Origin of the sequence: Frondihabitans sp. PhB188 (genome assembly GCF_003752365.1) — a bacterium.
Classification (GTDB): Bacteria; Actinomycetota; Actinomycetes; order Actinomycetales; family Microbacteriaceae; genus Frondihabitans.
In genome coordinates this window covers 155,526-268,236 of sequence record NZ_RJUO01000004.1, presented here as the reverse complement: position 1 = coordinate 268,236, position 112,711 = coordinate 155,526, and the positions used below count along the sequence as shown (strand labels likewise).

The 112,711-nt window shown below is 69.2% G+C and carries 112 protein-coding genes and 4 tRNA genes (2 of these 116 only partly in view); 54 read left to right on the top strand and 62 right to left on the bottom strand.

What is annotated here, in order from left to right; translation table 11 throughout:
* Positions 1-845, bottom strand: partial view of a LysR family transcriptional regulator gene (locus EDF46_RS13365; protein ID WP_123506801.1) — the 5' portion only. The gene continues 28 nt to the left of window position 1, outside the view; only the first 845 of its 873 coding nucleotides appear in the window; the start codon lies at positions 843-845; the stop codon falls past the left edge of the window.
* A 93-nt stretch (positions 846-938) separates the two neighbouring features.
* Here EDF46_RS13365 and EDF46_RS13360 point away from each other — a divergent pair, with 93 nt between their 5' ends.
* Positions 939-1,712, top strand: a complete 774-nt coding sequence (locus EDF46_RS13360; RefSeq protein WP_123507107.1) for an SDR family oxidoreductase — start codon at positions 939-941, stop codon at positions 1,710-1,712.
* A 387-nt stretch (positions 1,713-2,099) separates the two neighbouring features.
* A complete protein-coding gene (locus EDF46_RS13355) occupies positions 2,100-3,116 on the top strand; it encodes a YhcG family protein (protein WP_233580036.1) in 1,017 nt (338 codons plus the stop codon).
* Positions 3,117-3,829: 713 nt separating this feature from the next.
* Here EDF46_RS13355 and EDF46_RS18035 read toward each other — a convergent pair.
* Positions 3,830-4,018: a hypothetical protein gene (locus EDF46_RS18035; protein WP_148061217.1), complete on the bottom strand. Its 189-nt coding sequence runs from the start codon at positions 4,016-4,018 to the stop codon at positions 3,830-3,832.
* A 562-nt stretch (positions 4,019-4,580) separates the two neighbouring features.
* On the opposite strand from EDF46_RS18035, the gene EDF46_RS13350 reads away from it, so the two are divergent.
* The 3 genes from EDF46_RS13350 to EDF46_RS13340 all read left to right on the top strand — a co-directional run bounded on the left by EDF46_RS13350 (position 4,581) and on the right by EDF46_RS13340 (position 6,096).
* On the top strand, positions 4,581-5,249 hold the full coding sequence (locus tag EDF46_RS13350; protein WP_233580035.1) for an HAD family hydrolase: 669 nt from the start codon (positions 4,581-4,583) through the stop codon (positions 5,247-5,249).
* Complete coding sequence (locus tag EDF46_RS13345; protein WP_123506798.1) at positions 5,246-5,701, top strand: DUF1810 domain-containing protein; 456 nt, start codon at positions 5,246-5,248, stop codon at positions 5,699-5,701. Before EDF46_RS13350 ends, EDF46_RS13345 begins: the two co-directional genes overlap by 4 nt.
* Positions 5,702-5,889: 188 nt before the next feature.
* Positions 5,890-6,096 carry a hypothetical protein gene (locus tag EDF46_RS13340; RefSeq protein ID WP_123506797.1) on the top strand — a complete coding sequence of 69 codons (207 nt, stop codon included), beginning with the start codon at positions 5,890-5,892 and terminating at the stop codon, positions 6,094-6,096.
* A gap of 13 nt (positions 6,097-6,109) precedes the next feature.
* Here EDF46_RS13340 and EDF46_RS13335 read toward each other — a convergent pair whose 3' ends face one another.
* Entirely contained in the window at positions 6,110-7,099 is a 990-nt protein-coding gene (locus EDF46_RS13335; RefSeq protein WP_123506796.1) for an NAD(P)-dependent oxidoreductase, read from the bottom strand.
* A 135-nt stretch (positions 7,100-7,234) separates the two neighbouring features.
* Here EDF46_RS13335 and EDF46_RS13330 point away from each other — a divergent pair, with 135 nt between their 5' ends.
* On the top strand, positions 7,235-8,116 hold the full coding sequence (locus tag EDF46_RS13330) for a manganese catalase family protein (RefSeq protein WP_123506795.1): 882 nt from the start codon (positions 7,235-7,237) through the stop codon (positions 8,114-8,116).
* Between the two features lie 27 nt (positions 8,117-8,143).
* On the top strand, positions 8,144-8,311 hold the full coding sequence (locus EDF46_RS13325) for a hypothetical protein (RefSeq protein WP_123506794.1): 168 nt from the start codon (positions 8,144-8,146) through the stop codon (positions 8,309-8,311).
* 111 nt (positions 8,312-8,422) lie between these two features.
* On the opposite strand, the gene EDF46_RS13320 is transcribed toward EDF46_RS13325, so the two are convergent.
* Positions 8,423-9,448, bottom strand: a complete 1,026-nt coding sequence (locus EDF46_RS13320; RefSeq protein ID WP_123506793.1) for an NAD-dependent epimerase/dehydratase family protein — start codon at positions 9,446-9,448, stop codon at positions 8,423-8,425.
* A 288-nt stretch (positions 9,449-9,736) separates the two neighbouring features.
* On the opposite strand from EDF46_RS13320, the gene EDF46_RS13315 reads away from it, so the two are divergent.
* Entirely contained in the window at positions 9,737-10,060 is a 324-nt protein-coding gene (locus tag EDF46_RS13315; protein WP_123506792.1) for an ATP-dependent DNA ligase, read from the top strand.
* Positions 10,057-10,269: a hypothetical protein gene (locus EDF46_RS13310; protein ID WP_123506791.1), complete on the top strand. Its 213-nt coding sequence runs from the start codon at positions 10,057-10,059 to the stop codon at positions 10,267-10,269. Before EDF46_RS13315 ends, EDF46_RS13310 begins: the two co-directional genes overlap by 4 nt.
* A gap of 12 nt (positions 10,270-10,281) precedes the next feature.
* Here EDF46_RS13310 and EDF46_RS13305 read toward each other — a convergent pair whose 3' ends face one another.
* Positions 10,282-10,587, bottom strand: coding sequence for a hypothetical protein (locus EDF46_RS13305; protein ID WP_123506790.1), 306 nt, complete (start codon positions 10,585-10,587; stop codon positions 10,282-10,284).
* 432 nt (positions 10,588-11,019) lie between these two features.
* Between EDF46_RS13305 and EDF46_RS13300 the strand changes: the two genes are divergently transcribed.
* A complete protein-coding gene (locus tag EDF46_RS13300) occupies positions 11,020-13,470 on the top strand; it encodes a phosphoketolase (protein WP_255410964.1) in 2,451 nt (816 codons plus the stop codon).
* 55 nt (positions 13,471-13,525) lie between these two features.
* Positions 13,526-14,215 (top strand): DUF1345 domain-containing protein, encoded by a 690-nt coding sequence (locus tag EDF46_RS13295; RefSeq protein WP_123506788.1) that lies wholly within the window; start codon positions 13,526-13,528, stop codon positions 14,213-14,215.
* 769 nt (positions 14,216-14,984) lie between these two features.
* Here EDF46_RS13295 and EDF46_RS13290 read toward each other — a convergent pair.
* Entirely contained in the window at positions 14,985-16,013 is a 1,029-nt protein-coding gene (locus EDF46_RS13290) for an AraC family transcriptional regulator (RefSeq protein WP_123506787.1), read from the bottom strand.
* A gap of 208 nt (positions 16,014-16,221) precedes the next feature.
* Between EDF46_RS13290 and EDF46_RS13285 the strand changes: the two genes are divergently transcribed.
* Positions 16,222-17,466, top strand: a complete 1,245-nt coding sequence (locus tag EDF46_RS13285) for a GAF domain-containing protein (protein WP_158614250.1) — start codon at positions 16,222-16,224, stop codon at positions 17,464-17,466.
* 554 nt (positions 17,467-18,020) lie between these two features.
* On the opposite strand, the gene EDF46_RS13280 is transcribed toward EDF46_RS13285, so the two are convergent.
* From EDF46_RS13280 to EDF46_RS13270, 3 genes are read right to left on the bottom strand one after another with little or no spacing between them, the layout of a single operon-like run.
* Entirely contained in the window at positions 18,021-19,151 is a 1,131-nt protein-coding gene (locus EDF46_RS13280) for a zinc-dependent alcohol dehydrogenase (protein ID WP_233580034.1), read from the bottom strand.
* 35 nt (positions 19,152-19,186) lie between these two features.
* Positions 19,187-19,651: a hypothetical protein gene (locus tag EDF46_RS13275; RefSeq protein WP_123506784.1), complete on the bottom strand. Its 465-nt coding sequence runs from the start codon at positions 19,649-19,651 to the stop codon at positions 19,187-19,189.
* A gap of 2 nt (positions 19,652-19,653) precedes the next feature.
* The gene (locus tag EDF46_RS13270) at positions 19,654-20,805 is read right to left on the bottom strand and encodes a glutathione-independent formaldehyde dehydrogenase (protein WP_123506783.1); all 1,152 of its coding nucleotides are present in this window, start codon (positions 20,803-20,805) and stop codon (positions 19,654-19,656) included.
* A 231-nt stretch (positions 20,806-21,036) separates the two neighbouring features.
* Between EDF46_RS13270 and EDF46_RS18735 the strand changes: the two genes are divergently transcribed.
* The 4 genes from EDF46_RS18735 (at position 21,037) to EDF46_RS13250 (ending at position 23,862) form a co-directional block, all read left to right on the top strand.
* Complete coding sequence (locus tag EDF46_RS18735; protein ID WP_233580033.1) at positions 21,037-22,047, top strand: response regulator transcription factor; 1,011 nt, start codon at positions 21,037-21,039, stop codon at positions 22,045-22,047.
* A gap of 64 nt (positions 22,048-22,111) precedes the next feature.
* Positions 22,112-22,741: a DUF1345 domain-containing protein gene (locus tag EDF46_RS13260; protein ID WP_123506781.1), complete on the top strand. Its 630-nt coding sequence runs from the start codon at positions 22,112-22,114 to the stop codon at positions 22,739-22,741.
* Positions 22,742-22,960: 219 nt separating this feature from the next.
* Positions 22,961-23,563 carry a recombinase family protein gene (locus EDF46_RS13255; protein ID WP_123506780.1) on the top strand — a complete coding sequence of 201 codons (603 nt, stop codon included), beginning with the start codon at positions 22,961-22,963 and terminating at the stop codon, positions 23,561-23,563.
* A 137-nt stretch (positions 23,564-23,700) separates the two neighbouring features.
* Positions 23,701-23,862: a hypothetical protein gene (locus EDF46_RS13250; RefSeq protein WP_233580032.1), complete on the top strand. Its 162-nt coding sequence runs from the start codon at positions 23,701-23,703 to the stop codon at positions 23,860-23,862.
* A 26-nt stretch (positions 23,863-23,888) separates the two neighbouring features.
* Here the strand turns inward: EDF46_RS13250 and EDF46_RS13245 are convergent, their stop codons facing one another.
* The 4 genes from EDF46_RS13245 to EDF46_RS13230 are packed head-to-tail and all read right to left on the bottom strand — an operon-like array spanning position 23,889 to position 28,443.
* On the bottom strand, positions 23,889-25,715 hold the full coding sequence (locus tag EDF46_RS13245; RefSeq protein WP_233580031.1) for a thiamine pyrophosphate-requiring protein: 1,827 nt from the start codon (positions 25,713-25,715) through the stop codon (positions 23,889-23,891).
* Complete coding sequence (locus tag EDF46_RS13240) at positions 25,715-26,935, bottom strand: alcohol dehydrogenase catalytic domain-containing protein (protein ID WP_123506779.1); 1,221 nt, start codon at positions 26,933-26,935, stop codon at positions 25,715-25,717. Before EDF46_RS13240 ends, EDF46_RS13245 begins: the two co-directional genes overlap by 1 nt.
* Positions 26,936-26,968: 33 nt before the next feature.
* Positions 26,969-27,307, bottom strand: a complete 339-nt coding sequence (locus tag EDF46_RS13235; protein ID WP_123506778.1) for a DUF3140 domain-containing protein — start codon at positions 27,305-27,307, stop codon at positions 26,969-26,971.
* The gene (locus EDF46_RS13230) at positions 27,304-28,443 is read right to left on the bottom strand and encodes a glutathione-independent formaldehyde dehydrogenase (RefSeq protein ID WP_123506777.1); all 1,140 of its coding nucleotides are present in this window, start codon (positions 28,441-28,443) and stop codon (positions 27,304-27,306) included. The genes EDF46_RS13235 and EDF46_RS13230 overlap by 4 nt, the downstream gene beginning before the upstream one ends.
* 244 nt (positions 28,444-28,687) lie before the next feature.
* Here EDF46_RS13230 and sigK point away from each other — a divergent pair, with 244 nt between their 5' ends.
* The 3 genes from sigK (at position 28,688) to EDF46_RS13210 (ending at position 31,402) form a co-directional block, all read left to right on the top strand.
* A complete protein-coding gene (sigK, locus tag EDF46_RS13225; RefSeq protein WP_123506776.1) occupies positions 28,688-29,266 on the top strand; it encodes an ECF RNA polymerase sigma factor SigK in 579 nt (192 codons plus the stop codon).
* A gap of 452 nt (positions 29,267-29,718) precedes the next feature.
* On the top strand, positions 29,719-29,958 hold the full coding sequence (locus EDF46_RS13215) for a hypothetical protein (RefSeq protein WP_123506774.1): 240 nt from the start codon (positions 29,719-29,721) through the stop codon (positions 29,956-29,958).
* Between the two features lie 151 nt (positions 29,959-30,109).
* Positions 30,110-31,402: an IS256 family transposase gene (locus tag EDF46_RS13210; protein WP_123506773.1), complete on the top strand. Its 1,293-nt coding sequence runs from the start codon at positions 30,110-30,112 to the stop codon at positions 31,400-31,402.
* A gap of 431 nt (positions 31,403-31,833) precedes the next feature.
* Here EDF46_RS13210 and EDF46_RS13205 read toward each other — a convergent pair.
* Positions 31,834-31,924, bottom strand: a tRNA-Ser gene (locus EDF46_RS13205).
* A gap of 102 nt (positions 31,925-32,026) precedes the next feature.
* On the opposite strand from EDF46_RS13205, the gene EDF46_RS13200 reads away from it, so the two are divergent.
* Both EDF46_RS13200 and radA read left to right on the top strand, forming a co-directional pair.
* Positions 32,027-32,887 carry an SGNH/GDSL hydrolase family protein gene (locus EDF46_RS13200; RefSeq protein ID WP_158614249.1) on the top strand — a complete coding sequence of 287 codons (861 nt, stop codon included), beginning with the start codon at positions 32,027-32,029 and terminating at the stop codon, positions 32,885-32,887.
* A gap of 220 nt (positions 32,888-33,107) precedes the next feature.
* A complete protein-coding gene (radA, locus tag EDF46_RS13195) occupies positions 33,108-34,469 on the top strand; it encodes a DNA repair protein RadA (protein ID WP_123506771.1) in 1,362 nt (453 codons plus the stop codon).
* Between the two features lie 385 nt (positions 34,470-34,854).
* Here the strand turns inward: radA and EDF46_RS13190 are convergent, their stop codons facing one another.
* The 4 genes from EDF46_RS13190 to EDF46_RS13175 form a co-directional block, all read right to left on the bottom strand.
* Positions 34,855-35,235: a dehydrogenase gene (locus EDF46_RS13190; protein WP_123506770.1), complete on the bottom strand. Its 381-nt coding sequence runs from the start codon at positions 35,233-35,235 to the stop codon at positions 34,855-34,857.
* 6 nt (positions 35,236-35,241) lie between these two features.
* Complete coding sequence (locus EDF46_RS13185) at positions 35,242-35,946, bottom strand: hypothetical protein (RefSeq protein ID WP_123506769.1); 705 nt, start codon at positions 35,944-35,946, stop codon at positions 35,242-35,244.
* A gap of 82 nt (positions 35,947-36,028) precedes the next feature.
* Positions 36,029-36,547, bottom strand: coding sequence for an amino-acid N-acetyltransferase (locus EDF46_RS13180; protein WP_123506768.1), 519 nt, complete (start codon positions 36,545-36,547; stop codon positions 36,029-36,031).
* A 62-nt stretch (positions 36,548-36,609) separates the two neighbouring features.
* Positions 36,610-39,093, bottom strand: a complete 2,484-nt coding sequence (locus EDF46_RS13175; protein WP_123506767.1) for an ATP-dependent Clp protease ATP-binding subunit — start codon at positions 39,091-39,093, stop codon at positions 36,610-36,612.
* Between the two features lie 167 nt (positions 39,094-39,260).
* Here EDF46_RS13175 and EDF46_RS13170 point away from each other — a divergent pair, with 167 nt between their 5' ends.
* Positions 39,261-40,187: an NAD(+)/NADH kinase gene (locus EDF46_RS13170; protein WP_123506766.1), complete on the top strand. Its 927-nt coding sequence runs from the start codon at positions 39,261-39,263 to the stop codon at positions 40,185-40,187.
* A gap of 49 nt (positions 40,188-40,236) precedes the next feature.
* Here the strand turns inward: EDF46_RS13170 and EDF46_RS13165 are convergent, their stop codons facing one another.
* From EDF46_RS13165 to tilS, 15 genes are all read right to left on the bottom strand, one after another.
* The gene (locus EDF46_RS13165) at positions 40,237-41,079 is read right to left on the bottom strand and encodes a serine protein kinase RIO (RefSeq protein ID WP_123506765.1); all 843 of its coding nucleotides are present in this window, start codon (positions 41,077-41,079) and stop codon (positions 40,237-40,239) included.
* Between the two features lie 291 nt (positions 41,080-41,370).
* Positions 41,371-42,414 carry a sigma-70 family RNA polymerase sigma factor gene (locus EDF46_RS13160; RefSeq protein WP_123506764.1) on the bottom strand — a complete coding sequence of 348 codons (1,044 nt, stop codon included), beginning with the start codon at positions 42,412-42,414 and terminating at the stop codon, positions 41,371-41,373.
* A gap of 435 nt (positions 42,415-42,849) precedes the next feature.
* A complete protein-coding gene (locus EDF46_RS13155) occupies positions 42,850-43,035 on the bottom strand; it encodes a hypothetical protein (protein ID WP_123506763.1) in 186 nt (61 codons plus the stop codon).
* A gap of 60 nt (positions 43,036-43,095) precedes the next feature.
* Positions 43,096-44,595, bottom strand: a complete 1,500-nt coding sequence (gene lysS / locus EDF46_RS13150) for a lysine--tRNA ligase (RefSeq protein WP_123506762.1) — start codon at positions 44,593-44,595, stop codon at positions 43,096-43,098.
* 15 nt (positions 44,596-44,610) lie between these two features.
* A complete protein-coding gene (locus EDF46_RS13145) occupies positions 44,611-45,363 on the bottom strand; it encodes a Rossmann-like and DUF2520 domain-containing protein (protein ID WP_123506761.1) in 753 nt (250 codons plus the stop codon).
* Positions 45,360-47,138, bottom strand: coding sequence for a PH domain-containing protein (locus EDF46_RS13140; protein ID WP_158614248.1), 1,779 nt, complete (start codon positions 47,136-47,138; stop codon positions 45,360-45,362). The genes EDF46_RS13145 and EDF46_RS13140 overlap by 4 nt, the downstream gene beginning before the upstream one ends.
* Positions 47,135-47,617 carry a PH domain-containing protein gene (locus EDF46_RS13135; protein WP_123506759.1) on the bottom strand — a complete coding sequence of 161 codons (483 nt, stop codon included), beginning with the start codon at positions 47,615-47,617 and terminating at the stop codon, positions 47,135-47,137. The genes EDF46_RS13140 and EDF46_RS13135 overlap by 4 nt, the downstream gene beginning before the upstream one ends.
* 124 nt (positions 47,618-47,741) lie before the next feature.
* Positions 47,742-47,939: a hypothetical protein gene (locus EDF46_RS13130; RefSeq protein ID WP_123506758.1), complete on the bottom strand. Its 198-nt coding sequence runs from the start codon at positions 47,937-47,939 to the stop codon at positions 47,742-47,744.
* 128 nt (positions 47,940-48,067) lie between these two features.
* Complete coding sequence (locus EDF46_RS13125; protein WP_123506757.1) at positions 48,068-48,547, bottom strand: DUF3180 domain-containing protein; 480 nt, start codon at positions 48,545-48,547, stop codon at positions 48,068-48,070.
* Complete coding sequence (gene folK, locus EDF46_RS13120; RefSeq protein WP_123506756.1) at positions 48,544-49,095, bottom strand: 2-amino-4-hydroxy-6-hydroxymethyldihydropteridine diphosphokinase; 552 nt, start codon at positions 49,093-49,095, stop codon at positions 48,544-48,546. The genes EDF46_RS13125 and folK overlap by 4 nt, the downstream gene beginning before the upstream one ends.
* Complete coding sequence (folB, locus tag EDF46_RS13115; RefSeq protein ID WP_123506755.1) at positions 49,092-49,454, bottom strand: dihydroneopterin aldolase; 363 nt, start codon at positions 49,452-49,454, stop codon at positions 49,092-49,094. The genes folK and folB overlap by 4 nt, the downstream gene beginning before the upstream one ends.
* Positions 49,447-51,078 (bottom strand): dihydropteroate synthase, encoded by a 1,632-nt coding sequence (gene folP / locus EDF46_RS18945; protein WP_370454106.1) that lies wholly within the window; start codon positions 51,076-51,078, stop codon positions 49,447-49,449. The genes folB and folP overlap by 8 nt, the downstream gene beginning before the upstream one ends.
* Positions 51,079-51,081: 3 nt before the next feature.
* Entirely contained in the window at positions 51,082-53,088 is a 2,007-nt protein-coding gene (ftsH, locus tag EDF46_RS13105) for an ATP-dependent zinc metalloprotease FtsH (protein WP_123506754.1), read from the bottom strand.
* A gap of 126 nt (positions 53,089-53,214) precedes the next feature.
* Entirely contained in the window at positions 53,215-53,766 is a 552-nt protein-coding gene (gene hpt, locus EDF46_RS13100; protein WP_123506753.1) for a hypoxanthine phosphoribosyltransferase, read from the bottom strand.
* 65 nt (positions 53,767-53,831) lie between these two features.
* On the bottom strand, positions 53,832-54,920 hold the full coding sequence (gene tilS, locus EDF46_RS13095; protein WP_123506752.1) for a tRNA lysidine(34) synthetase TilS: 1,089 nt from the start codon (positions 54,918-54,920) through the stop codon (positions 53,832-53,834).
* Between the two features lie 55 nt (positions 54,921-54,975).
* Here tilS and EDF46_RS13090 point away from each other — a divergent pair, with 55 nt between their 5' ends.
* On the top strand, positions 54,976-55,470 hold the full coding sequence (locus EDF46_RS13090) for an inorganic diphosphatase (RefSeq protein ID WP_123506751.1): 495 nt from the start codon (positions 54,976-54,978) through the stop codon (positions 55,468-55,470).
* A gap of 160 nt (positions 55,471-55,630) precedes the next feature.
* Here EDF46_RS13090 and EDF46_RS18030 read toward each other — a convergent pair whose 3' ends face one another.
* Entirely contained in the window at positions 55,631-56,989 is a 1,359-nt protein-coding gene (locus EDF46_RS18030; protein WP_148061214.1) for an NlpC/P60 family protein, read from the bottom strand.
* 58 nt (positions 56,990-57,047) lie between these two features.
* Complete coding sequence (locus tag EDF46_RS13070; protein WP_123506747.1) at positions 57,048-58,361, bottom strand: M23 family metallopeptidase; 1,314 nt, start codon at positions 58,359-58,361, stop codon at positions 57,048-57,050.
* Positions 58,362-58,712: 351 nt separating this feature from the next.
* Here EDF46_RS13070 and EDF46_RS13065 point away from each other — a divergent pair.
* The 3 genes from EDF46_RS13065 to EDF46_RS13055 all read left to right on the top strand — a co-directional run bounded on the left by EDF46_RS13065 (position 58,713) and on the right by EDF46_RS13055 (position 59,000).
* Positions 58,713-58,785 (top strand) — tRNA-Glu (locus EDF46_RS13065).
* 61 nt (positions 58,786-58,846) lie between these two features.
* Positions 58,847-58,923: transfer RNA gene (locus EDF46_RS13060), tRNA-Asp, on the top strand.
* A 1-nt stretch (position 58,924) separates the two neighbouring features.
* Positions 58,925-59,000: transfer RNA gene (locus tag EDF46_RS13055), tRNA-Phe, on the top strand.
* Positions 59,001-59,436: 436 nt separating this feature from the next.
* Here EDF46_RS13055 and rocD read toward each other — a convergent pair.
* Both rocD and ddaH read right to left on the bottom strand, forming a co-directional pair.
* Positions 59,437-60,651 carry an ornithine--oxo-acid transaminase gene (gene rocD, locus EDF46_RS13050; RefSeq protein ID WP_123506746.1) on the bottom strand — a complete coding sequence of 405 codons (1,215 nt, stop codon included), beginning with the start codon at positions 60,649-60,651 and terminating at the stop codon, positions 59,437-59,439.
* Positions 60,648-61,439, bottom strand: coding sequence for a dimethylargininase (ddaH, locus tag EDF46_RS13045; protein WP_123507104.1), 792 nt, complete (start codon positions 61,437-61,439; stop codon positions 60,648-60,650). Before ddaH ends, rocD begins: the two co-directional genes overlap by 4 nt.
* A 187-nt stretch (positions 61,440-61,626) precedes the next feature.
* Between ddaH and EDF46_RS13040 the strand changes: the two genes are divergently transcribed.
* Positions 61,627-62,064: an Lrp/AsnC family transcriptional regulator gene (locus EDF46_RS13040; protein ID WP_123506745.1), complete on the top strand. Its 438-nt coding sequence runs from the start codon at positions 61,627-61,629 to the stop codon at positions 62,062-62,064.
* A gap of 79 nt (positions 62,065-62,143) precedes the next feature.
* Here EDF46_RS13040 and EDF46_RS13035 read toward each other — a convergent pair whose 3' ends face one another.
* Positions 62,144-65,770, bottom strand: a complete 3,627-nt coding sequence (locus tag EDF46_RS13035; protein WP_123506744.1) for a bifunctional proline dehydrogenase/L-glutamate gamma-semialdehyde dehydrogenase — start codon at positions 65,768-65,770, stop codon at positions 62,144-62,146.
* A 41-nt stretch (positions 65,771-65,811) separates the two neighbouring features.
* Here EDF46_RS13035 and EDF46_RS13030 point away from each other — a divergent pair, with 41 nt between their 5' ends.
* A complete protein-coding gene (locus tag EDF46_RS13030; protein ID WP_158614247.1) occupies positions 65,812-66,270 on the top strand; it encodes a MarR family winged helix-turn-helix transcriptional regulator in 459 nt (152 codons plus the stop codon).
* 6 nt (positions 66,271-66,276) lie between these two features.
* On the opposite strand, the gene EDF46_RS13025 is transcribed toward EDF46_RS13030, so the two are convergent.
* Positions 66,277-67,215 (bottom strand): DNA-3-methyladenine glycosylase, encoded by a 939-nt coding sequence (locus tag EDF46_RS13025; RefSeq protein WP_233580030.1) that lies wholly within the window; start codon positions 67,213-67,215, stop codon positions 66,277-66,279.
* A 123-nt stretch (positions 67,216-67,338) separates the two neighbouring features.
* Between EDF46_RS13025 and EDF46_RS13020 the strand changes: the two genes are divergently transcribed.
* Positions 67,339-68,214, top strand: a complete 876-nt coding sequence (locus EDF46_RS13020) for a rhodanese-related sulfurtransferase (protein ID WP_123506741.1) — start codon at positions 67,339-67,341, stop codon at positions 68,212-68,214.
* Positions 68,215-68,224: 10 nt separating this feature from the next.
* The gene (locus EDF46_RS13015) at positions 68,225-68,713 is read left to right on the top strand and encodes a pyridoxamine 5'-phosphate oxidase family protein (RefSeq protein ID WP_123506740.1); all 489 of its coding nucleotides are present in this window, start codon (positions 68,225-68,227) and stop codon (positions 68,711-68,713) included.
* Here the strand turns inward: EDF46_RS13015 and EDF46_RS13010 are convergent.
* Positions 68,710-69,324, bottom strand: a complete 615-nt coding sequence (locus EDF46_RS13010) for a hypothetical protein (RefSeq protein ID WP_123506739.1) — start codon at positions 69,322-69,324, stop codon at positions 68,710-68,712. The two genes, EDF46_RS13015 and EDF46_RS13010, sit on opposite strands and share 4 nt — an antisense overlap.
* A gap of 102 nt (positions 69,325-69,426) precedes the next feature.
* On the opposite strand from EDF46_RS13010, the gene EDF46_RS13005 reads away from it, so the two are divergent.
* The 6 genes from EDF46_RS13005 to EDF46_RS12980 all read left to right on the top strand — a co-directional run bounded on the left by EDF46_RS13005 (position 69,427) and on the right by EDF46_RS12980 (position 74,651).
* Entirely contained in the window at positions 69,427-70,452 is a 1,026-nt protein-coding gene (locus EDF46_RS13005; RefSeq protein WP_123507103.1) for a 6-phosphofructokinase, read from the top strand.
* A 51-nt stretch (positions 70,453-70,503) separates the two neighbouring features.
* Positions 70,504-71,493, top strand: coding sequence for an MDR family oxidoreductase (locus EDF46_RS13000; RefSeq protein WP_123506738.1), 990 nt, complete (start codon positions 70,504-70,506; stop codon positions 71,491-71,493).
* Positions 71,494-71,601: 108 nt separating this feature from the next.
* Positions 71,602-72,282, top strand: a complete 681-nt coding sequence (locus EDF46_RS12995; RefSeq protein ID WP_123506737.1) for a GntR family transcriptional regulator — start codon at positions 71,602-71,604, stop codon at positions 72,280-72,282.
* A gap of 60 nt (positions 72,283-72,342) precedes the next feature.
* The gene (locus tag EDF46_RS12990) at positions 72,343-73,032 is read left to right on the top strand and encodes a GntR family transcriptional regulator (RefSeq protein ID WP_123506736.1); all 690 of its coding nucleotides are present in this window, start codon (positions 72,343-72,345) and stop codon (positions 73,030-73,032) included.
* 54 nt (positions 73,033-73,086) lie between these two features.
* Positions 73,087-73,788, top strand: coding sequence for a GntR family transcriptional regulator (locus EDF46_RS12985; RefSeq protein WP_123506735.1), 702 nt, complete (start codon positions 73,087-73,089; stop codon positions 73,786-73,788).
* A gap of 8 nt (positions 73,789-73,796) precedes the next feature.
* A complete protein-coding gene (locus tag EDF46_RS12980; RefSeq protein WP_233580029.1) occupies positions 73,797-74,651 on the top strand; it encodes an ABC transporter ATP-binding protein in 855 nt (284 codons plus the stop codon).
* Positions 74,652-74,774: 123 nt separating this feature from the next.
* Here the strand turns inward: EDF46_RS12980 and hemL are convergent, their stop codons facing one another.
* From hemL to EDF46_RS12920, 12 genes are all read right to left on the bottom strand, one after another.
* Positions 74,775-76,112, bottom strand: coding sequence for a glutamate-1-semialdehyde 2,1-aminomutase (hemL, locus tag EDF46_RS12975; protein WP_123506734.1), 1,338 nt, complete (start codon positions 76,110-76,112; stop codon positions 74,775-74,777).
* On the bottom strand, positions 76,109-77,122 hold the full coding sequence (gene hemB / locus EDF46_RS12970; protein ID WP_123506733.1) for a porphobilinogen synthase: 1,014 nt from the start codon (positions 77,120-77,122) through the stop codon (positions 76,109-76,111). The genes hemL and hemB overlap by 4 nt, the downstream gene beginning before the upstream one ends.
* On the bottom strand, positions 77,122-77,928 hold the full coding sequence (locus EDF46_RS12965) for a uroporphyrinogen-III synthase (protein WP_123506732.1): 807 nt from the start codon (positions 77,926-77,928) through the stop codon (positions 77,122-77,124). The genes hemB and EDF46_RS12965 overlap by 1 nt, the downstream gene beginning before the upstream one ends.
* A complete protein-coding gene (gene hemC, locus EDF46_RS12960) occupies positions 77,925-78,872 on the bottom strand; it encodes a hydroxymethylbilane synthase (RefSeq protein ID WP_123506731.1) in 948 nt (315 codons plus the stop codon). The genes EDF46_RS12965 and hemC overlap by 4 nt, the downstream gene beginning before the upstream one ends.
* 7 nt (positions 78,873-78,879) lie before the next feature.
* Positions 78,880-80,082 (bottom strand): ferrochelatase, encoded by a 1,203-nt coding sequence (locus EDF46_RS12955; RefSeq protein ID WP_123506730.1) that lies wholly within the window; start codon positions 80,080-80,082, stop codon positions 78,880-78,882.
* On the bottom strand, positions 80,079-80,837 hold the full coding sequence (hemQ, locus tag EDF46_RS12950) for a hydrogen peroxide-dependent heme synthase (RefSeq protein WP_123506729.1): 759 nt from the start codon (positions 80,835-80,837) through the stop codon (positions 80,079-80,081). Before hemQ ends, EDF46_RS12955 begins: the two co-directional genes overlap by 4 nt.
* A 93-nt stretch (positions 80,838-80,930) precedes the next feature.
* A complete protein-coding gene (locus EDF46_RS12945; RefSeq protein WP_123506728.1) occupies positions 80,931-81,158 on the bottom strand; it encodes a DUF3618 domain-containing protein in 228 nt (75 codons plus the stop codon).
* The gene (locus EDF46_RS12940) at positions 81,158-81,610 is read right to left on the bottom strand and encodes a phage holin family protein (protein WP_123506727.1); all 453 of its coding nucleotides are present in this window, start codon (positions 81,608-81,610) and stop codon (positions 81,158-81,160) included. The genes EDF46_RS12945 and EDF46_RS12940 overlap by 1 nt, the downstream gene beginning before the upstream one ends.
* Before the next feature lie 46 nt (positions 81,611-81,656).
* Positions 81,657-81,917: a hypothetical protein gene (locus tag EDF46_RS12935; RefSeq protein WP_123506726.1), complete on the bottom strand. Its 261-nt coding sequence runs from the start codon at positions 81,915-81,917 to the stop codon at positions 81,657-81,659.
* A gap of 103 nt (positions 81,918-82,020) precedes the next feature.
* On the bottom strand, positions 82,021-83,334 hold the full coding sequence (locus EDF46_RS12930; RefSeq protein WP_233580028.1) for an NAD(P)/FAD-dependent oxidoreductase: 1,314 nt from the start codon (positions 83,332-83,334) through the stop codon (positions 82,021-82,023).
* Positions 83,331-84,395: a uroporphyrinogen decarboxylase gene (gene hemE, locus EDF46_RS12925; RefSeq protein ID WP_233580027.1), complete on the bottom strand. Its 1,065-nt coding sequence runs from the start codon at positions 84,393-84,395 to the stop codon at positions 83,331-83,333. Before hemE ends, EDF46_RS12930 begins: the two co-directional genes overlap by 4 nt.
* 37 nt (positions 84,396-84,432) lie before the next feature.
* Positions 84,433-84,954: a GNAT family N-acetyltransferase gene (locus EDF46_RS12920; RefSeq protein ID WP_123506725.1), complete on the bottom strand. Its 522-nt coding sequence runs from the start codon at positions 84,952-84,954 to the stop codon at positions 84,433-84,435.
* Positions 84,955-85,034: 80 nt separating this feature from the next.
* On the opposite strand from EDF46_RS12920, the gene EDF46_RS12915 reads away from it, so the two are divergent.
* Positions 85,035-86,312 (top strand): glutamyl-tRNA reductase, encoded by a 1,278-nt coding sequence (locus tag EDF46_RS12915; RefSeq protein ID WP_123506724.1) that lies wholly within the window; start codon positions 85,035-85,037, stop codon positions 86,310-86,312.
* Positions 86,313-86,438: 126 nt separating this feature from the next.
* Here EDF46_RS12915 and EDF46_RS12910 read toward each other — a convergent pair whose 3' ends face one another.
* Entirely contained in the window at positions 86,439-87,092 is a 654-nt protein-coding gene (locus EDF46_RS12910; RefSeq protein WP_123506723.1) for a hypothetical protein, read from the bottom strand.
* Positions 87,093-87,200: 108 nt separating this feature from the next.
* Here EDF46_RS12910 and EDF46_RS12905 point away from each other — a divergent pair, with 108 nt between their 5' ends.
* Positions 87,201-87,599 (top strand): NUDIX domain-containing protein, encoded by a 399-nt coding sequence (locus EDF46_RS12905; RefSeq protein WP_123506722.1) that lies wholly within the window; start codon positions 87,201-87,203, stop codon positions 87,597-87,599.
* 26 nt (positions 87,600-87,625) lie between these two features.
* Complete coding sequence (locus EDF46_RS12900) at positions 87,626-88,267, top strand: DUF4232 domain-containing protein (RefSeq protein WP_123506721.1); 642 nt, start codon at positions 87,626-87,628, stop codon at positions 88,265-88,267.
* Between the two features lie 52 nt (positions 88,268-88,319).
* On the opposite strand, the gene EDF46_RS12895 is transcribed toward EDF46_RS12900, so the two are convergent.
* Together EDF46_RS12895 and EDF46_RS12890 are read right to left on the bottom strand one after the other, a co-directional pair.
* Positions 88,320-89,264, bottom strand: coding sequence for a serine hydrolase (locus tag EDF46_RS12895; protein WP_123506720.1), 945 nt, complete (start codon positions 89,262-89,264; stop codon positions 88,320-88,322).
* Between the two features lie 8 nt (positions 89,265-89,272).
* A complete protein-coding gene (locus EDF46_RS12890) occupies positions 89,273-91,237 on the bottom strand; it encodes a M13 family metallopeptidase (protein ID WP_123506719.1) in 1,965 nt (654 codons plus the stop codon).
* Between the two features lie 59 nt (positions 91,238-91,296).
* On the opposite strand from EDF46_RS12890, the gene EDF46_RS12885 reads away from it, so the two are divergent.
* Together EDF46_RS12885 and EDF46_RS12880 are read left to right on the top strand one after the other, a co-directional pair.
* Complete coding sequence (locus EDF46_RS12885; RefSeq protein WP_123506718.1) at positions 91,297-92,562, top strand: uracil-xanthine permease family protein; 1,266 nt, start codon at positions 91,297-91,299, stop codon at positions 92,560-92,562.
* Positions 92,559-93,872, top strand: coding sequence for an MATE family efflux transporter (locus EDF46_RS12880; protein ID WP_233580026.1), 1,314 nt, complete (start codon positions 92,559-92,561; stop codon positions 93,870-93,872). Before EDF46_RS12885 ends, EDF46_RS12880 begins: the two co-directional genes overlap by 4 nt.
* Here EDF46_RS12880 and EDF46_RS12875 read toward each other — a convergent pair.
* Positions 93,869-94,915 (bottom strand): LacI family DNA-binding transcriptional regulator, encoded by a 1,047-nt coding sequence (locus tag EDF46_RS12875; protein WP_123506717.1) that lies wholly within the window; start codon positions 94,913-94,915, stop codon positions 93,869-93,871. The genes EDF46_RS12880 and EDF46_RS12875 overlap by 4 nt on opposite strands.
* A gap of 140 nt (positions 94,916-95,055) precedes the next feature.
* On the opposite strand from EDF46_RS12875, the gene EDF46_RS12870 reads away from it, so the two are divergent.
* From EDF46_RS12870 to EDF46_RS12850, 5 genes are all read left to right on the top strand, one after another.
* Positions 95,056-96,309, top strand: coding sequence for a sugar MFS transporter (locus EDF46_RS12870; protein ID WP_123506716.1), 1,254 nt, complete (start codon positions 95,056-95,058; stop codon positions 96,307-96,309).
* A gap of 30 nt (positions 96,310-96,339) precedes the next feature.
* Positions 96,340-97,035: an endonuclease NucS gene (gene nucS, locus EDF46_RS12865; RefSeq protein WP_123506715.1), complete on the top strand. Its 696-nt coding sequence runs from the start codon at positions 96,340-96,342 to the stop codon at positions 97,033-97,035.
* Between the two features lie 80 nt (positions 97,036-97,115).
* Positions 97,116-97,376, top strand: a complete 261-nt coding sequence (locus EDF46_RS12860) for a hypothetical protein (protein WP_123506714.1) — start codon at positions 97,116-97,118, stop codon at positions 97,374-97,376.
* A gap of 33 nt (positions 97,377-97,409) precedes the next feature.
* Entirely contained in the window at positions 97,410-98,243 is an 834-nt protein-coding gene (locus EDF46_RS12855; protein WP_123506713.1) for an HAD hydrolase-like protein, read from the top strand.
* Positions 98,240-99,526, top strand: coding sequence for a CynX/NimT family MFS transporter (locus EDF46_RS12850; protein ID WP_123506712.1), 1,287 nt, complete (start codon positions 98,240-98,242; stop codon positions 99,524-99,526). Before EDF46_RS12855 ends, EDF46_RS12850 begins: the two co-directional genes overlap by 4 nt.
* A 126-nt stretch (positions 99,527-99,652) precedes the next feature.
* Here the strand turns inward: EDF46_RS12850 and EDF46_RS12845 are convergent, their stop codons facing one another.
* From EDF46_RS12845 to EDF46_RS12830, 4 genes are all read right to left on the bottom strand, one after another.
* On the bottom strand, positions 99,653-100,489 hold the full coding sequence (locus tag EDF46_RS12845; RefSeq protein WP_123506711.1) for an SDR family oxidoreductase: 837 nt from the start codon (positions 100,487-100,489) through the stop codon (positions 99,653-99,655).
* A 44-nt stretch (positions 100,490-100,533) separates the two neighbouring features.
* The gene (locus EDF46_RS12840) at positions 100,534-101,499 is read right to left on the bottom strand and encodes a sugar phosphate isomerase/epimerase (protein ID WP_123506710.1); all 966 of its coding nucleotides are present in this window, start codon (positions 101,497-101,499) and stop codon (positions 100,534-100,536) included.
* A 122-nt stretch (positions 101,500-101,621) separates the two neighbouring features.
* Positions 101,622-102,479 (bottom strand): GMC oxidoreductase, encoded by an 858-nt coding sequence (locus EDF46_RS18560; protein ID WP_255410970.1) that lies wholly within the window; start codon positions 102,477-102,479, stop codon positions 101,622-101,624.
* Positions 102,480-103,052: 573 nt separating this feature from the next.
* Positions 103,053-104,240 (bottom strand): ROK family protein, encoded by a 1,188-nt coding sequence (locus EDF46_RS12830; protein WP_158614246.1) that lies wholly within the window; start codon positions 104,238-104,240, stop codon positions 103,053-103,055.
* Between the two features lie 81 nt (positions 104,241-104,321).
* Here EDF46_RS12830 and EDF46_RS12825 point away from each other — a divergent pair, with 81 nt between their 5' ends.
* Positions 104,322-105,023 carry an SOS response-associated peptidase gene (locus EDF46_RS12825; protein ID WP_123506708.1) on the top strand — a complete coding sequence of 234 codons (702 nt, stop codon included), beginning with the start codon at positions 104,322-104,324 and terminating at the stop codon, positions 105,021-105,023.
* A gap of 9 nt (positions 105,024-105,032) precedes the next feature.
* On the opposite strand, the gene EDF46_RS12820 is transcribed toward EDF46_RS12825, so the two are convergent.
* Positions 105,033-105,782 carry a phosphatase PAP2 family protein gene (locus tag EDF46_RS12820; RefSeq protein ID WP_123506707.1) on the bottom strand — a complete coding sequence of 250 codons (750 nt, stop codon included), beginning with the start codon at positions 105,780-105,782 and terminating at the stop codon, positions 105,033-105,035.
* A 133-nt stretch (positions 105,783-105,915) separates the two neighbouring features.
* On the opposite strand from EDF46_RS12820, the gene EDF46_RS12815 reads away from it, so the two are divergent.
* Positions 105,916-106,392, top strand: coding sequence for a DUF4383 domain-containing protein (locus EDF46_RS12815; protein ID WP_123506706.1), 477 nt, complete (start codon positions 105,916-105,918; stop codon positions 106,390-106,392).
* A 91-nt stretch (positions 106,393-106,483) separates the two neighbouring features.
* Positions 106,484-107,056 (top strand): GIY-YIG nuclease family protein, encoded by a 573-nt coding sequence (locus EDF46_RS12810; RefSeq protein WP_123506705.1) that lies wholly within the window; start codon positions 106,484-106,486, stop codon positions 107,054-107,056.
* Positions 107,057-107,083: 27 nt separating this feature from the next.
* On the opposite strand, the gene EDF46_RS12805 is transcribed toward EDF46_RS12810, so the two are convergent.
* Positions 107,084-107,986 carry a hypothetical protein gene (locus EDF46_RS12805; RefSeq protein WP_123506704.1) on the bottom strand — a complete coding sequence of 301 codons (903 nt, stop codon included), beginning with the start codon at positions 107,984-107,986 and terminating at the stop codon, positions 107,084-107,086.
* Positions 107,987-108,103: 117 nt separating this feature from the next.
* Between EDF46_RS12805 and EDF46_RS12800 the strand changes: the two genes are divergently transcribed.
* The 5 genes from EDF46_RS12800 to EDF46_RS12780 all read left to right on the top strand — a co-directional run.
* Complete coding sequence (locus EDF46_RS12800) at positions 108,104-109,765, top strand: substrate-binding domain-containing protein (RefSeq protein ID WP_123506703.1); 1,662 nt, start codon at positions 108,104-108,106, stop codon at positions 109,763-109,765.
* Between the two features lie 152 nt (positions 109,766-109,917).
* Positions 109,918-111,117, top strand: a complete 1,200-nt coding sequence (locus EDF46_RS12795; RefSeq protein ID WP_148061213.1) for a PKD domain-containing protein — start codon at positions 109,918-109,920, stop codon at positions 111,115-111,117.
* Complete coding sequence (locus EDF46_RS12790) at positions 111,114-111,812, top strand: MotA/TolQ/ExbB proton channel family protein (protein WP_199738278.1); 699 nt, start codon at positions 111,114-111,116, stop codon at positions 111,810-111,812. Before EDF46_RS12795 ends, EDF46_RS12790 begins: the two co-directional genes overlap by 4 nt.
* Positions 111,809-112,147 (top strand): DUF2149 domain-containing protein, encoded by a 339-nt coding sequence (locus EDF46_RS12785; RefSeq protein ID WP_123506701.1) that lies wholly within the window; start codon positions 111,809-111,811, stop codon positions 112,145-112,147. The genes EDF46_RS12790 and EDF46_RS12785 overlap by 4 nt, the downstream gene beginning before the upstream one ends.
* Positions 112,144-112,711, top strand: the 5' portion of a protein-coding gene (locus EDF46_RS12780) for an ABC transporter permease (protein WP_123506700.1). The gene runs 161 nt beyond the window's last position; only the first 568 of its 729 coding nucleotides appear in the window; the start codon lies at positions 112,144-112,146; its stop codon lies off the right edge, out of view. The genes EDF46_RS12785 and EDF46_RS12780 overlap by 4 nt, the downstream gene beginning before the upstream one ends.

The following is a 112,711-nucleotide window of genomic DNA, read 5'->3' as shown; positions in this document are numbered from 1 at the left end:
ACTCGCAGGGCGGTCGCCCGCAGCCGCGCGACGTCCGGTGTCAGACGGCCGGTCGGCCAGCCGAACACCGTCGTGGCGAGCGGCGCGTCGAGCACGGGGACGGCGACGTGCTCAGGCCACTGCCAGGCGCGGCTCGAACGGGGGATCACGAGCAGCGTCTGCCCGAGGGCCACGAGCTGCGCCAGCTGGGACTGCGAGTGCACCTCGGGGCCTGGTCCGTCCGCGTAGCCGCCGCCGACCAGCGGCCACCGCGCCATCGGCAGCCCGGGAACATGCGTCACCTCGACCATGGTCAGCGACAGCCGCGAAGCGAGCGGGTGCGACGCCGGCACGATGGCAACCTGCGCCTCGGTGTCGAGGTCGTCGCCCTCGATCCCGGCGAAGTCGTCGAACGGCCGGTGCAGGATCGCGGCGTCGGCGCTTCCGTCGAGCAGAAGCCCCTGCTGCTCGCCGATCTCGCAGAGCATCACCTCGATCGGCGCGGCGCTCTTGTCGGCCGCGTTCGCATCGAGCAGCGCCTGCAGGAACTCGTGCGACGACCCGGCCTTCGTCGCCAGCACCACCTTTCGGACAGGAGCCCCGGCCCGGCGCGCCCGCCGCACGGCTGCCGACACCCCGTCGAGCGCGGTCCGCGCCTCCCGCAGGAGCACCTCTCCCGCAGCGGTCAGACGGACACCGCGTCGATCGCGATCGAGAAGCGGCACCCCGACCCGCTGCTCGATCTGCTGGATCGCCCGCGACAGGGCCGGTTGCGCGATCCCGAGATCAGAGGCGGCTCGCCCGAAGTGCAGGCGCTCCGCGACCGCCACGAAGTAGCGCAGTTCACGCGTCTCGAGGTCGTCCACGCCGCGAGTCTACGTCTGTGATGCCCGTGCGGCATCACAGGGTGCCGGATCGGCCTTGGACGCCGACAGCCCGGACGACCGACGATGGAGGACATGAACGACACCCACGCACAGACAGCCCCCGACACGACAGCTCACGACTACGCAGCCACGAAGACGACCGCCCTGGTCACCGGGGCGAACAAGGGCATCGGCTATGCCATCGCGAAGGGCCTCGGCGAGAAGGGACTCCGCGTGATCCTGGGCGCCCGGAACGCGCAGTCGCTCGACGAGGCAGTCGCCACCCTGCGAGCGGAGGGCATCGACGCCGAGGGCGTGGAGCTCGATGTGACCAGCGACGAGAGCGTCGCAGCCGCAGCCGCCGACCTCGCGGAGCGCTTCGGCACGCTTGACGTTCTGGTGAACAACGCGGGCGTCTCCGGCCCGTTCGACCCGGTGACCTGGGCGCAGGATCCCACGACCCTCGATCTCGACACGGTCCGCTCCGTCGTCGACGTGAACGTGTACGGGGTCATCCGGGTCACGAACGCGCTGCTGCCGCTGCTCGAGAAGGCGGCATCGCCGCGCATCGTGAACGCCTCGAGCAGCATGGGCTCGCTCGGGCGACAGCCGGGCCCGATCATGGCGGCGTACTCGCCGTCGAAGACGTTCCTCAACGGGATCACCGTGCAGTACGCCCGCGCGTTCGCCGAGACGCCGATCATCATCAACGCCGCGTGCCCGGGCCTCGTCGCCACCGACTTCAACGGCTTCGCCGGCGACCGCACGCCCGAGCAGGGTGCAGCGACAGCGATCCGTCTCGCCACCCTGCCCGACGACGGACCCCGCGGCGGCTTCTTCGACGACGAGGGTGTCGTCCCCTGGTGACGGCGAGCTCGCGGCTGGCGTCCCGTGAAGGACGTTCAAGCGGCTCGATACCGTGAAGCATTTCTTGTCTGGGACCAGATTCTCGCGGCGCTGGTGATGTGCCGGACACCGGCGCAGAACCCTTGTTGCGTCCCGGCCGGAAGATCCCAAGGGGCGTTTCATGGTGTCTAGGAAGCAAGGATGGAAAGACGGCCATATTCGTGTTCTGCCCAAGAGACATCGAGAGGCTCCTGGGACTGGGCCCGTCTTGTCCAGAACTGTCCTCGGTTAGGGTTTCGGCGGCGGGATCGCGGAGCCGTCCCTCTGGCACTGGATTGGTGGTTGCGGCATGGGGCAACAGCTTGTTGCCTAATCCGCTCGTCAGGCCTCGCCGCTAGGGTCGAATCTGTGACCGCTCCCGAGTTGAACCCGTCTGACTACGCGGCGACTCTGGCTGAGTTGAAGTCAGAAGTTCGCGCTGCTCGTTTCACTGCGCAACGGCAGGTGAACCTGGAAGTGATCCGCCTGTACTGGCGCATTGGGCGGAGCTTGTCGGCGCGGGCATCGTCCGCGGCCTGGGGGTCGAAGGTGGTGACCCGTCTTGCGGACGACCTGCGGGCCGAGTTCCCGGATATGCGCGGCTTCTCCGGTCGAAACTTGAGGTACATGCGCGCCTTCGCGGATGCCTGGCCATTTGATTCCGAGTTCGGGCAAGAACCCGTTGCCCAGTTGCCCTGGGGTCACATCACCGTTCTGCTGGACCGCCTCCATGACCAGCCAACGCGGGATTGGTATGCCCGGGAAGCCGCGGCTCACGGCTGGTCCCGGAACGTGCTCGATCACCACATCCGCACTTCTGCGCACGAACGGCTCGCCGCGGCGCCGTCGAACTTTAGGACAACCCTGACGTCGACCGACTCGGACCTGGCGCAGCAGCTGACCAAGGACCCTTACGTTCTCGATTTCCTCGCCCTGGATGGCAGCTCGAAAGAGCGTGACCTTGAGGATGCGATGGTCAACCGGATCATCGCGACGCTGAGGGAACTCGAAACCGGCTTCTCGTTCGTCGGCCGGCAAGTCCACTTCGACGTCGACGGGGACGACTTCTATGTCGACCTGCTCTTCTTCCACGTGGTGCAACTGCGGTACGTCGTCGTCGAGCTGAAGACAGGGAAGTTCGAACCTGCCTTCGCCGGCCAGCTCGGGTTCTACGTCGCGCTCGTCGACGATGTCCTCCGACTCCCCCAGCATGCCAATACCGTTGGGATTCTTCTCGTGACCGGAAAGAACGACGCGGTAGTCCGGTATTCGCTCGGCGGTGCCGGCGCACCGGTCGCGGTGTCCTCGTATGAATTGCTGCCACCCGACGTGCAGGCGTCTCTGCCCTCGGAAGGTGACATCACGCGAGCACTCGGCGGGGCGTGAGCCCGGGCTCAGGGTCAGACGAGTCCACCCGAGGGCGCTCCCCGCTGCAGTCCCCCAGCGAGGGTTCGAAATTCGGGCGGCCGCCATGTCACAGTGGTGGAGTGCTTCTGCTGGATTCGAGGGCGATTACTATAAATGGACACGACCGCACGGGATGAGGCGCGCCAACCTTGTCCACGGCGCCACGCTGGCATCTCTGGCAAGGTGCGCGAAGCACGCCAATCGCATTGGAGGCGAACTCCAGGCTCGCGCGAGAGTCTCGGCGAACGCAGGTGTTGTCTAGTTTTCGCTTCGTCTGCAAGCGGCATCTCTTGTGTAGCTGACGCTCGTCACTGGAGCGGTCGCCCTCATGGGAGGCGCCGTGTCGACAAGGCCCGGCCCGGTCTGCCTTGGGGGAAGGCACCGGGTCGGGGGTTTGAGGGACGCCATTGACACTCGAAACTGTATTAGTCCAAACGGACGAGTGCCGCCAAGGAATCAGATCTCGACGGCACTCGCTGTGCCCAGGGCACGACAAGGAACTTACGTCGGTAAACGTGGCCGATTCAGACATGTCCAGAAAGCGAAAGCGTCTGCACCGAGCACGCAAATCGGCAGGCGAACGCCGCCGACTTTCCGAGCCGGCGACGCGCACTTGCTCGGGATGCCGCTCTCGAGGAGCAGAAAGGGCTACTTGGTCGAGAGCCCTGATTGAACGATCCCTTGTGCGGAGGCTACGACCTCGGGTCCCGTTTGGGTAGTCGTGGTGGTGGATCAAAGTAGAGGGGAACTGCGGCATCCGTAGCTGGCTGGGCTGCCGTCTTGTCGGGCTTTTCCAGGCTCTCGAGGCGGCCTCCGATGATGTCGGATTTCAGCAGTGGTGGGTGGGCCTGCGGAATTTCTTCAAAGTCTTTCTCTTCCACCTTTCCTTTGTAGCTCGGGTTGCACCGTCAAGGAAAGGCACGGCCGTGGCCGATCAGTTCTGCCTGGGAGTGACGTGGCAACCTCGACCAGTCATGCGCGATCCGTCCTATCGTCCCTGGAGGCGATCCCAACCCCGCCAGCGCTTCCTCTTGGTGTATCGACACCGGAAGCGCGGGGCGCTGCCCGGACCCGAAATCGGGCAGCGCCTTACCCTGGGAAAAACATGAGAATCAATGGCTTCGTCATCCCCGCTATGTAGCTAGGGGGTCTAATCAAATGCCGATCGGGAAATCGGCAGGCGCGCGATTCGGGTTGCGCGCCATATCTAGCGGGGGAACCACGGGACTTGGTTCCCCCGCTATCACCGCGAGGCATCTCTCGTCTGGGACCAGATTCTCGCGGCGCTGGTGATGTGCCGGACACCGGCGCAGAACCCTTGTTGCGTCCCGGCCGGAAAATGCCAAGGGGCGTTTCATGGACGGATCCCCGAGGGTGGCGTGTGCCAGCCCTTGCCGTGTTCCTGTCTCTGATTGGTATTCCGTCGTGACTCGTCCTACTGCAGTGCTATTCGATCTCGACGGCACCCTCGTCGACTCCAACTTCCTTCACGTCGAGGCGTGGGACCACGCATTCACATCGGCGGGTCTGACCGTGCCGTCCTGGCGGATCCAGCAGGTCATCGGTGCGGACTCCAGCGTCTTGATGGACACCCTGGCGGGGGATGCGCCGGAAGCCGTGCAGAACGCGGCGAAGAAGCTTCACGATGAACGGCTCGGAGAGCTTGCTCCGAGGTTGCAGGTCCTTGATCAGTCGGACGCGTTGGTCGCGGCGATTGCAGCGCACGGCACCCGAGTGGTGCTGGCGACCTCAGCCCCGCAGAACGAGCTCGACCGGATCTTGGACATCCTCCATATCGAGGAGGACACGTACGCCGTCACCTCGTCCGAGGACGTCGAGAAGGCCAAGCCGGAACCGGACATCATCTCGGTGGCGCTGCAGAAGGGCGGGGTGGAGGCGGCAGGCGCGATCATGGTCGGCGACTCCGTCTGGGACATGAGATCTGCAACCAAGGCGGGCGTCCGCGGTGTCGGCCTCCTGTCCGGGGGCACTGGCGAAGCCCTCTTGCGGCAGGCAGGGGCCATCGAGGTGTTCGATGACGCCGCGTCGCTACTCGCCGCACTGGAGACCAGCATCCTGGCCACGCTCTGGAAGGACGATGCCCCCGAATGACAGCGAACAGTTCCGTGGCCGATGCTGACCCGTTCGACCTTGCTCGGTTCGTCGACGCTCAAAACGATGGGCAGACCTACTCGGTCGCGCTCGGGGAGATCTCCCGGGGCCGGAAGGTCTCCCACTGGATGTGGTTCGTATACCCGCAGGTCGCTGGGCTCGGCCGCAGCGCCACCGCGCGACGCTTCGCGATCCGCTCCCTCGAAGAGGCGCGCGCATACGCCGCGCATCCTGTCCTCGGAGCTCGGCTGCGAGAGAGCGCGAAAACCATGCTCACCGCCCCCGGAGCTTCGGCGGACGCCGTCTTGGGTGGCACTGATGCGGTCAAGCTGCGATCGTCGATGACCTTATTCGCGGAGGCCACCGACGACGCCGTCTTTACCCAGGTGCTCGATCGATGGTTCCACGGCGTGCCGGACGAAGCGACAGTCACACTTCTCCACAGGAACTGACGGTCGGTGCCCGAGCACGCGCAGACGGGAACTACCCAACGTGCGATCGTTTTGGATGGCCCTCAGTGCCCACCACGAGCTACCTAATTTGCTCGTGGACATGCGCGGTCCGGCGGTCTATTCTCAGCGCATCAGATCTCGACGGAGCGATCATGCCGAAGTTGCTTTCCCCCAGAACAAGCCCCCCGGTGGCCGCGACGAAAAAGACCCTGGTCTCTCTCATCCGGCGCGGCCCGCTCTCCCCAAAAGACATGAACGATGCTCTCCGCCTGGTGCTTCCCGGGGTCAGTTGCGATGTCTTCGCAGACGCTCTGACCCAGCTGCTTCGTGAACGCCAGATCACCATCTCAAATGGCACCTACCGGACCCCGGACGTGATGTCCGACGCATCGTAGGCATTCTTGTTTTTCAGCTCGCGTCACCGGACCCGGACGGCCGGACGTCGCCCGTGTGCTCGGTTCCGGGGGGCGAAGTATCGCCGGTTCCTTCACTCGAAGTTGAGCCTGCCCGCAGGGTTGTGTGACCACGCTCTTCGAGGAGTTTTGCTGCGAGCAACTCACCTGGAACTGGTCCGAAACGATTCAATGCTTCCTGGTGAATGTGTGCGACGAGGCCGCTCAGATCGTGCGGAACCTGGTATTCCTCGGCCAGGCCGTTGATCGTATCCAGTTCCTCGACGACTCGGTCGATACCAAAAGTGTCGAGGTAGTCGCCTGCGAGGAGAGATTCCAGGTGGTGCGTCATGAAGAAGCCGCCGCCTGCGCTGCCCTGCAGGGCATCGGCCAGTGTGCGAACGTCGATCCCCGTGGCTTTGCCGAGGAGCAGCATCTCCGTCACTGCGACGACCTGTCCGAACCACAGTGTGTTGGCCATCAGCTTCGTCGTGAATCCGGCACGGATGTCGCTGCCAAGTGTCCGCCTTTTGTCGGCGGGACCGAGCACTGAAAGGATCGGCATGGTGCGCTCGACCGCGAGAGGGGCACCAGCGACGAAGAACCCGAGAGAGCCGGCCGCAGCGTCAGCGGGGCTGCCTGCCATGGGCGAGCCGACGCTATGCACACCGGCCGACGCGGCAGTTTCGGCGACTTCGGACGCCACTCTGGGGTCGTTGCTCGTCAGATCAAGCCAGCACGGTTCCGGACGCAGTTCGGTAAGGGCTCCGTCTGCGCCGAGCATCGCGGAGCGGAGCTCCTGGGGTCCGGGCAAAATTGTGATCAGCACCGTGCTGGTCCTTGCGAGGTCTCGGCCGGAACTCGCGGTAGAAATCCCCGTTTCGCGGGCACGTGTCACCGCGGACGGGTCCGCATCGAAGGCTATGACGTCGAATCCCGCTACGGCGAGCCTGGAGGCGATGGGCAGCCCCATCCGACCTACTCCGAGCACTCCTATGCGCTCCATCTGACGTCACCCTCTTCATTGTCCGAGGTCGGAAGTCAACCCCGAACTGGTCATCCACCTGCTGTCTACCGTGCACGATACGACACAGAACCGCAGCATCTGGGCTCGCGGTCGGTCTCGATTCGGAAGGAACCCATGTTTTTCCACAAGCAGGAATTGCAGTTCAAAGCCAGCCCCTCCAAGCCGGACCCGGTCTACGCCAAGCGCATGCAGGAGATCCTCGGCGGCCAGTATGGCGAGATCACCGTCGCGATGCAGTATGGCTTCCAGGCCTGGAACAGTCACCTTCCCGGCAAGTACCGCGACCTCCTCTTCGGAATCGGTGCCGAGGAGTTCGGGCACGTCGAGATGATCGCGACGATGATCGCCCAGCTGCTCGAGTCCGCACCCGTCGAGCAGTCGGAAGCGGCCATGAAGGCCGACCCGGTACTCGCGGCCGTCGTCGGCGGCACCGACATTCAGGCCGCCATCGTCGCCGGCGCAGGCGTCCGTCCAGTCGACTCCAACGGCAACCCCTGGTCGGGCAGCTACATCACCTCGTCCGGCAACCTGCTCGCCGATGTCATCGCTAACGCGAACGCGGAGATGCAGGGCCGCATTCAGGTCGCCCGGATCTTCAACATGACGGACGACCACGGTGTCCGCGACATGCTCTCGTTCCTGCTCGCTCGCGACACCGGCCACCAGAACCAGTGGGAGGCCGCGGCCAAGGAGCTGCAGGCCGAGAAGATCGAAGTGCTCCCGATCCCGTCGAACTTCCCGCTTTCGAAAGAGATGCAGGCCGAGGAGTACAAATTCATCAACTTCTCCGATGGCGCCGCGGCCAAGGACGGATCGTGGGCCAGTGGGCCGACGCCTGACGGTCGCGGTGAGTTCAGTTACGAAGAGGCGCCTAGCAAGGGTGTCCCGTTCCCGAAGCCGACGATTCCCGACGAGCGCTTCTATGGCACCACCCCGGTGCCGAACGTCGTCGAGAAGGCCGCCGGCGCGGTCAAGGACAAGCTCTCCAAGAAGTAACCAGGACCTGAATCGAGGAGCACCTGAATGAAGATCACCTACGACACCGAGACGGACTCGATCTCGGTGCCCGGCCTCACGGCAGAGCAGAACCAGCAGCTGCAGACCGAGCTGTCGACAGCCCTGTATCGCAACGATCCTGTGCAGACCGTAGCGGCGACGATCATGGCTGCTGCTCGTCGATTCAGCTCCTGACCCACTAGTGTTCCGCCGGCTTGTTCCATGCCGGCGGAACACCAGGGTGTCTCATCGACCCGGCCCATTGCCTCGCCGACGAAACGCCGCCGCCTTCCGTTGATTGCTGTCTTAGCGGGAGGGCCGGCCCCGAAGTGGGTCGGATGCGGGCACGTTGGACCTCTCGGCAAGACCTGTAATGAGAGCGGCAAGCGCCGTATCGGCTGACACTTTCGGTTCCCAACCCAGAACGGTGCGGGCTCGGTCGGTATTCATGACCGGGACCTTTGCGGCGATGTCGACCCAGCCGGCATCCACCGGCAGAAACCGCAGCCGCCACGCAATCGTCACGGCGGCACGGATCACCCGATACGGGAAGGGGACTGCCCGCGTGCCCAGCACCGACGCGACAAGGTTCGGCGTGACGACGGGCTCCGTCGCGATGTTGAACGCGCCGCCGGCGCGACGGTCGATCGCACGCCAGAAAGCGTCAGCGAGGTCCGACGCGTGCACGACCTGCGCGACGAAGCGCGGCGACAGCGGCAGGAACGGGATCCTGATGGTCTTGAGCCACCGGGTCGGAACCCAGAAACCGGCGAACAATCCGAGGATCTCGCTGGCCGCGGCCTGCTGCATGACCAACCCCGGGCGAAGCCTGGTCACGACAATGTCAGGGTGCGCTTTTTCGTACACGTCGAGGGCGTACTCGTTCAGGGCCTTCTGCTGGGAGTAGCTGGACTCCCGGATCCCCCACACCGGCCACGACTCGTCCCTCCGATGCTTCTTCGACGACGCCGCGTACGTGCCCACCGAAGAGGCATAGACGAGCTGCGGGACTCCCGCGGCCGCGACGGCCTCCATGACGTGCTGGGTCCCCGTGACGCTCGTGCGCATCATCGCTGCCTGGTCGTGAGTTGGCTGGAGCGCCCACGCGACGCAGATGACGGCGTCGGCACCATCGAACACGTCGATCAATCGTGAGGCCGAGTCGTCGTCCCCGATGTCGAGGGCATGCCACTGGACGTTCGCGTAGGGCGGGACGGTGTCATCGGGGCGCCGCCGGGCGATGCCGACGAGATCGACACCTGGTTGCTGGTGGAGGCGCGTCAGGATCGCTGATCCGACGTTCCCGGTTGCTCCGATGACCACAATGCGCATGCCTTTGACGCTACGCGCGCCCCACTCTGCAACGACCAGGCGAGGCGGCCGAACGGATGCACGGTCGGCTGGAGCCGGCCGAGCTCGACCGTCACCGGAACGCCCATGCTGTCCGGCGTGCGGGGACCGCTGCCCCGACAGACTTCTGACTATTGGGGCGCTCACATTCGGGGTAGTGGCGCTGGGCGCGATATTGTCAGCTATCCCTGATCCCTGTACGCGCAGCGGTCCGGGCTGCGATGCCCGGTCACTGGGGCTGCGCGTCGCCCAGCATCGTGGGGTGAGAGTATGGGCAAGTTCGCGTACGACCGGGCATTGAGCGTCGACTTCGACGACCGGACCCTTGCGCATCTGCAGATTGTCATCAGCATCAAGCTTCGTCGCGGAGAAGCGTTCCATTTCTCTTGGAAAGACGATCAGTCCATCGGCGACGGTCGTACATCCATCTGGTTGCACCCTTCTATTCCACTGGTCTACAAGTACTACGGGTCCAAGACCCCGGCCATCAACCCCGCATGGATCCATGCTCTCGAGATGTCCGCCAACACCAACGCCGGGCTGCATATCGTCCCAGAACCGCAGGCCCCTCAGAACGGGGCCGCTACCTCATGATCCGCCTCGACATCATCTACGACGGCCACCCGTACAGCGTCGCCGCCGACGACCCCGCCAGATTCAAAGCCCGAATCTTGGCCGCGTCCACGTCAGGAGAACCATTCTGGCTGACCGTCAATGAAGGCGAGGGGACCGTGAAGGCCGTCGACCTGCTGATCAACGCCCACACCCAGATCAGTGTCGCCGCCATCACCTTGAACGGCTGACTGGGCCTCGGGTCAGTGCTCGAGGTTGTAGCCCTCGAAGTCGAAGGTGGGAGGCGTCGCGACCCAGTCATCGACCTCGTCTTCGGACTTCTCCACTGACTCGAACCGGACCGGGATCTGCTGGGTCATGAGGACTGACACCAGCCCGTGGGAGTGAGTGTCGAAGTTCACGAATGCTGCCCCGGTCTGCATGGCCGCCATAATGTCTCGCTTCAACTGAGGGACATCGATCGTCTCCTGTAGGAGAAATACCTGGCCGTCGATGCGCAACTTCGTTCTCAACATGAGTGCCTGCCCCTTGTGGCTGCTGCCGGTCATCGTCGGTCAAGGCCGCGGTCCAGGGGCTGGGAACGGCGGAGCAGAAATCAACGTGCAACGAGTTCGACGCTACGGGGCGACTTTGCCGGGGTCGAGGGGGTTGATTCTCCAGAATCGATATGGGTGTCCACAACAGACCGATCCATGAGGGATTGTGAACTCCCTCGACCGCGTCACGCATGCGGGAGGGCGTTCACCGGCGAACAGGCGTAGGGACCAGGTCGCACCCCGCCGTGAAGAAATCGGAATCGGGTCGACTTCTCTTGGCGAGAAAACGGTAAAACGGCTCTCGAAGCAGGTCAAAGGGCTAGACATTTTGGCGTCCCGTCCGGACATATTCTTCAACGATGATGAGAGCAACGAATCTTTCTAGCGGACGCGCCACCATCAGCCGAGCGTTTAGTGCGTCCTCGTATTCTCAGACCGGCGCGAATGCTCGTCCATCCCGAGTCTTGGTCGGTCACGTATACGCAGGGGCAGAGTAGACGCATGACGACAACCGATCACCTGGAAGCCGTTGACGCCTGGTGGCGCGCCGCCAACTACCTGACCGTCGGCCAGATCTACCTCATGGACGATCCGCTGCTTCACGAACCGCTCGCACCCGAGCGCATCAAGCCGCGTCTCCTCGGCCACTGGGGAACCTCCCCGGCGCTGAACTTCGTCTATGCGCACCTGAACCGGGTGATCGTTCGTGACAAGCGGCAGATGATCTACGTATGCGGTCCCGGCCACGGCGGCCCGGCGATGGTCGCCAACGCGTGGCTCGACGGCACGTACTCGGAACTCGTACCCGACGTGACGCGCGACAAGGCCGGGATGCAGAAGCTGTTCCGTCAGTTCTCCTTCCCCGGCGGGATCCCGTCGCACGACGCCCCGAACGTGCCGGGCTCGATCAACGAGGGCGGTGAGCTCGGCTACTCGCTGTCGCACGCCTACGGCGCCGTTCTCGACAACCCCGACCTCATCGCTGCCTGCGTGGTCGGCGACGGCGAGGCCGAGACGGGGCCGCTCGCGACGAGCTGGCATGCGGGCAAGCTGCTCGATCCGGAGCACGACGGGGCGGTGCTGCCGATCCTGAACCTCAACGGCTACAAGATCGCCAACCCCACCATCCTCGCGCGCATCCCGGAAGACGACCTGCTCGCGCTCTTCCGCGGCTACGGCTACGAGCCTTTCGTGGTGTCGGGCGGATACGACGGCGAGGAGGCCGCGCCGGTGCACGAGCGCATGGCCGCCGCCGTCGACGAGGCGCTACGGCTGATCGACGGGATCCAGTCCGCCGCACGGGGCGGTGCCGACGGCGGACCCGGAGTTCCTGCGCCCGTTCGCTGGCCCATGATCATCCTCCGCACGCCGAAGGGCTGGACCGGGCCGAAGGAGGTTGATGGCAAGCCGGTCGAGAACACCTGGCGAGCGCATCAGGTGCCACTCGCCGAGGTGAGGGAAAATCCGGACCACCTGCGGCAGCTCGAGGACTGGATGAAGTCGTACGACCCGCAGGCGCTGTTCGGGGACGACGGCGTCCCCGACGAATCGCTGTCGGCGATCAAGCCGCACGGCGACGCCCGCATGAGCGCGACTCCCATCGCGAACGGCGGGAGGATCCGCACCGATCTGCGACTGGCGGACTTCCGGGCCCACGGCATCGACACCGGCGGCTCCCGCACGATGAGCGCGTCGGCGACGAAGGGCTTCGGTGCCTGGCTCGCCGATGTCATGCGCGACAACCCGTCGACCTTTCGGCTGTTCGGCCCCGATGAGACGGTGTCGAACAAGCTGGACGCCGTCTTCGACGTCACCGACCGGCAGTGGGGCGCCGAGATCCTCGACACGGACGAGCACCAGGCGCGCGCCGGCCGAGTCACCGAGGTGCTGAGCGAGCACCTCTTGCAGGGAATGCTCGAGGGGTACCTTCTCACCGGCAGGCACGGGCTGCTGAACACGTACGAGGCATTCGTGCACATCGTCGACTCGATGTTCAACCAGCACGCGAAATGGCTCGAGGCGACGAGGGACATCGAGTGGCGCCGCCCTATCTCGTCGTTCGTCTACCTACTGTCGTCGCATGTCTGGCGCCAGGACCACAACGGCTTCTCGCACCAGGATCCTGGGTTTCTCGACGTCGTCGTCAACAAGCAGGCGCACCTGGTCAGGATCTCCCTCGCACCCGACGCCAACACCCTCCTCGCGGTCATGGACAAGGCGCTCCGCGACGTCGACACCGTGCAGGTCGTCGTCGCCGGCAAGCAGGAGCAGCCGGCGTGGCTCAGCATGAACGAGGCCGAAGAACACGTGCGGCTCGGCGCCGGCATCTGGGAATGGGCAGGAACTCCCGGCTCGACCGATCGCGACGATCCCCTCCCCGACGTGGTCCTCGCCTGCGCCGGCGACGTGCCGACCCTCGAGACCGTCGCGGCCGCCGACCTGATCCGCGAGAGCTTCCCCGAGGTCGCCGTGCGGGTGGTCAACGTCGTCGACCTGATGAAGCTGCAAGACCAGCGCGAGCACCCCCACGGCTTCACGGACGACCAGTTCGACGCGCTGTTCACCACTGACCGGCCCGTGGTGTTCGACTTCCACGGCTATCCGTCGCTCGTGCACCAGCTCACCTACCGGCGGCACGGGCACGACAACATCCACGTGCGGGGGTTTCAGGAGAAGGGCACCACGACGACGCCGTTCGACATGGCGATGCTCAATGACATCGACCGGTACAAGCTCGTGCTCGATGTCCTGAAGTACGTGCCGGGACTGTCATCGCGGCACCCGGACGCCGCGGCCGAGTTCGAGCGGCTGCGGGTGGAAGCGCGCGCCTACGCGTATGAACACGGTGAGGACCACCCCGACGTCACCGGATGGCGCTTCGGAGAGTCCTCATGAAGAAGACCGTCGAGAGCCTCGACGACCTCGCGTCCGCAGCTACAGGTCGTTGACGATGTCGAGCTCCCCTCAGAGCGAGCGCTCCGAGCACCGCCTACCGGCCATTGCTGCCCTCCTTGTCGCATTGGCGCTTTACGCGACCCTCCCGAGCACGTTCTGGCCACCGCTGCGCTTCAGCGTCGTCGCCGTCGGCGTCGTCGCCATGATTCCCCTGATCGCCCTCAACCCGGCCCGAATGCATCGCGAGACACGATGGTCGAAGTACGTCTCCAGCGGAATCGCCTTCCTTCTCGTCGCGGCGAACCTCGTCGCCTTCGCCCAGCTCGTCACGCAGCTGGTGACGTCGACGTCCGATGACGGGCCGCGCCTGCTCCTGGCAGCGCTCCAGGTGTGGTTGACCGGGATCATCGCCTACGCCCTCGTCTACTGGGAACTCGACCGTGGCGGACCAGTCACGAGACGTCACGCCGGCCGAGAGAGCATGCCCGACGCCGACTTCCGGTTTCCGCAAGACGAAGATGCCGACGCCGTCAAGGAGGTCGCAACCCAGTCGTCGGAGAAGACCGGATGGGTCGCGTCGTACTTCGACTACTTCTACTTCTCGTTGACCAACTCGATGGCCTTCAGCCCGACCGACACGATGCCGCTGTCGATCCGCGCCAAGGCGCTGATGGCGCTCGAATCGGCCACGGGCTTCATCCTGCTCGGGCTCGTCATCGCCCGGGCCGTCTCGTTGTTGAAGTAGCAGGGGACTGGACCCGAGAAGTTGAAGGTTATGATAGGTAATTTCGAACAGGGAAAAAGGCGATAGCACTAAGGAGAAGCTCCCTTGCCGTGGCGCCACGCGTCCAATATCTTCCACGGATGAACATGCGGAACTGCATCACGTGGACGTGGAGAGGTAGCCCCTACGAAGTCTGCGACTTCGGAACGTCCCTTCTAGCGCACCTGCCGTCGGGGGTGCACGGCGAGACGAACACGATCCGTGTAGACAGAGACACCACCTGGAGTCTTGGCGAGCTCGGGCGTGCCTGGAGCGATAAGGCGGTGCTTACTATCCGCGATGAGGAAGGCTGCGCAATTAGCCTTTTAGTCACGAGCAGCGTTGGGCGGGTACTCGAGCGCTGGTTGACACGCACAGCGACAAGGGAGGACGCCCGCAACTCAGATGGGTCTTGACATAGTCGAGCATCACCGAACTCGGGGTGAAGACCGGTCTGCGGCACGCGGGTTAGGTAGGCGTCGCACCGGGTTTTGGACATCACCGAACTATGCCGAGCACGTTCAGCTGGTCCGGCACAACCGGGCACCAGGTGGAGCGTCTTGCAAAACTATTGATTTGCGAGACGTCTCACCGATTTGTAAAGCGACCAATGCCGACCCTGCTCCCTCAGACTTAAACTGGGTCGACAAGAACCGGCTTGCAGCCCTTGTCGTCGGTTGAATTTGCACGATAGTCAACCGTCGACTGCGTCATCTAATGATCCTTCACATCGGACTGGAAGCGGGGCCGATCAGTCCGAATCAGAGGGTGTATGCGGTTCGCTCGCCATTGTCGTTGCCGTGAGGCGGATCGTGTCCGAGGGTAGTTCAGAGAATCGCCGTGAGTACGCGGCGGCGAATCGCCCGAGGTGCACGAAGCCCCACTTGTTCGCCACGCCGGTGATCGTGACAGTGCCCGAAGGCGCGCTGAGGAGGTCCTCGCGAGCTCTCTCCAGTCGGATCCGCTGCAGGTATCTCATCGGCGTGGTGTCGAGACTGTTGCGGAAGGCCAGGTGAAGGCTTCGCGCGCTCGTCGCCGCCTCGTGCGCGAGCTCGTTGATCGTCCACGAGCGGGCCGGGTCGTTCTGGAGCAGCTCGACCGCGCGGGCCACGTCTCTGTGACCCGAGCTCGGCACCGGCGCATGCAAGGCGTCGAAATAGTTGTGGGGTTGTGAGAAAAGGAGGACGTCGAGAAGGACTTGTTCCAGGTGGTGCACAGACAGTGGATGGGACAACAGGCCGCGGGTTCGTCGGGAGGCGCCGTCGATGAGCCGAAGCGTCTGAAGGAGCGTCTGGCCACCGGCCGTCTCGAGGCTCAGTTCCGTCTCGAATACGAGAGGAGGGAGATCGTGCACGTCGAGTAACTGTTCTGTCTGCCGCTGGATTTCTCCGCGCGGAATCATGAGGGCGACTTGAGCAAAGCCTTGGTCGCAGTCCAATTCGACGGGGCGGCCCGGCATGAAGACACCGGCCGCCTTCTCTGTTCCGTACACTTGTGGGCCGTGGACGGCGCCCATGACGGTTCGTGACTGGGTGGGAATGTCGATGTGGTAGTTCTCGGGTTCTGCCGTGTGGATCCGGACGGCGTCTTGGAAGCTCATGAACCCGACGGTGACTCGCCCGACAGGCAGCGCGTTCAGATGCAGGCCGACGGTGGAGGCCGCCCCGGCGGATGGGAACTCCACGGGAAGGTAGACGCTTTTGAGGGCCTCTCGTGACTCGTCGATGCCGTGGGCCGAAACGATCCTGTGGTCGGCAAACATCTCTGTGCTTGCTCTCATGGATGGATTCTACTCAGGTCGGTGGAGCCACGACGGTCATCGCATTCGGCACCATACGGCTTCGCCGGTGCAGGATGCGGATAGTGCATTGACCCCTGCCCTTCTTAGCGTGAGAGTCCGCCACAGCTAGGTGACGAGACGGTGGGCTGAGGTCCATCACGTCGCGGCGACTGTGGCGTCATCGTCGCAATTCACCACCGGAGACCCCATGATCAGCACCAGCCTCGTTCCTGCCGTCCGCAACGTGATGCGCAAAAAGTACCGGTTTCTGTCGTCGCGAGCCGGCTTGGTGGCGCGACCCGACGATTTGCCCTCGGCGAGAGTTCCCGCTCCGATCGGCCACCGGATCCTGGTCGTGGGAAACGAGTACGCCATCTCATGGGGAGTACGCCTGCACGCTCTGGCCTTGCCCGGCCAACTCGCCCGGGAGCTAGCGCTCCGGACGGGCCTCGGCGCCGACGTGGACGTCGTCGCCACCCCCGGAATGTCGATCACCGATGCGCTGGCGTCTTTCGAAGGGCACGACCTCAACGTCTATGACGCCGTGGTCGTGCTGACCGGTGTCGGAGACGCCTTTCAACTCATGCCGCCCGGCGTGTGGCGGGAACGCGTCGACCAGCTCACGTCTGCCCTCCTCGAGACCTCACCGCCAACAACAACGATCACCGTCGTGGGAATCCAGCCGGCGAGTTCGATCAACATCACGCGGACGAAGGAAAACGGCCTCGTCGATCAGTGGGCCGAGAGCCTGAACAAGGTCACCGAGGCTGCTCTCCTCGGGCAGGACCGACTGCGCTACCTCCCTGCACCAGCCGTCCCCGAGAGCGCTCTCGACGCTGTCGACCGGCTGCGTTTCAAGAGCCCGGCCGTGTACAAGGCATGGGCGGTGACCGTGGCCCGGCACCTCGTTCCTCTTCTCGACACGGCACACGACGACCCGACGCCCGACGACCCGGACCGGAAGAAGCTGACGGGCCCTCTCGCGCTTCGCAGGCGGCTCGCGGCACTCGAAGGCCTCGCCATCATCGACAGTTCCCCGGAAGCTCGCTACACCTCGATCGTTCGCCGGGCACGTGACCTCTTCGGCACGGAAGGAGCTGTGTTTTCTCTTATCACCGACACTCGCCAATGGAACAAAGCCATAATCGGCTCTGTTTCCACCGAGGTTCCGATCGAGGAATCGTTCTGCGCAACAACAATCCGATCCATCGGAGCGTTTGTGGTGGAGGACGCGTGGAAGGATTCCCGGATCAGCTTCGACACCGAGATTCGCTTCTATGCCGGCTACCCGGTCAGCGCACCCGACGGCACCCCCATCGGCGCTCTCTGCATCTTCGACGGCAAGCCCAGAGACGCCTCCAGCCTCGAGACGACGTACTTGCGAGAACTCGCGCTCATGATCACCTACCAACTGGCACATCCCACTTCAGCCCAAGGCATTCAGGCCGTCTAATAGGTCAGTCCACGTTCTGGCGCGTATGTCGCAGCGTGAGCATCGACTTACCGCGGTTCAGTCCGAACTGTCGCAAAGCCCGTGAACGATGAGGGACTGTGACCACCCGACGTATGGCGTGGACGCTCGGGGGTCGAACCCGGAACGCTCGACCAACCTGGACAGTGACGATGCACGGCAGGCAGGCCCAACCACACCAACTGTCTGGTTTTCACGAGCTCATGGCGAAATACTTTTCGGAACGGCCACCCCACCGACTCGAGGCTGAGCGGGTGTCGTCGCCCAAACGGTCGTGACTGCCTGCTTGAGAATACTGAGCTTCGAGTTTCGGGGGGGCCAGGAGAAGTCTCGGACATCTAAAGATTTACGAGACGTCCCGATCGATCCATAACAATTCCGGTTTGGCGTTCCACAAATCTGCAATCGGCGTGTGGCTGCCATGGAGCCCCCTCCCGCGATAGATCGTTGTTCGATGATTTCGCGGGAGGGACGAGGAAGCTGCGGAGCCGGTCCCTGCTCCTGCAGATGCGAGGGAACGGGGCGAAGCTGGGTGGTCAGGGGCGGAAGACTGCTCGCACGCACCCGTCGGTCTTCTCCTTAAACATCGCGTACCCACCGGGCCCGTCTTCCAGAGGCATGACGTGCGTGGCCAGGTGCTCGGTGACGAGCTCGTCTCTCGCCATGCGCTCGAGGAGCATCGGGATGTACCTTTGCCCGTGCTGCTGCGCGGACCGGAGAGTGAGGCCCTTGTTCATGACAGCGCCGAGGGGGAACTTGTCCACGAAACCGCCGAACACGCCCAGCACAAAGACACTGCCGCCCTTCCGCGCAGCGAAGACCGCCTCGCGGACGGCCGTCGGCCTGTCGGTCTGCAAGCGCAGCTGCTGCTTCAGCTGGTCGTAGGCGAAGTCGGGACCGTCGCGGTGGGCTTCCATCCCGACCGCCTCGATACACACGTCAGGACCGCGCCCACCTGTCAGTTCGCGCAGCTCGGCGTTCACCTCGCTGGTCTCGTAGTTCATGGTCTCGGCGCCGATGACCTGCTCAACCTGAGTCAGCCGCTCCTGGAAGCGATCGATCACGATCACCCGCTCGGCACCGAGCAGAAGCGAGGCGCGGGCTGCCATCTGTCCGACGCCACCGGCCCCCCAGACAGCGACGGTGTCTCCGGGTCGGACGCCGCCGAGATCCGCTCCCATCCACCCGGTAGGGGCCGCGTCAGAGGCGAAGAGCGCTCTCTCGTCACTGACCCCATCGGGAACAGGGAACGCCCCCTGGTCGGCGTACGGCACGCGGATGTAATCGGCATGACTGCCGGCCCACCCCCCGAGCGCGTGGGAGTAGCCGTAGCAGCCGCCGGGCGCCTGGCCCCAGAGCGACTCGGGGATGCCTGCATTCGGGTTGCCATTGTCGCAAAGCGAGTAAAGCTCGTTGCGGCAGTACCAGCAGTTCCCGCAGCTGATGAATGAGCAGACGACCACGCGGTCACCGACCTTGTGCTTGGCCACGGCCGAGCCGACCTCGACGACCTCTCCGATGAACTCGTGGCCGAGCACGTCTCCTGCTCGCATGGTCGGGACGTATCCGCCGAGGAGGTGGAGGTCCGAGCCGCAGGTCGTGCTCAGCGTCACCTTGACGATGGCATCCTGCGCATTGAGGATCCCGGGATCATCGACGTTCTCCACCGACAGTTCGTTCACGCCGGTCCAGCACAGAGCCTTCACAGCACACCCTCGCCCTTCGCATCGTCTTCCGCCTTGTCGACGGCGCCTCCGAGCAGCGTGCTCGGTCGATCGCCGTGCGGCCTCGGTGTCGCCCTCAGGATCTCGCCGGTCTCGACGAGCTGCTTGGCGTCGCGCAGTGCCTCCCGGAGCGCCTTCGCAGGATCGCCGTCCGCGGTGAGATCGATTCCCTCCCGGATTCGGGCGTGGACCTCGAATCCCTTGTCGCCTGGGGCACGTTCGACTCGGATCTCGAGCGAGTCCGCCAACCGCTGCAGCGGCTCGGGATACCGGCCGCTCGAGAAGTCCCCTGCCTCGCCCAGGATCGTGACGGCCTTCCAGCCCTCGGGGTGCGCGCCGTCCCCGTCCGACTCGCGCTCCTTCTTCACGAGGGTGCGCGCGACGAGGCCCGCCGCGACTCCGGCGGCGCCGACTCCGGCTGCGACAGCTGCCTTAATCGCCATGATCAGGCCGCCTTTCCGGGCTTGAGGACGACCTTGGTCCAGCCGTCTTCGCGCTTGTCGAAGTGCTTGTAGGCCTCCGGTGCTTGATCGAGTGGCAGCTCGTGACTGACGATGAACGACGGAGTCGCCTTGCCTGCAGCGATCAGGTCGCGCAGCTGGCGGTTGTACTTCTTGACCGGCGCCTGTCCCGTGCCCATGGTCTGGCCCTTGAACCAGTGGAGTCCCATGTCGAAGGCGACCTGCCCTTGCTTGGCGAGCTCGTCGGCGCCCCCCGGATCCTGGGGCACGAACACGCCGACGGTACCGATCCGTCCAGTGAATCGCACGGACTGGACGAGCCGGTTGAGCGTGAGGTTCGGCTGCTCGTCTCCGCCCGGATCGTGCGCCTGATAGCCGACGCACTCGCACCCGTTGTCGGCCCCGAGCCCCATCGTCTGCTCGAGGACGGCCTCGACCGGATCGACTTTCGAGTCGTCGATGGCGATGGCACCGATGGACTCGGCCAGTCGAAGACGATCTGGCTGGCGGTCCACGACCATGACCTTGCTGGCGCCCTTGATGGTGGCCGACAAGGCAGCCATGAGACCCACGGGGCCGGCGCCGTAGATGACGGTCTGGTCTCCCGGTCGCACTCCTGCCATCTCCGTCGCGTGGTAGCCGGTCGGGAAGATGTCGGCCAGCATCACGTAGTCGCTCGACCTCTCCTCGGCGTCCTCTCCCAGTCGGAGGCAGTTGAAGTCGGCCCAGGGCACCCGGAGCAGCTCGGCCTGCCCGCCCGCCCACGGCCCCATGTCGGCGAATCCGTAGGCCGCGCCTGCCCACTCCGGGACGGGCTGGGCGGTGAGGCAGTAGTTCGTGAGTCCCCGCTCGCAGTTCTTGCAGTGCCCGCACGCCACATTGAACGGCAGGACGACGTGATCCCCCACTTCGATCTTGTCGACGCCGCCGCCCACCTCGACGACCTCGCCCATGTTCTCGTGCCCGAACCACCGTCCTGTCTCGAAACTAGTGCGGCCCTCGTACATGTGCAGGTCGGACCCGCAGATGTTCGTGGTCGTGACTCGCACCAGCACGTCCGTCGGTCGCTCGATCCGCGCATCCGGGACCTCACTGACCGTGACCTTATTCGGGCCCTCGTAGACGACTGCTCTCATGATGGTCTTCCTTCCGTGCGGGACATGTCCCAGAACGTGCCGCCGGCCGGTCGACCACGCGACACCTCCATGTGACGCTCCTCGGCGCACAGGCACCATCGGCAGACCTGCCAATACGGACATTGGCAAAGGGCCCGCCGAGATCCGACTCCTGTGATAAGCCGGAGGCGACGAATGACCGAACACTCCCTCCTATGTTTGCTGCCGACAGTTCAATGGGGGTCGACTCCCGTGACCAGCACTCCCCCACTCGAGCTCGCCGAGAGAGCCGCCGGCGCTGGCCTCGTCGATCAGCAGGCTCGAGTGCTGCTCGACGAGCTGCACTACAACGTCCCCTTCGACGGTGCGTGGATCGCTCTGGCCGAGCCGGGTGGCACCGGGTACACGTCGCTTGCGAGCTTCGACCTCGACGACAAGATCGTCCGGTACCTGAGCGGCCCCCGGATGGCGCGCGACATCGAGATGACGGGCGCCGCCTCGGAGCGGCCGCCCACGAGCCTCTCGGACCTGCCGTACAGGTCGAAGGACTTGCAGACGTGGGCGGAGTGCCTGCTCCCAGCGGGCTTCCGCGAGACCCTGTCTGTCGCGCTCTTCGAGAACGGGGGGCGACACGTCGGCTTCATGACCATCCTGTTCGAGAGCCCCGAGCCGCCCTCGCAGACTCTCCGGCAGGACCTCGCACGACTGCTGCCGACGATCACCTCCGCCATCGATCCCGTCCGGTCGCTTGCGGCGTCCGCGGCTTTCGTCGGAGGAGCCAGAGCAGGCGTCGTCCTCTTTCCAGCCGGCAACCTCTCGGCCCTTCCGGGTCTGCCCGGCGACAAGCTCCTCACGGCCGAATCCGCACTCGTCGCTGCTGCGCGGGACACCCTCGGCGAGGGCTCCCGCTTCGCCTCGTTCCTGTGGCCGAGGGGAGACCGACAGGACCCCATCCGCTACGAGCGAGTGACGGTCCTGGGCTGCGAGATGCGCCTCGGAAAAGTAATCTCCGGACTCGTCGTGCTCTCTCCTGCCCCACGCCTGCGCGGCTTAACGCCGCGGGAGCTCGAGGTGCTGGGTCATGTCATCGAAGGATGCTCCAATGCCGAGATCGCCCGCGCGCTGGCCATCACCTCGCGGACCGTCGCCGCTCACGTCGAGCACATCCTCGTCAAACTGGACGCGACGTCGCGGACGCTCGCAGCCGTGCGCGCCGAGCGAGCCGGACTCTACATCCCGATCACGAGGGCGCGGCGCTCGTGAGCGCCGCGGATCGGCAGGTGCCCTGCCAGACACCGGGAGCGAGCCTCATCCGAAGGGCGATGCCATGTCCCACCTCTCCGTGAAAGCAGCTAGCGGAGCAATCGCCGGTCTGGTGGGCGCGGCAGTCGTAGCCCTCCTCGGCCTGCCCGACCTGGCCCCGCTCCTGGGCTGGGTCATCGCGTCGACGGTCTTCCTAGTCTGGGTGTGGTCACAGGCGTGGCCCGCCGACCCAGAGCGGACCCGCTCGCTTGCGCTTCATGAGGACGAGTCCCGCAAGCTCGTCGACTCCCTCATCATCGCCGCGACGTTCTTCAGCCTCGTCCTGGTGGTCTTCGCACTTCTCCGAAGCCAGCAGAAGGATCCCGTCGGCTCCGCGGCCGCGATCCTCGCCGTCGCCGGCGTCATGGCCGCCTGGGCACTGATCAACACCGTGTACGCCCTCAAATACGGACGCATGTACTACATCGACAACCGTCACCGTTTCGACTTCGACCAAGACGAGGAGCCGTCTTACAGCGACTTCGCCTTCATGGCGTTCTCGATTGGCATGGCGTATAGCGCGAGCAGCATCACCCAGTCGTCGACCCCCACGCGACGCGTCGCCATGGGCCACGCGCTCCTGTCGTATTTCTACGGAACGTTTGTCGTGGCAGTCGCCATCAACCTCATAACGAGCCTCACCCAAGGCGCGTGAGACCTCCGCAATATGAACCGACAGGACACAGCGACACGTCGACTCCCTTCGAGATCCATTGCTAGCGATGTGCTGTCGCGGAAAACTAAAGGTTTTCAAGACGTCTCACCAGCCCATCGATGATCAACGACGCTGTTGTCTCGGAATGTTGCCTCGCAGCTTTTAGTCGTGTCGAGCCGCTTCTATGGTTTTCTGAGACGTGATGGCTAGACGAGGCTTATCGGCGACACCCGCCTCAGCACCACCAACGAGGACTCGCAACTTCAGATTGACTCGCTCCTCTCCATAGGGGTCGAGAAACGGGACATCTTTTTCGATGTCTCGTCGTGTCGGAAGAACGCGGCCGACCGCCCCGGAATGCAAAAACTTCTCGAGCACGCCACTGACGGCGACACTCTCGTTGTATGGCGCATCGACCGCCTTGGCCGATCCCTCCTCGACATTCTCAACACCGTCTCAGGACTTCGCGACCGCGGCATCCAGGTCCAGTCGATCTCAGATGGCATCGACCCAGCCACCCCGACGGGACGGCTGATGCTCAACATGCTCGCCACCCTGGCCGAATACGAGCGCGAGCTCATCGTCGAACGTGTCCGAGCAGGGGTGGCCGTGGCGCAAGAGGCTGGCACGCAGTTTGGCCGACCCAAAAGTGATCCCGCTGTCGTCGCGGAGAAGCTGGCGATCGTGGCCGTAGCGCGAGCCGAAGGAAAGACGGCCGAGAAGGCTGCCAGTCTCGTCGGGTGGAGCCGGCCGACCCTCTACCGGCACCAAGCTGATCACGCCGCCCGGAACGTAAGCATGGCGACGTCGACAGTCTCATAGGTGACTTCCACAGACGGCCACCGTGCGACGACTAACGGTCTAGTTGCGGGCGAATCGGGTTCACCGACGAAGCACACCGTGCGGTAAAGGAGGTCGCGACCCGGTCATCGGAGAAGACCGATTGGGTAGCGTCGTACTTGGGCTACTTTTACTTCTCGCTGACCAACTCGATGGCTTTCAGCCCGACCGACACGATGCCGCTATCGATCCGCGCCAAGGCACTCATGGCCCTGGAGTCGGCCACGGGCTTCATCCTGCTGGGCCTTGTCATCGCCCGCGCCGTCTCGTTGTTGAAATAGCAGGCATCTGTGTGACGTCGGCCCGATCAGTCCGTCTCGCGGCCGAGGTGCAGGGCGTCCTTCACACGATCGACGCCCTCCGCAGCCATCGCTTTAGCAGAGTCTTTCACGACACCGAGCTCGACCGGGTCGCCCTTGAGGAGTGACTTGGCCGTGTTGATCGCGTACTCGGCGGTGATGTGCGGCGGCAGGGGCGGCACATTCCGGCTGACGCGGGCGTCGATGACGGTGACGCCGTCGTGGGCGAAGGCGGCGTCCCAGGCCGCTGCGGTGTCATCGTCGTCAGTGATGGTGATGCCCTTGAAGCCGAGTAGCTCGGCGTAGGCGGCGTAGTCCATCGTCTCGACGTCTTGCGAGCCGCGCCACATCGGGTTTCCGTCTTCGGTGCGCATCTCCCACGACACCTGGCCGAGGTCGTCGTTGTGCATGATCGCGATGATCAACTGCTTGTTCGACCATTTCGCCAGGTACTTCTTGACGGTGATCAGCTCGTTCATGCCGAGCATCTGGAAGGCGCCGTCGCCGATGGTGCACACGACCGTCCGCTCCGGATACGCGAATTTGGCCGCCGTCGCATACGGCATGGCGGCGAGCATCGTCGCGAGGCGGCCAGACATGTCGCCCATCATTCCGCGGCGGAGCCGGATGTGGTGCCCGTACCAGTCGGCCGTGGTGCCGGCATCGCAGGTGACGATCGCGTTCTCGGGGAGTCTGGCGTTGAGCTCGTGGAACACCCGGCGCGGATTAGCGCCGTCGTCGTACGACAGCATCGCCTGATCCTGCATCTCCTTCTCCCAGGCCACCATGTCGTTGGCGACCTTGTCCTGCCAGGAGCGGTCCTCCTTGCGCTGCAGCAGCGGGATGACCGCCGTGAGGACGGCCTTCACGTCGCCCCAGAGGTTGAGCTCGGTCGGGTACCGGATGCCGAGCTGTTCGGGTTTTAGGTCGACCTGGGCTGCGCGGGCCTGGCTGGTGGCGGGCAGGAACTGGCCGTACGGGTAATTCGCGCCGAGCAGGATCAGGGTGTCGCACCCCTTCATCTGATCCAGGCTCGGCTTCGATCCCAGGAGGCCCAGCTGCTGCGTGTGATGCGGGACGTCCGAGGGCACGACGGCTTTGCCCCGGAGCGAGGTGATGATCCCCGCTCCTGCGAGTTCGGCGGCCTCGATGACCTCGTCGGTCGCTCCCGTCGCGCCGTGCCCGACGAGGAAGGAGACCTTCGACCCGGCGTTGATCAGGTCCGCGAGCTTGCGGATCTCATCGAGCGGCGGAGCGATGCGCGTCGACGGGGCGACGGCACTCGACCGCGAGACCCAGTTGGCCGGCTCGGGTTCGGACCACGGCATCGCCTGGACATCGTGCGGGAGGATCACGACGGCGGGCTGAAGACGCAACTTGGCCGTCCTGAAGGCGGTGTCGACTACGGCCTGCGCCTGGTCGGGGGTCGTAATCGTCTGGACGTAGCAGGCCACGTCCTGGAAGGCACGCTCCAGGTTCGATTCCTGCTGGACGAACGTTCCGAGGGACGCCAGACCTTGCTGGCCGACGATGGCGACGACCGGCTGGTTGTCCATCTGCGCGTCGTAGAGGCCGTTCAGCATGTGGAACGCGCCCGGACTCGACGTGGCGATGCAGACACCCACTTCGCCGGTGAACTTCGCGTGCGCCACCGCCATCAGCGATGAGATCTCCTCGTGCGTCGGACGAATGTACTCGAGGCCTTCGCCGTCGCGGTCGGCCTTGCCGAGCATCCCGTCGAACTCGCCAATGCCATCGCCGGGGAACCCGAAGACGCGGCTGACACCCCACTCCTTGATCCGGTTGATCACGAACTCGCTGACGTTCATTCCCATCAGCTCGCCGCCTTCACTTCGAGGACCGTCTTCAGCCAGCCCTCCTCACGCCGGTCGAAGTTCTCGTAGGCGTCGATCGCGGAAGTCGTCGGCAGGTCCTGCGTGATGAACGCCGTCGGGTCGAAGAGGCCGGAGGCGACGAGGTCTACCAGCGGCGGCGTCACGGAGTGGTGGTCGCAGTTGCCCATGCGGATTGTCAGGTTCTTGTTCATGGCGGCCCCGATCGGGTAGCTCGCCATGTCAGGCGAGTACACGCCGATGATGCCGACGCGCCCGTACTTGGCAACGGTCTGGACGGCCCACTGCGCGGCCTGCGACGGAGCGTCACCGGGGATCCAGTTGTCGCCGTCGGTGTTCTGCTCGGGCGCCACCTGCTCGACCTCGCGCGCGAACTCGTCGGACTGCTCGGCGGCAGCCTCGGCCGCCGGACCCGACTTCGGACTCTGCGCGTCGACGCCTACCGCGTCGATGACCGCGTCGACGCCCATGCCACGCGTGGCGTCCATGATCGCCTCCACCGGGTCCTCGGCGTTGAAGTCGACCACCTCGGCATGCTGGCCGAGGGCGACCGCGAGCCGGGTCTGGATGCCGTCGACGGCGAAGACGCGCGAGGCGCCCTGTCGGAACGCGGAGGCGACGGCCAGCTGGCCGACGATGCCCGCACCGTAAACGGCGACAGTGTCACCTCGGCGGATGCCAGCGAGCTGCGCTCCGAACCACGACGTGGGGAAGATGTCCGACAGCAGGATGGCCTGATCGTCGGTGACGCCATCGGGGATCGGCGTGAGGGTGTTCTGTGCGAACGGCACCCGGGCGAACTCGGCTTGGAGGCCATTGACCGGGCCGGTGCCAGCGGGGCCACCGAAGAAGCTGGTGCCGGCCGACGGGCCGTTCGGGTTTGCAAAGTCGCACTGGGCCGTTTGCCCTACGCGGCAGTACCGGCAGACGCCGCACGAGATGGTCGAGTTGATGATCACCCTGTCGCCCGCGGTGAAGCCGCGCACCGACGAACCGACCTCGCGGACAACGCCGACCGCCTCATGCCCGAGGATCGTGCCCTCGTTCATACCAGCCATCGTGCCGCGGATGAAGTGGAGATCCGTGCCGCAGATGGCGCTCCTCGTGATCTCGACGATCGCGTCGGTGGGCTCCTGGATCGTAGGATCCGCGACCGAGTCGAGGCTGATATTGCCGACTCCGTGCCAGACGACTGCCTTCATGAGGTACTCCTTCGTTCTGCCGGCTTCGCCGGTCTACTTCTTCTTCTGCGGGTCGTTGCCCCAGTTCATCAGCGAGTACCTCCACGGAGTCTCGCTGATGTCACCTTCGGGGCGTTGCTTGGAATGGCGGGCGACGTAGCCGATCACCTTCCGCATGTGGGCGTAGTCGGCGTCGGTCAGGTCCGCCTGCTTCTTTTTCAGGATCCTGATGATGTGGCGGCCGCTCTCGTGCCCGACCGACTCGTGACCGTCGGTCTTCTGCCCGACCCCTTTCGACTCGTCTGTGCCGAGCCACTCCTCGATTTCGGATGCGGTCATGTTCACCGCCTGGCCGAACTCGTGGCGGGTGTCTTCGTGGTCGTCCTTCGTCACGGGTGCAGCACGACCTTCGTCCAGCCGTCGTCGCGAGCGTCGAAGTGCTTGTACGCGTCCGGTGCCTGATCGAGGGGCAGGTTGTGGCTGACGATGAACGACGGCTCCGCCTTGCCAGCGGTGATGAGGTCGCGCAGCTGCCGGTTGTACTTCTTCACCGGAGCCTGACCGGTGCCGATCGAGATGCCCTTGAACCACAGCATTCCCCAGTCCAAAGCGAACTGGCCCTTCTTCGCCAGCTCGTCCTGCGCGTTCGGGTCCTCGGGCACGTAGACGCCGACGACGCCGATGTGCCCGGTGAAACGCACCGAAGCAATGAGCCGGTTCATGATGAGGTTCGGCTCCTCTTTACCGCCGGTACCGGTGCCCTGGAAGCCGACGCATTCGAGTCCGGCGTCCGCGCCGAGGCCGAGGGTCTGGTCGAGGACGTACTGGACCGGGTCGACCTTCGAGTCGTCCACGGCGATCGCGCCGATTGACTCGGCGAGCTTCAGCCGGTCGGCGACATGGTCGACGACGAAGATGCGCGCGGCGCCCTTGATCGTGCAGCTGAGGGCTGCCATGAGACCGACCGGGCCGGCGCCGTAGATGACGACGGTGTCGCCGGGAGCGACCTGCGCCAGCTCGGCGCAGTGCCAGCCCGTGGGGAAGATGTCGGAGAGCATGACGTAGTCATTCTCCTTCTCGACCGAGTCCTCCCCGAGGCGGAGAGCGTTGAAGTCGCCGAAAGGCACCCGGAGCAGCTCGGCTTGGCCGCCCTGGTACGGACCCATGTCAGCGAATCCGAAGGCGGCGCCCGCGTAGGCGGGCTCGGGCTGCATGGTGAGGCAGTAGCTCGTCATGCCCTTCTCGCAATTCTTGCAGTGGCCGCACGCCACATTGAACGGCAGGACGACACGTTCGCCAACGGACAGCTTCGAAACGCCGGCGCCGACCTCGACGATCTCGCCGAGGTTCTCATGGCCGAACGCACGGCCCTCTTCGTAGTCGGTGCGGCCCTCGTACATGTGCAGGTCGGAACCGCAAATGTTCGTGGCGGTGACCTTCACCAGGATGTCGTCGGGGTGTTCGATCTTGGCGTCCTCGACCTCGTCGACGCTGACGTTTTTCGGGCCGTGATAGATGAGTGCCTTCACGCGGATGTGCTCCTCGAGTCGGGGCGACCTGATCCTCAGGTCACCGATGACGGGGACGGTAGGCGGCCTTAGCGAGAGGCTCCTTCAAGTGGGGTACACGTCGAGCGAGGGCCTTCGGGCGGGCCGGTCTACCCCTGTTCTGGGGGCGCGTGGTTGTATGCGAACGCATAGCGTGCAGTCATCTGCTCCTGACCCGACTGGCGCAGTTCGTCGTGCCGAGATTGCGGCACTCAAGGACAACCCGATGACGCTTGCCGCTGCCCCACCGCCCGACGCACCACGAACAGACGAAGACCTCCTTGCTTTGGTTGCGGAGGGGAATCACGACGCTTTCGCCGTGTTCTACGACCGGATCTGCGGCCGTGTGTTCGGTCTCATCAAGCGAGTGCTGGTCGACCCCGCACAGTCAGAAGAAGTGACTCAGGATGTGTTCCTCGAGATATGGCAGACCGCGTCACGGTTTGACCCGACGAGGGGAAAGGCGGCATCGTGGGCGTTGACCATGGCTCACCGAAGGGCCATCGATCGTGTTCGTTCGTCTCAGTCGAGCCGGGACCGAGACCTGACCGTGGGTATTCGAAATTTCGAAGGATCAGTCGATGACGTTGCCGGGACCGCCGAAGCGCAACTGGAGCACCGGCGCGTTCGCGCCGCTATGGGTCAACTCACCCCCTATCAGCGAGAAGCGTTAGAGCTGACGTACTTTGAGGGGCTGACCAACACGGAGGCAGCGGTGCGAGCTGGTGTCCCTCTTGGCACAATGAAAACACGCCTTCGGGACAGCCTCATCGCCCTCCGGAAGCTCGTCGTAAATGCTGCTTAGCTCGCCGACACGCCCAGGGCATGGCATCGACGATGCTTCTTAGCCTGACTGGGTGGCCTCGAGCCAGGACGTCGTGACGCTCAATTGGGCCCGCATGATTTCTTGAACGGTCGGAACGCACACTCCGAGATTGGCGCTAACAAGATTGCTCATGCTTAGCAGATGACCGCACTCCATGAGCACACCCTCGCTGAGGTCCTCGTGGATAGTGCGTTCCCGAAGAACGCCCGCCCGGCCCATAAGCTCGTGAAACGCCGACGTCACGATCGGAATATTCACTGGAGCGCCGAAGGCATCACAGATTTCCAGAGCGATAAGGCCACCGCGCGCACTTGAAACCATTGTCGTAAGACCGTAGCGACCTCTCGCTCCTTCTCCGCACGTTCCTGAGCTTCTCCCTCGAGCTCGAAATCAGAGGACGCTAGCCACGGCAGAAACAACCCGGAACGCCTATGAGCCAGCTTCGGACGATGCCGCTGTCCCAGGGTTCAGGTCGCGCGTCGATCTGGGTCAGCGACGCGATCCCATTGTATTTCCGATACGAGACGGCGAGCGTTCCGATCAAGCGGCGCTGGCTTGAGCAGCTCACTCTTCGTGCGAACAGCAATAGCGGTCTCGTCGTCACGCCAGAACTCGAGGACAATGCCTCCACTAGCCGGGCCGTCACCCATTTGGAGATGGCCAGCCGGTAGGTGTCAGCTGTCGAAGTCGTGGTAATTGAACTCGGTCCCGGGTTCGTCCTCGGGATCGGCTTGGTCCTTGGCTGGGGTCTGTCAGGAATCTTGTGTAACTGCGTCGGCGTGACATCCGCAGCCATTGGCTGTGGGATGGGGAAAATCACGCATGAACCGCGACATTCAGAAACACGTCCGCTTTGATCCCGAAACGGGCCGGCCGTTGCCGGCCGAGACGGACTTCGCCGCTTTAGCGGCGGAGCTGGTCGAGTCCGCGAAAGGCCAGGGCATCGAGCTGACCGGCCCGAACGGGCTCCTCACCGGGCTGACCCGCCAAGTCCTCCAGACCGCGCTGGAAGTCGAGATGTCGGACCATCTCGGCTATGACAAGCACGGGGTCGTCGGCCGCAACGGGGACAACTCGAGGAACGGGTCGACACCGAAAACAGTGCGGACCGAGATCGGCGAGATCACGGTGCAAGTCCCGAGAGACCGGCAGGGAACGTTCGAGCCGGCCATCGTGCCGAAGTACCAGAGAAGGATCGCCGGGTTCGACGAGGCCGTCGTGTCGCTCTATGCGAAGGGGATGACGACCGGCGACATCCAAGCCCACCTCTCGGACGTCTATGGGCAGGAGATCTCGAGGGAGCTGGTGTCGAAGGTCACCGACCGGGTCCTGGATGACATGCAGGCGTGGCAGGCCCGCCCGCTCGATTCGATCTACCCGGTGATCCTGATCGACGCGATCGTCATGAAGGTCCGAGACGGCCAAGTCGGGAACCGGCCCGTGTATGTGGCGTTAGGAATCGACCTCGATGGCCACCGAGACGTCCTCGGCATGTGGGTCGGGCCGACCGGTGGGGAGGGGTCCAAGCAGTGGATGAACATGCTCACCGAGCTGAAAAACCGCGGCGTTCAAGACGTCCTGTTCGTCTGCTGCGACGGGCTCAAGGGACTGCCGGACTCGATCCAGGCGACGTGGCCGATGGCGACCGTGCAGACCTGCGTGGTGCACCTCGTCCGCAACAGCCTCCGGTTCGCGTCGCGGAAGTATTGGAAGTCGATCGCGGACCACTTGAAGAAGGTCTACCAGGCGCCGACCGTGAAAGCGGCCGAGCAGCGGTTTGATGAGTTCGCGAAGGAGTGGGAGCCGATCTATCCGGCGATGGTCGCCATGTGGCGGCGGTCATGGGGTGAGTTCACCCCGATCCTGGACTACCCGCTCGAGATCCGGAAGCTGATCTATACGACGAACGGGATCGAGTCGTTAAACGCCCGGTTCCGGCAGGCGACAAGACGTCGCGGGCACTTCCCGAACGAACAATCCGCACTCAAGGTGATGTATCTCGCGATCCTCGAACGCCGCCAGAACCGAGCCAACCCGACAGGCGAGATCGCCGGGTGGAAAGCTATCCTGAACACCCTCGCAATGACCTACGGCGACCGCCTAGGAATCAACTAGCCGACCGCCAGTTACACACGAAATCTGACAGACGCCGCTTCGGAAGCCGAGCTGACGCTGCATCATCGAAGCGCCAAGCGACCTGCAAGAGGCACCAGGTGCCGCCAGATGAGCCGCACGCGTTCAGCCGCTCCGACTGGATGTTCTGGTTCAGCGTGATGCGCGGATCGTCTGAACAGGGATCGGGCGCCCGGTGTCAGACAGTTCTCCATCGAGAGTTGGCCCTGCCAGGAAGTTTGCTGCGCCCGCTCCCGCGTGCATGAGAGCGCCTGATGAGCCGACTCATATCGCTTCACGGGGACAGAGGCGGGCGTCCGCACGCACTTCTACCGACGTCGATGATCAGGAAGCACCGTTCGAACGATGCACCAAATCTGCACCACAGTCGTTCTCAAAACCAAGAAAACCCCCGGCTGAACGGGGGTTTTCTGTGGCGGTACCGGTGGGATTTGAACCCACGGTGGAGTTAACCCCCACACATGTTTTCGAGACATGATCCTTCGGCCGCTCGGACACGGTACCGGGAGAGAGTTTAGTACATTTTCGAAGCCGGGCCGAATCGGCTGGGTGGGGCGGGGAGTTCCTGCGCATCTGATCGCCGGGGTTCGGGCGTATCGTGCCGTCATGACCAAGTCTGCTGTGGTGGTTCGGGTGCTCGGGGCCGTCGGCGGGAGCGCCGCCGCGACGGCTGCAGGAACATACGCGTACCGCCGCTTCATGAAGCGCCGGCAGGGCGCCGCCGACGTCCTGAACAGCACGCTGCCCGTCAACTCCAAGTGGTGGCGCGAGCGGTTCGCCCGCGAGGGGGCCCTGAACTACGTGGCGCTGGGCGACTCCGCGGCGCAGGGCATCGGGGCGTCGAAGCCGTGGCGCAGCTACGTCGGGCGGATCGCCGCGCACATGCGCCGCACCACGCACGGCACCGTCGGAGTCAAGAACCTCAGCGTCGCCGGAGCGACCACGCACCTGTGCAGGCTGAACCAGCTGCCGCGGCTGGTCGACCTGCCCGCCGACGTCATGACCGTCTCGATCGGAGCGAACGACATCGCCGACTTCACCCCCAAGAAGTTCGAGAAGAACATCCGCGCGATCTACGGGGCGCTCCCCTCGCACGCGATCGTCGCCGACATGCCCTTCATGGTGCTGCCCGACCTCGAGCGCAAGGTCGCCGAGGCCAACGTCATCGTCCGCCGGGTCGCCGACGAGCTCGGCCTCGCCGTCGCGCCGCTCTACGCGACGACGCGCAAGCAGGGCTACGTGCGCACGCTCCGCAACTCGGCCGCCGACCTCTTCCACCCCAACGACGACGGCTACCGCGTGTGGGCGTCGGCGTTCTACCCGGCCATCGACGCCCGGCTGGCCCGCATCGCGGCGGAGCGCACCGCCGCCGACGTGACCGCCTCACGCCGTGTGACCTCCGTCGCGGCCGCCGTCGCCGAGCGGGCGCAGGGCGCCTCCGCCGCCTCCTCCACCCCCTCTCCCTAGCGTAGGAACTCCCGGCCGCCGCCCTCCCCCACGCTCGCAAGAGGCCCCTCGCCGCCGCCTCCCGCCCCCACCCAGAAGTTCAAGGAGAAACTCGCCGGCGTGGGCCTGCTCGTGCCGATCTCGGCCCGCTGGCGCAAAAAACTCCTTGAAATTGCGGAGCCGGAGCGGGGCCTGTGGACGCCTCCCGCCGTTTGTCGGAGGCTCCGCCTAGAGTTGCCGCATGCCTCGCCCCACGTCGACCTTCCGCTGCACCGAGTGCGGCTGGTCGAGCATCAAGTGGGTCGGCCGCTGCGCCGAGTGCCAGTCGTGGGGCACCGTCGTCGACGCCACTGCCGCCGTCGCTTCGACCCGCGGCGTCGCGGCTGTCGCTGTCCCCGCCGACCGCGTCGCCCGGCCGATCACCGAGGTGGCGGCCGACCGCGTCTCGCACTGGCCGAGCGGGATCGACGAGTTCGACCGCGTGCTCGGGGGCGGGATCGTGCCCGGTGCCGCGATCCTGCTGTCGGGTGAACCAGGGGTCGGCAAGTCGACGCTGCTGCTCGAGGTCGCGTCGCGCGCCGCCCAGCAGGGTGCCCGGGTCCTGTACGTCACCGCCGAGGAGTCCGCGCAGCAGGTTCGCCTTCGTGCCGCCCGCACCGGCGCCCTCAACCCCAACCTGTACCTCGCCGCCGAGGTCGACCTCGGCGTCATCCTCGGCCAGATCGAGCAGGTCAACCCGTCGCTCGTGATCGTCGACTCCGTGCAGACGGTGTCGTCGTCGGCCAGCGAGGGCATGGCCGGCGGCCCGTCGCAGGTGCGCGAGGTCGCGTCGACGCTCGTGCGCGTCTCGAAAGACCGCAACGTGCCGATCCTGCTCGTCGGCCACGTCACGAAAGACGGCTCGATCGCCGGGCCACGACTGCTCGAGCACCTCGTTGACGTCGTCTGCCAGTTCGAGGGCGACCGGCAGACCTCGTTGCGGTTCGTCCGTGCCCACAAGAACCGCTTCGGCCCCACCGACGAGGTCGGCTGCTTCGAGATGACGGGCGACGGCATCGCCGAGGTCGCTGATCCCTCCGGGCTGTTCATGTCGCGCACCAGCACTCCGGTCAGCGGCACCTGCATCACCATCGCCATGGAGGGCCGCCGCGCACTGCCCGTCGAGATCCAGGCGCTGATCGTCGCGAGCACGGCGCCGCAGCCCCGCCGCATCGTCAACGGCGTCGACTCGTCGCGCGTGGCGATGCTGCTGGCGGTGCTCGAACGCCGCGCCGGAATCCGCCTCAGCGACGCCGACGTCTACGTCTCCACCGTCGGCGGCATCAAGATCACCGAGCCCGGCGCCGATCTCGCCATCGCCCTGGCCCTCGCCTCCGCGAGTCGCGAGAAGTCGTTCCCGCACACGCTCGCAGCCGTCGGCGAGATCAGCCTCGCCGGCGAGATCCGCCCCGTGTCGTCGTCGAAGCAGCGTGCGTCCGAGGCCCGCCGCCTGGGCTTCACCGAGATCGTCGACTCGTCGTCCGAGCACCTGCGCGAAGCACTGCGCCGCGCGTTCTCCGCCGCGTCGAGCGATCGCGAACGGGAGCTCGACGCCGCGTTCTGACGTCGAGGGCGAGTACCGCCCAAGCCGCCGTCCTTACCTAAGGATGCCGCGCGCGCCCACAAGGAAGACCGCGCCGCAGCGCACGCCCCAGAAGGAAAACCCCGCCTGCGTGCACCGCCCACAAGGACGCCTGCCCCAGAAGTCCTTGCCTAGCGAAAGCGGTCGGGCAACGACCCGAGCCCCACGTCGAGCACCACGCATCGCGAAGCCGACCCGCCCCACTGCTGCTGCTGCTGCTCCGCCGCCGTCCTTCCACAAGGACGACGCGCGCGACCACAAGGAGAACAGCGCCGCAGCGCACGCCCCACAAGGAAAACCCCGCCCGCCTGCAACGCCCACAAGGACGCCTACCCCAGAAGTCCTTACCGAAGGACGACCACAGACCTCACGCCCGCAGCGCCTTCAGCAGATCCTCCGGGTTCGCCGCCATCGTGTGCGGCCCCGCGATGTCGAAGAAGACCTGCTCCAGCACGTCGAGGTGCGCCTCGATGAAGTCGCGCAGCTTCGCGGCGTCGTAGAGCATCACCAGGCGGATCTTCTCGTTGGGCACCATCGCCTTGTACGTCTCGGCCGACGAGAACAGCAGCAGGATGCGCTTGTCGGTGTTCTCGCGCCCGAAGACGCGCACGTGGTCGTCGCCCTTCTTGCCCGTCGCCAGCTTGGGCACCACGACGACGTCGTTGCGCAACGCGAACGCGACGGCGGCGACGTCCTGCGCGGCGAGCGCCTCTTCGAGCTGGGCGGAGCGGAACTCAGGCTGGGCCATGGGTACTCAGTTCAAGATCATGAGCGCAGTGGTCGACGAGTCGATCGCCCCCACCGAGACGGACAGGTGGTAGCTCGCGCCCTCGGCCGGAACCGAGCTGCGCGACGAGTCGCATGTCTTCGTCGACGAGCGGGTGCGGTCCCAGGTGATCGCGGGCGTCTTCAGCGTCTGGCCTGCGGTGATCGTGATCTTCTGGTGGGTTCCGGCGACCTGGCAGTCCTTCGACGACCAGTACGTCTCGGCGCCGGAGGTGATGCTGAGCACCTGCTCGGCCGAGCCGAGATCCAGCGCGCAGGCCGTCGTCGACGTGTTGGTGATGCTCATCGAGATCTTGGGCTGCTCGAGCGACGAGTACGAGCTGGCGTCGGCGATCGGCTTGAGGCTGATCTGGGCGGCGTCGCAGGTTCCTGAGGGGGCGGCGGTGGCCGACGGCTTGGGGGCGGCGGCGGCCGACGGCTTCGACGACGCGGCCGGGGCGGGGGACGCCTTTGTGGAGGCCGCGGCCGACGCACTGGGGCTGGGCGTCGGGGAGGCCGACGTTCCTGCGCCCGGTCTCACCGCGATGAGCACGATGACGAGCAGCAGCACCACGAGAGCACCCAGCACGAGCGCGCGGCGCCGCCAGTACACCGACGGCGGCTTCGAGCCGACCGGATGCTTGAACGACGACATGCGCACAGGGTAGGTGTCGTTGCGTGCCTTGTCGGGCATGCAGTCGGCGCGTTGCAGTCACCACGGCAAATGCGCAGGAACGTCGCCCCGCCCCACCGCAGCCCACCGCCGCGCGCGGGCGCTACGCCGCCGGCAGCACCTTGAGCATCCGCGTGTTGCCGAGCGTGTTGGGCTTCACGCGCGCGAGGTCGAGGAACTCGGCGACGCCCTCGTCAGACGAGCGGACGAGCTCGGCGTAGACCTCGGGCGACACGACCGACTCGCCGATCTCGAGGTATCCGTGCTTGACGAAGAAGTCGACCTCGAACGTGAGGCAGAAGATGCGCCCGACGCCGAGAGCGCGTGCGTCGCCCTCGAGCCCGTCGAGGAGCTTGTGGCCGACTCCGTGGCGGATCCAGTCGGGATCGAGCGCGAGGGTCCGGACTTCGGCGAGGTCGTCCCAGAAGACGTTGAGGGCGCCGCAGCCGATCGGCACGCCGTCGGGACCGAGGGCGATCTGGAACTGCTGGATGCTGCCGTACAGGGTGACGTTGTCTTTGCCGAGCAGGATCCGGCGGGCGACGTACGGCTCGATCAGGCGCTGGATGTGCGGGACGTCGGAGGCGAGGGCTTTGCGGACGGTGATCTCGCCAGTGGACATTCCCCCAGCGTAGCGAAGGGCGGCCCTCCCGGAGGAGAGCCGCCCTTGCGGTGACGCGATTCTTACGCTTCGCCCTTGTCGAGCACCAGCACGTCTTCGCGGCCCGGCTGACGCCCGGTCTCGAACGTGAACTTGCCGTCGACGTAGTCGACCTTCACGTGGTCGCCAGCGTTGAGCTCACCCTGGAGGATGTGCTCCGACAGCTGGTCCTCGACCTCGTGCTGGATCGCACGACGCAGCGGACGAGCACCGAGCGACGGGTCGAAGCCGACCTTGATGAGCTGCTCCTTGGCCGCGAGCGAGAGCTCGGCGGTCATGTCGCGGTCGAGCAGGCGGTCCGACAGGCGCTTGACGAACAGGTCGACGATCTGCAGGAGCTCCGGCTGCGTGAGCTGCGGGAACACGATGGTCTCGTCGACGCGGTTCAGGAACTCGGGCTTGAAGTGCTTCTTGAGCTCCTCCGACACCTTGGAGCGCATGCGCTCGTAGGAGGTGGCGGTGTCGCCCTCGATCTGGAAGCCGACGGGGCCGCCCGTGATGTCCTTCGTGCCGAGGTTGGTCGTCATGATGATGACCGTGTTCTTGAAGTCGACGACCCGACCCTGACCGTCCGTCAGGCGGCCCTCTTCGAGCACCTGCAGCAGCGAGTTGAAGATGTCGGGGTGAGCCTTCTCGATCTCGTCGAACAGCACGACGGAGAACGGCTTGCGGCGGACCTTCTCGGTCAGCTGGCCGCCCTCTTCGAAGCCGACGAACCCGGGAGGGGCACCGAACAGGCGCGAGACGGTGTGCTTCTCGCCGTACTCGGACATGTCGAGGCTGATCAGAGCGTTCTCATCATCGAACAGGAACTCGGCGAGCGCCTTGGCGAGCTCGGTCTTTCCGACGCCCGTGGGGCCGGCGAAGATGAACGAACCCGACGGACGCTTCGGGTCTTTGAGGCCGGCACGCGTGCGGCGGATGGTCTTCGAGAGTGCGGCGATCGCCTGCTCCTGGCCGATGACGCGCTGGTGCAGCGCCTTCTCCATGAAGACGAGGCGCGAGGTCTCCTCTTCGGTGAGCTTGAAGACCGGGATGCCGGTCGCCTGGGCCAGGACCTCGGCGATGACGCCCTCGTCGACGGTGCCGGAGGCTCCGACGTCGCCCGAGCGCCACTGCTTCTCGAGGCGGAGACGCTCGCCGAGCAGCTTCTTCTCCTCGTCGCGGAGGCTGGCGGCCTTCTCGAAGTCCTGGTCTTCGATCGCGGCCTCCTTCTGTCCGCGGACCACGGCGATCTTCTCGTCGAACTCGCGGAGCTCCGGCGGGGCGGACAGGATCGAGAGGCGCAGGCGGGCGCCGGCCTCGTCGATCAGGTCGATCGCCTTGTCGGGGAGGAAGCGGTCGGCGACGTAGCGGTCGGCCAGGTTGGCCGCCGCGACGATCGCGCCGTCGGTGATGGACACCTTGTGGAAGGCCTCGTACTTGTCCCGGAGACCCTTGAGGATGTTGATCGCGTGGGGCAACGAGGGCTCGTGCACCTGGACGGGCTGGAAGCGGCGCTCGAGAGCGGCGTCCTTCTCGAAGTGCTTGCGGTATTCGTCGAGCGTCGTGGCGCCGATGGTCTGCAGCTCGCCGCGAGCGAGGAGCGGCTTGAGGATCGAGGCCGCGTCGATCGCGCCCTCGGCGGCACCCGCACCGACGAGGGTGTGGATCTCGTCGATGAAGACGATGATGTCGCCGCGCGTGCGGATCTCCTTGGTGACCTTCTTGAGGCGCTCTTCGAAGTCACCGCGGTAGCGGCTGCCGGCGATGAGCGAGCCGAGGTCGAGCGAGTAGAGCTGCTTGTCTTTCAGCGTCTCGGGGACGTCGCCCTTGACGATCGCCTGGGCGAGGCCCTCGACGACGGCCGTCTTGCCGACGCCCGGCTCGCCGATCAGCACGGGGTTGTTCTTGGAGCGACGGGAGAGGATCTGCATGACCCGCTCCATCTCCTTCTCGCGCCCGATCACCGGGTCGAGCTTGTTGTCGCGCGCAGCCTGGGTCAGGTTGCGACCGAACTGGTCGAGCACCTGAGATCCACCCTGCGGGCCAGCCTGCGTTTCTCCGCCCACTGCCACTGCCTCCTTGCCCTGGTAACCCGAGAGCAGCTGGATGACCTGCTGGCGCACTCGGTTGAGGTCAGCGCCGAGCTTGACGAGGACCTGGGCGGCCACACCTTCGCCTTCGCGAATGAGGCCGAGGAGGATGTGCTCGGTGCCGATGTAGTTGTGTCCGAGCTGGAGCGCTTCGCGCAGGGACAGCTCGAGGACCTTCTTCGCGCGAGGCGTGAAGGGGATGTGGCCGGTCGGCTGCTGCTGACCCTGGCCGATGATGTCCTGGACCTGCTCGCGCACGGCGTCGAGCGAGATTCCCAGCGACTCGAGCGCCTTGGCGGCGACGCCCTCGCCCTCGTGGATGAGGCCGAGCAGGATGTGCTCGGTGCCGATGTAGTTGTGGTTGAGCATCTTCGCTTCTTCTTGAGCGAGGACGACAACGCGACGGGCACGGTCGGTGAATCTCTCGAACATCTTCTAACTCCCTTGGTGACGGGCTGGGACGCCACCCATATGACGGACGCCCCGCAGGGGGTGGGCGTCCAATACGTCGAGAGTAGCCAGCGCGATGCCCTCCGTCTGCCCCTGTTCGCTGGCGGCGTGACGGAGGTCCTCCCATGCTCCGTCGGTAGGTTCGGCATATGGCGAACTACACGGTCGGCTTGATCCCCCACCCCACGAAGTCGGTCACCGCGTCGATCGACGTCCTGCGCTCGTGGCAGGGCTCGGACGAAGCGCACCTGATCGCCCTCCACGACGACGCCGCACGGGTCGGCGCCGACATCGAGCTGGTCGACGAGCCGACCTTCGTCGAGCGGGTCGACGCGGTCGTCTCGCTGGGCGGCGACGGCACCATGCTCGGTGCGATGCGGCTCGTCGCGCCCCGTCCGGTCCCGGTGCTGGGCGTCAACTACGGCAACGTCGGCTTCCTGGTCGAGACTGAGCCGCAGGAACTCGCCGACGCCCTCGAGTCCCTCCGATCGGGCGACTTCTCCCTCGAGCCGCACCACGCCGTCGAGGTCACCGTCTCGTCGACGGGGTTCGAGACGTCCTTCCTCGCCTTCAACGACCTCTCCGTCACGCGTCGGCCCGGCCAGGGCGTGGTCACCGCCGACCTCGCGGTCGAGGGCACCCCGTACGGCTACTTCAAGGCCGACTCGATCGTCGTCTCCACTCCTGCCGGCTCGACCGCCTACAACTACGCCGCCGGCGGCCCGGTCGTCAGCCCCGCCGTCGCTGCGGTCGTCGTCACCCCCGTGGCCCCGATGGCCGGCATCGACCGGACGGTCGTGCTCGGCCCCAAGGAGCTCCTCAAGTTCACGATCGGGGCCGGCACCCGCTCGGCGGCGCTCGAGCTCGACGGCCGCGTGGTCTCGGACGTCGGCGAGGGCGCCATCATCAAGGTGAAGCTCCGCGAGGACGCCGGCGTGGTGGCCCGCGTCGATGCCGGGCGGCACGGCCGCAAGGGGCGCCTCAAGCTCAGCCTGATGGACCTCCCGCTGCGGCCCGACCAGCTGCTCGAGCTGGTGCCCCCGGAGGTGCGCGCGCGGTTCGCGCGGCAGCACTAGTCGGGGCGCGGCGGCGGCGTGCCAGTTCCTGCCGCGATCGCGCTGCGACTCAGAACACCTCGCCCAGGCACTCGGCGAAGATCTGCTCGGGATCGCGCTCGAAGCCGCGTCGTGCGAACCAGTCGGCGACGTTGCGGCAGTCGCGCTCGAGCAGGGCCACGCCGTTCGGGTTGCTGACCACGTCGACGAGCTGCGGCACGTCGATCACGACCACTCGTCCGTCGTGGACCAGCAGGTTGTACGGCGACAGGTCTCCGTGGGCGAAGCCGGCCCGGGCAAACCCGAGCAGGATCTCGCTCACCTGCTCGAACAGCGGCCAGAGCGCGGCGCCGTCCTCCTTCACCTGAGCGAGCCGGGGCGCGGCCGTGCGGCCGTCTCCGATGAACTCCATCAGGATCTCCGTGCCCGAGATCTGCACCGGGTACGGAACCGGCACGCCCCGCTCGAACATGCGCGAGAGCGCCTCGAACTCGGCCCAGGCCCACAGCCCGGCCTGAACGGCCCGGCCGTGCGAAGAGCCCCGCGCCATCGCCCGGCCGTCGCGGGTGTTACGGGTGCGGCGCCCCTCGCGGTACTGGGCACCGCGGTGGAAGTCGCTGTTCTCGGCGCTCCGGTAGCGCTTCGCGGCGAGCACGCTGGTGCGCGAGCTGCCGTCGGCGAGCGTCACGTCGTCGGGAACCGCGCGCTCCAGCAGGAACACGTCAGCCTCCTTGCCCGTCTTGACGATGCCGAGCTCGGTGTCGATGGCCGCCGCGCCCGTGACGAGCCAGTCGGGCCGGGGCTGCGGGCCGCGTTCGAGCGGCTGGGTGGCCGGCCACGTGGACCAGCGCTGGTCGTCGCCGATCTCGGCGACGGAGAAGGTGGGAACGACGAAATCGTCGGAAAAGGTCACTGGTGATCTCCAGAAGAGAGGTCACCAGCAGCGTTGCTAGCGGACGGCGACCTCGGGGATGAAGGGGTTCATGGCGCGCGTCATCGATGCAGTCATGGTCTTCACCTCTTCTCGATCCTCGAATGGCCTGGTCTCGCTGTCGGGACTTCACCGTAGCGCCCTGACGGCCGGGTGTCGAGTGATCCGCCCCGGCACCGACCCGGGATGCCTCGGGCCGCGGAGTCCACGCACTCGGCACCAGACGACGAAAGCCCGCCTCCCGGAGTGGGAGGCGGGCTTTCGGGAGGGTGCTTACTGCAGGTAGAGCTGGAGGTCCTGCGAGACGGCCTTGGCGAACATGCGCAGACGGGCACGCGACTCGACACGCGAGACCGCCTGGCGGCTCGAGTGCACGCGCTTGGAGATCTCGTCGAGCGTCATCGGCTGGTCGTCGTCGAGGCCGAAGCGCATGCGGATCACACGGGCCTCGTCTTCGGGCAGCGCCTCGACGAGCGAGTGGATGTCGCGGTTGAGCATGCTCGTCTCGGTGGCCTCGCCGGGCGACGGCGTCTCTTCGTCTTCGATGAAGTCGCCGAGCTCGCTGTCTTCGGCATCGCCGACGACGGTGTGGATGGAGACGGGCTCGTGCGAGCGCGACTTCAGGTCGACCAGATCGGCGACCTCCATGGCGACCTCGGCGGCCACCTCGTCAACGGTGGGCGCACGGCCCAGGTCGACGGTGAGGTCGCGCTCGGCGCGCGAGATGCGGTTGATGCGCTCGACGGTGTGCACCGGGATGCGGATGGCGCGCGCCTTGTCGGCGAGGCCGCGGGCGATCGCCTGGCGGATCCACCAGGTGGCGTAGGTAGAGAACTTGTAGCCCTGTGTGTAGTCGAACTTCTCGACGGCACGCACGAGGCCGAGGTTGCCCTCCTGGATGACGTCCATGAAGGGAAGGCCGCGCTGCGTGTAGCGCTTGGCGATCGAGACGACCAGGCGGAGGTTGGCGGTGATCATGCGGTCCTTCGCACGCTCGCCGTCGTGGATGAGCCAGCGGTAGTCGCTGCGGTCGGAGGCGCTGACCTTGCCGGCGGCCTGCATCTCGGCGAGCTTCTCCTCGGCGAAGAGGCCGACCTCGATGCGGCGGGCGATCTCGGTCTCCTCTTGGGCGTCGAGGAGCGGCATGCGGCCGATGTGGCGGAGGTAGTCGCCGACCTGGTCGGTGGACGCACCGCGAACCTGACCGAGGACTTCGACTTCGACGTCGTCGTCCGGAGCGGTGGTCGTGGTGCTGGCGCTCGTGGCGCGGGTGCTGGTGGCGCTGTTCTCGCGGACGTGATCAATTGCAGTCGACATGTCTTCTTCTCCATCCCTAGCGAGGTCGGTCCTGTTGTTCAGGAGTCGATCCGACGGTGAAGCCCCACGTTCTCGGAGGTCTTTCGCCGCACTACGAGTCTTCCGATCGGGTACGTCCTGAGAGAAACCGTTCAGGGTCTTCCCAAGTAACCTCGGAGTGCGCTCACAGGAAAAAGGGCGTTACGGGGTACGCGGGGGCCGATCTTTTGACAGAGGTGCATCGGCGGGTGTAGGCGGCGGGACTCTGGCCCGGGGTACGGTTCTACCAGCAGATCCCTTGATCATTGAGGGTTTCTGCACCCCGATTTCACGTAACGGGGTACGTCCAGTCTTAACGAAGCGTTTCCGAGAGGTGTACGACGGACCTCACCACGGGGGACGAACAGACGCGAAAACGCCCCCGCACGAGGGCGGGGGCGTTCGCGAGTCAGCGGATCAGGCGCGGCCGGCAGCCTCTTCGGCTTCGGCGCGTGCGCGCTCCTCGGCCTCGATCTCGGAGTACACGGCGCGCTCCGACTTGTCGGCGCGGAAAATCGCGCGCATGGCGAACCAGAAGATCAGCCCGACGAGGATGGTCGGGGTGACGGAGAAGACGATCCCGCCGATCAGAGAGTGAGGCACCCTCCAAGGGTACGTCACTCGTGACGCCCGCGAGCTGGCATCGCTCGACGAGCGCGAGGCCTACTTGACGAGGGGGAACAGGATGGTCTCGCGGATGCCCAGGCCCGTGATCGCCATGAGCAGGCGGTCGACGCCCATGCCCATGCCACCGGTCGGCGGCATCCCGTGCTCGAGCGCCTTCAGGAAGTCCTCGTCGAGGCGCATGGCCTCGACGTCGCCGAGCGCGGCCAGCTTGGCCTGCTCGACGAACCGCTCGCGCTGCACGACCGGGTCGACGAGCTCCGAGTAGCCCGTGGCCAGCTCGAAGCCGCGGACGTAGAGGTCCCACTTCTCGACGACGCCCGGCTTGCTGCGGTGCGCGCGGACGAGCGGCGACGTGTCGAGCGGGAAGTCCATCACGAACGTCGGCCTGTCGAGGCCGCCCTTGACGAAGTGCTCCCAGAGCTCTTCGACGAGCTTTCCGTGGGTCTCCTGCGCGACAGTGATGCCGAGGTCGGAGGCCATGGCCTGCAGCTCGCCGAACGGGGTGTCGACGGTGATCCGCGTACCGGCCGCCTCGCTGAGAGACTCGTACATCGAGATGCGATCCCAGTCGCCGCCGAGATCGAACTCGGTGCCGTCGGCCCAGGTCACGACGTGCGACCCGGCGACGGCGAGCGCGGCGTTCTGGATGAGCTCCTGCGTCAGGTCGGCGATCTGGTTGTAGTCGCCGTAGGCCTGGTAGGCCTCGACCATGGCGAACTCCGGCGAGTGGGTCGAGTCGGCACCCTCGTTCCGGAAGTTCCTGTTGATCTCGAACACCCGCTCGATGCCGCCGACGGCTGCGCGCTTGAGGTACAGCTCGGGCGCGATGCGCAGGTAGAGCTCGGTGTCGAAGGCGTTGGAGTGCGTCTCGAACGGTCGGGCCGACGCGCCGCCGTGCATGGTCTGGAGCATCGGGGTCTCGACCTCGAGGAACTCGTGGCCGTCGAACGTCGATCGCAGCGACTTCATGACGGCCGCGCGCGTGCGCACCGTCGTGCGGGCCTGCTCGCGCACGATCAGGTCGAGGTAGCGGCTGCGCACCCGGGTCTCTTCGCTCAGCTCGGAGTGGAGGTTCGGCAGGGGCAGGATCGCCTTGGCCGCGATCTTCCACTCCTTCACGAGGATCGAGAGCTCTCCGCGGCGCGACGAGATGACCTCGCCCGACACGAACACGTGGTCGCCCAGGTCGACCATCGACTTCCAGCGCGCCAGCGACTCGTCGCCGACCTCGGCCAGCGAGACCATCACCTGGATGCGCGAGCCGTCGCCCGACTGGAGCGCGGCGAAGCAGAGCTTGCCGCCGATGCGGAAGTGCACGACGCGCCCGGCGAGGCCGACGACGTCGCCGGTCGCGGTGTCGGTCTCGATCGACTCGTACCTCTCGCGGGTCGCGGCGATCGTCGTGGTGATCGGGACGCCGACCGGGTACGCCTCGTCGCCCGACTCGATGAGCCGCAGTCGCTTCTCGAGGCGGACCGCCTTCTGCTCGAAGACCTCTTCGTCGGTCAGCTCGGGCTCGATGGGGGCGTCAGTCAATTGGTGCTCCAGGTGTCAGGCGAGGGGGTCGTCGTCGTCGAACGACGGCATCTCGATGGTACCGGGGCCGACGGTGGCGTCTGCCGTCCCCAGGGCGCGGTCCATCGCCGAGCGGACGAGGGGCGCGATGACGCGGCCGGGCTCTTCGAGGCCGAGCTCTTTCAGGATGCCGACGGACTGCGACACGATGGCGGCCGAGAAGGTCGTCGCGGTCTCGACGGCCTCGGCGTACCGCGGGCGGTCGGCGTCGTCGATCACGACGGGCTCGGCGCCCATCTCGACGACGAGGGCCTGGCCGATGGGCAGCACGGGGCCGGGCGCGGTGACGGCGCAGTAGGCGTCGCGGAGGCGCACCAGGTCGATCGTGGTGCCGGTGAACTGCAGCGCGGGGTGGATCGCCAGCGGGATCGCGCCGGCAGCCCGGGCAGGATCGAGCACCGACAGGCCGTGCACCGGCGAGGTGTGCACGACGAGCTGGCCGGCCTGCCAGGCGTTCGTCGAGGCGAGCCCGGTGACGAGGCCCTCGAGCTGGTCGTCGGGCACGGCGATCAGGACGAGCTCGCTGCGCTCGACGATCTCGTGCACCGGCAGGATCGGAACGCCCGGCAGGATCGCGTCGGCGCGGTCGCGGCTGCGCTCCGAGACCGCCGAGATGCCCACGACGGCGTGGCCCGCCGCGGCGAGGGCCGCGCCCAGGACGGGCCCCACGTGACCGGCGCCGATGATCCCGACGCCGAGGCGGCCGCTGGGCCGCTGGGCGGGGCTCATCGGTCGTCACCGAGACGCGTCGAGGCGTCAGGAGCAGGGAACGCCGTCGCGTCGTCCGCCTGCGGCTCACCGGCACCCGGCGCCACCTGCGTCTCGAGCCACCGGTGCGTGCGGTCGGCCTTGGCGGCCGAGACGGCATCGGCGGCGGCCTTGCTGAAGAAGTCGCGTGCGTCGCCTTGGTCGAGCGCTCCGACGTTCGCCGTGATGGGGCCCTGGACGGTGTGGAACTCGAGCGAGGCGAGGCGAAGGCGACGCAGGATCGGCCCCTGACGCACGCCGACGCTCTGCAGTCGGGGCAGGGGCACCACGATCAGCTCCCTCCAGATCGCGCCCTTGCGCAGCAGGACGGCTCCCGGTGCTTCGCGGAAGCCGTTGCGCCGCCAGGAGAACCAGCGCAGCACGGCCGCGCGCCGGGGCGACACGGTGAAGCCGCCCTCCGTGCCCGACGACGTCATGCCGGCCTCGATCAGCGACAGGGTGCGCGTGCTCTCCTCGACGGCCCGCTGCGGCGACCCGGCGGCGACCTCGTCGGCCGTGGTCTCGCCGCGAGCGAGGGCGTCCTCGGCGGCCACGTCGGCGGCGGTGAGCCCGACGAGCTCCGGCAGCACGAGCCCGAGCACGCGCGTCACGTCGTCAGCCGAGCCGACCGGCAGGATCGTCGTGTTCGCCTGGTTGTCGGCGCCCTTGGCCGACGAGTGCGAGGCGACGTTGATCTTGACCTCCCACCAGCCGAAGGGCCGCCAGGCGAGCGGCTGACTGAGGCGGATGGAGTGGATCCGGCCCGGTGGCAGAGTCTCGTTGCTCGTCGACAGGAGGCCCCAGCCGATGCGGATGCCGTCGCGAGTCGAGGCGATCGAGTAGCGGAGCGACTTCACGACGCGGCGCGAGTAGTAGCTGAACGAGCCCAGGATCGTCGGGAAGAACACGACCAGCAGCACGTACTGGCCCGTCGTCGCGATGCTGATGATCACGGCCGCGATCACGGCGGCGAGGAAGAGCGTGAACGGGCTCAGGATCGCCGACCCGACGAGACGCCCTGGGTGCATCTTGACGACGGACTGCGGCTCGGTCTGCCCCTCCCCCAGCGGCTCGGCGAGGAACTCGTTGAGCCGCTTCTCGATGACGCCGGTGCCCTGGTGCTGGCCTGGCTCGCCCTTCTCGGCCTCGCGCGTTCCGCTTGCCCGGCGCAGGATCTCGGACCGCACGGCGTCGGCCGATGCCGAGCGGAGATAGGCCAGCGGCACGTTCGCATCGTGACCGGCCTGGCTGATCTCGAGCTTCGCGGCGCCGAAGATCCGCGCCAGCAGCCGGCGTTCGATGTTGATGCCCTGGATCCGGTCGAGGCGGGCGCGGCGGTTCGTGCGGAACAGGATGCCGCTGCGCACCTCGACCGTGTCGGCGGTGACGCGGAAGGTGTTGACCCGCCAGGAGACGTAGAAGATGGCGATGATGATCACCAGCAGGGCGACGATGCCGAGCACCACGAACCCGATCAGGCCGTGGCCGACGGCGTAGCCCACGGGGTCGCCGTCATCGCCCCGGCCTCCCCGGTTGCCGTCGGGGCCCGGGATGAAGAAGCCGATCAGCTGCTCGCGGGCGTTGTTGATGAAGATGCCCAGGATCACCACGAAGACGATGCCGCCCTTGAGCAGCGGGGTGGCGGGGTGGAGTCGGTGCCACTCGCCGTCGGTGAAGTCGGTCGACGACGGCGGGGCGGGTTCCTGCGCGCGGAAGTCTTTGGGGGGCGTGAAGTCGCCGCCGGGAGTCCAGCTCACAGGCCGGCCCGCCGCGACTCGGCCAGCTCGACCAGGCGGTCGCGGAGGCGCTCGGCATCGTCGGCGGGGACACCCGGGATCGTGACCGCCGACGCGGCGGCCGCCGTGACGAATTTGAGGTCGCTCAGGCCCAGCGCGCGGACGACCGGGCCGCGATTGACGTCGATCAGCTGCATGCGGCCGTACGGGACGGCGACGAAGCGCAAGAAGAGGATGCCGCGGCGCACCAGGAGGTCGTCGTCGCGCAGCTGGTAGCCGATGGCGCGGACGCGGCGGGGCGTGAACGCGACGACGAGGATCGTGACGACGACGATCACGGCGGTCAGGGCGTAGCCCCACCACTCGCCCGCGAGCCAGGTGAGAGCGCTGAGCGCGGCGACGACGAGGCCGCTCAGCGCGTAGCTGACCATCTCGGGCCACTTGTACTTGGGGCTGATGCCGGTCCACGAGGCACCGTCGAGGTCGAGGCGGTCGGTCACGGGGGCTCCTGAGCTGGTCGGACGGCGGTTCACCTCGGAACGCTACCGCCTGCCGCCGACCGTCGCCGGGTGATCGTCCCCTTCGGGTAGCCTGACGGGGTGCCGCGCAACCCGTTCCCGACGCTCAGCCTCGAGGCCGACGTCGCTCGCGGAGGAAGGTGAAGACCCCGGTGCCAGCCGAGCAGACGGCGAGCAGGTAGCCGAGCGTTCTCGTGAAAGCGGCGTCGGTCGCCACCCCCACGACGAGCAGGATGAGCCCGGCCAGCACGGCCACCGCGAGAACGCCGTAGGCCCGGCGCGAAGTGCGCGTCTTCGTGTTCATGGCGCTCTACCCCTTCACCGTCGCCCACACCCCTTGGAGCGCGAGAACATCCAGTGTAGGGGCAGGTGAGCGTCTCCTCCCGGGCGTCTGGCAACCGCTTCTGGACCCGCAGCTGGGCGCGCAGAGGGTCAGATGCGCTGCTGCAGACCGCCGCCGCGGTTCTTGTCGTCATCGTCGGGCGGGACAGTGCACATGTACTCCCCGACCAGTCCTGCCGCCAGCAGCACGACGCCGCCCACGACCGAGACCACCATGGGCACCAGCGAGCCGGCGGCGACGCTGACGCCGCGAGTGAGCATGTAGACGAGCATGCCGCCGACGAATCCGCCGAACAGGGCGCCAGCCAGGCTCGACGCCTTCGCGATGAGCACGACCCGGGTCGCGTAGTAGGCGTCGATCGGCTCGTGCGTGCGGCCGCGGGCGACGCGGAAGACCGGCACGGCGAGCGAGATGACGATGGCGGCGATGGCGAGCAGCGCCAGACCGAGTGTGATCGACGGCACGGCGACGGGGTGCAGCGTCGCGGCGAGGGCCGCGTCGAACGCGAAGCCCGCCACGACTGCGACGACGAGGAACGACACGATGGTCGAGACGCGGGTGCGCTTCATGCTGTGCCCCCGTGCGAGGAGAGCGCGACAGGGGCTGGCGGCGCCGTCAGCACGGTGGCGCCGTCGACGTGCGCGACTGCATCCTCGAGCCGCGCCAGCAGCGACGCGATCGGACCGTGACCCGGAAGCACGGCGTCGGGCTGGATCTGCGCCCAGGGCTCCAGCACGAACGACCTCTCGTGAGCGCGCGGATGCGGCAGAGTCAGCCGCGGGGTGTCGAGCTCCACGTCGCCGAAGACGACGAGGTCGAGATCGAGGGTGCGGTCGCCCCAGCGCTCGAGGCGGACTCGCCCGAGCTCGTCTTCGATCCGGTTGAGCTCGTCGAGCAGCGCGAGGGGCTCGAGCGACGTCTCGACGATCGCGGCGCCGTTCAGATAGAGGGGCTTCGACTCGTCAAGCCCGTCGATCGTCAGCGCCACGGACTCGACCGGGGCCGAGGCCGCGACGACCCGGGTGCCGTCGACGAAGCCGATCTCCTTGACGGCGGCACGCAGGATCGCGTCGCTGTGCCCGAGGTTCGAGCCGAGCGCGATCACGGCCCGGGTCACGAGCGACCCCGGTCGATCGTGATCGACACGTCGGTGAACGGCACGGTGATCGGCGCCTGCGGCTTGTGGACCGTGACGCTGGTGCGGAGGGCCGCCGGGTGCGACAGCACGGTGGCCGCGATTCGCTCGGCGAGCGTCTCGATGAGGTCGACCGGATCGGTCTCGATGTCGCGGACGATCTCTTCGGCGAGCACGCCGTAGTGCACGGTCGCGTCGAGATCCCCCGAGGTCGCGGAACGCACGGCGTCGATGTCGACGATCACGTCGACCACGAACTCCTGGCCGTTCTCGCGCTCGAAGTCGAAGACTCCGTGATGGCCTGTCGCCTTCACGCCGGTCAATGTGAGCTGGTCAACCACGGCTGCCTTTCTGCCACGCTTCCCAGACGTCGAGGGAGGCGCGGGTGGATGCGACGTCGTGCACTCGAACGCCCCAGGCGCCGGCCTGGGCGCTGAGGGCCGAGATGACGGCGGTCGCGGGGTCGCGCTCGCGAACGCCGGCCTCTTCGGGCAGCAGCCCGCCGAGGAAGCGCTTGCGCGACGCGGCGACGAGGATCGGGAGTCCGATCTCGGAGAGCTCGTGCAGATGCCCGAGCAGCTGCCAGTTGTGCTCCGCGAGCTTGGCGAAGCCGAGACCCGGGTCGATGACGAGGCGATCGGGCTCCACGCCCTGCACGACGAGCTCGGCGACGCGCTGGAACAGCTCGGCCTTCACCTCGGCGATCGCGTTCGAGTAGGTGGCGCGGGAGTTCATCACGTCGGAGTGCCCGCGCCAGTGCATGGCCACGTAGGTGCGGTCGGTGTCGGCGACGACCTGCGCCATGTTGGGGTCGGCGAGCCCGCCCGAGACGTCGTTGATGATGTCGGCTCCGGCCGAGACAGCAGCGAAGGCGGTGGCGGCGTTCATCGTGTCGACGCTGACGCGGTAGCCGAGCGCTACCAGCTCGCGGATCACCGGGACGACGCGACGCTGCTCCTCGTGGACATCCACGCGGGGTGCGCCGGGCCGGGTCGACTCACCGCCGACGTCGATGATGTCGGCTCCGTCGGCGACCAGCGAGCGCGCGTGGGCGATGGCGTCGTCGAAGCGGGCGTACCGGCCGCCGTCGCTGAACGAGTCGAGCGTGACGTTGAGGATCCCCATGATCAGCGTGCGGGCGGGCGCCGCGGGGGTCGGCGTCGGCGCGGCCTCGCGGACCACGGTGATGGCGCGGGTGGCGACGTCGACGTACGACGAGTCGCTCTCGGGCGCAGGAACTCCGGGCTCGATCCGCACCCCGACTCCCCCGGCGAGACCGGCCGCCGCCTCGGGCGCCCGGAGCGGCTCGGAGTACACGCCGCCGGCGATCAGCCGCCGCTCGGGGGCCGCGGCCACTCGGGCGGCAGTGGTCGTCGCCGACTCGGCCACCGGCTCCGCGTGTGCCGTGGGCTGCGGCACGTGCTGCACCTCGCCGTTGAACGAGGCCCGCGGGCGCACTGCCTCCGACTCGGGGCTCGGCGCGGCAGACGCAGCGGGGCTCGGCGCACTGGCCGTGTGCGCCGCCCGGTGCTGCTCCATCCGCGACTGGGCGACGCGGCGAAGCGCCTCGCCCTGGGCCGCGACGGTGGCGCGATCGGAGGCGAGGCGCTCTGCGGCTAGAGCCTCGGGGTCGAGGTTCGGGCTGGCGCGACGACCACGGGAGCGGGGCGCGTCTGGAGCGAAGGGCTCGGACGACCGGCGAGACACCGCGGACGACGCCGCGCGGGGCGACGCTACGGGCTCCACGCGGGTCGCCGTGTCGGTGGCATCAGCGGGATCGCCTGAGCCGGGGGGAGGCGACGGGGTCCAGGGGGTCGCACCGGGGTACCGGTCGCGCCCACGCGGGCGCAGCCACGTCTGCTCGACCTCGGGATCGAGGTCGAGCGACGTGGCTGACGCCTGGTCGGGCTCTGCGGGCGCGCGATGCGCAGCCCGAGCGGCCTCCCTGGGAGTGAGGTCGCTCACGGCCTAGGCGGGAGCGATGCCGGGAGTGGTACGCGGAGGACGCTTGCGGAGCGACGGCTTCGAGGTGGGCTCGGAGTCGACTCCGCCGTCGACGGCGCCGGCGTCGACGGGGATGCGCGACGGGATCTTGACCGCGGGGAGATTCGACGAGGGGCGCTTCGAGCTCGACAGCCACTCGGGGCGCTCCGGGAGCTTCTTGACGTCCTTGAAGATCTCGGCGAGCTCGTCGTGGTCGAGGGTCTCTTTCTCGAGGAGCAGCGTGGCGAGCCTGTCGAGGATGTCGCGGTTGTCGTTGATGACCGCCCACGCCTCGTCGTGCGCCTGCTCGAGCAGGATCCGCACCTCGGCATCGACCGTCTCGGCGATCTTCTCCGAGTAGTCGCGGTCTCCGCCGTCGCGGCCCATCATCATCTCGCCGCCGACGGTGCCGAGCTTGACCGAGCCGACCTTGGTGCTCATGCCGTACTCGGTGACCATCTTGCGAGCGGTCGCCGTGGCCTTCTCGATGTCGTTCGAGGCGCCGGTGGTCGGGTCGTGGAACACGATCTCCTCGGCGACGCGGCCACCCATGGCGTACGAGAGCTGGTCGAGAAGCTCGTTGCGGGTGACCGAGTACTTGTCTTCGAGAGGAAGCACCATCGTGTAGCCGAGGGCGCGACCGCGCGGGAGGATCGTGATCTTGGTGACCGGATCGGTGTGGCGCATAGCGGCCGCGGCCAGGGCGTGGCCGCCCTCGTGGTAGGCGGTGATGAGCTTCTCGGAGTCGTTCATCACGCGGCTGCGACGCTGCGGACCGGCCATGACGCGGTCCACCGCCTCGTCGAGAGCGCGGTTGTCGATGAGCTGCGCGTTGCTGCGGGCCGTGAGGAGCGCGGCCTCGTTGAGGACGTTCGCCAGGTCGGCACCGGTGAAGCCAGGCGTCTTGCGGGCGAGGACCTCGAGGTTGACGTTGGCCGAGAGCGGCTTGCCCTTGCCGTGCACCTCGAGGATCTGCTTGCGGCCCTCGAGACCGGGAGCGTCGACGCCGATCTGACGGTCGAAGCGACCGGGACGCAGGAGTGCGGGGTCGAGCACGTCGGGGCGGTTGGTCGCCGCGATGAGGATGACGTTGGTCTTGACGTCGAAGCCGTCCATCTCGACCAGGAGCTGGTTGAGGGTCTGCTCGCGCTCGTCGTTGCCGCCGCCGATGCCGGCGCCGCGGTGGCGGCCGACGGCATCGATCTCGTCGATGAAGATGATGGCCGGGCTGTTCTGCTTGGCCTGCTCGAAGAGGTCGCGGACGCGGCTCGCGCCCACGCCGACGAACATCTCGACGAAGTCGGAACCCGAGATCGAGAAGAAGGGCACTCCGGCCTCGCCAGCGACGGCGCGGGCCAGCAGGGTCTTGCCGGTGCCGGGAGGGCCGTACAGCAGCACGCCCTTCGGGATGCGGGCGCCGACTGCCTGGAACTTGGCGGGCTCCTTGAGGAAGTCCTTGATCTCTTCGAGCTCCTCGATGGCCTCGTCGGCACCGGCGACGTCGCTGAACGAGACCTGCGGGGTCTCCTTGTTGTTCAGCTTCGCGCGGGACTTGCCGAACTGCATGACCTTGCTGCCGCCGCCCTGCATGCTCGACAGCAGGAACCAGAACAGCGCTCCGATGATGAGGAAGGGCAGGAGCACGCCGAGGAGCGAGACGAAGAAGTTCGACTGCGTGACGACGTCGTTGTAGCCGCCGTTGTCGCCCGAGGCGAGCTTGGCATCCGTGACTGCGGACACCACGGCGTCGCCTCGGTCTGTGGCGTAGTAGAACTGCGCCGTCGACTTGTCGTTCAGCGTGAGGTCGACGCGCTGCTCGTTGCTGTAGATCTGGGCGGCCGCCACCTTGCCGCTCGAGAGGTCTTCGAGCCCCTGCTGAGTGGTGATCTTGGTCGTGCCGGATGCGTTGATGAGGCTCCAGGCGACAGCGATACCGATGAGTGCGAGGAGCACGTAGAGGTAAGGGCCGCGGAGCAAGCGCTTGAAGTCCATAGAGATCCGGGGGGCGCCCGACACCTTTCTGCAGGAAAGAACGTGAGTTGAAGGTTACATCGCCTCACCTTGCAGGCGTATGGGTGTTCGCCGTGCGCGCACTCGGGGTCTTGCCGACCCCCGCCGCTACGAGTAGACGTGCGGTGCGAGGATCCCGATGGCCCGCAGGTTGCGGTACTTCTCGGCGTAGTCGAGGCCGTAGCCGACGACGAACTCGTTCGGGATGTCGAAGCCCGCGTACTTGACGTCCACCTCCACGGCGGCGGCCTCCGGCTTGCGGAGCAGGGCGAAGATCTCGACCGACGCGGCACCGCGGCCGCGGAGGTTGGCGAGGAGCCAGGAGAGGGTCAGACCCGAGTCGATGATGTCCTCGACGATGATCACGTCGCGCCCGTGCAGATCGGCGTCGAGGTCTTTGAGGATGCGGACGACGCCCGACGACTTGGTGCCCGACCCGTACGACGAGACGGCCATCCAGTCCATGGGGGCGGCGATGCGCAGCTCGCGCGCGAAGTCGGCCATGACCATGACCGCTCCCTTCAGCACGCCGACCAGCAGGGGCTCGCGGCCGGCGTAGTCGATCTCGACCTGTCTCGCCACCTCCGCGATCTTGGCGTGGATCTGCTCCTCGGTGAGGAGGATGGAGGAGAGGTCGCCCTCGATGTCGCTGGTGTCCATGGCGTGTTCTCGTCGTGCTTTCGTCGTGGGGGGTCAGACGGTCGAAAAGCGCGGGTGCGGGTCGGTCAGTCGCTTGTGGCGCCGCCCGCAGCGGCCTCGAAATGGAGGACCCCGCCGCGCCTCACCACTGTAACGCCCGGCAGGTGGACGGCGCCCTGCCCGTGCCAATCGGTCACGAGGCGGGCCACCTCGAGCGTCTGCGAGCGGCTGAGCGAGATCGCGAACTCCCCCTCGACGGCGAGCCGGATGAGCCGCTGGCGCAGGGCGGGCGGGTTCGCGGCGAGCCCCGAGACGGTGAGCGAGATACCGGCCTCGGCGTGGTCGGCGAGGTCTTCGGCCTGCTCCTCGGCGAAGTGGTCGAGGGCGGCGGAGTCCTCGCGGAGCTGGTCGGCCGTGCGGCCGAGGGCCTCGACGATGCCGGGGCCGAGTTCCTGCTCGAGAAGCGGGAGGAGGGTGCGGCGCACGCGCACCCGGGTGAAGGCCGGGTCGTCGTTCTGCGGGTCGTGCCACGGTGCGAGGCCCGAGTCGGCGCAGAACCCCTCGGTGGCGCTGCGGCGCAGGCCGAGGAGGGGGCGCAGCCAGAGGCCGGTGCGGGACTCCATGCCGGAGAGGCTCGACGGGCCGGATCCGCGGGCGAGGCCGAGCAGGACGGTCTCGGCCTGGTCGTCGAGGGTGTGGCCGAGCAGCACGCCGCGAGCACCGGTGTCACGGGCGGCTTGCTCCAGTGCCGCGTAGCGAGCTGCTCGGGCAGCCGCCTCGGGTCCGCCCTCGGTGCCGACCTCGACGCGGACCACGATCACCGGTGCCAGACCCAGCGCCTCGGCCTGTGCGGCGGCGGCAGCGGCGACGTCGGCCGACCCCGGCTGCAGGCCGTGGTCGACGACGACCGCGCCGGCCCGGAGGCCTCCGTCGAGGTCGAAGTCGCTGCCGGCCGCGCCGCGCTCCCGGCTCGACGACCCGACGCGGGGAGCCTCGAACGCGGTCGCCGCGGCCAGGGCGAGGGAGTCGGGGCCGCCGCTGAGCGCGACGAGGACGTCGGCTTCGGCGGGGCCCCGCAGTTCCGGCGCCCCAGTGATCTCGAGGGAGGCGAGGACGTCGCGGACGGCACGGCGCACGTCGGCGATGGCGGGGGTCAGGCGAGGTCTCGGCGGCACCTTGTAACGTTATCGAAGGCGTGCCTTCGCCTTTCACACTTACCAAGGAGCACACATGGCCTCGTATGACGTCGTCGTAGAAATCCCCAAAGGAAGCCGCAACAAGTACGAGGTCGACCACGAGACCGGCCGCGTGTACCTCGACCGCGTGCTCTTCACCTCGTTCGTCTACCCGACCGACTACGGCTACTTCGAGAACACGCTCGGCCTCGACGGCGACCCCGTCGACGCTCTCGTGCTGCTCGAGTACCCCGTCTACCCGGGCGTCGGCGTCTCGGTGCGCCCGGTCGGCGTCTTCAACATGAGCGACGAGGCGGGCTCGGACGCCAAGGTCCTCGTCGTGCCGGCGAAAGACCCGCGCTGGGCGCACATCCAGGACATCGACGACGTCGACGACCAGACCAAGGCCGAGATCGGCCACTTCTTCGAGCGCTACAAAGACCTCGAGCCCAACAAGTGGGTCAAGGCCGACGGCTGGGGCGACGCTGCCGAGGCCGAGGCCATCGTGCAGGCCGGCTTCGTGAAGTTCGACGAAGAGGGCGGGCACTGACCCTACGGGCTGAGATGCCACCCGCTCTGGCGGTGCACCCCTCGGGGCCGCACCGCCAGAGCTGTCTTCGGGGCAGGATCTCGCGATCGCCGTCGCACTGGCGGGCGGCGGAGGCTCGCACGAAGGCCCGGTGCCAGGACGGGCATCGCGACCAGGGGGCTCAGCCGACGGGGCGGCCCACGGCGTACAGCTGGAAGTAGCGCACCGCGACGATCCTGACCTTGGCGTTCGGGTTCGGCGCCTCGAGCATCTGGCCGTTGCCGACGTACATGGCGTCGTGGTACATCCCGTCGGTGCCGTTGTAGTAGAAGAGGATGTCGCCGAGCTTCATCGACGAGATCGACACGAGCCGACCCTGGCCGTTCAGGTAGTCGTACTGCCAGCGCACCGAGTGGCCGCCGATGTAGACGCCGGCCGCGTTGTAGGAGCCCATCATCAGGCCCGAGCAGTCCCACACGTTCGGGCCGGCACCGCCCCACACGTAGGTCTTGCCGAGCTGCGCCTTGGCGAAGTTCATCGCCGTCGTGACGGCCGCCGGGGTTCCGGTCGAGGGTGCCGGGGCCGGCGCGGGAGCAGGCGCCGGAGTCGGCGACTTGCTCGGGGTGGGTGCCGGTGCGGTCGATCTGCTCGGCGAGGGGTTGGGCGCCGGGCTGGTCGACTTCGACGGCGACGGGGCCGGGCTCGAGGAGCCGCCCGACGACGAGCCGCCGCTGCCTGAACCCGTAGCGCCCGATCCGGTGCTACCCGAACCGGTGCTGGCCGCCGGTGCCGACGGCGAGATGTCGGCGATCGTTCCGACAGCCTGACCCTCGTAGTACTTCTTCTCGACGGCGGCGGTCGTGCCCTTGAGGTAAGCGACCTGCTTGATCAGCTGGTCTTGGCTCTTCTGCTGCGTCGCCACGGCCGCTGCGGCTGTGGCCGCGAGGTCGTTCGCCGTGGCCAGCGCGTCGGACGCGGCCTTGGTCTTCGCCGCGAGCGCCTTCTTGGCGGCCGACGCCTGGTCGGCGAGCGACGACGCGACCTTCTCGTCCTGGCGGGCCTGATCGAGCAGGCCGCTGGTGCGCGACGTCAGGTTCGACATCGTGCCGAGCTGGTAGAGCAGGTCGGACGCCTTGTCGGACTCGGTGAGCATCGTCACCGTGAGCTGGCCTCCGCCGGTGTGGGAGAGCTCGGCGACGAGCTGGCCGACCTCCTGGCGCGACTTCTCGGCGCTGGCCGCCGCCTTGGCCTTCTTCTTCTGAAGGCCGGCGAGCGTCGACTGGGCGTCCTGCTCGGCGAGCACGGCGACCTGATAGCGCTCGCCTGCGCCGGACGCGCTGTCGTTGGCTGATCCTGCGCGCTGCTGCAACGTGGTGATCGCGTCGTCGAGCTCGGAGATGGCCTTGGCGGCCTTCGCCTGGTTCTTCTTGGCGGCCTGCACCTCTGACCACGACGGGTACGGGGAGGCTGAGGCGGGCGCGGCGAGACCGATCGCGGACGACGCGATCACGGCCGTGGAGACGCAGAGAACGAGAAGCACACCCAGTGTGCGGCGCCGGGGCGTCACAGAGCGGAGACCTGGGGTGTGCGGGTACTCATTACAGGGTCACTCCTCGTGCCGACATGAAGGGGACTGCGTCTTGCGCGACGCCGCCGACGCGCGTCTCGAAGTGGAGGTGGCAGCCGGTCGACCAGCCGGTCGAGCCGACCTGCGCGACGATCTGGCCGACGGTGACCGTCTGGCCGACAGCCACGTGGATGCCGCCGTCGACGATGTGGCCGTAGCCGGTCGAGATGCCGGAGCCATTGTCGATCAGGACGAAGTTGCCGTAGCCGCCGTAGGGGCCGGCGTAGACGACGGTGCCCGAGTGCGCGGCGTAGATGTTGGAGCCGCAGGCGGCGCCGAGGTCGGTGCCGGCGTGCAGCGTGTAGACGCCGGTGACCGGGTCGACGCGCATGCCGAAGCCGCTGGTGATGTAGCCGCCGGCGGGCCTGGTCCAGCCCTGGTTGTTGGCGACTCCCGTGGCGCCGCTCGCCTTGGCGGCGGCCTCCTGCTGGCGGCGCAACGCGGCTGCGGCGCGCTCCTTGCGGATCTTCTCGCCCTTGTTGTACTTCGCCTGGGTGAGCACGCGCTTGGCCTTGATGGCCGTGAGCTGCGCCTGGAGACGAGTGGCGTTGCCGGCCTGTTCCTGCTGGGCCGCCTGCGCTGCGGCGGCGGCCGACGTGGCGTCCTCGAGGGCGGACGCGGCTTTCACCTTCAGGGCGTTCAGCGCCTTGGCGGCGACGGCCGCCTGATCGGTGAGGCCCTGCGCGGCGTTTCGGTCTTGGACTGCCTGGGCGTAGATGCCGTTCGCCTGCTCGGTCAGCTTGCTCATCGCGCCGAGCTTGTAGAGCAGGTTGCTCGCCGACCCCGGGTTTGCGATCAGGTCGGAGGAGATGTTGTTCGATCCCGAGCGGCCGAGCTGCGCGGCGAGCTGGCCGGCGCGGGTCTCGCTCGCCTTGGCGACACGGTCGGCCTGGTCGGCCTTGGCCTGGAGCTTGGCCTTCTCGTTCTCCTGCTTGTCGTAGGCGAGCTGGGCCTCCTGCAGCTCGGTGCCCTTCTTCGCGGCGATCTCGTTCTTCGACTTGACGTCGGCCTCGAGCGAGACGAGCAGCTTCTGGATCGCCGTGACCTCGCGGGCCTTCACGGTCTGGTTGTTCGCGGCGACCTGGACGTCGTGCCAGGTCGGGTACTTCGACGCGGCGCTGGCCTCGAGCGGGGTGCCGAGGACGACCCCCGCCGTCATCACGGCGCCGGCCAGGGTCATCGCGACGGCCACCCGGGAGCGACGGAGTGCGCGGGCGCGCGACCGAGGGGCGCCTGCGGCCCTGGTCGAGGGCGCGGCGCTGCCGGAGCGGAAGAAGAGGTGCATGAGATCCCGAATCGTCGTCACGGTTGCGGCCGGATGGCTTGGTCACACCGTTAACACGAGTAACAGTAGCAACGCGCCGCCTCGCCCCCAAGGGTCAAGAAACCTTCGGCGGCGTGGCAGTCCAGCCAGAGGCTTCCCGTCGAAAAGCCTCAAGAACAGCTTGAACGTAATGGTGACAAGGGTTTCCGGGGATTCGCCGAGGCGGAGTGGCGGATCTGGGGATAACGTGGTGACCCCTCAATTGGGGAGAGGAAGAGGGCGTTTTCTCAGCCCCACGGCCCCGATTTTGCAATCCGCCCGGTCATCCGTATGCTTGTCCCTCGGTTGCTGGAACGCCTTCACGCTTTTCACGGCCCCATCGTTTAGTGGCCTAGGACACCGCCCTTTCACGGCGGCAGCACGGGTTCGAATCCCGTTGGGGTCACCCTGTGTTTGTCTCACGACAGTCGCAAGGCAAGTAAGATGGCACAACAAGTAAAAAGTTTGGCCCTGTAGCGCAGTTGGTTAGCGCGCCGCCCTGTCACGGCGGAGGTCGCCGGTTCAAGTCCGGTCAGGGTCGCCATGGCTGGGTAGCTCAGTTGGTAGAGCGTTCGACTGAAAATCGAAAGGTCCGCGGATCGATGCCGCGTCCAGCCACCAGAACACATTCAGCCAACGTGAGAAGGGCCCCACCGCGAGGTGGGGCCCTTCTTCGCGTCTGCGGTGAGATTCGCAAGGAGCCTTGGGCGACGCGTCCTCTGCAGAGGACTCAATCGGCGCCGAGTTCCTTGTCGCGCGTGCACGTCGTGTCGCTTGTCCTTTCGAGGCGACGCCGTCTCCTTTCGCAAGGACACGCAGATTTCACAAGGACACGCAGAGCGCGTGCAGATGAGGCATTCATGCCTCAGGCGCGTATGCTGTATGTCAGAGCGAGGGGCTGGGTACGGCTGGCCCCTCGCTTCTCAGACACGAAGCCGCGCACCACGGCCGCGCCCACAGGTCGCACCTCACGGCCGTGCCCACAGGTCGCACCTCACGGCCGTGCCCGAAGGCCGCGCACCACGGCCGCACCCGAAGGCCGCGCACGACACGCGCCTCAGAACGAGGCGAGCACCGCCCGCAGCTGCTCGACAGCCCAGTCGAGCTCTTCGGCCGTGACGACGAGCGGCGGCGCCAGACGGATCGTCGACCCGTGGGTGTCCTTGGCCAGCACGCCGCGCTCCATGAGCGCCTCGCACACGGCGCGACCCGACGCGAGAGCGGGGTCGATGTCGATGCCGGCCCACAGCCCCGCGCCGCGCACCTCGACGACGCCCGACCCGATCAGGCCCTCGAGCGACGACCGCAGGTGCGCCCCGAGCACCGACGCGCGCTCCTGGAACTCCCCCGTCGACAGCATCGAGACGACCTCGAGGCCCACGGCCGCGGCCAGCGGGTTACCGCCGAACGTCGAGCCGTGCTCGCCGGGGCGCAGCACGCCGAGCACCGAGGCGTCGCCGACCACGGCGCTGACGGGCACGATGCCGCCGCCGAGCGCCTTGCCCAGAAGATAGAGATCAGGAACTACGCCCACCAGATCGCAGCTGACCGTCGACCCGGTCCGCCCCAGCCCCGACTGGATCTCGTCGGCGATCATGAGCACGCGGCGGTCCGTCGCGAGCGCACGGAGAGCGGGCAGGAACTCGGCCGGCGGCACGACGACTCCGGCCTCGCCCTGGATGGGCTCGACGAGCACGGCGACCGTGTCGTCGTCGATCGCGGCTGCGACGGCGTCGATGTCGCCGTAGGGCACCGACGTGAAGCCGGGCGTGTAGGGGCCGAAGTCGGCCCGTGCCTCGGGGTCGTTCGAGAAGCTGATGATCGTCGTCGTCCGGCCGTGGAAGTTGCCGTCCATCACGATGATCTTCGCACGGCCCTCCGGCACGCCCTTGACGCGGTAGCCCCAGGCGCGGGCCACCTTGATGGCCGACTCGACGGCCTCGGCCCCGGTGTTCATCGGGAGGACCATCTCCTTGCCGAGCAGGGTCGCCAGGGCGTCGGCGAACGGACCGAGCTGGTCGTTGTGGAACGCGCGGCTGGTCAGGGTGACCCGGTCGAGCTGCGCCTTGGCGGCAGCGATCAGGCGCGGGTTCGAGTGGCCGAAGTTGACCGCGGAGTAGGCGGCGAGGCAGTCGAGGTAGCGCTTGCCGTCGACGTCGGTGACCCAGGCGCCCTCGGCGGTCGCGACCACGACGGACAGCGGGTGGTAGTTGTGGGCGAGCGCGTGCTCCTCGACGGCGATCGCGGCCGTGGTCGCCGAGGTCGTGGTCATCGTCGCAGCTCGAGCGTGCAGCACTTCACGCCGCCGCCGCCGAGCAGGAGCTCGGAGAGATCGACGCCGATGGGGTTGTAGCCGCGCTCGCGCAGCTGCTTCTCGAAGCCGGTGGCGCGAGCGGCGATGACGACGTTGTAGCCGTCGCTGTAGGAGTTGAGGCCGAGGATGGCGGCGTCCTCCTCCGACACGATGATCGCGTCGGGGTAGCGCGCGCGCAGGATCTCCAGCGAGGGCTCGTCGAAGGCGCTCTCGAGGTAGGCGATGTTGCTGTGGCCGTCGACCGGCACCGGGTCGAGCACGGCGATGGCGGTGTCGAGGTGGTAGAAGCTCGGGTTGATGAGCTTCAGGGTGATGACCTCGCGGCCGAAGATGCCGGCGATCTCCTCGTGCGAGGTGGAGTCGCTGCGGAAGCCGGTGCCGGCGAGGATCACGTCGCCGACGAGGAGGAAGTCGCCCTCGCCCTCGTTGATCTGCTCGGGCACCTTCACGTCGAACCCGTTGTCGGCGAACCAGTCCATGTAGGCGGGCCCCTCGGGCTGGCGCTCGGGGTAGGTGAAGCTCGCGCCGTAGGCTTTGCCGTCGAGCACGAAGCCGCCGTTGGCCGAGTACACCATGTCGGGCAGTCCGTCGATCGGGTCGATGAGCTGCACGTCGAAGCCGAGGCCGACGTAGGTGTCGTAGAGCGTCTGCCACTGGGCGACGGCCTTCGAGGTGTCGGTGGGGTCCTCGGGGTGCATCCACGGGTTGATCCGGTAGCTGACCGTGAAGTGCGACGGCCGGCACATGAGGATCGTGCGGTGGGACGCGACGCGCGTGGGGAAGGAGGCCTGGTTGGGGTCGGTGTCGTTTGACGACTCAGCGATGCTCACGGAGCCAGTTTCACACGACGATCGCGCATTGGGCAGGCATTGGACGCTCTTTTCTTGCACTCTGCGAACAACGGCGCAAGAAAAGACCGCTACAGTGCCTGGCGTGGACAACCTCGACTTCAGCATCATCGACCTCCTCCGCCAGAACGCCCGCGCAGGCTACGGCGACATCGGCGCCGTCGTCGGCCTGAGCGCCTCCGCCGTGAAGCGGCGCGTCGACAGGATGGTCGGCGAAGGAGTCATCCGCGGGTTCACCGTGCAGGTCGACCCCGCAGTCGACGGTCTTGCGACCGAGGCATACGTGGAGCTCTTCTGCCGGGGAACAGTCTCGCCCGCCGAGCTCCAGCGCATCCTGAGCACGGTGCCCGAGGTCGTCGACGCCGGGACCGTCACGGGAAGCGCCGACGCGATCGTGCACATGCGCTCGCGCGACATCCCGAGCCTCGAGGGCGCGCTGGAGCGCGTCCGCAACGCGCCCAACGTCGATCACACGCGAAGCGCGATCGTGCTCAGCAAGCTGATCAACCGTCAGCCGGCCTAGCTGATCGGCGGGCGATGGTCGGTTCGGGCGCGTCCCCGGAGACGCGCCCGAGCCGACCACGACCCGCCCGAGCAGCGGCTCAGAACCGCAGCCGCGCGAGCTCCGGCACCGGGTTGCCGAATCGGTGGGCGGTGAGGGAGACGGCCTGCTCCTTCAAGAAGGGCAGGAGCTCCAAGCGCCCCGACTCGGTGACCTCGCGGGCGTGGATCGCCACGTCGGGGCTGCCTCCGACGGCTCGGGCGAGCGCGACGGGGTCGCCGCCGACCGTTCGAATCCGCAGAGCCCGGTACGTCTCGGGGCCGGGACCGTCGAGACGGGTCGTGGGATCCGCCAGGAGCAGGGCGGCACGGTCGAGCGCGACGGTGTTCTGCAGACCGAGCTGGAGGTGGCTCGTGTCTTGGGTCGCTCGCTCGATGAGGGCGAGGTCGTCGACGACGGGGAGTTCCTGCGCCCCCTGGAGAAGACCCGCAGCGGCGCGGGCCAGCCAGAGCCCCTCGTTCTCGACGGTGATGTCGTCGACCCGGACGGGTGCGCCCTCGGCACGGAGGAGCTGCACCAGGGTCGACGGCAGGGGTGCGGCCGAGCTGATCGAGAGCGGGGCTCCGGCCAGGGCCGCGGCGCAGATCAGGCGGATCAGGTCGGCCATGCGGCCGTCGGTCGACAGGCGCAGGATCACCGGCACGGGCAGGTAGCGGAACTCGTTGCGCTCGACTCCGAGGCCCGAGACGTCGGTCGACCGCGCGTAGAGGTCGAGCCAGGCGCGCAGATCGGAGGCGCTGCCGGCACGGACGAAGTCGAACTCCTCGAACGACAGCACGCCTCGGGTCGCCTCGATCAGGCGGACCCCGACCTCGGGAACCCCTTCGAGGCTGAGCGACGCGACGGGCTCGCGGGTGGAGCGGCGCCAGCCCGAGAGCGTCGTGACGTAGTTCGGGCCGCCGGCCTTGGTGCCGGTGCCGACGGTCGAGCGCTTCCAGCCGCCGAACGGCTGGCGCCGCACTACCGCACCCGTCGTCGTGCGGTTCACGTAGAGGTTGCCGGCCTCGACCCGCGACGACCACAGGGCGATCTCGTCGGGGTCGAGCGAGTGGAGACCCGCCGTCAGGCCGTAGTCGACCGCGTTCTGCCACTCGATGGCCTGCTCGAGCGTCTCGGCGTGCATGATGCCGAGCACCGGGCCGAAGTACTCGGTGAGGTGGAACTCGGAGCCGGGCTGCACGCCCGCACGGATGCCGGGCTTCCAGAGAACGTCGGTGTCGTCGGCCGGCTCGGGCTTCAGCAGCCAGCTCTCGCCGTCGCCCAGCGAGCGGAGGCCGCGCTCGAGCCTGCCCCCGGGCGGGTCGATGAGCGGGCCCATGCGCGTCGTCGGCACGTCGGGGTAGCCGACCTTCATGCTGGCCGCGGCGTCGACGAGCTGGCGCGTGAACCGCTCGCTCTCGCCCACCGAGCCGACGGCGATGACGAGCGACGCCGCCGAGCACTTCTGCCCGGCATGCCCGAAGGCGCTGGCGACGATGTCGGCGACGGCCAGGTCGAGGTCGGCGCTCGGCGTGACGACGATGGCGTTCTTGCCGCTCGTCTCGGCGAAGAGCGGGAGGTCGGGGCGCCAGGAGCGGAAGGCCCGGGCCGTCTCGAACGCGCCGGTCAGCACGACGCGGTCGACGGCCGGGTGGGCGATGAGCGACCGGCCGAGGTGCTGCTCGTCGAGGTCGACGAGGGCGAGCAGCGACTTCGGCACACCCGCCTTCCAGAGGATCTCGGCGACGACCGCGGCCGTGCGGCGTGCCTGGGGCGCCGGCTTCAGGATGACGCCGCTGCCCGCCGCGAGCGCGCCGAGCACTCCCCCGACGGGGATGGAGACGGGGAAGTTCCACGGCGGGGCGACGACCGTCAGGCGCGGGGGCACCGGCTCGGCGCCCTCCACGCGTGCCAGCTCGCGCGCCTGGTCGGCGTAGTAGTGGGCGAAGTCGATCGCCTCGCTGACCTCGGGGTCGCCCTCGGCGATGGTCTTGCCGGTCTCGGACGCCATGACCTCGATCAGCTCGCCGCGGTGCACGGCGAGCGCGATGCCGACGAGGTCGAGAAGCTCGGCGCGGGTGGCGGGGTCCTCGCGGCCCCACTTCACGCCCGCCTGGACGACGGCGGCCACGGTGCCCTCGAGGGCACCGGCATCGTCGACGAGGGCCTCATCGATCGTCTCGACGCCGAGATGGCTGGTCGCGGCGCGCGTCAGGATCTTGCGGCCCCACGCCCGGTTGGCCTCGATGGCCGGGTCGGTGTCGGGCTCGTTGCCGAAGTCGCTGGTGACCGGGGCCGACGACAGGCGGCGCGATCTGTCCTGCCGGCGGTTGGGCCGCGGCGTGCGGTCGTCGAGCGCGGCGACCGAGGCGAGGAACCGCTCCTTCTCGCGGTCGAACACCTCGGGGTCGTCGGCGAGCTCGAAGGCGCCCGACAGGAAGTTCTCGCTCGACGAGTTCTCCTCGAGACGGCGCACGAGGTAGCTGATCGCGGAGTCGAACTCGCGGGGGTGCACGACAGGCGTGTAGAGCAGGAGCTGGCCGACGTCGGCGCGCACGACGGCCGCCTGCGCGGTGGCCATGCCGAGCAGCATCTCGAAGTCGACGCGGTTGGTGATCATGCGTCGCTTCGCGAGGTTCCACGCGTAGGCGACGTCGAAGAGGTTGTGGCCGGCGATGCCGATCTTGACCACGGAGGCGTTGTCGGGCGTCAGCGCCCAGCCCAGCAGCCGCTTGTAGTTCGTGTCGGTCTCGATCTTCGACCCCCAGGTCGCGAGCGGCCAGCCGTGCAGGGCGGCGTCGACGCGTTCCATCGCGAGGTTGGCGCCCTTGACGATGCGGATCTTGATCGGCGCACCACCGCGCAGCACTCGCGCCCGCGACCACTCGGTCAGCAGCTGGAGCGCCCCCATCGAGTCGGGCAGGTAGGCCTGCAGCACGATCCCCGCCTCGAGCTCGAGCATCTCGGGGTCGTCGAGGATCCTCGTGAACACGTCGATGGTCAGATCGAGGTCGTGGTACTCCTCCATGTCGAGGTTGATGAACTTCGTCCCGGCGCTCGACGCCGCCAGCTCGTACAGCGGACGCAGGCGCTCGACCAGACGGTCGCTCGTCTCCTCGAAGCCCCAGAGCGAGAGCTGGCTGGCCACGGCGCTGACCTTGATCGACACGTAGTCGACGTCGTCGCGCGACAGCAGCTGGCGGGTGCCGGCGAGACGGCGATCCGACTCGGCGTCGCCCAGCACCGCCTCCCCGAGCAGGTTCAGGTTGAGGCGCGATCCGTCGGCCCGCAGCTTCGCCAGGCTCGCGCCGAGCTTGGCGGGGGTCGCGTCGACGATCAGGTGCTCGACCATGCGGCGCAGCGCCCGGCGCGCCATCGGCACCGTCGGCCACGGCGCTCCCGGCGCGAGGCTCCCGCCCGCCGCGATGGCCGATCGCAGATACCAGGGCAGGAACTTGGGGATCCCGTGACTGAGCTCCTCCAGGCTGCGCCCCGCCACCCGGATGTCCTCCGGCCGCACCACGCGGTCGACGAAGCCGAGCGTGAAGGCGAGGCCCTCGGGGTCGCGCAGGACCCCGGCCAGGCGGGCCGCCGCCGGCGAGACCTTGGCCCCGGCCGACTCGTCGAGCCACCGGCGCACCGTCTCGACAGTCTCGGTCGCGAGGTCTGCGGGGAGGGGGTCGGACATGCTTCGAGGATATGCCGCGCACCCCTCCCTACACTGGGCGAATGGCCGACGAGCTGACGGAAGACGACTGGGCCGTCTGGGATGCCTTCTACGTGATGCGCCGACGGCTCGACCGCGCCCTCGAGCTCCGTCTGCACGAGGGCTCGGGCGTGTCGGCGCCGGAGTACGAGATCCTCGCGGGGCTCGGCCGATCGAGCGATCGACGTCTCCGCGTGCGCGACATCGCCGAGCAGATCGGCTGGGAGAAGAGTCGCGTCAGCCACCAGGTGACGCGCATGGAGAAGCGCGGCCTCGTGCGCCGCAGCGACTGCGATCAGGACGGCCGCGGCACCTGGGTGGAGCTGACGCCGGACGGCCGGCGCGCGATGCTCGAGGCGAGCCGCGGGCACAACGAGGCGATCCGGACGTACTTCGTCGACGTGCTCGGCGACTCGGCGCCGCTGCTGCAGGAGTTCTCGAAGCGCGTCGTCGAGGCGATCGGCGAAGACGCCCGCCCCTGACGCGCGTCAGTGGTCTCGGTGGTCCTGGATCGTCATTCTGGGTCCGAACTTCGGCTTGCTGAAGCCGCTGACACCGATCAGGCGCATGACGCGCTCCCGATTGCCGCGCCACGGCTCCAGCAGCTCGAGCATCCCGTCGTCGTCGACGGGCTTGCCGATCAGGGCCCAGCCGACGAGCGCCGGCAGGTGGTAGTCGCCCACGCTGGGCGAGTCGGCGTCGCCGTGCGCGCGCTGGCTGGTCTCGGCGGCGGTCCACACGCCGACCCCGACGACCGAGCGCAGGCGGCGCTGGATCTCGTCGCCGCCCCGGCCGAGCGCGAGGGTGCGCTCGAGGCCGGCCGCCACGGCGCACACGCGCATGACGGTGGCCGATCGCTGCGGCCCGACGCCGGCCCGGTGCCACTCCCAGCTCGGGATGCGCGCCCAGGTGGCGGCGTCGGGCGGCACGACGAGCCCGTCGGGCGCCGGACCGGGCGCGGTCGTCCCGTGGGCGCGGACCAGCGTGCGCCAGGCGCGCCACGCCTCGCGGCTCGTCACCTTCTGCTCGAGCACGGCGGGCACGAGCATCTGCACGACCTGGTTGGTGCGGGTGAGCCTCAGCCCGGGGTTGCGCCTCCGCGCCTCGCGCAGCAGCTCGGTGCCCGACACGTCGAGGCCCGACCAGTCGTCGCCGCGGCCCATCAGCTCGGGGATGCCGTCGATCGCCCACTCGGCGCCCGGCCCCCAGGCCGTCGCGCGCACGCCGTCTCGGCCGCCCGACAGGCACACGGTGGCGGGGCCCACGGGGGTGCGGACGCCCCTCCACACGGAATCGCCCACGACGCGGAACGCCGGGTCGCCGATGCCGCGCATCAGCGGGCGCAGAGTCGGCAGCACCGACACGACCGACTCGGGACGGTACACGGTCGAGATCGCCGGACCGGCCGCCACAGACGTAAGCGGCACAGACCCACTCGGCACCGCCCCACTCGGCACAGCCCCACTCGGCACCGCTGCGTCCGAGGAGGCGGGCTGAGCGGCGATCGACATGCCAGAAGGCTAACCGCAGCCACCGACTACCATGCTCGGGTGGCGACCCCCAAGATCCTGCTCTACTACGTGTTCACGCCGCTGCCCGACCCCGACGCGATCCGGCTGTGGCAGCGCGACCTCTGCGAGTCGCTGGGGCTGACCGGCCGCATCGTCATCTCGAAGGACGGCCTCAACGGCACCGTCGGCGGCGACCTGCCGGATGTGAAGCGCTACCTCCGCACGACCCGCGAGTACCCGGCCTTCCGCGACATGGACGTCAAGTGGGGCGAGGGCCGAGGCTCCGACTTCCCGAAGCTCAGCGTCAAGGTGCGCGACGAGATCGTCAGCTTCGGCGCGCCCGGCGAGCTCCGGGTCGACAAGCACGGGGTCGTCGGCGGCGGCACGCGTCTCGACCCCGACGCGCTGCACGAGCTGGTGGCGCGCAGAGACGTGACGTTCTTCGACGGCCGCAACGAGTTCGAGGCGAGGATCGGCCGCTTCAAGGGCGCGGTCGTGCCCGACGTGCAGAACACCCGCGAGTTCGTCGCCGAGCTTGAGTCGGGCCGCTACGACCACCTCAAAGACAAGCCCGTCGTCACCTACTGCACCGGCGGCGTCCGCTGTGAGGTCCTCTCCTCGCTGATGGTCGACCGCGGCTTCCAGGAGGTGTACCAGCTCGACGGAGGCATCGTCCGCTACGGCGAGCGCTTCGGCGACGACGGACTGTGGGAGGGGCCGCTGTACGTCTTCGACGGCCGCGAAGAGGTGCGGTTCTCTGACCACACGGCGATCCTGAGCACCTGCGCCGTCTGCGGCGAGACGACGTCGCACCTGCAGAACTGCGCCGACCCGTCGTGCCGGCAGCGCCTGGTCGTCTGCGACGCGTGCACGCCTCGGAATCCCCTGTGCGAGGAGCACGCGTCCGCGGCGTAGCGTGCGATCCATGACTGCTACAGCTGAAGAGATCAAGACCGTCGCCGATGTGCTCGACAAGGCGCGGATCGGCCTGCTGACCACCGTCGACGAGGCGGGCCACCTCGTCTGCCGTCCGCTGGCGCTCGTCGACCAGGACTTCGCCGGCTCCGTGTGGTTCTTCGTGCAGAAAGACAGCCACAAGGTCCACGACATCGAGTCGAACCCGCAGGTCAACGTCGGCGTCGACACCTCGAAGGGCTGGCTGTCGATCTCGGGTACGGCGTCGCTCACCACCGACGCCGCGAAGATCGACGAGCTCTGGAACACCGGCGCCGAGGCCTGGTTCGACCAGGGCCGCGACGACCCTCAGGTCGCCCTGCTCGAGGTCGAGGCCCACACGGTCGAGTCGTGGACCAGCACGGAGCCCAAGGCGATCACGCTGCTGAAGTACGCGAAGGCGGCGGCGACCGGCGGCCACCCCGAGAACGTCGGCGAGAACGCCACCATCCAGCTCTAGCTGCAGGTGACGACGTCGCCCGACGACGTGAAGTACTGACCGGGGCCGACCTGCGCGCACTGCGACGCGAGGTCGGCCTCGTATTTGATCCACGAGCCGACGTAGGCCCCGAACAGGATCATGCTCAGCGACGAGACCACGATCCCGACGATGCCGACCGTGCCGGCGAGGCCGACGGAGCGCGACTTGCGCAGCGAGTGGATGCCGATGAAGAGCCCGACGATGCCGACGAAGATGCCCACGGCGATCGACGCGATGCCCGAGCCGCGGCCGGGATCGGCGTCGACCGGGAGCCAGTCGTACGACGGCGTCTCGTAGAGGGGCTGGGCCTGCGCGCCGCCGAGCTCGGCGGCGAAGAGCTGATCGGGCGCAGGAACTCGGCCGGCCACCGTCGTCTCCGGCTCGCCGGGCGGCCCCCACAGCGTCGCCGGGGCACCCGCCGCTCCCGCGGCGGCGTCGGGCTTCGCGAGCGGCGGCGGCGCGTACGGCGACCCGGCCTCGGGCCCGGCGTACTGCGGCGGGGCGGGAGGGGGCGCGGCGGACGCCGACGGGGTGCTCGCGCCGCGCCGGAAGCGCGCGTACCGCGGGTCGTCGCCACTGGGAGTTGACATCGACTCGACCCTAATACGCCCCGGCTCCACGATGAGCGTGTGTGCGCCATGATGGAGCCACCGCGGCCCCCACTCCCGACCGCGCGAGCACGGAGAGCAATGATGCGAATCGGAATCCTCACGAGCGGCGGCGACTGCCCCGGCCTGAACGCGGTCATCCGCGGCGCCGTCCTCAAGGGCATGCAGATCCACGGCCAGGAGTTCGTGGGCTTCCGCGACGGCTGGCGCGGCGTCGTCGAGGGCGACATGGTCCCGCTCGGCCGCAAGGAGATCCAGGGCATCGCCAAGCAGGGCGGCACGATCCTCGGCACCAGCCGCACGAACCCCTTCGAGGGCAACGGCGGCGTCGACCGCATCACCGAGAACCTCGAGCGCCGCGGCATCGACGCCGTGATCGCGATCGGCGGCGAGGGCACCCTGGCCGCCGCCAAGCGCCTCACCGACGCCGGCCTCAAGATCGTCGGCGTTCCCAAGACGGTCGACAACGACCTCGGCGCCACCGACTACACCTTCGGCTTCGACACCGCCGTCCAGATCGCCGTCGACGCGATGGACCGCCTCCGAACGACCGGCGAGTCGCACAGCCGCTGCATGGTCGCCGAGGTCATGGGCCGCCACGTCGGCTGGATCGCCCTTCACTCGGGCATGGCCGCCGGCGCGCACGCGATCCTCATCCCCGAGCAGAAGACGAGCGTCGAGCAGCTCGCCGAATGGGTCCGGTCCGCCTACGATCGCGGCCGCGCGCCGCTCGTCGTGGTGGCCGAGGGGTTCGTCCCCGACGAGTCCGACGACGCGCACTCCGAGCGCGGCCTCGACGCCTTCGGGCGACCCCGCCTCGGCGGCATCGGCGAGCGCCTCGCTCCGCTCATCGAGGAGCTCACCGGCATCGAGACCCGCGCCACGACGCTGGGCCACATCCAGCGCGGCGGCACGCCGTCCGCCTACGACCGCGTGCTCGCGACGCGCCTCGGCATGGCCGCCAGCGACTCGGTCGTCGAGGGCCGTTGGGGCCGGATGGTGGCCCTGCGCGGCACCGACATCGTGCACGTGTCGTTCGAGGAGGCGCTCGGCACGCTCAAGGTCGTGCCGCAGAACCGGTACGACGAAGCGGCGATCCTCTTCGGGTAGCGCAGGCGGTCGCTCCCGGGAGCGCCACGGGGCCGGGCGTACGGTGGCGGCATGACCCGAGCTGTCGTCGTGACCGAGTCCGCGTCGGCGTCCGTGCAGGACGTCGGCTCCGAGTTCCTGCGCCCTGGATCCCCGGACGCCGACGGGGTGACCGTCGACGTCGAGTGGTCGAGCCTCAACTTCAAAGACGGGATGGCGCTCACAGGCGATCGCGGCGTGGCCCGACGGCTGCCGCTCGTGCCGGGGATCGACGTGGTCGGGACAGTCGCCGAGGGCGACGCGGCCGGGCGGTTCAACGCCGGCGACAGCGTGGTCGTGAACGGCGCGGGTCTCGGCGAGACCCGGCACGGCGGCTACGCCGAGACGGCGTACGTGAGCGCGGCCTCGCTGGTCGAGCTGCCCGAGGACATCACCCCGCGCCGGGCCGCCGCCATCGGCACGGCCGGCTTCACCGCCATGCTCAGCGTGCTGCGCCTCGAGCGCGACGTCGCGCCCGACGACGGCGACGTGCTCGTCACCGGATCCGCGGGCGGCGTCGGATCCGTGTCCATCGCACTCCTCGCCCGCCTCGGGTACCGCGTCGTCGCCTCGACCGGGCGCCCCGAGCAGGCGGACTTCCTCCGGTCGCTCGGCGCCGCCGACGTGATCGACCGCGCCGAGCTCTCGGACGCCGGCAAGCCCCTGCAGAAGCCGCGCTGGGCCGGGGCCGTCGACTCCGTCGGCAGCGCGACTCTGGCGAACGCTCTCGCGCAGACGAAGTGGGGCGGCGCTGTCACCGCGTGCGGCCTAGCCCAGGGCAGCGACCTGCCGACGACGGTGCTGCCGTTCATCCTCCGCGGGGTCTCCCTGCACGGCATCAACTCGGTCGATGCACCCGCGGCGCTCCGACGGACCGCCTGGGAGCGCCTCGCGGTCGACCTCGACCTCGACCTGCTCGACTCACTGACCGACGAGGTCGCTCTGGGCGAGGTGCCGGGCCTGGCGGGCGAGATCCTGCGCGGACGGGTCCGCGGGCGGACCGTCGTCGACGTGCGACGCTGACGGGTCGCTGATACGTCATCGACCAGGCCGCCGACCGCTCGACAAATCCGTACGGCGTATCCTAGAGTCTGAGATACTCGATACATTCAGCCGCATGGAAGGTGAGGAATGCCTGTCCCGAACGGACCCGACAACCCGGCGCCCCGGCGTCTGCTCCGAGACGTCGTCTTCGAGAAGATGATCGCGGCGATCCAGGACGGCACCCTTCAGGCGGGCGAGCGGCTCAACGACGACGAGCTGGTCTCCTGGCTCGGCGTCTCGCGCACGCCGATCCGCGAGGCGATCGCGAAGCTCGTCGACTACGGCCTCGTCGAGATGGAGGCGAACCGCTACACGCGGATCGTGCGCCCCACCTTCGAGATGTACGAGCACGCGGTGCAGATGCTCGGCGGCTTCCACGAGCTCAGCGCCCGCTGGGCGTTCCCGCGGTTCACCGACGACGACGTCCGCGAGTTCTCGGCGATGTGCGACCAGACGCTCGCGTACCTGGCGGCGCACGACACGGAGGCCGTCAACCGGATCGGCGCGATGACGAGCTTCACGCTCGCGCGCACGGGCAACCCTCTGCTGCCGCAGCTCGAGGCCACGCTGAACGCCCGCGTCGTCTTCATGATCCAGGCGGCCCTCGACGAGTTCCAGTGGGAGGCCACGGCCGACTACGTCGAGCAGCTGCGCGCGGCCGCGACGGCCCGTGACAGAGAGGCCGTCATCGCCGCCTTCGAGACCTACCAGCAGCTCACGACGGCGCACCTCCAGGCGGTCCAGCGATCGGGTGCGATCCCGGTCTGAGCCCGCCTCGCACCAACCCGCCAGTACAACCCCCCATCCGCACGACCTCAGGGAGTCCCAGTGCCAGTCCCCGTCCCCACCCCCGAGAACCAGGAGCCGCGCCGCCTGCTGCGCGACGTCGTCTACGACAAGATGTTCTTCGCCATCCTCGACGGAACCCTCGAGCTCGGCGAGCGCCTCAACGACGAGGAGCTGGTCCGCTGGCTCGGCGTCTCCCGCACGCCGGTGCGCGAGGCCATCGCCAAGCTGGCCGAGCAGGGCCTCGTCGACATCGAGGCCAACCGCTACACGCGCGTCATCGCTCCGACCTTCGCCGAGTTCGTCGACACGCTGCGCGCCTGCTACGACGTCTGGGCCCTCATCATGCTGCGCGGCGTCGGCGAGCTGGACGCCGCGAGCCGCAAGTCCGTCGTGGCAGCCCTAGATGCGCGCGTGAAGGCATTCGAGGCCCACTCCGCCGAGAGCGTCATCGACCTCGACGCATTCACGGTCACGGTGCTCGAGGCGGCGAAGAGCCCCATGCTGGCGCGCCTGTACTCCGTGACGGCGCCGATGACCGTCCTGCTCATCCGCCGCGCCGCCGCCCAGGGGCACTTCCCGTGGGACGCCTCGATCGAGATGAGCCGCCGACTCCGCGACGCCGTCGAGGCCTCCGATGCTCGTACGGCCCACGACCTCGTCTCGGGCCAGCCCGACCGCTTCGGCGACTACTACGCCGCCGTGCGCGAGAGCGGCATCTACCCCGCCTGACCCCGCGCTCCGGCGCCCACCCGATACGCACCCGAACCCGAAAGCCGCATACGCATGCCTGTTCCCGTTCCGAACACCGAAGCCCCCGCACCCCGCCGCCTCCTGCGCGACGTCGTCTTCGACAAGATGCTCGCCGCCATCGGCGACGGCACCCTCGAGCTCGGCGAGCGACTGAACGACGACGAGCTGGTCCGCTGGCTCGGAGTCTCTCGCACGCCGGTGCGCGAGGCCATCGCCAAGCTGGCCGACTACGGCCTCGTCGACATCGAGGCGAACCGCTACACGCGCGTCATCTCGCCGACCATGGCCGACTTCGCCGACACCACCGAGACCGCCTTCGCCGTCTGGGCGATCGTCGTCCGGCGCGGCGTCCCGAAGCTGAGCGACGCCGAGGCGCGCGAGGTCGTGAGCCTCCTCGCGTCGGTCGGCCGCGACTCGAAGGGCAAGCTGGCAGCCGAGAGCCTCCCGAGCTTCGCCCGCGCCATCGAGATCATCGCGACGGCCGCGCAGAGCAAGAGCCTGTTCCGACTCCTCGAGACCGTCGGAGACCGAGCCGCCCTCCTCCTCAGCATCGTCAGCCGCTCCGTGGAGTTCCACATCTCGGGCGACCTCCTCGCCCGTCTCCGCTCGGGTGTCGAGAAGCGCGACGGCGTGGCAGCGGCGGCGGCGTTCGAGACGGCGTTCGACGGCCTGGGCGACTACGTCGGAGCCGCCTCGGCCGCCGGCGTGTTCCCCGAGGCCGCGCCGGTCCGCTGAGCGGCACGGTGGGTGGCGGCGACGACGCCGGCGGGCTCGCTGGCCTGGGTGACGTCGCGGCCGACACCGCGCCCGTCGTCCTGGCACTCGACGACGTCCGGGTCACCCGCGCCGGGCGCAACCTCGTCGAGCACATCGACCTCGAGGTCCGCGCCGGAGAGCACTGGGCCCTGATCGGCCCGAACGGCGCCGGCAAGACGACGATGCTGACGATGTGCGGCGCCCTCGGCCATCCCTCCTCGGGCACGGTCACCGTGCTCGGCAGGCGCCTCGGCAGAGTCGAGCTCCGCGAGCTCCGCACCCACATCGGCCACGTCGACCCGAGGCACCGCATGCTCGGCGACAACACCGTGACCGAGGTCGTCCTGACCGGCCTCACCGGTTCGAGCGACCCGGTCCCGCGGTGGGAGGCCGAGCTGGCCGACCTGCTCCGGGCGCAGGAACTCGCCACCGGCGTCGGCCTCGCCCGCCGCCTCGACGCCCGCTGGAGCACCCTCTCGCAGGGCGAACGCGGACGCGCCCTCATCGCGCGGGCTCTCATCGCCGTTCCGGCGCTCCTCCTTCTCGATGAGCCCGCCACGGGCCTCGACGTCGCCGCCCGCGAGCAGCTGCTCGAGACCGTGGACGCCCTGCGCGAGGCCCACCCGTCGATCGCGAGCGTCACCGTGACGCACCACCTCGAAGACCTTCCGGCGTCGACCACGCACGCCATGCTCCTTCGCGACGGGCGCATCGCCGCCCGCGGGCCGGCCGACGACGTCCTGACGAGCGAGCTGGTGTCGGCGGCGTTCGACTTTCCGCTCGAGATCACCCGGACGGCTGGGCGGTGGGCGGCGCGGCGCGCTGGTGCCGTCGGCGCGTGACCTCGCCGTCCCGGCGCGCGGGCTAGGCCCGCCGGATCGGCACACCCCCGCGCGAATCCCGGCGGGGCCGAGCCGAATCGGCGGGTTCGACGCCGCCAGCCCGACGCAACCCGCCCACCGCCGCTAGCGCGACTCGACCGCCGCGGCCGCAGCCCTCGCCGCCGCAGGCAGCGCGTCGACGATCCGCCCGAGCGCCGCATCGTCGTGCGCAGCCGTCAGGAACCACGCCTCGAACACCGACGGGGGCAGGTTGACTCCGGCGTCGAGCATCGCGTGGAAGAACGGCGGGTAGCGGAATGCCTGCTGAGCCCGCACGTCGTCGTAGTTGCGCGGCGGGGTCGCGGTGAACGCGAACGAGAACAGGTTGCCGGCGCGCTGCACGGTGTGCTCGACGCCCTCGCGCGAGAGAGCGGCCGAGGTCTCGCGGGCGACCACATCGGCGGCCGAGTCGATCGCACGGTACACGTCGGCTTCGGCGAGGCGGAGGGTCGTGATTCCGGCGGCGACGGCGACGGGATTGCCGCTGAGGGTTCCGGCCTGGTACACCGGCCCGAGGGGCGCGAGGAAGTCCATGATCTCGGCGCGGCCGCCGAGCGCGGCGAGCGGCATGCCTCCGCCGATGACCTTGCCGAACGTGATGAGGTCGGGCTCCCAGCCGGCTCCGTCTGGCACGACGCGCGAGGCCTCGAGCCCCCACCAGCCGGCGCGGCCGACGCGGAACCCGGTCAGCACCTCGTCGACGATCAGCAGCGCGCCGTGGCGCCGCGTGATCTCCGAGAGCGACCGGTTGAAGCCGCGGTCGGGCGCCAGGACGCCCATGTTGGCGGCGGCGGCCTCGACGATCACAGCGGCGATGCGCTCCGAGTGCTCGTCGAACGCCCGGCGCACGGCGTCGAGGTCGTTGTACGGCAGCACGAGCGTCTGCGCCGCTGTCTCGGCCGTGATGCCGGCCGATCCGGGCAGGGCGAGCGTGGCGACGCCGGAGCCGGCCTCGGCCAGCAGCGAGTCGGAGTGGCCGTGGTAGTGGCCGGCGAACTTCACCAGCAGGTCGCGGCCGGTGTAGCCGCGCGCCAGGCGGATGGCCGTCATGGTGGCCTCGGTGCCGGTGGACACCATGCGGATCTTGCCGATGGGCCGCTGCTCGCCGACGCTGACGCGCTCGCGCACGATCTCGGCCAGCTCGGTCTCGCCCGGCGTCGATGCGCCGAAGGAGAGGCCGCGGGCCGCCGCCGACTGGACGGCGTCGACCACGGCGGGGTGGGCGTGCCCGAGGATGGCGGGCCCCCACGACGCGACGAGGTCGACGTACTCGCGGCCGTCGGCGTCGGTGACGTACGCGCCCTGCGCCTTGACGAGGAAGCGCGGGGTGCCCCCGACCGAGCCGTACGCCCGGACCGGCGAGTTCACGCCGCCGGGGATGGACGCGCGAGCGCGCGCGAAGGCCTGCTCGTTGGCGGTCATCGGATGCTCCGCTCGGGAGCGCTGCGGCCGGTCAGGCGCTCGGCCAGGTCGACGGCCCAGTAGGTCAGGATCGCGTCCGCGCCGGCGCGCTTGATGCCGAGCACGCTTTCGTAGCTGGCGGCGTCGAGGTCGATCCAGCCGTTCGCGGCGGCGGCCTGCATCATCGAGTACTCCCCCGAGATCTGGTAGGCCCACACCGGCACGTCGCTCGTCGCGGCGACGTCGGCGAGCACGTCGAGGTAGCTCATCGCCGGCTTCACCATGACGATGTCGGCGCCCTCCTCGAGGTCGAGACCGACCTCTCTAAGGCCCTCGCGTCGGTTGCCGTTGTCCATCTGGTACGTGCGGCGGTCGCCCGAGAGCGACGACTGGACGGCCTCGCGGAACGGCCCGTAGAAGGCGCTGGCGTACTTGGCGGCGTAGGCGAGGATCGCGCGGTCGGCGAACCCGTGCGAGTCGAGGGCGTCGCGGATGGCGGCGACCTGGCCGTCCATCATGCCGCTGGGCGCGATGAGCTGCGAGCCCGCCTCGGCCTGCACGACGGCCATGTCGCGGTAGCGCTCGAGGGTGGCGTCGTTGTCGACCTCGCCGCCTGCGCCGAGCACGCCGCAGTGGCCGTGGTCGGTGAACTCGTCGAGGCACAGGTCGGTCTGCACGACGAGCGCGTCGCCGACCTCGGCGACAGCAGCCCGTGTTGCGGCATTGAGGATGCCCTCGGGGTCGGTGGCGCTCGTTCCTGCGCCGTCTTTCTTCTCGTCGAGCGGCACCCCGAACAGCATGACGCCGCCGATGCCGGCCTCGGCTGCACGGGCCAGGGCGGGCTTGAGGCTCTCGAGCGAGTGATGCGAGACGCCCGGCATCGAGGCGATCGGCGCCTCGTCCGAGATGCCCTCCCGGACGAACACGGGCAGCACCAGATCGGCGGGGTGGAGGCGGGTCTCGGCGACCAGGCGACGGAGCGCCGGGGTGGCGCGGAGGCGGCGGCCGCGAACGGCGGGGAAGGACGACATCAGTTGCTCTCAGTGTGCGGATCGGGGTGCTCCGGCCAGCCGGCCAGGGCGTTGTCGACGACGGCTTCGACGAGCGAGTCGGCGGAGCGGGTCTCGGCGATGAGGTGCACCGGGAGTCCGGCGGCGCGGGCGTCGAAGGCGGTGCGCGGGCCGATGCAGGCCACGAGGGTGCCGGCGGGCAGCGGGACGAACTGCTCGTGGATCTGACGGGCGACGCTGCCCGAGGTGACGAGGATCACCGAGATGCTGCCGTCGGCGACCGCGGCCTTGACCTCGGGGGTCGCAGGAACTCCGACCGTCCGGTACGCGGCCACGAACTCGGGCTCGAGTCCGCGTTCGGCCAGCCCCTTGACCAGGGTCGGCTCGGCGATCTCGGACTGCGGCACCAGCACCCGGCCGCTGATGTGGGCCGACGGCCATTCCTTGACGAGGCCCCGGGCCGAGTTGTCGCCCTCGGGGATGAAGTCGACGCGGATGCCGGCGAGGCTCAGCGCGGCGGCCGTCGTCTCGCCCACGGCGGCCACCCGGGTCGTCGGCGCCGGGCGGATGCTGTTGCCCATGAGCACGTCGACGGTCGTGGCGCTCGTGACGACGAGCCAGTCGTAGTCACCGGCCTCGAGCCGCAGCAGGGCCACCATCAGCTCGTGGCGGTTCTCGGTCGGTGCGAAGTTGATGAGCGGAGCGATCACCGGGGACGCCCCGAAGCCGCGCAGCCGCGCAGAGACGTTGTCGCCCCACTTGCCCCCGCGAGGCACCAGCACGCGGACGCCGCGCAGCGGCTTCTCGGCGGAGCCCCGCTCGCTCATGATGCGGAGCCCAGCGGCGCCAGGTCGGCCGCGCCGTTGTCGAGCAGCTCGGCGACGGTGCGCCCGGCGGCGTCGTCGACCTCGATCAGCTGCGTCGCGAGCGAGCCCGGTTCGAGCGTCACGCCGTGGGACGCGGTCAGCCGTTGCGAGCCGTCGGGCTTGTAGACCGTCGCGCTCAGGAGGAGCAGCCCGGCGTCGATGACGGCAGTCGCACCGATGGGAGCCGCGCAGCCGGCCTCGAGACCGGCGAGGACCGAGCGCTCGGCCGTGACCGTCAGGCGCGTCTCGCGGTGGTCGAGGGCGCGGAGGCCCTTCTGCAGGTCGGGCTCGAGCTCGGCGTCGCGGACCTCGATCGCGAGGGCGCCCTGACCGGGCGCGCTCGGCCAGAAGCCCAGCGACAGGAGATCGGTCGCCTCGGCGAGCCGGCCGATGCGGCCGAGGCCGGCCGCCGAGAGGAGGACGGCGTCGAGGTCGTCGCCGACGCGCGAGAGTCGCGTGTCGACGTTGCCGCGGATGTCGACGACCTCGAGGTCGGGCCGGCGGGCGAGCAGCTGGGCGACCCGGCGGGGCGAGCCGGTGCCGACTCGAGCGCCCTCGGGCAGCGCGTCGAGCGTGAGCCCGTCACGCGCGCACAGGGCGTCGCGCGCATCGGCGCGGGCCGGGGTCGCGCCGATCGTGAGACCCGGGAACGGGTCGGTGGGGAGGTCTTTCAGCGAGTGGACCAGGAGGTCGCACTTGCCGGCGAGCAGGGAGTCGCGCAGTGCCGTCGCGAAGACGCCGGTGCCGCCGAGGGAGGCGAGGGACTCGGACGTCGTGTCGCCGTGGCTCGTGATCTCGACGAGCTCGACCTCGCGGCCGGTCGTCTTGGCGAGGCGGTCGCGCATGAGAGTGGACTGGGCGACGGCGAGGGTCGACGCCCGGGTTCCGATTCGAAGTGCTGTCACGGGTGCCCTACGGAACCAGGCCGGCGACGATCGGCTTGAAGCCGAGGCGGACGTTCTCGCAGCAGCCCGGACGGCAGACGTCGTACCAGGGCCCGAGGTCGGTCAGGTGCGGGCGGTCGGCCGCGGCGACGCCGTCGCGGCGCTCCAGCACCAGGTCGACGAGGCCGGTGACGTAGTTCGGGTCGATGCCGGGGGTCGGCGTGCGGACGGCCCAGAAGCCCTCCTCCTCGCACGACTCGAGCGCCTCGTTGTCGAGGTCCCACATGACCTCCATGTGGTCGCTGACGAAGCCGAGCGGCACGATGACGACGGCCTTGGTCGGGCCGCCCTTCAGGGCGTGGATCGCGTCGTTGATGTCGGGCTCGAGCCAGGGCATCGACGGAGGGCCGGAGCGCGACTGGAAGACGAGCTGCCACGGCACGGTCGCGTCCGAGCGGAGCTCGAGAGCGGCCTCCGCTGCGGCCATGACGACCTCGGCGACGGCCCTGTGCTGGGCGGCGTAGGCGCCGTCGGCGTCGAAGCCGCGCGCCTCGGGACCGCTCTTGGCGGCGTCGGTCGACGGGATCGAGTGGGTCGAGAACAGCACCTGCACCTCGGTCGTGAGGTCGATGCCGTCGATCTCGGCGCGAGCCTTCACGAGCGCGTCGCGGACACCGTCGATGAACGGCTGCACGAAGCCGGGGTGGTCGAAGAACTGACGCACCTTGTCGATCTGCACGCGGTCGCGCAGCTCGGTGTCGTCGAGGGCCATCGCAAAGTCCTCGCGGTACTGCCGGCACGACGAGTACGAGCTGTAGGCGCTGGTCGCGATGGCGATCAGCTTCGTGTAGCCCTGGTCGGCCGCCTCGCGGACGGCGTCGGCCATGTAGGGCTCCCAGTTGCGGTTGCCCCACAGCACGGGCAGGTCGATCTCGCGGCGCGCGAGCTCGGCCTCGAGTGCGGCCTTGAGCTCGCGGTTGTGCTGGTTGATCGGGCTGATGCCGCCGAAGTGGCGGTAGTGGTGCGCGACCTCCTCGAGGCGCTCCTCGGGGATCCCGCGGCCGCGGGTGACGTTGCGCAGGAACGGGATCACGTCGTCCTGCCCCTCGGGCCCGCCGAAGCCGGCCAGGAGGATCGCGTCGTAGTCCGTGCCCTGCGTGACCCACTCCGGACCCTGCGCCGCCGCGTCGGTGGCGTTGGGGACGAGCTGGCCGTTGGTGATGTTGGTCAAGAGAGAACCTCGGGGATCGCGGTGGTCGGGATGCGCCGACCCGTGTAGAAGGGCACCTCTTCGCGCACGTGCATGCGCGCCTCGGTGTAGCGGAGCTCGCGCATGAGGTCGACGAGCTGGACCAGCTCGGGGGCCTCGAGCGCCAGGATCCACTCGTAGTCGCCCAGGCTGAAGCTGGCGACGGTGTTGGTCAGGACGGAGCGGTGCGCCGAGCCCTTCATGCCGTGATCGCGGAGCATCTGATTGCGCTCGGCGTCAGGCAGGAGGTACCACTCGTAGCTGCGGACGAACGGGTAGACCGTGAGCCAGGTCTCGGGCTCCTTGCCGCGCATGAACGCGGGGCTGTGGTCTTTCGCGAACTCGGCCTCGCGGTGCATGCCGAGCGCGTTCCACGTCGGCAGGAGGTTCTTGAGCAGGTGCGTGCGGAGCAGGTCGCGGTAGCCGGCCTGGATGTCTTCCGGGATCGGGCCGTGCAGCCAGATCATCACGTCGCTGTCGGCCTTCACGGCGCTGACGTCGTAGAAGCCCCGGACGACGACGCCGTTCTCGGCGAGGCGGGCGACAGTCGCGTCGAGCTCGGCGATGTCGTCGCCGATCGAGGTGCGCTCGCCCTCGGCCACGTAGGGCCGGAGCGGGTCTCGGCGAAGGACTGCCCACAGCGTGTAGCCGAGGACCTCGACGGGTGCGTCGGTCGCCGCCGCGTCGGATTCAGGCGAGGGTGCGTGCTGCGAGTGCGCGTCGGCGCTGGAATTCATGCGTCCATCATCCCTTGTCATTCTGGGAACGGCGAACCGTCTGGCTCAGGATCGAGAGACCCTCAGCGGCCCGCGATGGGGCGAGGGAGAGCGTCAGCGACGACGCAGGGCGATCAGCGTGAGACCGCCGACTGCGGCGGCCACGGCAGCCGCGGCAGCCAGGAACGGCTTGGGGTCTTTCGAGAACGACACCTTCGCCTGGTGGGCCTTGATGCCGAGCTGCTTCGGCACGTTGAGCTTCTCTTCGAGCTCGTTCAGCGTCGCGGCCAGGTCGGCGCGGGTGCGGTCGATGGCCGCCTGGATGTCTTCGGTGCCACTCATCAGAAACGTCCTCCCACGTCGGAGCGCGGGATGCGCCCGACGCCCTTCACTGCCTTGATGTCGCTCTTGACGCTGTCGATCGTCTTCTTCGGCAGCGGTGGCAGGCCCTTCTTGATCTGCCTGTAGCCCAGGAACCCGAGGATGCCCGCGATCACCAGGAACAGAGCCGCGACCAGCAGCGCGGCCAGCCAGAGCGGCATGACGAGCGACAGGGCGGCGATGCCGGCGCCGATGAGGCACAGCAGCATCAGGAAGAGGAAGAGCAGAGCGCCCACGACGAGGCCCGCACCGATTCCGAACACCTTCGCCTTGGCGATGAGCTCGGCCTTCAGCAGGGCGATCTCGCCCTTGACGAGGTCGGTGACGAGCGTGGGGATGTCGCTCAGGAGCCCGAACAGCGAGCGGTTCTTCTTCGCGTGGTGGATGCTGTCGGCGCGCGTCGACTCGGTCATGGAGTGCCTCTCAGGACGGTGGGTGCTGGGCGGAGCAATGGAGCCGTCAGCGGGTGGCTGCGGGCTTCGACTGGATCCCGAGGACCTTCTTCACGGCCCAGACGGCCGCGTGGAAGAGACCGGTCACGATCGCGGGAAGCACGGCACCGGCGGCGCGCTCGGCCTTGACGACCTGCTTCTGGACGGGAGCGCTGCTCCACACCTTCGATGCACCGGCCGCGATCTGCTCGTAGCGCTGATGGCCCGCACGTGAACCGAGCACGTACCCGATGGCCGCTCCCGCGACGAAGATCAGCTTGCCTCGCATGAAGCCTCCAGAAGTCTCTGATGTGCGGCCCCGCGGCCGCAGCACGTTCTTAGGTTAGTCCGGTCTCGCGGGTGCCGTCCGACAGGGGCGGTGGGCGACGTGCTCAGCGCAGCGCGCCCTCGAGCAGGTCGGCGGCCTTGGCCCGGGCGTCGGCGATCACTCCGGCGAGGCCACGACCTGCCACGGCGCCCCCGACGCGGACGACCCCGCTCCCGTCGGCAGGTGCGGCGCCCCGGACGGGCGACGCCCACTCGACTCGGGCGAAGCCGTCGACGGCGGCCGGGTCGAGCCCCGCGCCGAGGATCGCCGACGCGTCGGCGAGCGCGACCTGCCGCAGATCGGCGTCGGTCGTCGCGGGTTCCGCCACGGGCGAGTCGTAGCTGAGGCGCAGCACGTGCCGGCCCTCGGCGCGCTCGGCCACCCACGCCCACTTGATGCTGGCGTGCGTGAGGGCCTTCGCGCGGATGCCGGGGGCGCCGGGTGTGACCAGGACGCCTGTGCCGCGGGGGGCGGTGTCGAGTTCCTGCGCCCGGATCACGAGGGTCGCGAGCGTGATGACGCCCGTGTCGGCCCGTTCGCCCGAGAGGAGGGCGCTGTCGCGGCCGCCCAGCGCGACGACGACGGCCCTCGCCGACAGGGCCTCGCCGCCGTCGAGGACGACGCCGGTGCCGTCGACGGAGCGGACGGACGCGCCGAGCCGGACCTCGACCCCGTACGTCTCGAGGTCGGCGACGAGCTCGTCGACGAGGCGGACGACTCCGCCGCGGATGCCGCCGACGGCTGACCCCGCGGCCGACGACTCCCGCAGCTCGCGCACGGCACGGGCGAGCGAGTTCTGGTGCAGCAGCGCCGCCCGCAGACCGGGGGCGACCCGGTCGACGTCGAGGGTGTCGGGGTGCGCCGAGTGCACGCCCATGACCACGGGCGTCACCAGCTTGTCGAGCACTGCGCGGCCCATGCGGCGGCGCACGAGGGGTCCGAGCTTCTGCTCCTTCGCCCCGATCGGGCCGGGCAGGAGCGAGTCGAGCTCGGCGCGGAGAGCCGCGCCCGTGCCGATCACGTCGATCACGTCTTTCGCCATGGCCGTGCCCGGGATGCCCAGCAGTCCCGTCTTCGGCAACGGGAAGGGCGCGCCGTCGGCCTGGATGATCCAGGCGCCGCGCGGGTCGGGCGCCACGATCTCACTGCCCAGGCCGATCTGCGTCGCCAGGGTCGCGACGGAGTCGGTCTTCGTCGCGAAGCTCTCGGCTCCGGCATCGAGGTCGATCCCCGCGACCGTGTGGCGCATCACCTCGCCGCCCAGCCGCTCGGAGGCCTCCAGGAGCACGACGCGGCGACCGGCCTTGCCCAGGTCGCGCGCGACGACGAGGCCGGCGATGCCGCCGCCGACGACGATCGCGTCCAGAGATCCGCTCACAGTTCGTGGGCCAGCTCGACGATCCGGGTCAGGACCGCCGGGTCGGTGTCGGGGCTCACGCCGTGCCCCAGGTTCAGCACGTGCGCCGGCGCCGCCCTGCCGCGCTCGACCACATCGCGGACGTGCGCCTCCAGCACCGGCCACGGCGCCTGCAGCAGCGCGGGGTTGATGTTGCCCTGCACGACGGTGCGCCCGCCGAGACGACGCGAGGCCTCGTCGAGCGGGATCCGCCAGTCGACTCCCACCGCGTCGGTGCCCACGTCGCGCATCGCCGCGAGCAGCTCGCCCGAGCCGACGCCGAAGTGGATGCGGGGCACCCCGAGGTCGTCGATGTGCGACAGCGCGCGGGCCGACCAGGGCGCGACGTGCTCGACGTAGTCGGCCAGCGACAGCGAGCCCACCCACGAGTCGAACAGCTGACCGGCGCTCGCCCCGGCCATGATCTGCGCGCGCAGGAACTCGCCCGTCGTGTCCGCGGCCCACTCCATCAGGGCGCGCCACGTCTCGGGCTCCGCGTGCATCAGCGTCCGTGCGCGGATGTGGTCTTTCGACGGCCCGCCCTCGACGAGGTACGCCGCCAGGGTGAAGGGCGCCCCGGCGAAGCCGATCAGCGGGGTCGCGCCGAGCTCGGCGACCGTGCGCGCGACGCCCTCGGCGACCGGCGCCAGCGAGTCGGGATCGATCGGGCGCAGCTTCGCCACGTCGGCGGCGGTGCGGATCGGCTCGTTGAGGACGGGGCCGCGACCGGGGACGATCTCGACGCCCACGCCCGCGAGCTTGACCGGCACGACGATGTCGCTGAAGAAGATGCCGGCGTCGACGCCGTGGCGACGGACCGGCTGCAGGGTGATCTCGCTCGAGAGCTCGGGGTCGAGGCAGGCGTCGAGCATCTTCGTGCCCACGCGCAGCTTGCGGTACTCGGGCAGCGACCGTCCGGCCTGCCGCATGAACCATACGGGGAGCGTCTCGGGGCGGTCGCCGCGGAGGGCGCGCACCAGGCTCGACCCCGCGGTCAGGCCGGAGGCGAGCGGGTGCGTGGCGGGGAGGGCGGTCGTGATCACGTCGTGAATTGTCGCATCCCGCGCTGGGCGGTCGGGCTCAGATCGCCTTGCGCAGAACCGCCATGCGGAGGTCGTCGCGGAGCGGCACCCCGAAGCGCTCGTCGCCGTAGGGGAAGGGGATGAACCCGCCCGTGCGCACGTAGGCCCGACGCTCGTAGAAGGCGATGAGCTCGGCGCGCTGCTCGATGACCGTCATCTCGATCTCGGTCAGGTGCCACTCGTCGCGCGCGATGCGCTCGGCCTCGGCCAGCACCCGTGATCCGAGGCCGCCGCCCTGCCCGGTCGGCGTGACCGCGAACATGCCGAAGTAGCCGACGCCGTCGGGCCGGCGCACGACGTTGCAGCACGCCACGATCCGGTCGTCCTCGACGGCGACGATCACGCGTCCGTCCGGATTCGCGAGGTCGACCGCGAGGATGTCGGCGTCGATACGCGGCCCCTCGAGCAGGTCGGCCTCGGTCGTCCAGCCGGCGCGGCTGGCGTCGCCCCGGTAGGCCGACGTGACGAGCTCGACGATCGCCGCGGAGTCGACGGGGGTCGCGGTACGGAAGAGGATCACGCCCCGACCCTACCGAGGGGATCACTCGACGCCGAGTTCAGCCCATGCACAGGTGAAACGGGAGAGTTACCATATCTGTCGTGCTCATCTGCCTGACGGCGTCTCATCAGAACGCCAGCTTCGACCTCCTCGAGAAGTTGAGCGTCGGTGCACCCCTGGCGGCGGGCACCCTGGTCGAATCGAGCGATTTCGTCTCGGGCGCCGTCGTGCTCGCGACGTGCAACCGCTTCGAGGCGTACCTCGACGTCGACGAGCCCCTCACCGCGGCGAGCGCCGTGGCCGTCGAGGCCACGATCCAGACCATGAGCGAGGCCTCGGGCGTCGACCCCGTCGCGCTCCGCACCAGCGTCGACGTCATCACCGGCGACGGGGTCGTCGAGCACCTCTTCGCCGTCAGCTCCGGCCTCGAGTCGGTCGTCGTCGGCGAAGACGAGATATCCGGTCAGGTGCGCCGCGCGCTCGAGCGGGCCCGGCAGGACGGCACGACGTCGTCCGATCTGGAGCGACTCTTCCAGCAGGCCTCGCACACCTCGCGCGGCGTCAAGAACCGCACCAACGTCGGCGGCGCCGGCCGCTCGCTCGTCCGCCTGGCCCTCGAGCTCGCGTCGAGCCGGGTCACCGACTGGGCCCAGGCGCGCATCCTCCTCGTCGGCACCGGGCAGTACGCCGCGACGACCGTCGCCGCCCTGCGCGACCGCGGTGCCGGCGACATCGGCGTCTACTCCGCCTCCGGCCGCGCCCCGTGGTTCGCCGCCAAGCACGAGGTCGCGGCGCACACCGACCTCGCCGAGGCGATCGCCTGGAGCGACATCCTCATCACCTGCACGTCGACGGCCACCCCGCTCGTCACGCCCGATGTCGTCGAGGCAGGCCCGCGCCGCCTCGTCATCGACCTCGGCCTTCCCCGCAACGTCGACCCGCTGGTCGCCCGAGTCGAGGGCGTCGAGATGCTCGACCTCGAGACCATCAGCCTCCACGCCCCGCTCGCCGAGCTGACCGCCGCCGACGATGCCCGCGCGCTCGTGTCCACGGCCGCCGCCGAGTTCCAGGCCGTGGCCGCCGAGCAGTCTCTGTCGCCCGCCGTAGTAGCCCTCCGCAAGCACGTCTTCGACCTCCTCGACGGCGAGATCGAGCGCGCCCGCTCGCGCGGCGATTCCAGCGAGCGCACCGAGCAGGCGCTGCGGCACCTCGCCGGAGTCCTGCTCCACACGCCGTCGGTCCGCGCTCGCGAGCTTGCCCGCGAGGGTCGCGGCGAGGAGTTCCGCGACGGACTCGAAGCGCTCTTCGGGCTGACGGAGACGCGGGCCGCGACGCTCTCGGCGCTGCCCCGCTCGGCCGGCGAGGCGGCGGCGGGCTGATCCTGCGACCGTAGCCGTCGGGCGCGGCCCGCACCGGACGGCACGATCCCGCCGAACCGGCACGGTCCCTCCCCAGAGGTGGAGGGCTCGAACCGAAACGGCGGGCACGACGCCCGGCGGCAGGACTCAGTGCGTCGAGAGCGCCAGCACGTAGTCGGCCACGGTCGACTCGAAGTCGGCGGTGCGGCCGTCGATGAGGCTCGACACCAGCTCGCGCACCATCTCGCAGCGCACGTCGGCCTCGGCCGCAGGCTCGAAGCCGTGCACGCGCTGGGCCGACTGCGAGAACAGCACGGCGACGGGCATGATCAGCTCGTCGAGGAGATCGGGCGCCCACGCGCCGAGCAGCGCGCGGGCTACCTCGAGGAAGAGCGCGACGTCGCAGGGCGCCGTCAGCCCGAACAGCTCGACGACGGTGAACCGCTGCGCGTCGCCGTCGATGAGTCCGCGCTTCGCGTCGCACCGGGGGCCGGCGGTCACCGCAGAGACCATGGCCCGCGCGAGCCGGTGCAGCATCACCTGAGTGGCCTCCGGGGTCCAGCAGACGATGCCGCCCGTCGTCGTCGCCCGACGCGAGACAAGCCCGAGGCACCAGGCCTCGTCGAGCGCGGCGCCGGCCTCGGCCAGCGACAGTCCGTGCTCGTGGGCGAGCTGCTCGACGTGGACGCCGTCGCCGGGAAGGTGCCGCCCGGTGGCGATGTCGACGAGCAGGTAGTCGACGGGGTCGATGACGATGGCGGGCAGAAGGGCGGTAGCGGTGGCGGTGGTCCCTGCGGTCATGGGGGAGGTCCTGATCTCATCGGGGTGAACGGGTGATGAATGCAATATTTCACAGTTATATCCGCTCGTCAATAGCAGAGGGCGCAGGAACTCGGGAGAATGTCTCCCATGCACCCGATCGTCGTCTCCGCGCTGGCCCTCGTCCGCGAGCGGAGGCTGCTCATGGTCACCGCCCGGGGCCGCGACGTGCTCTACCTGCCGGGCGGCAAGGTCGAGCCGGGTGAGTCCGGTGCGGAGGCCGTCGTGCGCGAGTCGCTCGAAGAAGTGTCGCTGGCCCTCGATCCGGCATCGATCGTGGAGCTCTTCACCGTGAGCGAGCAGGCTCACGGCGAGCCCGACGGCCGCCTGGTCGAGATGACCCTCTTCACAGCCGACACGCCCGACGAGCCCGTCCCCTCAGCCGAGGTCGGCGCGATCACCTGGACCACGACGGCCGATGCCTGGCGGTGTCCGCCTGCAGGACGGGAGACGCTCCGGCGATTGTCATCCCTCGGACTGATCGACTGACCCGGTCTGCGTGGCACAGTGGAGCCATGCGCACCAGAACCACTTTCACCGTCCTCGCCCTCAGCGCCCTCACGGTCGCCGGTCTCGCCGGGTGCTCCTCGTCGAACGACGCCGCCGAGCCCACCGCGACCGAGACGGTGACGACGACGGCCGAGCCGACCACCCCGGCGACGACTCCGACGCCGAGCGAATCCGTCTCCGCCACGCCGACGAAGACGACGCCGGCGGGCGGCGGCGGCACGACGGTCTCCTCGTGCACCTCGTCGAACCTCGCCGCGAGCATCGCCGAGGGCGACGGAGGCGCCGCCGGCACGATCGGGATCACCCTCGTGCTCACCAACAAGGGGTCGGCCTCGTGCACCCTGCAGGGATGGCCCGGCGTCTCGCTCGTGGGCGGCGGCACCGGCACGCAGATCGGCGCCGCGGCGAAGTTCGATCGCACGACCCCCCACGGCACAGTCACTCTCGCGTCGGGCTCGACCGCGAAGGCCGACCTCCGCTACCTGCAGGCCGGCAACTTCGACAGGGCCAAGTGCAAGCCGACCGCGACCGACGGGTTCCGCGTCTACCCTCCCGGGCAGAAGGCCTCGGTCTTCGCCGCCTACAAGGGCGTGACCGGCTGCAAGTCGACGTCGGTGCAGCTGCTCACCGTCGGCGCGCTGCAGTAGCCCGCGGCGCACGCGTCGAGCACAGGCCAGCGGCAAGCACGGGGCGCAGGAACTAGCTCACGTACTCGAGCAGATCCAGCCCGACGGTCCGGAGCACGTCGAGCACCCGCAGCCGCGTCGGCAGGTCGGCATCGTCGAACGCCACGGTCGCCGCGTACGCGACGCCCCGGCGGCGACCGCGCAGCGCCCCGGCTTCAGAGCGAACACCCTGGTCGGCCCCGGTGAGGTTCACGAGCTGGAGGCCGTGGTCGCGCGCCCGATGGGCGACGGGGTCGAGCCCGAAGGCGGCGGCGACCATGCTCAGGTCGCTGCCGGTGGAGAGCCAGCCCAGCACGCGGTTGCTGACGGCGGTGTCGACGCAGCGGCCGCCGACGAGGTCGCCGAAGAGGCCCTGCAGCTCGAGGGCTGATCCGATCGAGAACTGCGGTGCGTCGTCGGGCCCGCGGGTGGCCCGGGCGTAGTCGAGCAGCGCCGTTCGGTTCAGGCCGAGCTCTTCGGCGCGGGCGTGGACGGCATCGAGGCCGACGAGCCGGATCAGGGCGTTCGTGGCGACGGGGTCGCGGAAGGCCCCCACGAGGGTCGCGGCATCGAGCACCCGGAGCGACGGCACCAGCATCGACGACCAGAGCCCGACGACGCGGGGGTCGTCGACGCGCGTCTCGCCCGCGCCGTCACCCGTGGCCGACTCGCGCGACACCTCGTCGACCGGCCCCAGACGACCGTCCGCAAGGCGCGCGGCGACCTCGACGAGCAGCAGCAGCCCGCCGACCTCGGCGGTCGGCAGGGCGATCTTCTCGTCGATCGCCAGCACGACCTCGCCGGTGTCGAGATCGGCGGCCGACGCCGACACCCGTGCCTCGGCGAAGGCCAGGGTGCCGAGCGCCGTGAAGCTGCGCTCGAACGGCTCGGCCGCCCGCTCGCCGCGGTGCCGGCCCGGATCGCGCGGCACGTCGCGCGACCGGCGGCCGCGTCGACTGTCGATACCGGGGTCAGCCATCGGAGCGGCTACCAGATCGTGACGCGCTCATCTTCTGGCAGCCAGAGCGCGTCGGCGTCGGACACCGCGAAGGCGACGTAGAACTCGTCGATGTTGCGGACGATCTGGTTGCACCGGAACTCGTTGGGCGAGTGCGGGTCGATCGACATGAGACGGATGGCCTCCTCGTCGCGGATCTTCATCTGCCAGGCCTGCGCCCAGCTCAGGAAGAAGCGCTGCGCGCCGGTCAGTCCGTCGATCACCGGCGGCTCCTGGCCGTCGAGCGAGATCAGGTACGCCTTCCACGCGATCGAGAGGCCGCCGAGGTCGCCGATGTTCTCGCCGATGGTGAGCGCGCCGTTGACATGGTGACCGGGGGTCTGCGCCGGCTCGAGCGCGTCGTACTGGGCGATGAGCGATGAGGTGAGCTTCTCGAACGCCTCGCGGTCGGCCGGGGTCCACCAGTCGGTGAGCTTGCCGTCGCCGTCGTACTTCGAGCCCTGGTCGTCGAAGCCGTGGCCGATCTCGTGGCCGATCACCGCTCCGATCGCACCGTAGTTGGCGGCCGCGTCGCGGTTCTCGTCGAAGAACGGGAACTGCAGGATCGCCGCCGGGAACACGATCTCGTTGAAGCCCGGGTTGTAGTACGCGTTGATCGTCTGCGGGGTCATGAACCACTCGTCGCGGTCGATCGGCTTGCCGATCTTGCCGAGCTCGCGGTCGAAGCCGAAGACGGCGGTGGCGCGGATGTTGCCGACGAGGTCGGTCGCATCGATCTCGAGCTTCGAGTAGTCGCGCCACTTCACCGGGAAGCCGATCTTGGGCGTGAACTTGTCGAGCTTGTCGAGGGCGCGGGTGCGCGTCTCGTCGGTCATCCACGCGAGGCCCGTGATGCTCTGGCGGTAGGCCTCGACGAGGTTCGCGACCAGGACGTCCATCGCGACCTTCGCCTCGGGCTGGAAGTTCCGCTCGACGTAGATGCGGCCGACGGCCTCGCCCATGGCGCCCTCGACCAGCGAGACGCCGCGCTTCCAGCGGGCGCGCTGCACGGGGGTGCCGGTGAGGGTCTTGCCGTAGAACTCGAAGTTCGCCTTCACGAAGCCGCTCGAGAGGTACGCGGCGAACGAGCGGACGATCTGCCAGCGCAGCCAGTCGCGCCACGCGTCGAGCTGGTCGTCGACGAGCAGCGTTGCGAGGCCGGTGACGAACGAGGGCTGGCGCACGACGATCTCGTCGAAGACGCCGGCGGGAGCGCCGACCGCGTCGCGCCAGATCGAGAGGTCGACGCCCTCGGCGAGCGCCGCCGCATCGGACCACGGCAGGAGGTTGTAGGTCTTCTCGGACTCGCGGGTCGCCACGTTGTCCCAGTGGTGCGAGGCGATGGCGGTCTCGAGCGCGACGACGCGAGCGGCGCGCTCGGCCGCCTGGTCGAAGCCGGCGCGCTCGAGCTGCGAGGCGACGAACGCCTCGTAGGCGGTGCGGATCGACGTGAACTTCTCGTCGCGGTAGTAGGACTCGTCGGGGAGGCCGAGGCCGGCCTGCTCGAGGAACACCATGTAGCGCTCCGGGTTGCCCGGGTCGTTGTCGACGAAGAGCTGCGCGAAGCCCGAGACGCCCTGCAGCTCGAACCGGCCGACGGCCTGCAGCAGCGCGGCGACGTCCGTCACGTCGTCGACGCTCGCCAGCAGCGGCTGGATCGGTGTCGCCCCGAGCTCTTCGGCGCGGTCTTCGTCGAGGAAGCTCGCGAACAGGTCGCCGACCTTGCGGGCCTCGCTGCCCGGCTCGGCCTCCTGCGACTCGTCGATGATGTCGCGCACGGCCTGCTCGGCGGCCTCGGCCAGCAGGTAGAACGAGCCCCAGCGAGCCTTGTCTTCGGGGATCTCGGTCTCGCGGATCCAGGTGCCGTTGACGTGGCGGAAGAGGTCGTCTTGGGGCCGGGTGGCGGGGTCGAGGGCGTCGGTGGCGATTCCGGACTTCGAGGAGACATCGGTCATGGGGGCAAGCCTAGGCGTGTGGTCCGACAGCCGCGATCGGCTCCCAGTACAGTCACTGCATGGCCCTCCCCTGGAAGCTCCACGCCGACGGCAAGGCGGTCGACCAGACCGCGATCGTGCTCCCGGAGGAGCGGCTGTCCTGGCCGCGCACGGTGGGGCTGGGCGCACAGCACGTGGTCGCCATGTTCGGCGCCACGTTCCTGGTTCCCATCATCACCGGCTTCCCGCCCACCACGACGCTCCTCTTCTCGGGCATCGGCACCTTGCTCTTCCTGGTCATCACGAAGAACCGCCTGCCCAGCTACCTCGGCTCGTCGTTCGCCTTCATCGCCCCGATCGGCGCCGCGACCAAGATCGGCGGGATCCCGCTCGCGCTCAGCGGCATCATCGTCGTCGGCGCGCTGCTGGCGGTCGTCGGCCTCATCGTCCACGTGCTCGGCACGAAGTGGATCGACGCGTTGCTGCCGCCCGTCGTGTCGGGCTCGATCGTCGCCCTCATCGGCTTCAACCTGGCCCCGACGGCGGGGGCGAACTTCCAGAAGGCGCCGGTGATCGCCGTCATCACCCTGGCCGCGGTCGTCCTCGCGGCGGTCGTGTTCCGCGGCATCCTCGGCCGGCTCTCGATCGTCGTCGGCGTCGTCGTGGGCTATGTCGCCGCCGTCATCAGCGGGGCCGTCGACTTCAGCAAGGTCGACGACGCGGCGTGGCTCGGCCTCCCCCAGTTCACGGCGCCGTCGTTCGAGGCGACGCACATCGCCGTCTACGTGGGCTTCCTGCCGGTCGTGCTCGCCCTCGTCGCCGAGAACGTCGGCCATGTGAAGGGGGTCGGCCAGCTCACCGGCCGCAACCTCGACGACCTCACCGGCCGAGCGCTCTTCGCCGACGGCCTCAGCACCGTGATCGCTGGCATCGGCGGGGGCTCGGCGACCACGACCTACGGCGAGAACATCGGCGTCATGAGCGCGACGCGCGTGTTCTCGACCGCGGCCTACTGGGTCGCCGGCGTCATCGCGATCCTGCTCGGGCTCTCGCCCAAGATCGGCGCCGTCATCGCAACCGTGCCCCCGGGCGTCATCGGCGGCGTGACCGTGGCGCTCTACGGTCTGATCGGGATCATCGGAATCCGCATCTGGGTCGAGAACGGGGTCGACTTCTCGAAGCCGAAGAACCAGCTCACCGCCGGGATCGCACTCGTCGCCGGCATCGCGAACCTGACCTTCACGGCCGGCGGCGCGGTCTTCGAGGGCATCATCATCGGCACCGTCGCCGCCGTCGTCGTCTACCACCTGATGAGCGCGATCGGGCGGGCGCGCGGCACCGAGTGACCGCACCCGCGCGGGCGCTCGACCGCGAGATCGCCCGGCTGGCCGTCCCGGCGCTGGGTGCCCTGATCGCCGAGCCGCTCTTCCTGCTGACCGACACGGCCCTCGTCGGCCACCTCGGGGCGGCGCCGCTGGCCGGCCTCGGCATCGCCGGCGTGATCCTCCAGACGGCGGTGGGGCTGCTGATCTTCCTCGCCTACGCGACGACTCCGACCGTGGCCAGACGCCTCGGCGCGGGCGATCGCACCGGGGCGCTCCGGGCCGGCATCGACGGGCTGTGGTTCGCGCTGCTGATCGGCGTCGTCCTGCTCGTGGTGGGTGCTCTGGGTGCAGGAACCCTGGTGCTCGCGTTCCAGACCGGGCCCGCCGTCTCCGAGCAGGCCACGAAGTACCTCGTCATCTCGGTGCTCGGCCTCCCGGCGATGCTGTTCGTCATCGCGGCGACGGGGCTCCTGCGCGGACTCCAGGACACCCGCACGCCGCTCGTCGTCGCGACGGCGGGATTCGCCGCCAACGCGGGCCTCAACGCCCTGTTCATCTACGGCTTCCACTGGGGCATCGCCGGGTCGGCGGCGGGCACCGTCGTCGCGCAGTGGGGCATGGCGGCGGTCTACGCGGTCATCGCTGTCCGGGCGGCCCGCGCCGTCGGGGCCCCGCTGCGACCGGGACTCGGAGGCGTGGGCAGGACGGCCTCCGCCGGCGGCTGGCTGCTGATCAGGAGCGCGGCCCTTCGGCTGGCCATGCTCGCCACGGTCTGGGCGGCCGGGATGCTCGGCGTGCCGGGGCTCGCCGCCGTGCAGGTCGCCCTGACCCTCTTCTCGACGCTGGCGTTCGCGCTGGATGCCCTCGCGATCGCCGGCCAGGCGATGGTCGGGCACGCGCTCGGGGCCGGCGATGCGGCGCGGGTGCGCGCCGTCACGCGGAGACTGCTGACATGGGGCGTCGCGGGCGGAGCCGTGCTCGGGCTGCTGCTCGCCAGCGCGGCGGGGGTGCTGCCCGGCGTCTTCACGGGCGATGGGGCCGTGCGGGCGATGCTCCCCGGGATCCTGCGCGCCATGGCCGTCGGGGTGCCGCTCGCCGGCCTGGTCTTCGTGCTCGACGGGGTCCTGCTCGGCGCCGGCGACGCCCGCTACCTCGCCTGGACCGGCCTCGTCGACGTGGCCGTGTACCTCCCGCTGCTGTGGTGGGCGGTCGCGGGCGACGGCGGGCCGGTCGCGCTCTGGCTGGCCTTCGGCATCGGCTACATCGGGGCTCGAGCCGTCACGCTCGGCGTCCGCGCCGCCGGCTCGCGCTGGATCGTCACCGGCGCCTAGCGCGGCGGGGCCGTCGTCGCCCCGCGCCGGAACGCCGACGTGAACGAGACCGAGCGGCCCTCGCGGCCGGCGAGCAGCTCGAGGATGCCGCGCCCCGCCGCCTGCCCCTTCGCGAACCCCGGCTGCACCATGGTCGTCAGCTCGGCGGCGACCGGGTCGTCGATCCGCACGCCGTCGAACCCGACGACGCTGAGGTCGCCGGGCACGGCCAGGCCGAGCTCGGCCGCGGCCCGGATGACCCCGACGGCGAGGAGGTCGCTCTGCGCGATGACGGCGGTCGGCCGCGTCTCGGGATCGCCGAGCAGCGCCAGCCCGGCGATGCGCCCCTCGTCGACCGTGCTTCCGAGCGTGGTGAGCCCGCCGGCCGCGGGGAAGACCTCGCGGGCGCCGTGGACGCGCTCGAGGGCAGTGTGCGACGTGGCTCGGGCGAGGAGTTTCTGCGTCACTCTGCTTCTGCGGCGGTCGCGGTCGAGCTCGAGGGTGACCAGAGCGACGTCGGAGTGGCCCAGGCCCTTGAGGTGCTCGGCGAGCGAGCGCGTGGCCTCGCGGTTGTCGAGGCCGATGTCGAGCACCCCGGGGATCGGGCGGCCCTCGATGGCGACCACCGGGATACCGCGACGCAGCAGGATCGCGACCTTCTCGTCGACGACCGGGCTGCACCCGAACAGCACGGCCGCGTCGACCGGTGCGTCGACGAGGGTGGACCGACCGGCGGCGGTCTCGGTGAGCAGCAGCAGCGAGTTGCCCGCCGGGCCTGTCAGGTCGGCGATCCCGTCGAGCATCGCGAGGTTCATCGGGTCGCGGAAGGCGTCGCGCAGGGACTCCTCGAGCACCACGCCGACGATGCCCGACCGTCCGCGCCGCAGCGACCGGGCGCGCGGGTCGGGACCGGCGTAGCCGAGCGTCCGTGCCGCGTCGAGCACCTTCTCGCGCGTGGACGCCGACACGGGGCCGGAGTCGTTGAAGGCCAGGGAGGCCGTCGACGCCGAGACACCGGCCAGCTTCGCCACGGAGGCGAGGGTGGGCCGGGTCGCGATGCTCATGCTCCAGAACTGTAGTCGCACTCGAATCGATTCGACGAAGGTCTTGTCGGAGTCGCCGGTGGCTTGATAGCGTGTGGTCGATCCCGCGGGTCGAATCGATTCGAGTCGCGCCACCTGCACGCACGAACCGAAGAGAACCGATGGCGACCCCCTCCTCCCTCGACACCCGCACCTACGACGGCGGCCTGACCCGGCGCGACGTGGTCCGCTGGCGCAATGCCCTCTTCGTGATCTTCGCCCTGTCGGGCCTGGCCATCGCGACCTGGCTCGGCCGTGTGCCGTCGATCCGCGACCTGCTGCACGCCAGCACCCTGCAGATGGGGTTCCTCGCGTTCGGCATCAGCGTCGGAGCCATCGTCGGCGTCATCTCGTCGAGCCACATCATCGCCTCGTTCGGTGCGAAGAAGACCGCGACCGGCGCGCTCCTCGTCGTCGCCGTCGGCCTGATCGTGGCCGGCATCAGCGCCACCCTCGGCGCCGGGTTCTGGGCGATCCTCGTCGGCATGGCGATCGTCGGCTTCGGCAACGGCACGCTCGACGTCGCGATGAATGTCTCGGCCGCGGCCTGCGAGCGCGTGCTCGGCAAGACCGTGATGCCGCTCTTCCACGCCTCTTTCAGCCTCGGCACGATGGTCGGGGCTCTGCTCGGCGCCGGTGCGGAGCGGCTGTCGCTGCCCGTCGCCGTCCACGTCTCGACGGTCGCCGTCGTGATCGCCGTCGCCGGAGTCGTCTTCGTGCGCCGCTTCCAGTCCGAGGAGCTCGGGCACGCCGCCCAGACCGACGGCGCCGGCGCGACCGAGAGCTCGTGGCGCGGCCGCCTGGCCATCTGGGCCACACCCGGCACGATCCTGATCGGCCTCATCGTGCTCGGCATGTCGACCGCCGAGGGCTCGGCGAACGACTGGCTGGCCCTCGCGATGGTCGACGGCCATGGCGTGAGCAACGCCGCCGGATCGAGCATCCTCTTCGTCTTCCTGACCGCGATGACCGTGGCACGCGTCGCCGGCTCGCCGCTCATCGACCGGTACGGCCGCGTGCTGATGCTGCGCCTCTCGGCCGTGTCGGCGATCGTGGGCCTGCTGCTCGTGATCCTGTCGCCGGTCGTGTGGCTGGCCGTGATCGGCGTCGTGTTCTGGGGCTTCGGGGCCGCTCTCGGCTTCCCGGTCGGCCTCTCGGCCGCCGCCGACGACTCCCGCAACGCGGCGGCCCGCGTGAGCGCCGTCGCCACGATCGGCTACGTCGCCTTCCTGGCCCTGCCGCCGGTGATCGGCGTGCTCGGCGAGCGCTTCGGGCTGCTGCACTCGCTGTTCGTGGTGTTCGCGCTGATCGTCGTCGCCGGGCTCGTATCGGGTGCCGCGCGCGAGCCGTCGCGGCGCCGCCCCGTCGAGAGCTAGCCGCCCCCGCCGCGCGTTAGGCTCGTCGTCGTGCGTCTCGTCATTGCCCGCTGCTCCGTCGACTACGCGGGGCGCCTCTCGGCCCATCTCCCGCTCGCCACCCGCCTTTTGATGGTGAAGAGCGACGGCAGCCTGCTGGTCCACTCCGACGGCGGCAGCTACAAGCCGCTCAACTGGATGAGCCCGCCGTGCAGCATCACGACGGAGGAGCCCGACGACGACCAGCGCGAAGCCGGGATCGTCGAGCTCTGGAAGGTCACGCAGGGCAAGACCAACGACGTGCTCCTGGTGTCGATCCACGAGTTCCTGCACGATTCGGCTCATGAGCTCGGCATCGATCCCGGCCTGGTCAAGGACGGCGTCGAGGCGCACCTGCAGAAGCTGATGGCCGAGCAGATCGAGGTGCTGGGCGACGGTCACACCCTGGTGCGCCGCGAGTACATGACCGCGATCGGGCCGGTCGACATCCTGGCGCGCGACGCGAAGGGCGGCGCCGTCGCTGTCGAGATCAAGCGGCGCGGAGACATCGACGGCGTCGAGCAGCTCACCCGGTACCTCGAGCTGATGAACCGCGACCCGCACCTGAAGCCGGTGCAGGGCGTGTTCGCCGCTCAGGAGATCAAGCCGCAGGCCCGCACGCTCGCCGAAGACCGGGGCATCCGCTGCGTCGTGCTCGACTACGACGAGATGCGCGGCATGGACGACGGACACTCGCGCCTGTTCTGACGATCGGCTTCTGAAATACAGTATTGACTTCGTGGAGAGACCTCGTAGGATGTGAAATACACAATCCGAAAGGCTCTCTCATGTCCACTCCGCTCTTCGACCAGCTCGTCTCGACCGCCTCCCCGCTCTCCCGCCACGTCGTCGCCCCGATCGCGACCCGCCGCCGCCAGCCCGCCGCACCCGTCCTCTCCGAGACCGAGCCGCTCACGGTCGACGAGCTGACCACCGCCGAGCGTGAGATCGTCGCCGAGATGGGCGGCTCCGTCGCGCGACTGATCCTCCGCATGCTCGACGACGACACGACGTCGAAGCGTCGCTGGCCCTTCCACGAGGTCCGCTGATCCGCTCCCCTGCCAGACCGTAGGCTGGAGGGGATGAGCGACTTCCCCTACTCGGCCGTGCTGTTCGACCTCGACGGCACCATCGCCGACTCCGCACCCGGCATCACGAAGACCCTGGCCAGCACCCTCGCACAGCTCGGCGAGGCCGTGCCGACACCGGCGGAGCTCCTCGAATGGGTAGGCCCGCCGCTTCCCGAGAGCTTCACCAGGCACCTCGGCATCACGGGCGACGAGCTCGACCACGCCATGGCCCTGTACCGCGGCGAGTACCTGGCCGGCGGGGCGCTCGACAGCGTGATCTTCGCGGGAATGGAAGACCTGCTCCGCCGTGTCCACGAGGCCGGGATCCCCATCTCGACGGCGACCTCGAAGCCCGAGACGCCGGCCACCATGATGCTGAACCACTTCGGCCTCAGCCGCTACCTCGACGTCATCACGGGCGCCAGCGACGACGAGAAGCGCGGCGCCAAGGCCGACGTCGTCGAAGAGGCGCTCGCCCGCCTTCGCGCCCTCGGTGTCGACGTCTCGCGTCCCGTCCTGATCGGCGACCGCCACCACGACGTCGACGGTGCCGCGGCCCACGGCGTGCCCACGATCTTCGTCACCTGGGGCTACGGCTCCCCCGCCGAGCAGGTCGGCGCTGTCGCCGTCGTCGACACGGCCGACGAGCTCGCGGAGCTGCTCGGGCTCCCCGCTTCCGGTGACGCGGACGCCGTCCCGGCCGGCAGCGTCCCGACCGGCAGCGTCCCGACCGGCAGCGTCCCGACCGGCAGTGTTCCGACCGGCAGTGTTCTGACCGGCAGTGTTCTGACCGGCACCGACGACACCGATGCCGAAGGGGTCGCCCCCACCGCGAACCCGGCATGAGCGCGGCCGATTCGACTGGCGGCGGCCGCACAGGCGACGCCGTCCGTCGCGCCGCGAAGTCGCCGGCCGCCTGGCTGCTGACCCTCGCGATCGTCTTGATCGCTCTCAACCTGCGCGGCCCCATCGTCGCCACGGCGCCCGTGCTCGACGACATCAAGTCCGACCTCGCGCTCGGGGCCCTCGTCGCGGGCCTGCTGACGAGCATCCCCGTGCTCTGCTTCGCCGTCGCCAGCCCGCTCGCGTCGGCGGTCATCGGCCGCCTCGGCGCCGAGCGCGCCGTCACGGTCGGCCTGCTGGGGATCGTCGTCGGCACCATCCTCCGCTCGCTCGGCACCCAGACCTGGCTCATCGTCGGAACCATCGTGATCGGCGTCTCGATCACCGTCGGCAACGTCGTGCTCCCGGTCATCATCCGCCGCGACTTCTCGCCCGAGCGCGCCGGCTTCATCACCGGCGTCTACACGTCGGCTCTCAACGTCGGCTCGATGATCACGTCGCTCGGCACCGCGCCGCTGGCGGCATCCACCGGCTGGCCCCTCGCCCTGGTGGTCTGGGGATCGTTCGCGATCATCGCCGGCGCCGTCTGGATCGTCGCCATCGGATTCCGCTCGGCCCTCCGCGGCACCGGCGAGAACCGGGCGCAGGAACTCCTGACGGGCCCGGTCGAAGTCATCACCGCGAGCATCCCGGTGGTCAGCGCCGGCGCCCGGCCGCCGACGACCTCGCTCTTCAGGCGCTGGTCGACCTGGGGCCTCACCCTCGCCTTCGCCGGCCAGGCGTTCGGCTACTACGGCCTCACCGCCTGGATCCCCACCCTGCTGCACGACGAGGTCGGCCTCTCGCGGGCCGGGGCCGGCGCGAGCTCGTCGATCTTCCAGATCCTCGCCGTCGTCGGGGCGCTCGGCGTGCCCCTGCTGTCGCTCCGCTGGCGGCCCGTGTACATCATCGGGCTGGTCGCGACCCTCTGGCTGTTCATGCCGCTCGGGCTGCTCTTCGCCCCGCAGCTCTGGTTCGTCTGGTCGCTGTTCGGCGGGATCGCCCAGGGCGGCGGCATCACCATCGTCTTCATCATCATCGTGCGGATGGTCACGAGCGACGTCGAGGCCCGGCGGCTGTCCGCGCTCGTGCAGGGCGGCGGCTACGCGCTCGCGTCGCTCGGCCCGCTCGTGGTGGGCGGCGTGCACGACGCGACCCGCTCGTGGGCTGCGCCGATGATCGTCGTGTTCGTCTCGGTGCTGGTCCTCGGCGTGAGCGGGGTGCTCTCGGCGCGGAAGGTGCGGTAGACCCGCGTTCCTGCGACCCGCGTTCCTGCGCCCCGCGTTCTTGCGCTCGCGCTTGTGCCCGCCGTTTCGGCTCGATCCCTCCTGCGCGCAGACGGGGTCGTGCCGATTCGGCGGGGCTGACTGGCGTCAGAGGCGCAGGAACTGCCCGAGCGAGAGCGGGGCACGACCGGTGACGCGCTCGACGTCGCCCGACACGGCCTCCAGCTCGCCCGAGGCGATGGAGGTGTAGGTCGACACCCAGGCGTCGGCCTGCCACGGCTCGGGGTTCCACTGCTGGCGCGACTCGTACGCCTCGTCGAGGGTCTCGTCGTGGAATGTCACGGTGCGGCCGGTGGCGCTCGAGAGCACCGCGGCGGCCTCGGCGAGCGAGAACGCCTCGGGGCCGGTGAGCTCGTAGGTGGCTCCGGCGTGAGCGGCCGGGTCGCGCAGCACGGCCGTCGCGACGGCGGCGACGTCGGCCCGGGCGACCGCCGACATGCGGCCCTCGCCGGCCGGCCCGCGGATGACTCCGTCGTCTCCGACGAGCTCGGGCACGAAGTCGAGGTAGAAGCTGTCGCGGAGGATCGTGAACGCCGCCCCCGACTCGCGGATGCGCTGCTCGGTCGCCCAGTGGTCGCGCGCCAGCGTGAAGACGGCGTCTTCGGCGGCTCCGACGAAGGACGTGTAGACGATGTGGCCGACGCCGGCCTCGACGGCGGAGTCGACGAAGTCGAGGTGCTGCGCCAGCCGGTCGGGGGCCTCCGCTGCGGACACCATGAGCAGCACGTCGATGCCCTGCAGAGCTGCGATCGAGGCGGCGTGGTCGCCGTACGTCGCGACGGCGATCGACGCGGCGGGGAGTTCGGGGGCGCGCGACGGCGTCCGGACGATCAGGCGCTGGGCGAGCCCGGTCTCCGCGAGCGCTCGAGCGACGGCGCCGCCGATGTTGCCGGTGGAGCCGGTGATGGCGAGGGTCGGTGTCATGACGTCAGTCAAGCACTCGATCCGCGCTGCCACAGCACCGGACCCTACGCCGGGACGTTCTCGGCGACCCACTTCCAGCTGACGTCGGCGGAGGCGCTCGGGTCCATACTCGCGCGGTCGACCTCGACGATCACCCAGCCGTCGAAGTCGGCGGGGAGGGCCGCGAGAGAACCGACGATGTCGAGGGTGCCGAGGCCCGGCTCGAGGAAGATGCCCGAGTCGGTCGCCTTCCGGTAGGAGGTCGGCGTCTCGCGGCTGGCATCGGCGATGGCCATGTCGAGGTCCTTGATGTGGAGGTCGACGACTCGGTCGCTGTGGCGCATGATCATCTCGACCGGGTCGATGCCGGCCCAGGCGAGGTGGCCGATGTCGAACGAGGCGCCGAGCAGGTCGGCCGGGATCGCCGCGAGGGTCTGCTCGATCTCGTCCTCGGTCTCGATCCAGGTTCCGACGTGGTTGTGCAGGCCGGCACGCACGCCCTCGGCCTGCAGGATCGACGCCGCCTCGCCGACGAACTCGATCTGCTCGTCGAGGCGCCCCTGATCGAACCCGGCGCCGACTCCGACCGCGTCGAGGGTGCGGACGAAGCCGGGCTCCCACGAGACCTCGGGCGCGATGAACACCGTCTCCAGGCCGACCGTGTTCGACTCCTCGGCGCGGCGGCGGACGAGGTCGAACCACCGGATCCGCTCGCCGGTTCCCTTGGCCAGGGTCACGCCGTGGTCGCGCGGGATGGGGACCCCGACGTAGCCGGGTGCCAGCTCGAGGCCGGAGTCGGCGATCATGCGGCCGAAGTCCTGCAGCGTCTGGGTTGCGAGGACCTCCATCATCACGGCCGAGAAGCCCGAGCGGCGGATCTCGGCCAGGACGCCGGGGTAGTCGGCGCGGAACGTCGGGTCGGCGTAGCGCCAGAGGTCTTCGCTGTCGGGGTTCGTCGGGTCGGCCTTGATGTTGATCCACTGGATCGCGTTGAGCGCGATGCGGTTCTGGCGGACGGGGATGGCAGTCATGCGGTTCTCCTCGGTAGGGCGGTGGGTGCGACCCCGGGCGGCGGCGACGTCGGCCGGGCCAATGCGGGTCAGACGAGTGGTGCGGGTCAGACGAGTGGTGCGGGTCAGACGAGGGGCGCGGGTCAGACGAGGGGCGCTGCGGCCGCACCGGCGACCACGCGGCGGGCGGCGCGCGCGGCACGCACGGCGGTGACGGCCCCGGTCAGCGTGGTGTTCGCGACGACGGCGGTCGGGATCACGCCGTTGCCGGCGACGAAGAGGTTGTCGAAGTCCCACACCCGGCCGTCGGGGTCGCAGACGGACGTACCGTCGTCGACCGGACCGAGTCGGACGGTCCCGGTCTGGTGCAGCGACGAGCCCGGAAGGAGCAGTGCCGACTCCGTGTCGGGGTCGAAGGCGCCGAAGGCCGCGGCGACGCGCGCCATCTCGACGCGGGCCGCCTCGACTAGGGCGAGGTCGGCGTCGCTGTACGAGAACTCGATCGAGAAGCGGGGCATCCCGGTCAGGTCGAGATCGTCGTCACGGAAGACGACGCGGTTCTCGGCCCGCGACTCGACGGGTGTGTAGAGCGACAGGCCGACCGAGTGGGCGAGCGCGGCGCCGCCGTCGTCGACATAGGTGGTGTTCATGATCTGCCCGTGGAACGGCTGCTCGGCGCCGTTCTGCGGAAGCCACAGCGAGTCCGTCGCGAACTCCCCGCCGCGCACCGGAGGCAGGTCGGCCCGCGTGAGGCCGAAGCGCTCGAGGTCGAGCAGCACGCGCCCGGTCAGGAAGGCGTGCTCGTTCAGGTACCGGCCGAGCGCCGGCGGCCGGATGCCCGATGCGAACAGGAGCTGCGGCGTGCGGAAGGTGTCGGCGCACACGACGACGGCGCGGGCCGCGACGAAGCGCTCCGCACCCGTGGCCGTGTCGCGGAGCCGGGCTCCACGGGCCCGCGTTCCGTCGTGCTCGATGGCGGTCGCCTGAGTTCCTGCGAGCAGAGTGAAGTGCGCCCCGCCGTCGGCGATCGGAGGGAAGATCGTCGCGGGGCCTGTGCGGGCGAGCAGGCCGCTCGCCGACGGCGGTCGGGCCGAGCGCCGGGGCGGTCACGCCGAGGGCCGTGCGCGCGGTCTCGAGGTCGGCCCGCCACGGCTCGCCCTCGCCGAACACCTCGTGGCCCCACGGCCACGGCGTCGCCGCAGTCCAGTGCGAGCCCATGCCGCCGACGTTCCAGGCGGCCGCGGCGTTCGGCATCGCGCCGGAGTGCTCGCCGAGGGTCGACAGCAGGTGCATGCCCGACTCGAGGTCCGAGACGCCGCGAGCCGTCGAGAGCACGGGTGCGGCGCCGGCGTAGAAGCCCTGGATGCCGCTCTCGACGCGGGAGTTGTAGAGCTCCCAGATCTCGGGTTCGGCCACGTCGTGCAGGTGCACGCCGCCGCGGGCCCCGATCGGCCGACCGCCGTCGACCATCACGATGGTCGCCGAGGGCTCGGCCGCGCGGATCTGCCGGGCGACGATGCTGCCCATGATCCCGCTGCCGATCACCAGGTAGTCGGCGGGAAGGTCGGGTTCGGTCATCGGCGTAGCTCCCGTGGTTCGTCTCGGCTCGGTTCGGATGATCGCGGCGGCTGCGCGCCGGGTGCGGAGTACAGCCACGAGTCGACGTCGACGAGGGCCCGCCGGATCGCCCCGACGAGTGGCGCCTCGCCGCCGAGGCGGGTGGCGACGAGCTCGACCTCGGGTGTGCCGCGATCGCGCAGGAACTCGGACACCAGAGGCACCAGAACGCCGGCGCCGACCTCCAGCCCTCCCCCGAGCACCACCGTCTCGGGTGCGATCGTCCAGGTGAGCACGTCGATCACGTCGGCGATCTGCTCGGCGAACGCCCGCGCGTCGCTCACGGCACGGGGATCGCCCGCGGCCGCAGCGACGACGGCCTCGCGGGCGCGCCGCCGGTCGGCCTCGATGGGCGACGTGAGGGAGCGGATCGCCTCGTCGGGGACGCCGTGCAGGTTCAGCACCCGCGACTCGACGAGCTCGCCCGCGGTGCCTCGGGGGCCGCGGTGGATCTCGCCGCCGAGCAGGAAGCCCGCGCCGGTGCGGTGGCCGAGGATCAGCCAGGCGCTGTCGGGACGGCCGATCGACGCGCCCGCCCAGTGCTCGGCCAGGGCGGCGAGGTTGGCGTCGTTCTCGGCGGCGAACGGGATGCCCAGCGCCTGCTCGAAGGCGGCAGCCAGCGCGAACCCCGACCAGAGCGGCGCGTTGACGAGCCGGCCCACGACGCCTCGCGCGTCGATGACGCCGCCGGCGGCGACGGTTCCGGCGGCCAGGCGCTCGGGTGCCACGCCCGCTTCGGCCAGGGCGCGTCGAACGGCGTCGGAGGCGAGAGCGACCGTCAGCGCAGGATCGCGCGACTCGTCGGGAAGGGCCACCGCCGCACGCGCCAGCTCGCCCCCGCGGAGGTCGGCGATGACGGCCACCGCGCTGTGGCTGTCGAGCACGACGGCCGCGACGACGAGGCGCCTCGACTCGAACCGGAAGCGCTTGGCCGGTCGGCCGGCTCCGCCGCTGACCGTCGGCACGGCCAGGGCGACCCACCCGTCGGCGGCGAGCTCGCCGAGGATCAGCTCGATCGTGCGGCGCGACAGTCCCGTCGCCGAGACCAGCTCCTGCAGAGTGACGTCGGCGTCGGCGTCAGCGAGCGCGCGGAGCACGACGCCCGTGTTCACGCGACGCACGGCCGTCTGATCGAGACCTGGCATGCGGCCATTATTGCGGATAAGTCGCATTATCTCGAGAACCCCCGTCGAGCCGATGTCGGAGGGTGGGCGCAGACTGTCCGCATGTGCGGTCGCTTCGTCGTAGCCCGAGCCACGTCCGATCTCCTGCCCGATCTGCTGAGCGGACTGAGTCTGCCGAGCACCGGGCCGGACCTCGTGGAGTCGTACAACGTCGCGCCCACCGACCCGGTCGCCGCCGTCCGCCTCCGACACGGCGAGCGTGAGCTGGCCACGCCGCGGTGGGGCTTCGTGCCCGCGTGGTACCCCGACCTGAAGAAGCGCCCGCAGCCGATCAACGCACGGATCGAGACCGTCGCCACGAGCGGGATGTTCCGCAAGGCGTTCGCGTCGAGCCGCTGCATCATCCCGGCCCAGGGGTACTACGAGTGGGTGCTGACCGACGACGGCAAGCAGCCCCACTACATCCACGAGCCCGACGGGGCCCTCGCAATGGCCGGCATCGTCACTGCCTGGCCCGACAGGTCGAAAGCCGACGACGACCCCGACCGGTGGGTGATCTCGACGGCGATCATCACCCGCGACGCGCACGTCGCGCCCGGCGAGGTCCACGACCGCATGCCCGCCTGCCTGACACCCGACGCGTACGACGCCTGGCTCGACCCGGCGGTCGGCGCCGACGACGCCCTCGCCCTGCTCGACGCCCGGAGCCTCGAGGTCGCGCACACCCTCGCGCACTACGCCGTCTCGAAGGCGGCCAACAGCGTCAAGAACAACGGGCCCGAGCTGATCGAGCCGCTCGGCTGACGGAGGCTCCTACGACTCGAGCTCGTCGTCGACCGACGCCAGGCCCTTCGTGATCTCGTCGAAGCGCGAGTCGAGCCAGGGCCCCACGAACCGGAGATACGCGACGCGGATCAGCGTCGTCGCCCCGAGCGCCCACACCATCGACGCGATGACGTCGCTCGGAAAATGGATGCCGATGACGAGGACGCTCCCCGCGACGACCGCGACCAGCACCGCCCCGATCACGGCGACGACCGGGCGGCGGGGGTCGCCCGTGCGCAGCAGCAGGAAGGCCGCTATGGCGAGCGACGCTGCGAAGACGACGTGGCCGCTCGGGTACGACGGGTCGAGCTGCGCCGGGGTGAACGGGTGGGCCAGCGACGACGCCGCGGGTCGGGCCCGGTCGACGGCGAGCTTGAGCAGATCGCTCGGCACCCAGCTGACGGCCACGACGGCGCCGAAGCCGATGGCTCGGCGCAGGTCGCGCGTCCGGAGGGCGATGGCGACGACGGCGACGAGGGTCAGCAGGATCGCCTGCAGCGGATCGAGGAGCCAGTGGACGGCGGTGGCGATCGCGACCAGGGGAGCCACGTGGTGGGCACTGAGCCACTGGTCGACGCCGAGGTCGAAGGTCGAGTGCGCGGGCGACGAGACGATGACGAACCCGACGATGCACACGGCGACGAGAGCCGCAGCCCCCAGCACCGTCCGGGTCACGAGGTTGCGCTGCACGGCGGGCCTGGTCGAGTGACGGCTGCGGGGGCGGCTGAGGGTGCTCATGGGAGGAGTGTCGCGCGCCGTCTCCCAGAATTGCCCCAGGCGGCGAGGGGCCGGCGGCGAGGAGTGGTCACCGGAAGGCAGTTCCTGGGTGAAGAATGGTCACTGCTGAGTGCAACAGAGAGGAACCGCCCCCATGACCACCGTCACCGCCCCGCGAATCCGATACGGCTACGCCGCAGGTCCTGCCCAGGTCTGCGCCCTCGTCGTCGGCCTGCTCCTCCTCGTGCTCGGCATCCTCGGATTCATCCCCGGCGTCACGACCGACCTCGGCACGATCACCTTCGCGAGCCCTGACTCGCACGCGATGATCTTCGGCCTCTTCCAGACCACCGTGCTCCGCAACGTCCTCTTCATCATCGTCGGCCTGGCCGGCCTCGGCGCGCCTCGCTCGCGTGCCGGAGCGACGCTGTACATCGTGGGCGCGGGCGGCTTCCTGATGACGCTGTGGCTCTACAACCTCCTGTTCGGCAACAGCGACTTCGGCGGAAACATCTTCTCGGCGAACCTCAACGACTTCGCGCTCGACTTCTGCCTCGGCCTGGCGATCCTGATCGCGGCCCTCGCCACGAGCCAGTTCGCGCTCTTCGGCAGCGACTACGAAGAGGCCTGAGCCTCAGCACACCGAGAACGCCCCCCGACGCCGCAGATCATCGGCGTCGGGGGGCGTTCCTGATGTCGGGGGTGCCGGTTAGGGTCAGGCCATGACCGCGCAGGAACTGCGGTGCGCCGCCACCACCACCGCCACCGCCCCGTGCCCCGACCTCGCGGCCCCCGGCGCACCGGTGCCTCTGTGCACGGCACATCTGGCCCTGACCGCCGAGTGGGTGGGCCGCGAATTCGGAGCCCCCGACGCGCTGCCGTCGGCGTGCCCGGCGTGCGGGGCGCGTCTCGGCCTGCGGTTCCCGACCGGCTGGCTCTGCGCCGTCTGCGAGTGGAGGTACGGCGACCTCCCCGATGGCGAGCTGCCGCCGCCCCGCGTCGACGTCGTCTACTACATCCGCTTCGGCGACCGCATCAAGATCGGCACCACGGCGAACCCGCGGCAGCGCATGGCCCGCCTGTGGCACGAGCAGCTGCTGGCCTTCGAACCCGGCGACCGACGGGTGGAGGCGGCGCGGCACGAGCAGTTCGCCGCGCTCCGGTACGACCGCACCGAGTGGTTCGCGACCGGCCCCGAGCTGGAGCGGCACGTCGCCGAGGTGGGTGCCGGGCACCCCGACCCGTGGGCGCTCCACGCGCGCTGGGTGAGCGAGGCGCTGGCGCGCCGCGTCTGACCTGTCGCTGGACGGCGGCGGCGGCGCTCAGCGGAGGTAGGCGTCGACGATGAGGTCGCCGCGGATGGCCCGGAGCTCGTCGACGAAGCGCGCGAGGGTGGTCTTGGACGGGCCGGACGCCAGCACGTCGTGGGGGCCGAGCGCCAGCAGGCGGCCGGTGCGGATCCGGACCACCTCCCACCCGACGGCCCGGAGCGCACGGTCTTTGCGGCGGTCGGCGTCTTCGCGCTTGCCGACATGCTCGAGCCCGTGCCGGCCGGTCGAGTCGTACTCGACGGCCACGCGGAGCTCGGGGAGGAGGATGTCGGGCCAGGCCTCGAGGTGGTCGAAGAAGGGGCCCCGGAGGCGCACGGCGTTGAGGCCGGCCGTGAACTCGAGGCGGGCGGCCAGCTCGGCGCGGACGTCGGATTCGACGGCCGAAGCGGGCGCCGGCGCGCACAGGCTCGCAAACGGCTCGCCGGCGGGGACGGACGGCGTCTTCGAGCAGAGCTGCTTCGGCCGGGCGGCGGCGGGCCGGCGCCGAGCCCGCACCGGGGCAGGGCGTGCGGGAGCACTCGGCGGGGCCTCGAGCTGCTGCGCCCGCCAATTCAGCGAGGGCAGGAACGGCATGCCCGGAACCCGCGTCGGGGTCGCCTGCTCGGTGCACATCGGACACCAGGCCGAGCGGCGGCGCTGGGGACCGGGGCGCCCGCGCTGCTCGTCGGGGGTCGCGACGAAGACGTGGCCGAGCTCGCACTCCCAGCACAGGAAGACGTCGGCCGCGGGCGGGATCTGGCTGAGCACGATGCCGCCGTTGTACTCGGGCCGGTACTGGCGGACCAGTGCCGGGTAGTACGACCACGCCTCGCGGTAGTCGCCCACGGCGTAGGGCATGGCGGAGCGGCGCGACAGCTGTCGTCGCGCCCACCAGCTCGCGATCGGCTCCGGCACGCGGGCAGGCTACGTCGAGCCACCGACACTCGCTCCGTGCGTCGGCGCGCGGCCCGGACTCATTACGGGTTGGTGACGACGTCTTCCGTTTCGCCGGGAATCTGCGAGGATTCGCATATGAGTCTTGAGACCCGGGCAATTCACCGCAGATACGTCGCCGCCGCTGTCGCCGCGAGCGCCGCACTCCTCGCCTCCGCCCTCGTCGGGGCCCAGCCGGCCCATGCCGACGACTCCTCGACCCTCACCGTGGTGGGCACGAGCGACGTGTACGACTCGAACCTCGTGCAGTCGGTGATCAAGCCCGGCTTCGAGAAGGCCTACCCGCAGTACACCCTCAACTACGTCAGCAAGGGCACGGGCGCCGCCATCGCCTACGCCGAGGCCGGCACGGCGTCCGCGATGATCGTGCACGCCGCGAGCCTCGAGAACCAGTTCGTCGACCAGGGCTACTCGGCCGAGAAGTACGGCCGAGCGATCTTCTGGGGCGACTACGTGCTGCTCGGCCCCGCCAGCGACCCCGCGGGCGTGCTGACGGACGACTCCCACGACATCGCCGGCGCATTCGAGAAGATCGCCGCGGCCGGAGCCGACCACAAGGCCAACTTCGTCTCGCGCGGAGGCACCCCGGGAACCACCGTGCAGGAGCACGCCATCTGGGGCCTCACCTCCGGCGTCCAGGACTGCACCGTCACCGACGCGAACGGCGGCGGCAAGGCGCCGAGCACGGGCGACGGCGCCTGCGCCACGGCGGCCGACCTGCCGGACTGGTACCACTCCACCGGCCTCACGCAGGGGCCGAACGTCGTGGCGGGCGACAGCTGCTCGTTCGGAGACGACGACTGCTACGTCTTCACCGACCGGGGCACGTACCAGTACCTCGTCTCGACGAAGGCCGTCTCGAACCTGAAGATCCTGACGCGCGACAACTCCGACTCGGCGCCCGGCACCAGCACGGCGCTCGTCAACTCGTTCCACGCGTATGCCGTCAACCCGGACGCCGTCCCGGCCGGCAGCCAGATCAACACGGCCGGCGCCAAGGCGTTCTTGAACTGGATCACCTCGCCGACCGGCCAGACCGCCGTCGGGAAGTTCCTCGCCGCCGACGACGACCCGCCGTTCATCCCCTCGGCCGCGCCGTCGATCACGAACGCCAAGCTCGCGTCGACGGTGGTCTTTGGCAAGCCGCTGACCTTCTCGGGCACGCTCGCCAACGTCACGCCGGGCACGCCCGCGCTGGCCGGCAAGACGGTCGACCTCTACGCGGTGCCGTCGCCCACCCCGGATGCCACGGCGAAGAAGGTCGCGACGGGCACGACCGACGAGAACGGCAAGTACAAGATCGCGTTCACACCCAAGCTGAACTACGTCTACTCGCTGAAGTCGGCGGGCGGCACCCAGGTCGAGAACGCCACGCTGAACCCGATCTTCGGCGACATCCTCGCCGACGCGTCGCAGTTGCTGTCGCGCGTGATCCTCAGCACCCCGCCGGCCAAGATCGTCGGGCTCAGCACCACCGCGAGCCACGACGCGACCGTCAGCGTGAAGCTCGCCGCGAAGACGACGACTGCTGCGAACACGATGACGCTGCAGGGCTACTTCGAGGGCGGCTCGACAAGCTGGTCGAATCTCGTCGCCACGAAGGTGCCGTCGGGCGTGGCCTCGTCGGTGCTGAAGTACGATCTGGGTTCCAAGGACCGCACGTGGCACCTCCGGGTCGTCTACACCGGCCCCGGTCTCACCGGCTACTTCTCCGACCAGAAAGTCGTCACCACGAAGTGATCCACAGGCGCCCCGGCGCCCATCGGGTGCGAGCAGCGGCGCTCCTCATCGCAGCGCTGCTCCTGACCGCGCCCCTCGCAGCGGCGGGGGGCGCCGTTCCGGCGAGCGCGGCGATCGGCTCCGACCAGAGCTGCCCCGCCAGACAACCCTGCGTGCTGGTCACGATCGAGGCCGGCGATTCGGCCACCCGCACGGTAACCCAGGCGCAGGTGCTCGCCGGTGACGTCAACGCCTCGTACCCGACCCGGTCGAGGACCGGGGGCTCGACCATCAGCGTCGAGACCCGCGGTATCGCCGTCCGCACGCTCCTGCAGAACGACCTGGGTATCCCCGTCGCGGCGGTGTCGTCGGTCGACATCTCCGTCCGCGGCCTGACCTCGACTCTCACCCCGGCCGACCTCGGCGAGCCGACCGACGCCGGTTTCCCCTACCCCGACGGCCTGCTCCCGGCAGTCTTCACCTCGTCCGAGGCGCTCGGCTACATCGAACCCCTCCGCAACGACACCGACACCAACCCGAACTTCCAGGGCCTCTCGAACAGCCCGATCTCCCTCGCCGTCCATGTCGCGGCGCAGCTGAACACGCCGATCATCGCGACGCCGTCGACCTCCGTGCCGATCGCCACCGACCTGCCCTTCACAGCGAGCGTCCCTGCCGGGGCACCCGGCGTCACCTACTCGTATGTCTGGGACTTCGGAGACGGCCCCGACGTGCCCGGCACCCGAGACACGATCTCGCACCGGTACACGGCGGCCGGCACCTACCCGGCCCGTGTGATCGCGTCCGGCTCCGACGGGTCGGTCGGGGTCTCCTCCGCCGTGACCATGACGGCGACCTCGCCGGTCGTCTCGCCATCGCCGAGCCCGTCGGCGGCGGGGTCCGCGGGCGGCGGCTCGGGCGAGAAGGGGCCGACGACCGGTCCGGTGACGAGCTCGGGCAGCCGCGGCGGCGCGGCCCCCTCGACGACCGACACGAAGAGCCAGGCCAAGAACGGCACGGCTGCCGACGGCGCCGCGAGCGGCACGTCGACGGGCCCCGCACAGAAGAGCCCTGCCCCGAAGAGCACTGTACAAAAAGGCACGAAGAAGACCGCCACGCCGACGTCGCCCCGCGAGACGGAAACTCCCGTTACCGGTTACGTGATCCTCGCGGCGGGCACGACGCCGACCACGACGGCACCGGAAGCGGCGCGGGCCTCAGCGCCCTCGGCGCGGGCCGCGACGGTGGAGGCCGACCATCGGCGCCAGCTGCTGGCGCTTGCGGGAGGTGCGGGTCTCGCGTTCCTGCTGGCTCTCGGTATCGTTCGGGAGGTCCGCTCGTCGCGGGCGCGCCCACGAAAGGACCCTCGGTGACCGAAGGCATCTACCAGGCCGTGTTCGCGGCGGCGGCAGTGCTCGAGCTGCCCGTGATCGTGATCGCGCTGGCCTCGCTCGCCTGGCTGATCGTGGAGGTCGGGTCGTTCCTGGTCGAGACAGCACGGCGAAGGCGTCGGCGCATGTCCGCTCTCGTGACGGCGGCCGAGAAGGGCCGGGCGGCCATCGACGGCGGCGAGCGCGAAGCCGCCCGCACGGCCCTGATCCCGGCGGGGCGGAGCGCCGGCATGCAGCGCTCGCTCGACGTCTTCACCGAGGTCGCCGGCACCGCGGGCGGCGACACCCGCATCGCGAAAGAGCTGGCCGACTTCGACTTCGCCTGCCAGCGCCGCCTCGGCCGCACCCGGCTGCTCGTGCGCCTCGGCCCCGCGCTCGGACTGATGGGCACGCTGATCCCGCTCTCGCCGGCGCTTCAAGGGCTCGCGCAGGGCGACGTCACGACCCTCACCGAGAACCTCCGCGTCGCGTTCAGCGTGACGGTGCTGGGAATCCTCATCGGCGTCGTCGCCTTCGCGCTGTCGCTGGTGCGCGAGCGGCTCTACGGACAGGACTTCTCCGACCTCGAGTTCGTCGCCGCGGTGCTGACGGCGCCGAGCGAGGTGCCGGGCGACGCAGGCGCGGGGTCGACCGAGGTCGCCGTCGACGCGGGCGCAGCAACGGACGGCCCCCGGTGATCAAGGTCACACCCCGCGCCCGCCGCAACGCCGACCGCGCCGGAGACCCGCTCGACGGCCTCGTCAACCTGTTCGACGTGGGCATCGTGCTGGCCGTGGCGTTCCTGCTGGCGGGTCTCTCGTCGCTCGGCCTCACCAAGGCGTTCACCGAGCAGGGCCTGAAGCAGTCGACGAGCGATCAGGTCACGGTCAAGCCCGGCGAGACCAGCGGGCCGGTGCCCGCCGAGTCGGGAACCGTGGTCGGCAACGGCAGCAGGGTCGGCACCGTCTACCGCCTCGACGACGGCACGCTGGTGTACGTGACCGGCGAGCCGACGAGCGCGCCGACCCCGTGAGCTTCTTCGAGATCGGGCTGCGCGAGGCGTGGCACCTGATCGTGTCGGGCGATCCTGCGCTTCGGTCGATCGTCGGCGTGACACTGCAGGTGGCGGGGGTGTCGACGGGCATCGCCATCGTCGCGGGAGTCCCGGCCGGTCTGGCGCTCGGCCTGGGCAGGTTCCGCGGGCGCAGGATCGGCCTGGCGGCAGCCAACGCCGGAATGGGCCTCCCGCCCGTCGTGGTCGGCCTCGTGCTGTCGCTGCTGCTGTTTCCGGCGGCTCCCCTCGGCCACCTCCGCCTCCTCTTCACGCTCGAGGGCGTGTTCGTGGCGCAGACGATCCTCGCCGTGCCGATCGTCGTCGCGCTGACGGCATCGTCGGTGCAGTCGATCGACGCGGGGCTGCTCGATCAGGCCCGCGCGTTCGGAGCCTCCCGCGTCGCCGTCGCGATGCTGGCTCTCCGCGAGGCGCGCATCGGCGTGCTCGCCGGCATCATCGCCGCCGCCGGCTCCGCGCTGTCGGAGGTCGGGGCCGTCGTGCTGGTCGGCGGCAACATCGAGGGGCTCGACCAGACGCTGGCCA

Coding starts and splice junctions, on each gene's coding strand:
- EDF46_RS13360 (WP_123507107.1), top strand. CDS start 939: ATGAACGACACCCACGCACAGACAGCCCCCGACACGACAGCTCACGAC.
- EDF46_RS13345 (WP_123506798.1), top strand. CDS start 5,246: ATGACAGCGAACAGTTCCGTGGCCGATGCTGACCCGTTCGACCTTGCT.
- EDF46_RS13335 (WP_123506796.1), bottom strand. CDS start 7,099: ATGGAGCGCATAGGAGTGCTCGGAGTAGGTCGGATGGGGCTGCCCATC.
- EDF46_RS13330 (WP_123506795.1), top strand. CDS start 7,235: ATGTTTTTCCACAAGCAGGAATTGCAGTTCAAAGCCAGCCCCTCCAAG.
- EDF46_RS13325 (WP_123506794.1), top strand. CDS start 8,144: ATGAAGATCACCTACGACACCGAGACGGACTCGATCTCGGTGCCCGGC.
- EDF46_RS13320 (WP_123506793.1), bottom strand. CDS start 9,448: ATGCGCATTGTGGTCATCGGAGCAACCGGGAACGTCGGATCAGCGATC.
- EDF46_RS13315 (WP_123506792.1), top strand. CDS start 9,737: ATGGGCAAGTTCGCGTACGACCGGGCATTGAGCGTCGACTTCGACGAC.
- EDF46_RS13310 (WP_123506791.1), top strand. CDS start 10,057: ATGATCCGCCTCGACATCATCTACGACGGCCACCCGTACAGCGTCGCC.
- EDF46_RS13305 (WP_123506790.1), bottom strand. CDS start 10,587: ATGACCGGCAGCAGCCACAAGGGGCAGGCACTCATGTTGAGAACGAAG.
- EDF46_RS13300 (WP_255410964.1), top strand. CDS start 11,020: ATGCTCGTCCATCCCGAGTCTTGGTCGGTCACGTATACGCAGGGGCAG.
- EDF46_RS13295 (WP_123506788.1), top strand. CDS start 13,526: ATGTCGAGCTCCCCTCAGAGCGAGCGCTCCGAGCACCGCCTACCGGCC.
- EDF46_RS13290 (WP_123506787.1), bottom strand. CDS start 16,013: ATGAGAGCAAGCACAGAGATGTTTGCCGACCACAGGATCGTTTCGGCC.
- EDF46_RS13285 (WP_158614250.1), top strand. CDS start 16,222: ATGATCAGCACCAGCCTCGTTCCTGCCGTCCGCAACGTGATGCGCAAA.
- EDF46_RS13275 (WP_123506784.1), bottom strand. CDS start 19,651: ATGGCGATTAAGGCAGCTGTCGCAGCCGGAGTCGGCGCCGCCGGAGTC.
- EDF46_RS13270 (WP_123506783.1), bottom strand. CDS start 20,805: ATGAGAGCAGTCGTCTACGAGGGCCCGAATAAGGTCACGGTCAGTGAG.
- EDF46_RS13260 (WP_123506781.1), top strand. CDS start 22,112: ATGTCCCACCTCTCCGTGAAAGCAGCTAGCGGAGCAATCGCCGGTCTG.
- EDF46_RS13245 (WP_233580031.1), bottom strand. CDS start 25,715: ATGGGAATGAACGTCAGCGAGTTCGTGATCAACCGGATCAAGGAGTGG.
- EDF46_RS13240 (WP_123506779.1), bottom strand. CDS start 26,935: ATGAAGGCAGTCGTCTGGCACGGAGTCGGCAATATCAGCCTCGACTCG.
- sigK (WP_123506776.1), top strand. CDS start 28,688: ATGACGCTTGCCGCTGCCCCACCGCCCGACGCACCACGAACAGACGAA.
- EDF46_RS13215 (WP_123506774.1), top strand. CDS start 29,719: ATGAGCCAGCTTCGGACGATGCCGCTGTCCCAGGGTTCAGGTCGCGCG.
- EDF46_RS13210 (WP_123506773.1), top strand. CDS start 30,110: ATGAACCGCGACATTCAGAAACACGTCCGCTTTGATCCCGAAACGGGC.
- EDF46_RS13200 (WP_158614249.1), top strand. CDS start 32,027: ATGACCAAGTCTGCTGTGGTGGTTCGGGTGCTCGGGGCCGTCGGCGGG.
- radA (WP_123506771.1), top strand. CDS start 33,108: ATGCCTCGCCCCACGTCGACCTTCCGCTGCACCGAGTGCGGCTGGTCG.
- EDF46_RS13190 (WP_123506770.1), bottom strand. CDS start 35,235: ATGGCCCAGCCTGAGTTCCGCTCCGCCCAGCTCGAAGAGGCGCTCGCC.
- EDF46_RS13185 (WP_123506769.1), bottom strand. CDS start 35,946: ATGCCCGACAAGGCACGCAACGACACCTACCCTGTGCGCATGTCGTCG.
- EDF46_RS13180 (WP_123506768.1), bottom strand. CDS start 36,547: ATGTCCACTGGCGAGATCACCGTCCGCAAAGCCCTCGCCTCCGACGTC.
- EDF46_RS13175 (WP_123506767.1), bottom strand. CDS start 39,093: ATGTTCGAGAGATTCACCGACCGTGCCCGTCGCGTTGTCGTCCTCGCT.
- EDF46_RS13170 (WP_123506766.1), top strand. CDS start 39,261: ATGGCGAACTACACGGTCGGCTTGATCCCCCACCCCACGAAGTCGGTC.
- EDF46_RS13160 (WP_123506764.1), bottom strand. CDS start 42,414: ATGTCGACTGCAATTGATCACGTCCGCGAGAACAGCGCCACCAGCACC.
- EDF46_RS13145 (WP_123506761.1), bottom strand. CDS start 45,363: ATGAGCCCCGCCCAGCGGCCCAGCGGCCGCCTCGGCGTCGGGATCATC.
- EDF46_RS13130 (WP_123506758.1), bottom strand. CDS start 47,939: ATGAACACGAAGACGCGCACTTCGCGCCGGGCCTACGGCGTTCTCGCG.
- EDF46_RS13125 (WP_123506757.1), bottom strand. CDS start 48,547: ATGAAGCGCACCCGCGTCTCGACCATCGTGTCGTTCCTCGTCGTCGCA.
- ftsH (WP_123506754.1), bottom strand. CDS start 53,088: ATGGACTTCAAGCGCTTGCTCCGCGGCCCTTACCTCTACGTGCTCCTC.
- hpt (WP_123506753.1), bottom strand. CDS start 53,766: ATGGACACCAGCGACATCGAGGGCGACCTCTCCTCCATCCTCCTCACC.
- EDF46_RS13090 (WP_123506751.1), top strand. CDS start 54,976: ATGGCCTCGTATGACGTCGTCGTAGAAATCCCCAAAGGAAGCCGCAAC.
- EDF46_RS13070 (WP_123506747.1), bottom strand. CDS start 58,361: ATGCACCTCTTCTTCCGCTCCGGCAGCGCCGCGCCCTCGACCAGGGCC.
- rocD (WP_123506746.1), bottom strand. CDS start 60,651: ATGACCACGACCTCGGCGACCACGGCCGCGATCGCCGTCGAGGAGCAC.
- ddaH (WP_123507104.1), bottom strand. CDS start 61,439: ATGTGCCGGCCGTCGCACTTCACGGTCAGCTACCGGATCAACCCGTGG.
- EDF46_RS13035 (WP_123506744.1), bottom strand. CDS start 65,770: ATGTCCGACCCCCTCCCCGCAGACCTCGCGACCGAGACTGTCGAGACG.
- EDF46_RS13030 (WP_158614247.1), top strand. CDS start 65,812: ATGGCCGACGAGCTGACGGAAGACGACTGGGCCGTCTGGGATGCCTTC.
- EDF46_RS13015 (WP_123506740.1), top strand. CDS start 68,225: ATGACTGCTACAGCTGAAGAGATCAAGACCGTCGCCGATGTGCTCGAC.
- EDF46_RS13010 (WP_123506739.1), bottom strand. CDS start 69,324: ATGTCAACTCCCAGTGGCGACGACCCGCGGTACGCGCGCTTCCGGCGC.
- EDF46_RS13005 (WP_123507103.1), top strand. CDS start 69,427: ATGCGAATCGGAATCCTCACGAGCGGCGGCGACTGCCCCGGCCTGAAC.
- EDF46_RS13000 (WP_123506738.1), top strand. CDS start 70,504: ATGACCCGAGCTGTCGTCGTGACCGAGTCCGCGTCGGCGTCCGTGCAG.
- EDF46_RS12995 (WP_123506737.1), top strand. CDS start 71,602: ATGCCTGTCCCGAACGGACCCGACAACCCGGCGCCCCGGCGTCTGCTC.
- EDF46_RS12985 (WP_123506735.1), top strand. CDS start 73,087: ATGCCTGTTCCCGTTCCGAACACCGAAGCCCCCGCACCCCGCCGCCTC.
- hemL (WP_123506734.1), bottom strand. CDS start 76,112: ATGACCGCCAACGAGCAGGCCTTCGCGCGCGCTCGCGCGTCCATCCCC.
- hemB (WP_123506733.1), bottom strand. CDS start 77,122: ATGTCGTCCTTCCCCGCCGTTCGCGGCCGCCGCCTCCGCGCCACCCCG.
- EDF46_RS12965 (WP_123506732.1), bottom strand. CDS start 77,928: ATGAGCGAGCGGGGCTCCGCCGAGAAGCCGCTGCGCGGCGTCCGCGTG.
- hemQ (WP_123506729.1), bottom strand. CDS start 80,837: ATGAATTCCAGCGCCGACGCGCACTCGCAGCACGCACCCTCGCCTGAA.
- EDF46_RS12945 (WP_123506728.1), bottom strand. CDS start 81,158: ATGAGTGGCACCGAAGACATCCAGGCGGCCATCGACCGCACCCGCGCC.
- EDF46_RS12940 (WP_123506727.1), bottom strand. CDS start 81,610: ATGACCGAGTCGACGCGCGCCGACAGCATCCACCACGCGAAGAAGAAC.
- EDF46_RS12935 (WP_123506726.1), bottom strand. CDS start 81,917: ATGCGAGGCAAGCTGATCTTCGTCGCGGGAGCGGCCATCGGGTACGTG.
- EDF46_RS12910 (WP_123506723.1), bottom strand. CDS start 87,092: ATGACCGCAGGGACCACCGCCACCGCTACCGCCCTTCTGCCCGCCATC.
- EDF46_RS12905 (WP_123506722.1), top strand. CDS start 87,201: ATGCACCCGATCGTCGTCTCCGCGCTGGCCCTCGTCCGCGAGCGGAGG.
- EDF46_RS12900 (WP_123506721.1), top strand. CDS start 87,626: ATGCGCACCAGAACCACTTTCACCGTCCTCGCCCTCAGCGCCCTCACG.
- EDF46_RS12895 (WP_123506720.1), bottom strand. CDS start 89,264: ATGGCTGACCCCGGTATCGACAGTCGACGCGGCCGCCGGTCGCGCGAC.
- EDF46_RS12890 (WP_123506719.1), bottom strand. CDS start 91,237: ATGACCGATGTCTCCTCGAAGTCCGGAATCGCCACCGACGCCCTCGAC.
- EDF46_RS12885 (WP_123506718.1), top strand. CDS start 91,297: ATGGCCCTCCCCTGGAAGCTCCACGCCGACGGCAAGGCGGTCGACCAG.
- EDF46_RS12875 (WP_123506717.1), bottom strand. CDS start 94,915: ATGAGCATCGCGACCCGGCCCACCCTCGCCTCCGTGGCGAAGCTGGCC.
- EDF46_RS12870 (WP_123506716.1), top strand. CDS start 95,056: ATGGCGACCCCCTCCTCCCTCGACACCCGCACCTACGACGGCGGCCTG.
- EDF46_RS12860 (WP_123506714.1), top strand. CDS start 97,116: ATGTCCACTCCGCTCTTCGACCAGCTCGTCTCGACCGCCTCCCCGCTC.
- EDF46_RS12855 (WP_123506713.1), top strand. CDS start 97,410: ATGAGCGACTTCCCCTACTCGGCCGTGCTGTTCGACCTCGACGGCACC.
- EDF46_RS12850 (WP_123506712.1), top strand. CDS start 98,240: ATGAGCGCGGCCGATTCGACTGGCGGCGGCCGCACAGGCGACGCCGTC.
- EDF46_RS12845 (WP_123506711.1), bottom strand. CDS start 100,489: ATGACACCGACCCTCGCCATCACCGGCTCCACCGGCAACATCGGCGGC.
- EDF46_RS12840 (WP_123506710.1), bottom strand. CDS start 101,499: ATGACTGCCATCCCCGTCCGCCAGAACCGCATCGCGCTCAACGCGATC.
- EDF46_RS12830 (WP_158614246.1), bottom strand. CDS start 104,240: ATGCCAGGTCTCGATCAGACGGCCGTGCGTCGCGTGAACACGGGCGTC.
- EDF46_RS12825 (WP_123506708.1), top strand. CDS start 104,322: ATGTGCGGTCGCTTCGTCGTAGCCCGAGCCACGTCCGATCTCCTGCCC.
- EDF46_RS12820 (WP_123506707.1), bottom strand. CDS start 105,782: ATGAGCACCCTCAGCCGCCCCCGCAGCCGTCACTCGACCAGGCCCGCC.
- EDF46_RS12815 (WP_123506706.1), top strand. CDS start 105,916: ATGACCACCGTCACCGCCCCGCGAATCCGATACGGCTACGCCGCAGGT.
- EDF46_RS12810 (WP_123506705.1), top strand. CDS start 106,484: ATGACCGCGCAGGAACTGCGGTGCGCCGCCACCACCACCGCCACCGCC.
- EDF46_RS12800 (WP_123506703.1), top strand. CDS start 108,104: ATGAGTCTTGAGACCCGGGCAATTCACCGCAGATACGTCGCCGCCGCT.